Source organism: Flavobacterium sp. PL12 (genome assembly GCF_039123485.1).
GTDB lineage: Bacteria > Bacteroidota > Bacteroidia > Flavobacteriales > Flavobacteriaceae > Flavobacterium > Flavobacterium weaverense.
The window spans coordinates 1-110,213 of the sequence record NZ_JBANDI010000012.1 but is presented as its reverse complement, the minus strand read 5'-3'; the positions used below and the strand labels follow the sequence as shown (position 1 = coordinate 110,213).

At 32.6% G+C, this 110,213-nt stretch carries 97 protein-coding genes and 2 pseudogenes; 60 read left to right on the top strand and 39 right to left on the bottom strand.

Going from position 1 to position 110,213, the window contains the following annotated elements:
• From RCH19_RS07645 to RCH19_RS07615, 7 genes and pseudogenes are all read left to right on the top strand, one after another.
• A pseudogene (locus tag RCH19_RS07645) lies at positions 1-120 on the top strand (IS982 family transposase); the annotation flags it as partial.
• Between the two features lie 426 nt (positions 121-546).
• The gene (locus RCH19_RS07640) at positions 547-1,314 is read left to right on the top strand and encodes an AAA family ATPase (protein WP_343022723.1); all 768 of its coding nucleotides are present in this window, start codon (positions 547-549) and stop codon (positions 1,312-1,314) included.
• Positions 1,315-1,318: 4 nt separating this feature from the next.
• Entirely contained in the window at positions 1,319-2,218 is a 900-nt protein-coding gene (locus RCH19_RS07635) for a ParB/RepB/Spo0J family partition protein (RefSeq protein ID WP_343022722.1), read from the top strand.
• The gene (locus RCH19_RS07630) at positions 2,218-2,778 is read left to right on the top strand and encodes a DUF5683 domain-containing protein (protein WP_343022721.1); all 561 of its coding nucleotides are present in this window, start codon (positions 2,218-2,220) and stop codon (positions 2,776-2,778) included. Before RCH19_RS07635 ends, RCH19_RS07630 begins: the two co-directional genes overlap by 1 nt.
• A gap of 248 nt (positions 2,779-3,026) precedes the next feature.
• Positions 3,027-3,725, top strand: a complete 699-nt coding sequence (dapB, locus tag RCH19_RS07625; protein WP_343022720.1) for a 4-hydroxy-tetrahydrodipicolinate reductase — start codon at positions 3,027-3,029, stop codon at positions 3,723-3,725.
• Positions 3,726-3,833: 108 nt separating this feature from the next.
• On the top strand, positions 3,834-5,387 hold the full coding sequence (lepB, locus tag RCH19_RS07620; protein WP_343022719.1) for a signal peptidase I: 1,554 nt from the start codon (positions 3,834-3,836) through the stop codon (positions 5,385-5,387).
• Positions 5,388-5,462: 75 nt separating this feature from the next.
• Positions 5,463-6,089 carry a WbqC family protein gene (locus RCH19_RS07615; protein WP_343022718.1) on the top strand — a complete coding sequence of 209 codons (627 nt, stop codon included), beginning with the start codon at positions 5,463-5,465 and terminating at the stop codon, positions 6,087-6,089.
• A gap of 168 nt (positions 6,090-6,257) precedes the next feature.
• On the opposite strand, the gene RCH19_RS07610 is transcribed toward RCH19_RS07615, so the two are convergent.
• From RCH19_RS07610 to RCH19_RS07585, 6 genes are all read right to left on the bottom strand, one after another.
• Positions 6,258-7,304: an endonuclease/exonuclease/phosphatase family protein gene (locus RCH19_RS07610; RefSeq protein WP_121925944.1), complete on the bottom strand. Its 1,047-nt coding sequence runs from the start codon at positions 7,302-7,304 to the stop codon at positions 6,258-6,260.
• An 89-nt stretch (positions 7,305-7,393) separates the two neighbouring features.
• Positions 7,394-8,263 carry a rhomboid family intramembrane serine protease gene (locus RCH19_RS07605; RefSeq protein WP_343022717.1) on the bottom strand — a complete coding sequence of 290 codons (870 nt, stop codon included), beginning with the start codon at positions 8,261-8,263 and terminating at the stop codon, positions 7,394-7,396.
• Positions 8,264-8,283: 20 nt separating this feature from the next.
• Positions 8,284-9,030 (bottom strand): rhomboid family intramembrane serine protease, encoded by a 747-nt coding sequence (locus RCH19_RS07600; RefSeq protein WP_343022716.1) that lies wholly within the window; start codon positions 9,028-9,030, stop codon positions 8,284-8,286.
• Positions 9,027-10,868 (bottom strand): DNA mismatch repair endonuclease MutL, encoded by a 1,842-nt coding sequence (gene mutL, locus RCH19_RS07595; RefSeq protein ID WP_343022715.1) that lies wholly within the window; start codon positions 10,866-10,868, stop codon positions 9,027-9,029. The genes RCH19_RS07600 and mutL overlap by 4 nt, the downstream gene beginning before the upstream one ends.
• 165 nt (positions 10,869-11,033) lie before the next feature.
• The gene (gene ribH, locus RCH19_RS07590; RefSeq protein WP_343022714.1) at positions 11,034-11,609 is read right to left on the bottom strand and encodes a 6,7-dimethyl-8-ribityllumazine synthase; all 576 of its coding nucleotides are present in this window, start codon (positions 11,607-11,609) and stop codon (positions 11,034-11,036) included.
• 126 nt (positions 11,610-11,735) lie between these two features.
• A complete protein-coding gene (locus RCH19_RS07585) occupies positions 11,736-12,512 on the bottom strand; it encodes a tetratricopeptide repeat protein (RefSeq protein ID WP_343022713.1) in 777 nt (258 codons plus the stop codon).
• Positions 12,513-12,744: 232 nt separating this feature from the next.
• Here RCH19_RS07585 and RCH19_RS07580 point away from each other — a divergent pair, with 232 nt between their 5' ends.
• From RCH19_RS07580 to RCH19_RS07520, 13 genes are all read left to right on the top strand, one after another.
• A complete protein-coding gene (locus RCH19_RS07580; protein ID WP_343022712.1) occupies positions 12,745-13,824 on the top strand; it encodes a DNA replication/repair protein RecF in 1,080 nt (359 codons plus the stop codon).
• Positions 13,825-13,845: 21 nt separating this feature from the next.
• Positions 13,846-14,556: a thioredoxin domain-containing protein gene (locus tag RCH19_RS07575; protein WP_343022711.1), complete on the top strand. Its 711-nt coding sequence runs from the start codon at positions 13,846-13,848 to the stop codon at positions 14,554-14,556.
• Between the two features lie 170 nt (positions 14,557-14,726).
• Positions 14,727-15,425 carry a thioredoxin domain-containing protein gene (locus RCH19_RS07570; RefSeq protein ID WP_343022710.1) on the top strand — a complete coding sequence of 233 codons (699 nt, stop codon included), beginning with the start codon at positions 14,727-14,729 and terminating at the stop codon, positions 15,423-15,425.
• A gap of 6 nt (positions 15,426-15,431) precedes the next feature.
• Positions 15,432-16,103, top strand: a complete 672-nt coding sequence (locus tag RCH19_RS07565) for a DUF2461 domain-containing protein (RefSeq protein ID WP_343022709.1) — start codon at positions 15,432-15,434, stop codon at positions 16,101-16,103.
• Positions 16,104-16,105: 2 nt separating this feature from the next.
• Positions 16,106-17,167, top strand: a complete 1,062-nt coding sequence (locus RCH19_RS07560; RefSeq protein ID WP_343022726.1) for a glycosyltransferase — start codon at positions 16,106-16,108, stop codon at positions 17,165-17,167.
• 124 nt (positions 17,168-17,291) lie between these two features.
• Positions 17,292-18,305 (top strand): UDP-N-acetylmuramate dehydrogenase, encoded by a 1,014-nt coding sequence (gene murB / locus RCH19_RS07555; protein ID WP_343022708.1) that lies wholly within the window; start codon positions 17,292-17,294, stop codon positions 18,303-18,305.
• A 73-nt stretch (positions 18,306-18,378) separates the two neighbouring features.
• Positions 18,379-18,993, top strand: coding sequence for an FMN-binding negative transcriptional regulator (locus RCH19_RS07550; RefSeq protein ID WP_343022707.1), 615 nt, complete (start codon positions 18,379-18,381; stop codon positions 18,991-18,993).
• A gap of 99 nt (positions 18,994-19,092) precedes the next feature.
• Positions 19,093-20,199: a glycosyltransferase gene (locus tag RCH19_RS07545; RefSeq protein WP_343022706.1), complete on the top strand. Its 1,107-nt coding sequence runs from the start codon at positions 19,093-19,095 to the stop codon at positions 20,197-20,199.
• A complete protein-coding gene (locus RCH19_RS07540; RefSeq protein WP_343022705.1) occupies positions 20,190-20,741 on the top strand; it encodes a sigma-70 family RNA polymerase sigma factor in 552 nt (183 codons plus the stop codon). Before RCH19_RS07545 ends, RCH19_RS07540 begins: the two co-directional genes overlap by 10 nt.
• A gap of 423 nt (positions 20,742-21,164) precedes the next feature.
• A complete protein-coding gene (locus tag RCH19_RS07535) occupies positions 21,165-21,986 on the top strand; it encodes an energy transducer TonB (RefSeq protein ID WP_343022704.1) in 822 nt (273 codons plus the stop codon).
• Positions 21,987-22,261: 275 nt separating this feature from the next.
• Positions 22,262-23,131 carry a lipoyl synthase gene (gene lipA, locus RCH19_RS07530; RefSeq protein ID WP_343022703.1) on the top strand — a complete coding sequence of 290 codons (870 nt, stop codon included), beginning with the start codon at positions 22,262-22,264 and terminating at the stop codon, positions 23,129-23,131.
• 35 nt (positions 23,132-23,166) lie between these two features.
• Complete coding sequence (gene gap, locus RCH19_RS07525) at positions 23,167-24,180, top strand: type I glyceraldehyde-3-phosphate dehydrogenase (RefSeq protein WP_343022702.1); 1,014 nt, start codon at positions 23,167-23,169, stop codon at positions 24,178-24,180.
• Positions 24,181-24,198: 18 nt separating this feature from the next.
• Positions 24,199-26,364, top strand: a complete 2,166-nt coding sequence (locus tag RCH19_RS07520) for an ATP-binding protein (RefSeq protein WP_343022701.1) — start codon at positions 24,199-24,201, stop codon at positions 26,362-26,364.
• Between the two features lie 4 nt (positions 26,365-26,368).
• Here RCH19_RS07520 and RCH19_RS07515 read toward each other — a convergent pair whose 3' ends face one another.
• Positions 26,369-27,181 (bottom strand): purine-nucleoside phosphorylase, encoded by an 813-nt coding sequence (locus RCH19_RS07515; protein WP_343022700.1) that lies wholly within the window; start codon positions 27,179-27,181, stop codon positions 26,369-26,371.
• Positions 27,153-28,190 carry a tetraacyldisaccharide 4'-kinase gene (gene lpxK, locus RCH19_RS07510; RefSeq protein WP_343022699.1) on the bottom strand — a complete coding sequence of 346 codons (1,038 nt, stop codon included), beginning with the start codon at positions 28,188-28,190 and terminating at the stop codon, positions 27,153-27,155. The genes RCH19_RS07515 and lpxK overlap by 29 nt, the downstream gene beginning before the upstream one ends.
• A gap of 438 nt (positions 28,191-28,628) precedes the next feature.
• Here lpxK and RCH19_RS07505 point away from each other — a divergent pair, with 438 nt between their 5' ends.
• The 4 genes from RCH19_RS07505 (at position 28,629) to rluF (ending at position 32,362) form a co-directional block, all read left to right on the top strand.
• Complete coding sequence (locus RCH19_RS07505) at positions 28,629-29,723, top strand: Nif3-like dinuclear metal center hexameric protein (protein WP_343022698.1); 1,095 nt, start codon at positions 28,629-28,631, stop codon at positions 29,721-29,723.
• A 3-nt stretch (positions 29,724-29,726) separates the two neighbouring features.
• Positions 29,727-30,506 carry a C4-type zinc ribbon domain-containing protein gene (locus tag RCH19_RS07500; RefSeq protein ID WP_121925921.1) on the top strand — a complete coding sequence of 260 codons (780 nt, stop codon included), beginning with the start codon at positions 29,727-29,729 and terminating at the stop codon, positions 30,504-30,506.
• Between the two features lie 39 nt (positions 30,507-30,545).
• Positions 30,546-31,388 carry an alpha/beta hydrolase gene (locus tag RCH19_RS07495; protein ID WP_343022697.1) on the top strand — a complete coding sequence of 281 codons (843 nt, stop codon included), beginning with the start codon at positions 30,546-30,548 and terminating at the stop codon, positions 31,386-31,388.
• Between the two features lie 161 nt (positions 31,389-31,549).
• Complete coding sequence (gene rluF, locus RCH19_RS07490) at positions 31,550-32,362, top strand: 23S rRNA pseudouridine(2604) synthase RluF (protein ID WP_343022696.1); 813 nt, start codon at positions 31,550-31,552, stop codon at positions 32,360-32,362.
• A gap of 47 nt (positions 32,363-32,409) precedes the next feature.
• On the opposite strand, the gene RCH19_RS07485 is transcribed toward rluF, so the two are convergent.
• From RCH19_RS07485 to argS, 4 genes are all read right to left on the bottom strand, one after another.
• On the bottom strand, positions 32,410-33,336 hold the full coding sequence (locus tag RCH19_RS07485) for a magnesium transporter CorA family protein (RefSeq protein ID WP_343022695.1): 927 nt from the start codon (positions 33,334-33,336) through the stop codon (positions 32,410-32,412).
• A gap of 233 nt (positions 33,337-33,569) precedes the next feature.
• The gene (locus RCH19_RS07480) at positions 33,570-34,451 is read right to left on the bottom strand and encodes a tetrahydrofolate dehydrogenase/cyclohydrolase catalytic domain-containing protein (protein WP_121925917.1); all 882 of its coding nucleotides are present in this window, start codon (positions 34,449-34,451) and stop codon (positions 33,570-33,572) included.
• A gap of 153 nt (positions 34,452-34,604) precedes the next feature.
• Positions 34,605-35,954: a signal recognition particle protein gene (gene ffh, locus RCH19_RS07475; RefSeq protein WP_343022694.1), complete on the bottom strand. Its 1,350-nt coding sequence runs from the start codon at positions 35,952-35,954 to the stop codon at positions 34,605-34,607.
• 329 nt (positions 35,955-36,283) lie between these two features.
• Positions 36,284-38,062 (bottom strand): arginine--tRNA ligase, encoded by a 1,779-nt coding sequence (gene argS / locus RCH19_RS07470; RefSeq protein ID WP_343022693.1) that lies wholly within the window; start codon positions 38,060-38,062, stop codon positions 36,284-36,286.
• 203 nt (positions 38,063-38,265) lie between these two features.
• Here argS and RCH19_RS07465 point away from each other — a divergent pair, with 203 nt between their 5' ends.
• The gene (locus tag RCH19_RS07465; RefSeq protein ID WP_343022692.1) at positions 38,266-42,552 is read left to right on the top strand and encodes a choice-of-anchor L domain-containing protein; all 4,287 of its coding nucleotides are present in this window, start codon (positions 38,266-38,268) and stop codon (positions 42,550-42,552) included.
• A gap of 281 nt (positions 42,553-42,833) precedes the next feature.
• Positions 42,834-45,242: a TonB-dependent receptor gene (locus tag RCH19_RS07460; RefSeq protein WP_343022691.1), complete on the top strand. Its 2,409-nt coding sequence runs from the start codon at positions 42,834-42,836 to the stop codon at positions 45,240-45,242.
• A gap of 103 nt (positions 45,243-45,345) precedes the next feature.
• Here RCH19_RS07460 and RCH19_RS07455 read toward each other — a convergent pair whose 3' ends face one another.
• The gene (locus RCH19_RS07455; protein WP_343022690.1) at positions 45,346-46,353 is read right to left on the bottom strand and encodes a beta-ketoacyl-ACP synthase III; all 1,008 of its coding nucleotides are present in this window, start codon (positions 46,351-46,353) and stop codon (positions 45,346-45,348) included.
• Positions 46,354-46,677: 324 nt separating this feature from the next.
• On the opposite strand from RCH19_RS07455, the gene RCH19_RS07450 reads away from it, so the two are divergent.
• Positions 46,678-49,089 (top strand): prolyl oligopeptidase family serine peptidase, encoded by a 2,412-nt coding sequence (locus RCH19_RS07450; protein WP_343022689.1) that lies wholly within the window; start codon positions 46,678-46,680, stop codon positions 49,087-49,089.
• A 214-nt stretch (positions 49,090-49,303) separates the two neighbouring features.
• Here the strand turns inward: RCH19_RS07450 and RCH19_RS07445 are convergent, their stop codons facing one another.
• The 3 genes from RCH19_RS07445 to RCH19_RS07435 form a co-directional block, all read right to left on the bottom strand.
• Positions 49,304-50,251, bottom strand: coding sequence for an ABC transporter ATP-binding protein (locus RCH19_RS07445; protein ID WP_343022688.1), 948 nt, complete (start codon positions 50,249-50,251; stop codon positions 49,304-49,306).
• A gap of 264 nt (positions 50,252-50,515) precedes the next feature.
• The gene (locus tag RCH19_RS07440) at positions 50,516-51,208 is read right to left on the bottom strand and encodes an OmpA family protein (protein WP_121925910.1); all 693 of its coding nucleotides are present in this window, start codon (positions 51,206-51,208) and stop codon (positions 50,516-50,518) included.
• Between the two features lie 17 nt (positions 51,209-51,225).
• Positions 51,226-51,702, bottom strand: coding sequence for a lipocalin family protein (locus tag RCH19_RS07435; RefSeq protein ID WP_343022687.1), 477 nt, complete (start codon positions 51,700-51,702; stop codon positions 51,226-51,228).
• A 180-nt stretch (positions 51,703-51,882) separates the two neighbouring features.
• Between RCH19_RS07435 and htpG the strand changes: the two genes are divergently transcribed.
• The 12 genes and pseudogenes from htpG (at position 51,883) to RCH19_RS07375 (ending at position 65,675) form a co-directional block, all read left to right on the top strand.
• Positions 51,883-53,784 (top strand): molecular chaperone HtpG, encoded by a 1,902-nt coding sequence (gene htpG, locus RCH19_RS07430; protein WP_343022686.1) that lies wholly within the window; start codon positions 51,883-51,885, stop codon positions 53,782-53,784.
• 363 nt (positions 53,785-54,147) lie between these two features.
• Complete coding sequence (locus RCH19_RS07425) at positions 54,148-55,098, top strand: endonuclease/exonuclease/phosphatase family protein (RefSeq protein WP_343022685.1); 951 nt, start codon at positions 54,148-54,150, stop codon at positions 55,096-55,098.
• Positions 55,099-55,312: 214 nt separating this feature from the next.
• Positions 55,313-56,359, top strand: coding sequence for a hypothetical protein (locus RCH19_RS07420; RefSeq protein WP_343022684.1), 1,047 nt, complete (start codon positions 55,313-55,315; stop codon positions 56,357-56,359).
• 234 nt (positions 56,360-56,593) lie between these two features.
• Positions 56,594-56,725: pseudogene (locus RCH19_RS07415) on the top strand (transposase); the annotation flags it as partial.
• Positions 56,726-56,897: 172 nt separating this feature from the next.
• A complete protein-coding gene (locus RCH19_RS07410) occupies positions 56,898-57,452 on the top strand; it encodes a transposase (protein ID WP_343022683.1) in 555 nt (184 codons plus the stop codon).
• A 785-nt stretch (positions 57,453-58,237) separates the two neighbouring features.
• On the top strand, positions 58,238-58,759 hold the full coding sequence (locus tag RCH19_RS07405; RefSeq protein WP_343022682.1) for a ubiquitin-like protein: 522 nt from the start codon (positions 58,238-58,240) through the stop codon (positions 58,757-58,759).
• 267 nt (positions 58,760-59,026) lie between these two features.
• Positions 59,027-59,566, top strand: a complete 540-nt coding sequence (locus tag RCH19_RS07400; protein ID WP_343022681.1) for a lipocalin family protein — start codon at positions 59,027-59,029, stop codon at positions 59,564-59,566.
• A 419-nt stretch (positions 59,567-59,985) separates the two neighbouring features.
• Positions 59,986-61,242, top strand: coding sequence for a WG repeat-containing protein (locus RCH19_RS07395; protein ID WP_343022680.1), 1,257 nt, complete (start codon positions 59,986-59,988; stop codon positions 61,240-61,242).
• 324 nt (positions 61,243-61,566) lie between these two features.
• Entirely contained in the window at positions 61,567-62,160 is a 594-nt protein-coding gene (locus RCH19_RS07390) for a hypothetical protein (RefSeq protein WP_121925902.1), read from the top strand.
• A 103-nt stretch (positions 62,161-62,263) separates the two neighbouring features.
• Positions 62,264-62,875, top strand: a complete 612-nt coding sequence (locus tag RCH19_RS07385; protein WP_343022679.1) for a heme-binding protein — start codon at positions 62,264-62,266, stop codon at positions 62,873-62,875.
• Between the two features lie 233 nt (positions 62,876-63,108).
• Positions 63,109-64,497 (top strand): DUF1800 domain-containing protein, encoded by a 1,389-nt coding sequence (locus RCH19_RS07380; protein WP_343022678.1) that lies wholly within the window; start codon positions 63,109-63,111, stop codon positions 64,495-64,497.
• An 11-nt stretch (positions 64,498-64,508) separates the two neighbouring features.
• The gene (locus tag RCH19_RS07375; RefSeq protein WP_343022677.1) at positions 64,509-65,675 is read left to right on the top strand and encodes a DUF1501 domain-containing protein; all 1,167 of its coding nucleotides are present in this window, start codon (positions 64,509-64,511) and stop codon (positions 65,673-65,675) included.
• A gap of 116 nt (positions 65,676-65,791) precedes the next feature.
• On the opposite strand, the gene RCH19_RS07370 is transcribed toward RCH19_RS07375, so the two are convergent.
• Complete coding sequence (locus tag RCH19_RS07370) at positions 65,792-67,900, bottom strand: TonB-dependent receptor (protein WP_343022725.1); 2,109 nt, start codon at positions 67,898-67,900, stop codon at positions 65,792-65,794.
• Positions 67,901-68,139: 239 nt separating this feature from the next.
• Here RCH19_RS07370 and RCH19_RS07365 point away from each other — a divergent pair, with 239 nt between their 5' ends.
• The 5 genes from RCH19_RS07365 to RCH19_RS07345 all read left to right on the top strand — a co-directional run bounded on the left by RCH19_RS07365 (position 68,140) and on the right by RCH19_RS07345 (position 71,353).
• A complete protein-coding gene (locus tag RCH19_RS07365; RefSeq protein WP_343022676.1) occupies positions 68,140-69,051 on the top strand; it encodes a DMT family transporter in 912 nt (303 codons plus the stop codon).
• Between the two features lie 64 nt (positions 69,052-69,115).
• On the top strand, positions 69,116-69,469 hold the full coding sequence (locus RCH19_RS07360) for a DoxX family protein (protein ID WP_343022675.1): 354 nt from the start codon (positions 69,116-69,118) through the stop codon (positions 69,467-69,469).
• Positions 69,470-69,473: 4 nt separating this feature from the next.
• Positions 69,474-70,082 (top strand): alpha-ketoglutarate-dependent dioxygenase AlkB, encoded by a 609-nt coding sequence (locus tag RCH19_RS07355; protein ID WP_343022674.1) that lies wholly within the window; start codon positions 69,474-69,476, stop codon positions 70,080-70,082.
• A gap of 46 nt (positions 70,083-70,128) precedes the next feature.
• A complete protein-coding gene (locus tag RCH19_RS07350) occupies positions 70,129-70,947 on the top strand; it encodes a sterol desaturase family protein (protein ID WP_343022673.1) in 819 nt (272 codons plus the stop codon).
• A gap of 127 nt (positions 70,948-71,074) precedes the next feature.
• Positions 71,075-71,353: a DUF2805 domain-containing protein gene (locus tag RCH19_RS07345; RefSeq protein ID WP_121925894.1), complete on the top strand. Its 279-nt coding sequence runs from the start codon at positions 71,075-71,077 to the stop codon at positions 71,351-71,353.
• Positions 71,354-71,456: 103 nt separating this feature from the next.
• On the opposite strand, the gene RCH19_RS07340 is transcribed toward RCH19_RS07345, so the two are convergent.
• Positions 71,457-72,323 (bottom strand): L,D-transpeptidase, encoded by an 867-nt coding sequence (locus tag RCH19_RS07340; protein WP_343022672.1) that lies wholly within the window; start codon positions 72,321-72,323, stop codon positions 71,457-71,459.
• A gap of 235 nt (positions 72,324-72,558) precedes the next feature.
• Here RCH19_RS07340 and RCH19_RS07335 point away from each other — a divergent pair, with 235 nt between their 5' ends.
• A complete protein-coding gene (locus RCH19_RS07335) occupies positions 72,559-73,275 on the top strand; it encodes a 3-ketoacyl-ACP reductase (protein WP_121925892.1) in 717 nt (238 codons plus the stop codon).
• Between the two features lie 112 nt (positions 73,276-73,387).
• Here the strand turns inward: RCH19_RS07335 and mtaB are convergent, their stop codons facing one another.
• From mtaB to hisS, 10 genes are all read right to left on the bottom strand, one after another.
• Positions 73,388-74,716, bottom strand: coding sequence for a tRNA (N(6)-L-threonylcarbamoyladenosine(37)-C(2))-methylthiotransferase MtaB (gene mtaB / locus RCH19_RS07330; RefSeq protein ID WP_343022671.1), 1,329 nt, complete (start codon positions 74,714-74,716; stop codon positions 73,388-73,390).
• 166 nt (positions 74,717-74,882) lie between these two features.
• Positions 74,883-75,686, bottom strand: a complete 804-nt coding sequence (locus RCH19_RS07325) for a Cof-type HAD-IIB family hydrolase (RefSeq protein ID WP_343022670.1) — start codon at positions 75,684-75,686, stop codon at positions 74,883-74,885.
• Positions 75,687-75,715: 29 nt separating this feature from the next.
• Entirely contained in the window at positions 75,716-75,934 is a 219-nt protein-coding gene (locus RCH19_RS07320) for a DUF2007 domain-containing protein (RefSeq protein ID WP_121925889.1), read from the bottom strand.
• Positions 75,935-75,958: 24 nt separating this feature from the next.
• Complete coding sequence (locus tag RCH19_RS07315; RefSeq protein ID WP_343022669.1) at positions 75,959-76,678, bottom strand: DEAD/DEAH box helicase; 720 nt, start codon at positions 76,676-76,678, stop codon at positions 75,959-75,961.
• A gap of 223 nt (positions 76,679-76,901) precedes the next feature.
• Positions 76,902-78,065, bottom strand: a complete 1,164-nt coding sequence (locus tag RCH19_RS07310) for a sigma-54 dependent transcriptional regulator (protein WP_121925887.1) — start codon at positions 78,063-78,065, stop codon at positions 76,902-76,904.
• 221 nt (positions 78,066-78,286) lie between these two features.
• Positions 78,287-79,603: an ABC transporter permease gene (locus tag RCH19_RS07305; RefSeq protein WP_343022668.1), complete on the bottom strand. Its 1,317-nt coding sequence runs from the start codon at positions 79,601-79,603 to the stop codon at positions 78,287-78,289.
• 55 nt (positions 79,604-79,658) lie between these two features.
• Positions 79,659-80,582: an ATP-binding cassette domain-containing protein gene (locus tag RCH19_RS07300; RefSeq protein WP_343022667.1), complete on the bottom strand. Its 924-nt coding sequence runs from the start codon at positions 80,580-80,582 to the stop codon at positions 79,659-79,661.
• Positions 80,583-80,717: 135 nt separating this feature from the next.
• Positions 80,718-81,836: a molecular chaperone DnaJ gene (gene dnaJ / locus RCH19_RS07295; RefSeq protein ID WP_343022666.1), complete on the bottom strand. Its 1,119-nt coding sequence runs from the start codon at positions 81,834-81,836 to the stop codon at positions 80,718-80,720.
• A gap of 57 nt (positions 81,837-81,893) precedes the next feature.
• Entirely contained in the window at positions 81,894-82,475 is a 582-nt protein-coding gene (locus RCH19_RS07290) for a nucleotide exchange factor GrpE (RefSeq protein WP_121925883.1), read from the bottom strand.
• Between the two features lie 294 nt (positions 82,476-82,769).
• Positions 82,770-84,140, bottom strand: a complete 1,371-nt coding sequence (hisS, locus tag RCH19_RS07285) for a histidine--tRNA ligase (RefSeq protein ID WP_343022665.1) — start codon at positions 84,138-84,140, stop codon at positions 82,770-82,772.
• A 352-nt stretch (positions 84,141-84,492) separates the two neighbouring features.
• Here hisS and RCH19_RS07280 point away from each other — a divergent pair, with 352 nt between their 5' ends.
• On the top strand, positions 84,493-85,737 hold the full coding sequence (locus RCH19_RS07280) for an ABC transporter permease (protein ID WP_343022664.1): 1,245 nt from the start codon (positions 84,493-84,495) through the stop codon (positions 85,735-85,737).
• Positions 85,738-86,056: 319 nt separating this feature from the next.
• On the opposite strand, the gene prmC is transcribed toward RCH19_RS07280, so the two are convergent.
• Positions 86,057-86,911, bottom strand: coding sequence for a peptide chain release factor N(5)-glutamine methyltransferase (prmC, locus tag RCH19_RS07275; RefSeq protein WP_343022663.1), 855 nt, complete (start codon positions 86,909-86,911; stop codon positions 86,057-86,059).
• Positions 86,912-86,956: 45 nt separating this feature from the next.
• A complete protein-coding gene (locus RCH19_RS07270; protein ID WP_343022662.1) occupies positions 86,957-87,442 on the bottom strand; it encodes a GNAT family N-acetyltransferase in 486 nt (161 codons plus the stop codon).
• Positions 87,443-87,546: 104 nt separating this feature from the next.
• On the opposite strand from RCH19_RS07270, the gene ribD reads away from it, so the two are divergent.
• Genes ribD through RCH19_RS07255 form a run of 3 tightly spaced genes read left to right on the top strand, consistent with a single transcriptional unit; the run spans position 87,547 to position 89,829 of the window.
• Positions 87,547-88,590: a bifunctional diaminohydroxyphosphoribosylaminopyrimidine deaminase/5-amino-6-(5-phosphoribosylamino)uracil reductase RibD gene (gene ribD, locus RCH19_RS07265; protein WP_343022724.1), complete on the top strand. Its 1,044-nt coding sequence runs from the start codon at positions 87,547-87,549 to the stop codon at positions 88,588-88,590.
• A complete protein-coding gene (locus RCH19_RS07260) occupies positions 88,583-89,185 on the top strand; it encodes an HAD family phosphatase (RefSeq protein WP_343022661.1) in 603 nt (200 codons plus the stop codon). The genes ribD and RCH19_RS07260 overlap by 8 nt, the downstream gene beginning before the upstream one ends.
• Before the next feature lie 14 nt (positions 89,186-89,199).
• Entirely contained in the window at positions 89,200-89,829 is a 630-nt protein-coding gene (locus tag RCH19_RS07255) for a YigZ family protein (RefSeq protein WP_343022660.1), read from the top strand.
• Between the two features lie 30 nt (positions 89,830-89,859).
• Here the strand turns inward: RCH19_RS07255 and RCH19_RS07250 are convergent, their stop codons facing one another.
• On the bottom strand, positions 89,860-90,264 hold the full coding sequence (locus tag RCH19_RS07250) for a thioesterase family protein (RefSeq protein ID WP_343022659.1): 405 nt from the start codon (positions 90,262-90,264) through the stop codon (positions 89,860-89,862).
• A 185-nt stretch (positions 90,265-90,449) separates the two neighbouring features.
• On the opposite strand from RCH19_RS07250, the gene dnaA reads away from it, so the two are divergent.
• The 5 genes from dnaA to RCH19_RS07225 all read left to right on the top strand — a co-directional run bounded on the left by dnaA (position 90,450) and on the right by RCH19_RS07225 (position 95,421).
• Positions 90,450-91,877 carry a chromosomal replication initiator protein DnaA gene (dnaA, locus tag RCH19_RS07245; protein ID WP_121925876.1) on the top strand — a complete coding sequence of 476 codons (1,428 nt, stop codon included), beginning with the start codon at positions 90,450-90,452 and terminating at the stop codon, positions 91,875-91,877.
• 8 nt (positions 91,878-91,885) lie between these two features.
• Complete coding sequence (locus RCH19_RS07240; protein ID WP_343022658.1) at positions 91,886-92,353, top strand: low molecular weight protein-tyrosine-phosphatase; 468 nt, start codon at positions 91,886-91,888, stop codon at positions 92,351-92,353.
• Positions 92,354-92,461: 108 nt separating this feature from the next.
• Positions 92,462-93,184, top strand: coding sequence for an SAM-dependent methyltransferase (locus RCH19_RS07235; protein ID WP_343022657.1), 723 nt, complete (start codon positions 92,462-92,464; stop codon positions 93,182-93,184).
• Between the two features lie 149 nt (positions 93,185-93,333).
• Positions 93,334-94,461, top strand: coding sequence for a methionine aminotransferase (locus RCH19_RS07230; protein ID WP_343022656.1), 1,128 nt, complete (start codon positions 93,334-93,336; stop codon positions 94,459-94,461).
• A 78-nt stretch (positions 94,462-94,539) separates the two neighbouring features.
• Positions 94,540-95,421 (top strand): SDR family oxidoreductase, encoded by an 882-nt coding sequence (locus tag RCH19_RS07225; RefSeq protein WP_343022655.1) that lies wholly within the window; start codon positions 94,540-94,542, stop codon positions 95,419-95,421.
• A 154-nt stretch (positions 95,422-95,575) separates the two neighbouring features.
• Here RCH19_RS07225 and RCH19_RS07220 read toward each other — a convergent pair whose 3' ends face one another.
• Together RCH19_RS07220 and RCH19_RS07215 are read right to left on the bottom strand one after the other, a co-directional pair.
• Positions 95,576-96,328, bottom strand: a complete 753-nt coding sequence (locus tag RCH19_RS07220) for a pirin family protein (RefSeq protein WP_343022654.1) — start codon at positions 96,326-96,328, stop codon at positions 95,576-95,578.
• Positions 96,329-96,416: 88 nt separating this feature from the next.
• The gene (locus RCH19_RS07215) at positions 96,417-96,998 is read right to left on the bottom strand and encodes a Crp/Fnr family transcriptional regulator (protein WP_343022653.1); all 582 of its coding nucleotides are present in this window, start codon (positions 96,996-96,998) and stop codon (positions 96,417-96,419) included.
• Positions 96,999-97,144: 146 nt separating this feature from the next.
• Here RCH19_RS07215 and udk point away from each other — a divergent pair, with 146 nt between their 5' ends.
• The 4 genes from udk (at position 97,145) to scpA (ending at position 101,789) form a co-directional block, all read left to right on the top strand.
• The gene (gene udk, locus RCH19_RS07210) at positions 97,145-97,753 is read left to right on the top strand and encodes a uridine kinase (protein ID WP_121925870.1); all 609 of its coding nucleotides are present in this window, start codon (positions 97,145-97,147) and stop codon (positions 97,751-97,753) included.
• Between the two features lie 123 nt (positions 97,754-97,876).
• Entirely contained in the window at positions 97,877-98,200 is a 324-nt protein-coding gene (locus tag RCH19_RS07205; RefSeq protein WP_343022652.1) for a septum formation initiator family protein, read from the top strand.
• A 42-nt stretch (positions 98,201-98,242) separates the two neighbouring features.
• Positions 98,243-99,613 (top strand): methylmalonyl-CoA mutase subunit beta, encoded by a 1,371-nt coding sequence (locus RCH19_RS07200; RefSeq protein ID WP_343022651.1) that lies wholly within the window; start codon positions 98,243-98,245, stop codon positions 99,611-99,613.
• Positions 99,614-99,659: 46 nt separating this feature from the next.
• Positions 99,660-101,789: a methylmalonyl-CoA mutase gene (gene scpA / locus RCH19_RS07195; RefSeq protein WP_343022650.1), complete on the top strand. Its 2,130-nt coding sequence runs from the start codon at positions 99,660-99,662 to the stop codon at positions 101,787-101,789.
• A 101-nt stretch (positions 101,790-101,890) separates the two neighbouring features.
• Here the strand turns inward: scpA and RCH19_RS07190 are convergent, their stop codons facing one another.
• The 5 genes from RCH19_RS07190 to dapF all read right to left on the bottom strand — a co-directional run bounded on the left by RCH19_RS07190 (position 101,891) and on the right by dapF (position 106,016).
• Positions 101,891-102,532: a peptidoglycan-binding protein LysM gene (locus RCH19_RS07190; protein WP_343022649.1), complete on the bottom strand. Its 642-nt coding sequence runs from the start codon at positions 102,530-102,532 to the stop codon at positions 101,891-101,893.
• Positions 102,533-102,628: 96 nt separating this feature from the next.
• Entirely contained in the window at positions 102,629-103,549 is a 921-nt protein-coding gene (locus tag RCH19_RS07185) for a DUF2279 domain-containing protein (protein WP_343022648.1), read from the bottom strand.
• Between the two features lie 2 nt (positions 103,550-103,551).
• Entirely contained in the window at positions 103,552-104,592 is a 1,041-nt protein-coding gene (mltG, locus tag RCH19_RS07180; RefSeq protein WP_343022647.1) for an endolytic transglycosylase MltG, read from the bottom strand.
• 89 nt (positions 104,593-104,681) lie between these two features.
• Positions 104,682-105,215 (bottom strand): GNAT family protein, encoded by a 534-nt coding sequence (locus tag RCH19_RS07175; RefSeq protein ID WP_121925863.1) that lies wholly within the window; start codon positions 105,213-105,215, stop codon positions 104,682-104,684.
• Between the two features lie 18 nt (positions 105,216-105,233).
• Positions 105,234-106,016, bottom strand: coding sequence for a diaminopimelate epimerase (dapF, locus tag RCH19_RS07170; RefSeq protein ID WP_343022646.1), 783 nt, complete (start codon positions 106,014-106,016; stop codon positions 105,234-105,236).
• Positions 106,017-106,152: 136 nt separating this feature from the next.
• Here dapF and RCH19_RS07165 point away from each other — a divergent pair, with 136 nt between their 5' ends.
• Both RCH19_RS07165 and RCH19_RS07160 read left to right on the top strand, forming a co-directional pair.
• A complete protein-coding gene (locus tag RCH19_RS07165; RefSeq protein WP_343022645.1) occupies positions 106,153-107,553 on the top strand; it encodes a trypsin-like peptidase domain-containing protein in 1,401 nt (466 codons plus the stop codon).
• A gap of 440 nt (positions 107,554-107,993) precedes the next feature.
• Positions 107,994-109,442 carry a glyceraldehyde-3-phosphate dehydrogenase gene (locus tag RCH19_RS07160; RefSeq protein WP_343022644.1) on the top strand — a complete coding sequence of 483 codons (1,449 nt, stop codon included), beginning with the start codon at positions 107,994-107,996 and terminating at the stop codon, positions 109,440-109,442.
• Between the two features lie 205 nt (positions 109,443-109,647).
• Here the strand turns inward: RCH19_RS07160 and RCH19_RS07155 are convergent.
• A partial coding sequence (locus RCH19_RS07155) for an IS3 family transposase (protein WP_343022643.1) occupies positions 109,648-110,213 on the bottom strand: 566 nt, incomplete at its 5' end.

Below are 110,213 nucleotides of genomic sequence, written 5' to 3'. Positions count from 1 at the left end.
TCTTTTGATGGATTTAAAACCCGAATTTTAGCAAAAATAACGTCTCTAACTATGATTCAATATATTAATAAGTTCATATTTAACAGACCAATAAACAATATTAAAATACAAATCAATTAATTACACCCAACGGGTTATAGTATAAGTATTCTTATTGGCTAATTATAGTAGATTTTGAAAGATTCAGACAAATATGAATTTTGAAATTTATGTTCATAAGTCATAAAAACTCCAAAACAGTAAAATACTTAGAATTATCTCTCAACTCCTAGCCCAGATGGTAGCGAAAAGCTTCGAGAAGCGGATTCCAATTTTTCTTGCCAGAAAAGAGCGACCAAAGCGAGCTCCTTTTATGGGTTTAGAAAAAATAGGAATCCGCTCGAGAACTTGAAGTGTACAGCTGGAATAGCTCCTTTAAAAATTAATCGTAGATAGAATTAAAAATCATCAATCAGCAAGGAATCAGACATTAAGAAATGTTTACAAAATAGATTTTTAGAAACCATAAATAATTGTATTTTTACGGTTCAAAATTTACAAAAATAAATGGGCAAAATCATTGCGATTGCTAATCAAAAGGGAGGCGTTGGAAAGACTACAACATCAGTTAATCTTGCCGCTTCATTAGGCGTTTTAGAAAAAAAAGTACTTCTTATTGATGCTGATCCACAGGCAAATGCCAGTTCTGGTTTGGGAATTGACGTAGAGTCTGTTGCCATTGGTACGTATCAAATTCTGGAACATAGTAACACTCCTAAAGAAGCTATACTCAAATGTTCCGCTATAAACGTTGATGTCATTCCTTCACATATCGATCTTGTTGCCATTGAAATAGAATTAGTCGATAAAGAAAATCGTGAATATATGCTTAAACAAGCATTAGAAAGCGTGAAAGATGACTATGATTTTATAATTATTGATTGTGCACCATCATTAGGATTATTAACATTGAATGCTCTTACGGCAGCCGATTCCGTTATTATTCCAATTCAATGTGAATATTTTGCCTTGGAAGGTTTAGGAAAGTTATTAAATACGATAAAAAGTATCCAAAAAATACACAATCCGGACTTAGATATTGAAGGATTACTCTTAACCATGTTTGACTCTAGATTACGTTTATCGAATCAAGTGGTTGAAGAGGTTCAAAAGCATTTTAATGACATGGTTTTTGACACTATTATTCAAAGAAATGTGAAATTAAGCGAAGCACCAAGTTTTGGCGAAAGCATTATCAATTATGATGCAACTAGCAAAGGCGCAACTAATTACCTGCATTTAGCTCAGGAAGTTATCAAGAAAAACAGCAAATAGTTTTATGGCAAAAGCAATAAAAAAACAAGCCTTGGGAAGAGGTTTATCGGCATTACTAAAAGATCCTGAAAACGATATCAAATCTGTAGATGATAAAAATGCAGATAAAGTTGTAGGTAATATTATTGAGCTTGAAATTGAAGCTATTGAAATAAATCCTTTTCAACCTAGAAGTAATTTCAACGAGGAATCATTGAGAGAACTAGCTACTTCGATCAAGGAATTAGGTGTTATCCAACCTATTACAGTTAGAAAATTAGATTTTAATAAATATCAATTAATCTCTGGTGAAAGACGTCTTCGTGCTTCAACTTTAGTTGGATTAAAAACCGTTCCCGCATACATCAGAATTGCTAATGACAATGAGTCGCTCGTAATGGCACTTGTTGAAAACATTCAGCGTCATGATTTAGATCCTATCGAGATTGCACTTTCATACCAGCGATTGATTGACGAAATTCAATTGACACAGGAGCAAATGAGTGAGCGTGTTGGTAAAAAACGATCTACAATTGCAAATTATTTACGTCTTTTAAAATTAGATCCTATTATTCAGACAGGGATTCGTGATGGTTTTATAAGTATGGGTCACGGTCGTGCAATTATAAACATTGAAGACCAAGACATACAAACGGATATCTATCAAAAAATTGTTAGTCAAAATCTTTCGGTTCGCGACACAGAAGCACTTGTTAAAAATTACCAAGAAAGCTTAAAACCAAAGCCAGTAGGTAAAACAAAAGCTGCTTCGTTTGAAATAGGCGAATCTCAAAAAAGTAAGTTTACAAATTACTTTGGCACAAAAGTGGATGTAAAAGTCGCTGGAAATGGCAAAGGAAAAATTACAATTCCATTCCATTCTGAAGAAGACTTTAACAGAATCATTAAATTAATTAACGAGTAGTGAATAAGATTATATTTATAGTTCTATTCTATCTAACAACTGGAACCGCAAGCGTTTTTGCTCAAGTGAAGACCGAGGGAGTTCTAGTTGGTAAAGACGCGTTAAAGTCTAAAGATATTGATCCATTGACTCCTGCCAAAGCTGCGTTTTTTTCAGCGGTTTTACCTGGTCTTGGACAAGCATATAACAAGAAATATTGGAAAATACCTTTAGTTTACGGGGCTTTAGGAACAAGTATCTATTTTTATGTGGATAATAATAAAAAATACCATCAGTATAGAGATGCTTACAAGAGTAGACTTGAGGGTTATGTGACGGATGACTTGGCTTTTCTTGACAACAATAGATTAATCGCTGGGCAAAAGTTCTATCAAAGGAATCGTGATTTATCAGCCTTAGTTACAATTGCTTTTTATGCTCTGAACATTATTGACGCAAACGTAGACGCGGCTTTAATCCAATTTAATGTTGATGAGAATTTATCAGTAAGACCAGTACTTTATCCTAACGATGTAACATTCAAAACAAATGTGGGACTAACACTTAACTATAGCTTTTAGTTTAGTGCTTATAAAGATGGATTAGTAATAGAAATTATGTCCGTTATTACATTTCTGAATAAAATTAGAAAGTTATAATTTTTAATGAAAATTGTTTTAGTTTTAATTACAGCAGTAAATTATTCTGATTACTGAAGCTTGAAAAACTTTAGAATGAATAATTTTTGTTCGAATATTATACTGGAATCTTTAAAGCGTTTTTACTTTGAGTCATATCAAATTACACAAAAATTAAAAAAAATAAAAGAATGAAAATTGCGCTTTTAGGATACGGAAAAATGGGACAAGTGATTGAAAGAATTGCGATTGAAAGAGGTCATGAAATCGTTTTAAAAAAAGACGAAAACAATACGTTCGATGGCCTATCAAATGCTGACGTCGCTATCGATTTTAGTGTTCCATCTGCGGCAGTTTCAAACATTTCAAGCTGTTTTCATGCTAATGTGCCCGTAATTTCAGGTACAACAGGATGGTTAGAAAATTATGAAGAAATGGTTCAATTGTGTAGCGAAAAAAAAGGGGCATTTATTTCTAGTTCTAATTTTAGCTTAGGAGTAAATATATTTTTTGAAATCAACGAGTATTTAGCAAAAATCATGTCTAAATTTGATTCCTACTCCGTTGGAATGGAAGAAATTCATCACACTCAAAAACTCGACGCACCAAGCGGAACTGCGATTTCACTTGCAAAAGGTATTATTGAAAATAGCTTATACAACAAATGGACATTGGAAAACGCAACTGCAAATGAGATACATATCGAAACCAAAAGAATAGGTACTGTACCAGGTACGCACAGCGTAACTTACAATTCAGCTGTTGATGCAATAGAAATTAGGCATACCGCACACAATCGTGAGGGTTTTGCTCTTGGTGCTGTAATTGCTGCTGAATGGATTGTGGGGAAAGAAGGTGTTTTTACAATGAAAGACGTACTCGAACTTTAAAACGATTTAGAACAGAAATTAGAGTTTCTAAATCCAAGAATAAATTAATAAAAGAAAAGACTGCCAAAATAATAACATTGGCAAATATCAAAATCAAAATAGCATATTATGTCAGTATATCAGTGGTTTATATTTTTTCTACTTGTTCAAATCATACATTTTTTAGGAACATGGAAACTATATGAGAGTGCGGGAAGAAAACGTTGGGAAGCAGCTATACCTGTCTACAACGCAATTGTTTTAATGAAGATTATAAAACGACCTACTTGGTGGACTATTTTATTATTTCTTCCGATAATAAATTTAATTATTTTTCCAGTAGTTTGGGTTGAAACCTTACGCAGTTTTGGAAAAAGATCTGCGTTAGATACCTTCTTAGGAATCGCTACGCTAGGCTTTTACATTTATTATGTAAACTATACTCAAAAATTAGAATATGTAACTGATAGAAGTTTAACACCTCAAAGCAAAACAGCTGACACGATCAGTTCCCTATTGTTTGCAGTTATTGTTGCTACAATAGTACATACTTATTTAATTCAGCCGTACACTATACCAACCTCTTCACTTGAAAAATCATTACTTGTTGGTGACTTTTTATTTGTGAGTAAAATGAATTATGGCGCGCGTGTTCCTATGACAACTATTGCTTTGCCAATGGTCCACGACTCTATACCATTGACAAAATTAAAATCTTATTTGACCTATCCGCAACTTCCTTACATGAGATTGCCCGGAATTCAAAATATTGACCGCACTGATATTGTCGTTTTTAACTGGCCAGTTGACACCGTTTACAAATTTTTTGACACATCAAAAAGACGCGCTTACAAACCTGTAGATAAAAAGTCAAATTATGTTAAAAGATGTGTTGGAATCTCTGGTGACAGTCTATCAATCAAAGATGGAATTGTATATATAGATGGTAAAATATTGCAATTACCGGAGCGTGCAAAACCACAATTTTCATATAAAATTGCTTTTGACGGAAAAACTCCTGTGAATTTAGAATATTTGTTTAAAGATTTAGACATCACAGATCCGGCATTTTTTACTGATGACACTAAAAGAGACACGCTAATTTTAAGTGCGTTAACGGAAGCTGGAGCTTTAAAATTCCAAAACACACCTGGCATTACAGCCGTTGTAAGACAAATATCCAAAACTGCTGATAACGGCGTTTTTCCTCATATTAATAAGTGGAATAAAGATAATTATGGTCCAATATATGTCCCTGAGCAAGGAAAAACTGTAGCTTTAACAATGGAAACATTACCATTATACAAAGCGATAATAACTGATTACGAGAATAATGAATTGAAAGTAACTGGATCAGAAATTAGAATTAACGGTGAGGTAGTAAATAGTTATACTTTTGCTCAAAATTATTACTGGATGATGGGAGACAATCGTCACAACTCTGAGGACAGTCGTTATTGGGGATTCGTACCTGAAAATCATATTGTAGGTAAACCAGTTTTTATTTGGCTAAGTATTGATCCAAATGGTAAAGGAATAAATAAAATACGTTGGGACAGAGTGTTCACTACGGTGAGCGGCGAAGGTCAACCACAATCTTATTTTAAACTATTTCTTCTTGCATTAGTAGTTTTCTTCGTTGGAGAATACTTTTGGAAAAAACGAAAAGAGTCTAAAGTTTAATTACTAGAATTTAAAGTTTGAGGTTGTAACTCAAATTATGTCTTCGAACTTTAAAATTTAAAATTTAATAAAAAGATGAATACGCTATTACACCCTACCTATTTCCCATCAATAAGTCATTTTGTGGCTATAGCGCAATCTGAAAATGTAACTTTTGAAGTAGAGGATAATTTCCAAAAACAAACTAATCGCAACCGCACCTACATTTACAGTCCTAATGGAATTCAGCTATTAAATATTCCCATAAAACATTCGAAAGAAAACAGACAAAAAACTAAGGATATTAAAATTGAGCCGGAATTTGATTGGCAAAAACAGCATTTTAAATCTTTAGAAACCGCATATAGAAGTTCGCCGTTTTTCGAATTTTTTGAAGATGACCTTCGTCCCATTTTTGATCGAAAGTATATATTCCTACTTGACCTCAATTTTGAGGTACTTGAAATTGTGCTAAAATGCATGCGAATGAAAGTAGACTTTGACAAAACTCTCGAATACTTTCATGAAATCGGGGATAATTCTGTTATTGATTTACGACATTTAGTAGAAGGAAAAAAAGACAATTCCACATTTCAAAATTACACTCAAGTATTTGATGATAAATATGGTTTTATAAATAATCTGAGTGTTTTAGATTTGCTTTTTAATGAAGGTAAATACGCGATGGACTATTTAAAAGAGCAAACCTTAATTATAAAATAGGCAAATTTTATTTAGGCGTGACCCTAAATATTGCTTCGTCATTCCTCCTCACAAATTTGGGTCGGGCTTTTTGTTCCCGCTTTTTTATTAAAGTGATAAACATCACTCCAATAAAAAGAGCTTCACTTCAAACCCTCACGCAAAAACGTATTGAAATTAACAACATATTTATTCGTACGATAACCGAGTCATTATAGGAAAATGATCTGAATTGACAAAATCAGGAAAGCTTTCAAAACTTTTAACTGTCATTTTATCATCAGCAAATATGTAGTCAATTCTCGCCGGATAATATCTAAATTTATAAGTTGCACCAAAGCCCGTTCCTGCTTCTTCGAATGCATCTTTCATCTTCCCTTTAATACTTCTGTAAACGTACGAGAAAGCACTATTATTCATGTCTCCACAAATAATAATGGGATACTTGCATTCGTTTTTATGCTCTCTAAAGATTTCTGCTTGTTGCTGCTGTTGTTTAAAAGCTTTGCTAATCCGTCTAAAAAGTTTCTGTGATTTTTGCTGATTAATAACATCTATATTTTCATCAATTTCATTGACGTCAGGAGAGATTTTGATTGATTGCAAGTGCATATTATAAACACGGATAATATCCTTTCCTTTTTTGATATCTGCAAAAACGACATTATTATTAGAGTTTGGAAAAACAATATTTCCTTGATCAATTATAGGGAATTTGGAAAATATGGCTTGTCCCGTTTTTATCTGATTTCCGGTCGTAAAAATATAACGATGTGGATAAACTTTTAAATCAATCTTAGCGGAAGCAGCATATTCCTGAATGCACAAAATATCAGGGTTTTTATCATTTATAAAACCCAAAATATCAGCTGGGACGTCATCTCTATCTATCCATTTAAAAACATTCAACAAGCGAACGTTATAACTCATTACTGTAAAATCTTTCTCTTCGACAGAAAATGGAGGAGTAGAAAATTTATAAAACTTATTAATAAAAGTTATTCCAAGCAGTAAAACTAAGCCTGATACAATCAATTGTTTTTTAAATTGAAATGCCCAATAAATAAAAAACATAGCGTTTAAAACGAAAAATAGCGGCATAAACAATGTCAAAACTGATAACAGAGGAAAAGATTTTGGCGCTAAGAATGGTAGAACATAAGCAATGAAAGTCACAAGAGTAAGGACAATATTGAAAAAAAACATTCCTTTATTAAACCATGACAAATTTTTCATTTCTTATATTTTTTTAATTTTAAGAATACATAAAACTAGCTATAAAAGTTTACAAGCGCAATTTCCAACAATTGTTTGGACTAGACGAGCTATTTACCAACTTTAAACAAGAATTCTTTTTCATCCTTAGTAAGACTGTCGTAACCAGACTGACTAATTTTATCCAAAATTTCATCAATTTGTTGTTGTGACTTATCTTTGGTGATTATTTTAGAAGTGGGCTTTTCAATTGGTTTGCTATAATTCTTATGTACTTTCTTAAAAGGAGTTCCCTCCTTCTTTCGAAATATATTTACGAAAAAATCTAAGACTGCAGTTACGATTTTACTTAAATCGGTTCCATTTTGTAGCAATTTTATGAAGATAAATCCAAAAAAAGCGCCTGCAAGATGCGATATATGTCCTCCCATATTTTCAGATCGCAATTGCATTAAATCAACAATTATAATGAAAGCAGTAACATGCCATAACTTCACATTGCCTATAATAAATAAACGAAGTTCCATTAAAGGATGATACGTAGCTGTTGCTACTAAAATTGCCATAATAGCTGCTGAAGCACCTACGATAGGTGCGCTAATATTTAAAACATAAAAAACTAAAACATAAACAATCCCTGCAAAAATAGCACTTAACAAATACAAACCTAGTAATTGCTTGCCCGTGAAATAAGTCATAAACAACCGACCTGCAAAATTCAAAACAATCAAATTGAAAAGAATATGCATAATTCCAGCATGAAAAAAAGCATAGGTAAAAAGCGACCATGGCTTCCAAACTAGATTTTCGGGATTTGAAGACAAACTCACAAATTGCATATAATCAATTTTCAATCCTACAAATGACAAAAGCGTAAAAACAAGCCAAGGAATTATAAATAACCCAGCGTTCCAGAAAATTAGTTTGATAACTATTCCTCCCGCTTTATACTGCAATTTTAAGTCGTCAATTATATTCATTACCTAATTAAATTTTAGAATTAATTCCAGCGATTTTGGTTGAACTGATTTTTCTTCCAGCACCACATTATAATAAATCCAAACAAGGCACCACCAACGTGAGCAAAATGGGCAATTCCTCCACCGCCAAAAATAGATTGACCAGAGATTCCTAAATATAAATCAACTAGAACTATTCCGGGAACAAAATATTTAGCTTTAATTGGCACAGGAATAAACATTAAAGCAAGTTCTGCGTTAGGAAACATGAAGGCAAAAGCAACTATAGTTCCATAAATAGCACCTGATGCTCCTACCGCTGTTCCTAAGTAAGCACTAGTGAAATTTTTAAACTCAGAAGTCGTTAAAACTTCTTGCCAACCTGTATTAATTTTACCTTCATTTAGAAGCTGTAAAATATCTTGTTTTTGAAATCCATTCGCTAAGAGAGTACTTAAACCATCTTGGAAAAAATAGTAATTCACGCCAGTGTGCATTAAAGCCGCACCGAGTCCGCAAGAAATGTAGAAAAATAGAAACTTTTTGCTTCCCCAAATGCTTTCTAACGCTGAACCAAAAGAATACAAGGCAAACATATTAAAGAAAATATGCATGTAACCACCATGCATAAACATATGCGAGATTATTTGCCACAATTCAAAACTAGGATTTTCAGGAAAATATAAAGCCAAATATTTATAGGCTACATCGCCTAAAGCTAAAGTGCCCACAAAAAACAATACGTTAATAATAATTAATTGCTTAACGGTTTCAGTTACGTTTCTCATATTATAAATTTTTTATCTAAATCTTCCACACGCATTGTGATGAAAGTGGGTTTTTGAAATGGGGAAACATTTGGATCTTTACAAGCAAAGAGACCATTTACTAAATTTTCCTGTTCTTTTTCTGTTAAGTGCGTTCCAGTTTTTACAGCTAAACTTTTAGCCATTGACTTGGCAATCGTATCATTTTGACTAAAACTACTTTCGGGGATTCCATCTTGTAAATCACTTAATAATTGCTCAAAAATAATGGAAACTTCACTCTCAGTGACATTAACTGGAATACCTGAAATTACAATATGATCTTTATTGTTCTCTTCAAAAACAAATCCAGTATTCATCAACGAAAGTTGTAATCCAGCGATTAACTCCATTTCACTTGTGGAGTAAAATAAATTTAATGGAAAAAGCAACTGCTGACTAGACGCTTGATGAACAGTCATATTGATAAGAAATTGCTCGTATAAAACACGCTGATGTGCACGCTGCTGGTCTACAATCACCATCCCTGACTTTATCGAAGATATTATATACTTTTTATGAATTTGATAAGTTTTATGAACAGACTGCTCAATCTCTTCATCATGAAATAAAGAAGATGTCATTTCTTCATTTTCAAAAGTTAGATGATCAACTTCATGAGGTTCTTGCTTAAGTCCAACATATAAACTCTCCCAGTTTGCTGTGGATTCTTGCTTTTTGTACGTTGAAAATTGCTTGCTAGGTTTTTCTTCAGAAAATGGATTAAAACTACCGTCTACTTGAATAGTTGGAGTAGCACCATCTAAATCCTTATAATGGTAAGGCGTGTCTAAATTTGAATCACGATCGAAGTCTAAAACAGGCGCAACATTAAATTGACCTAAACCATGCTTAATCGACGCTCTCAAAATAGCATATAAAGCTTGCTCATCATCAAACTTAATTTCTGTTTTAGTTGGATGAATATTAATATCAATTGTATGTGGAGGCAACGTTAAATTCAAAAAATAACTAGGCTGCGTACCATCTTTCAAAATTCCATCATATGCGGCCATAACTGCATGATGCAAATAACCACTTTTTATAAAGCGATCATTAACAAAGAAAAACTGTTCGCCTCTACTTTTTTTAGCAAATTCCGGCTTACTAACAAATCCTTCAATTGTAATGATATCGGTTTCCTCTTGAACAGGTATTAGTTTTTCATTAGTTTTACCTGAAAACACATTGACAATTCTCTGACGTAAGGTCGCAGGAGGCAAATTAAACATTTCGCTACCGTTATGATAGAACGTAAAATGTATTTTTGGGTGTGCCAATGCTACACGTTGAAATTCATCAACTACATGGCGGTACTCAACCGTATCCGACTTTAGAAAATTGCGACGTGCAGGTATATTAAAAAATAGATTTTTTACGGCAAAAGAAGTTCCTTTTGGCAAAACTGCTACTTCTTGTGAAATAAATTTACTTCCCTCCACAACAAGGTGGGTTCCTAACTCTTCTTGATCTTGCTTAGTTTTCATTTCCACATGCGCAATCGCAGCAATAGAAGCTAAAGCCTCTCCACGAAAACCCTTGGTATGTAATGAAAATAGATCCTCAGCTTGACGAATTTTAGAGGTAGCATGACGCTCAAAACATAAACGAGCATCAGTCACACTCATTCCTAAACCATTGTCGATAACTTGCACCAACGCCTTTCCAGCGTCTTTTATAATTAACTTGATGTCTGTCGCCCTAGCATCAACTGCATTTTCAAGAAGTTCTTTAACTACCGAGGCAGGTCTTTGAACTACCTCTCCAGCAGCAATTTGATTCGCAACATGATCAGGAAGTAACTGAATAATACTTGACATTAAAGAATTTAGATTTAAAGTTTTTGATTTTATTTTTTGAAATCAAGGAATGCAAATTTAATGAATTTCCTGCCGGAATAGTAGCTTGTTTAGTCATAAATAAAACAAAAAACCTATACTATTTAAAACAGTATAGGTTGAATATTTAAATACCTTTTTTACGATTTATTCTTTTAATTCTAAGGGTGCTGCTTCCTCAATTTGTAAAGCACCAGACGACAATAGATGCTGATTATCTATTTGATGTGTTAATGAAGCTTGTTGACGGATAAAAGCCATTTTAATAGCAGCTATTGCTGCCTCGGTGCCTTTGTTACCATGTACTCCACCACTTCTATCAATCGATTGTTGCATCGTATTATCTGTTAGGACACAAAAAATAACGGGAATATCTGTTTGAACATTCAAATCTTTAATTCCTTGTGTTACTCCTTCGCAAACGAAATCAAAATGCTTTGTTTGACCCTGAATTACACATCCTATTGCAATCACGGCATCAACGTTCTGAGTTTGTAACATTTTCTTCGAACCATAAATTAATTCGAAACTACCAGGAACATTCCATCGAATAATTTGGTGTGCTGGAACTTGGTTTTCTAAAAGTGCTTCGATTGCACCTTTACAAAGTCCTCCGGTTATATTTTCATTCCACTCCGCTACTACAATTCCAAATCGGAAATCTTTTGCGTTTGGGAGTGAGCTTTTATCGTACTCTGATAAATTTTTATTTACAGTAGCCATCTTGAGATTAGATTTTAGAATTTAAAAGTTAAAGATACAAGAGAAGGTTAGAAATTACAAGTTATTTAGAAAAAATCCAACTAACTAGTAACCTCTAACCTTCAATTTTAAAATGCTAACTTATATTTACTGTGCTGACCCAATTAAAACGTCAATCGTAGCCGCTTCAGGAGAACCATCGTAATTATCTTTGATATCTTGAAAATATTTTAATGCATCAGCTTTATTTCCTAAACCTAAAGCTACCTTACCCGCTTTCAATAAGAAACGTGGAGAAGTAAAATCATTTTTATTCATATTAGCCGCTTTAACGTAATTATCTAAAGCTTCTTTTGGTTGATTTTTTTCAGAATAAGCATCTCCAATAGCTCCTTTTGCCAAAGCTCCTAAAACAATATCATCAGAATTAAATTTGTTCAAATAGTCAATAGCTTCTGTATATTTTCCAGTATTTAAGTAAGCAATACCCGCATAATAATTAGCTAAATTTCCCGCATCAGTTCCAGAATATTCATCTGCGATTTTCAAAAATCCAAATTTACCTTCTGATCCATTTAATGACAATTTGTATAATGAATCACTAGCTACACCATCAGTTGCTTTTTGAAAATTTTGCTGTGCTAAAAACATTTCATTAGCAGCTTCATCTTGTTTAGGTGAAGCAATAAAACGTTGATATGCCAAATATCCAATAGTGAATATAGCTGCAGCTGCAACTAATCCAATAATGATTTTTTGGTTTTTAGCTACCCAGTTTTCAGTCAATGAAGCAGTTTCGTCTAATTTTGAGAAAACTTCAGCAGTTGTGCTATCTTTTTCATCAATTACAGTTGCGTTAACTGCATCATCCTTTACTTCTTTTTCTTTTGGTGCTTTATATCCTCGTTTATTGTACGTTGCCATTTTTTATAATTTAGTGAAGCGCAAAAATAAAATTTTTATTCATACCCACACAAGAAAAATGCTTTAATATTAAAAAAAAACGCCTTATGTGATTCTTTACCGCCATAGGCAAAATAATTACCAATGAAACGGAGACAAATGGGCGTTTTATCGATAATTTTCAATAATTTGCACCCTCTTTGAAAAATTCATTTAAAAACAGCAAAGTTCTTAATACCAGTAAGCCTTACCCATGTATTTAAAAAATATTTCACTCTTCAATTATAAAAATTTTTCCGAAGCAAATTTTGATTTTGATGCCAAAATAAATTGTTTCGTTGGTAAAAACGGCATTGGAAAGACAAATGTCCTCGACGCAATTTATCATTTGTCGTACGGGAAAAGCTATTTTAACCCGCTTGCCGTTCAAAACATTAAGCATGGAGAGGAATTTTTTGTGATTGATGCTGAATTTGAGAAAAATGAACGCAGCGAACAAATTGTTTGCAGTTTGAAAAAAGGACAAAAAAAAATCCTAAAGCGAAATGGTAAATCGTATGAAAAATTTTCAGATCATATTGGATTTATACCTTTAGTTATTATATCTCCAGCCGACAGAGATTTAATTGTCGAAGGAAGCGAAACGCGGAGGAAATTCATGGACAGTGTTATTTCGCAATTAGATTCGCATTATTTGCAGCAACTCATTCAATACCAAAAAGTAATAAGCCAGCGAAATGCTTTACTTAAATATTTTGCTTTAAATCATGTTTTTGAGAATGACACGCTATCGATATACAACGAGCAACTAAATGGTTTTGGAAACTATATTTTCGAAAAAAGGAAAGAATTTATTGAACAGTTTATTCCCATTTTCAATAAGCATCATCAAGCTATAACAGGTTCGCAAGAAACAGTGCAATTGGTTTACGAAAGTCACTTATTCGAAAAAGATTTACTGGCTCTTTTGCAAGAAAATATCAATAAAGATCGTGCGTTGCAATATACAAGTATTGGAATTCATAAAGACGATTTAGCATTTGAAATCGATAATCATCCTATTAAGAAATTTGGATCCCAAGGACAGCAAAAGACCTATTTAATTGCTTTAAAACTAGCTCAATTTGAATTTTTAAAGAAACAAAGTGGTGTAAAACCTATTCTACTATTTGACGATATTTTTGATAAGCTTGATGAAAGCCGTGTTGCCAAAATAATAGAAATGGTAAACAGCGACACTTTTGGCCAACTATTTATTTCAGATACTCACCCAGAACGAACAGAGACAATTCTCAAATTAACACAGCAGACATATAAAATTTTTAATTTGTAAGTCAAAAAAAGTGAACATTCAATGAAACTAACTGTCTTTTATTTTTTAGTACTCATATCTATAACTTTCTCTTGTAAAGAAAAAGCGCAAAGCTCTATTATTACGCTTGAGGCGAAAGAATTTCATGATAAGACTACAGCGATATCACAGCCTCAGATTATAGACATTCGATCACCGAATGAGTTCGTTATCGAAAATGTTAGCAACGCAGTTTATGTGCAGTGGAACGGTAAAAAATTTGCTCACAAATTACAAGAATTTGACAAACTTAAATCATTATTCATTTATGATAATGACGGAATTACAATCGAAGACGCAGCAAAAAATGCACATTCATTAGGCTTCAAAAACATCTATTTACTTAAAGGTGGTTTTAATTCTTGGAAGTCTTCAATTTATAATAAAACTACAGATAAGCGAATCGGAATGTCAAAGCAACAATTCAATTCCTTATTAAATGGCGATAAAAATATACTAATTAACTTTTCAGAGAAATCATGTGATCCTTGTGAGAAGATGACGCCATATCTAACTGAATTGCAAAAAGAGTTCAGTAAAAATCTTATTATTATTAATATAGATACAGAAGAAAATAAAACTTTAATTCAAGAAATGAACATTGAAATAGTTCCTTACTTCATCTTATATAAAACTAAAAATATAGTGTGGCAGCATGGCGGTCTTGTCACTAAAGAAGAATTGAAAAAGCAATTTCACTCCTTAATACAGTAGTAAAAAATAAGAGTAGTTTAGTACTTTGCTTTAAACTGCTTCCACTTCAGGAAAATAAAGAAATCACCCTTTTACAGTTAGCAACTTATAACTTTAATTTAGTATTCTTTAAGATTTTTAAACTTAAAAAATTAACTAATTTAGCCTAAACAATTTTAAAATAAAATATCGTGAAATTTAATCCAAAAATACTCGTAATTATATCGTTTTTTATCTTGTCATGTAATGGACAAACAACAAAAGAAACTCAAACGATCGATGTAAAATCTTTTGCTGAAAAAATGGAAGCAACTCCAGATGCACAAATTTTAGATGTGCGAACTCCAGAAGAATTTTCGACAGCACATATTGACAACGCTGTAAATGTGAACTGGCTTGGAGATAGTTTTGTTGCAGGAGCAGAAAAATTAGACAAAACAAAACCTGTTTTTGTTTATTGTAAAAGTGGTGGCAGAAGTAAAAGCGCTGCAAGCAAACTTGAAGAGTTAGGATTCACAAAAATCTACGAATTACAAGGTGGAATTCTAAAATGGGACGCAGCAGGAATGTCAAAACCAACTGGAAGAACTATTGGCCTTACAGTTGACGGGTATAATAAGTTAATAAATTCAGACAAAAAAATTCTTGTGAATTTTTACGCTGAATGGTGTGCTCCTTGTAAAAAAATGGCACCTTATATTGCGAAAATGCAAAAAGAGAATAATGACGAATTTGAATTAATTAGATTAGATGCCGATAAAAATAAAACATTAATGGATGCGATGAAAATCAGCGAACTTCCTACAATGTTTTTATATAATAAAGGTGAAAAAAAATGGCAACATTCTGGATATATTAGTGAAGAAGACTTAAGAAAACAAATACAGTAGCGCACTATGCTTTCAAAAGAAACACTACAATTTCTAGATGATTTAAAAGCGAATAACAATCGAGATTGGTTTTTAGAAAATAAAAAGCGCTACGAAGCTTTTAAAAAAGATTACTATCAATTAGCATCTGATTTATTAGATGCTCTGAAACCGCTTGACGCATCACTTGAAATGCAAGAAGTTAAAAACTGCACTTTTAGAATAAACCGTGACATTCGGTTTTCAAAAGATAAAACACCTTACAAATCACATTTGGGTTTTTGGTTTTCATCTGGAGCAAAAGGCCAAAATAGATCTGGATATTATATTCATTTAGAGAAAGATGCAAGTTTTATCGCTGGCGGTCTCTACTGTCCAGAATCTGAGGACTTAAAGAAAATGAGAAAAGAGATTGCTTATTTTTATGAAGACTTAGAAGAAATTCTTGAAGAGAAAAGTTTCAAAAAAGAATTTAAGAATTTCGATCGCAATGAAAAAAACACCTTGAAAAATCCACCAAGAGGTTACGAAAAAGAGCATCCCGCAATTGAGCTACTTAAATTAAAAAGTTTTGAGTCCTCTCAGGCAATTGATCTTTCTGCAGTTGCTAAAAAGGACTTTGTGGAGGTAATGAGTAAGAAATTAATAGCCTTGAAACCGTTAAACGATTTTATAAATCGTGCTTTAACGTCTGAATAATTATAATGAAAAAGAAAATACTTTTTCTTGGAGAGTCCTACAGAGCAGATGCAATTACTTGGATGAATGGACTTGAGGAATTTGGTGATTTCGAAATCATTACGTGGGAATTAAAAACGCCCAGCGACAATAGCAAAAATAGAATCAAACGCGTTTGGGAATTTTTATTTGCGATATCTAAAATTAAATCTCTAATTAAACTCGAAAAACCAAACATGGTCATTGCGGAGCGAACTACTAGTTATGGTTTTCTCGCAGCAATGAGCGGCATAAAACCAATAGCAATTGCACAGCAAGGCAGAACAGACTTGTGGCCAGAAAAATCTATTAGTTTACCACTAAAGAAAATAATTCAAAATTATGCTTTTACTAAAGCAGATTTAATTCATGCATGGGGTCCAGTGATGACAGAATCAATGATTGAGAATAAGGTAGATATGAGTAAAGTTCTAGTTTTGCCAAAAGGTATTGATTTAAATAAATTTGAAAATAAAAATACTGCTACACCAGAAAAAATTCATGCAATCGTAACGCGGTCTTTATTACCAGAATACCGTCATGTAACTATCCTAAAATCATTTGCGGTTTTGAATGAAAAAGGAATAGATTTTTCATTGACAATTGTTGGAGACGGAAGTCAACTAAATGCATTGAAGGATTTAGCAAAAGAACTTCAAATCGCTAATAAAGTAAAATTCACGGGTCGAATTTCTAATACCGAATTACCAAAGTTATTACAAGAATCTAACTTTTACATCAGTATGCCAATAACTGAAGGAGTATCTGCCTCACTGTTTGAAGCAATGGCTTGTGGTTGTTATCCAATCGTTAGTGACATTCCAGGAAATAGGAGTTGGATAAATCATCGTCAAAATGGTCAACTAGTAACTATAGATAATGACGAACAATTAGCCGAGGAGCTAATATGGTCTTTTAATAACCCTGAACACAGACAGGAAGCCGTACGGAAAAATCGAATATTTATAGAAGAGCATGTAAATTATAACACAAATATGAAAATCATTTCTGATAAGTATCACCAATTAATTAATGCTATTGATTAAAGCTCTTTAATCTAAAATTTGAATAAATGTTTACAACAGTTAAACTGTAGTTTTACTAAAAACCTATTCCACTAAATTTTAATTATTACTTTTGAAATTAGAATTTAATAAATCCACTTATTTTATGGAAATACAAGATCAATATTCTTTAAAAAAACACAATACTTTTGGTATTGAAGCAAAAGCAAAAAAGTTTATCGCAGTGCATTCCATCGATGAATTAACACAAGTTTTACATCAAAATAAAGTAGAGAAAATATTCGTTTTAGGTGGTGGAAGTAATATGCTTTTAACCAAAGATATTGATGCTTTAGTCATTCATATCGATTTAAAAGGAAAGAAAATTATAGATGAAAATGACGATTTTGTTTGGGTTGAAAGTCAAGCTGGTGAAAATTGGCATGAATTCGTACTTTGGACAATTAGTCAAAATTTCGGTGGCTTAGAGAACATGTCACTTATTCCCGGAAATGTAGGAACCACTCCGGTACAAAATATTGGTGCTTATGGCACTGAAATAAAAGATACCTTTATTTCTTGCAAAGCAGTAGACATAGAAAACCAACAACTTAAAGAATTCAGTAAAGCAGAATGTCATTTTGGATATCGAGAAAGTGTTTTTAAAAATGAGGAAAAAGATAAATTTATAATTACTTCTGTTGTTTTCAAACTCACTAAGAAAAACCACAAAATCAATATTTCTTATGGAGATATTGCTGGAGAATTAAACAAAAATAATATCGTTGAACCAACGCTAGAGGAGATAAGTAATGCTGTTATTGCTATACGTCAAAGTAAATTACCAGATCCAAAAGAATTAGGGAACAGCGGAAGTTTTTTTAAAAATCCAATTGTATTAAAATCTGAGTTTAATGCTATTCATAAAAGGTTCCCTGAAATGAAATACTACGACATCTCTGAAACCGAAGTAAAAGTACCCGCAGGTTGGTTGATTGAACAAGCTGGTTTCAAAGGAAAGAGATTTGGAGATGCTGGAATTCATAAAAAACAAGCGCTAGTTTTAGTTAATTATGGAAATGCAACCGGACAAGAAATTCTAAATATTTCCAAAGATATTCAAAATACAATCTTTGAAAAATTTGGAATTCGAATTGAAGCGGAAGTTAATGTGATTTAATGCAGTATTTTTTTATTTAACATGAGATTCCAAATTGTAAATAGTAATCCTTCAAATTAATATAAAACTCAACATGTACACGCCTGATATTTATAAAAACGAAAATCAAGAAGAAATAAAAAAATTTCTAAACGATCATGGTTTTGGTATTTTGATAAACCAAACGAGTGGTAAATTATGGGCTACTCACATTCCTTTGTTGTTACAAACCAGACTTGATGGGAAAACAATTTTAGAAGGACATATTTCTAAAGAGAATTTACAATGGGAAGGATTTAAAGAAAGCGATCAAGTATTAGCTGTATTTGCAGGACCTCATTCCTATATTTCCTCTTCTTGGTACGATCACGAAAATGTACCGACTTGGAATTACATTGCAGTTCATGTTTATGGTAAAATTAAAATTATTGAAGGCGATGCCGTTATACAGTCATTGAAAAATTTAACGAATAAATACGAGATGAAATCTGAAAATCCCATTCGTATTGAAAATTTATCAGAGACAACGATGACGCAAAGTCGCGGCGTTGTTGCATTTGAAATAGAGATTACCGAAATACAAGCCACGCGCAAGATGTCACAAAATCGTGATGCGAAAAATTATAATACAATTATATCTGAATTAGAGAAAACTAAATTACCAGAAGCTATTGCAACCGCTGCTGAGATGAAAAAATGTCCGATGTAATTTATTCAATTTCTTAAATTTATAATTTACAATTTATGATTGTATTTCATACCTTTGCACTTTCTTAAAATTTAGTATTTAAAATTACACTAAACTCTGATGCTTATTATCATTCTTTACTTTTTTATATTTATTGTTGCGATTCAAATTTTGTACTATCTAGGTGTTTTTTCGAAATTTGCATTCGCTAAGACCCAAAAAATTACACCAAAAAGAATCTCGATTTCTGTTATTGTTTGTGCAAAAAATGAGGAAGAAAATGTTGCAAATTTCATCCCTTTATTAGCTGAGCAAAACTATCCCGATTTTGAAATTGTCTTGATTGACGATGCTTCAAGCGATAATACGTTGCACCTATTTGAAGGTTTTGAAAAACAATATCCTAATATTCGTTTAGTGCGAGTTGAGAATAATGAAGCATTTTGGGGAAATAAAAAATATGCTTTGACTTTAGGTATTAAAGCAGCCAAGAAAGAGTATTTATTATTCACAGATGCAGATTGCTACCCCACTTCCAAAGAATGGATTACAGCTATGAGCTCTCAATTTACAATGCAAAAAACGATTGTTTTGGGTTACGGTAAATATGAAAAAATAGTCAATTCATTTTTGAATAAAATTATTAGATTTGAAACATTACTAACGGCAATTCAATATTTTTCATGGGCTAAATCAGGACATCCCTATATGGGAGTGGGTAGAAACCTAGCTTACAAAAAAGAAGAATTTTTTAATGTAAACGGATTTATAGAACACATGCAAATTCGCTCTGGCGACGATGACCTTTTCGTAAACCAAGCAGCAAATGCTAAGAACACTACAATTGCTTATACACCAGAAAGTTTGACACTTTCAAAGCCAAAAACAAGTTACAAAGAATGGATAGTACAAAAAAGAAGGCATGTTGCTACTGCCAATTACTATAAATCATTTGATAAATTTCAATTAGGTCTTTTCTATTTTTCACAACTTCTGTTTTTAATATTGCCAATAATTTTACTTGCATTTCAATTTCAGTGGATTATAGTAGTAAGTTTAATAGCATTGCGTTATCTAATTACCTGGATTGTAATAGGATTTTCAGCTGGGAAATTAAAGGAAAAAGATGTTGTATATTGGTATCCAATAATCGAAATCGTATTGATATTTACCCAAATTAATATATTTATTACAAATATCTTCTCAAAACCAGTACATTGGAAATAAAAAAACAAATAGAAAAAGCAAAACAAGGTGACCAAATCGCTTTCACTTTTCTATTAAACCATTACTGGAACGAAGTTTACGGTTTTATGCTGAAACGTACTGAAAATGAAACTAACGCTGAAGATATTACAATCGAAACATTCTCAAAAGCTTTCGATAAAATAGCTTCTTACAATTCTGAATTCCAGTTTAACACTTGGCTTATCGCTATTGCGAAAAATGTACATATCGATTTATTACGAAAAAGAAAAGCTAGTCTCTTTGTCGAAATTACAGATGAAGATGATCATCAAGCATACAATATCGCAGACACTACTCCCTCTGCAGAGGATATGCTAATTACAGAACAAAATCTCTCGCGATTACTCCAATACATAAAAGAGTTAAAACCACATTATCAAGAAGTAATTCAACTCCGTTATTTTCAAGAAATGAGTTATCAAGAGATTGCTAGTAAAATTGACGAACCACTCAGCAACGTAAAAGTTAAGCTACTTCGTGCAAAAAAATTATTGGCAGAAATTATTCAGAAAAAGAAATAATTTCTTTTACACTTTTGCTAAAATCTAGATTCATACAAACTAAATTATTGTCTCCAACACTCCTTTGACTTCTGGATTTATTCAAATCACTTGTTTTAATTCACAATTATTTTAGCACGATTACAATCTAATATTTACAGAGATATTTAAATTTATCAAGATTTAGTTTTCCCAAAATAATATAAATCGAAATCATTGTAGGCTACAATAACTTCATCTCTTGCTCTACTAATGTGTTATTGTTCTAAAAACAACAAAATAGATAAAAATAAGTTAATTAAAAAGTTAATTATATAAATAAATTTTCAATAATTAAAAACTTTGTTGCTAAATTTACATAATTGATTACATTAGTAAATGTTTCTTTTTAATACTTTAACTGCTTATGATTTAAATGTTACTTAACCATTAAATCCATCAATTATGTCAAAATTAAGCATCTACGAAACTAGTTGGGCGAATCTTGTTTTTGAGAATAGAAACAAAGATTATGGAGCGTACAAACTCCGCCAAGAGAGTACAAAAACTTCTTTACGAGCATTATTTATAGGCGTGCTATTTCTAGCCGTAGCTGTAACTATTCCTAGAATTGTTAGCTACTATAATCCAAGCGTGGATGAAGAAGTGGTTGCAACTGATTTTTTAAATATAATAGTGCAAGTCTCCGCTATTACTCCTAATAAGTTAGAAATCAAAAAATCAGTACCAGCAGTAAAAACTAAAGTTGCAACAATTCAAACGAAAAGTGACCAACTTGTAAATCCCAAAATTGTAACAGCAGATCAAGCAGTACAAGATATTGCCAAAAATACTGACAACGTTAGTACGACAGAAACACTAAATTCTGGAAGTGGAATTGCAGGCATTAACGCTAAGCCAGGTTCAGAAAATGGTGCAGATACTTCGCCTACTATAGATTTAGGAAACAAGATCGTTTCAACTGCTGCATTAGACAAACTTCCTGAGTTTCCCGGAGGAATAAATAAATTCTATTCGTATGTTGGAGATAATTTTGAAAAACCTGAAATAGACAATAACAATACAATCCGAATTTACGTTTCTTTTGTAATCGAAAGAGATGGAAGTATGACTGACATTCAAGTGAAAAGAGATCCTGGATTTGGCTTAGGTAAAGAAGCAATCCGAGTATTAAAATCTTTGAGGACCAAATGGTCTCCAGGAATGATTGACGGTAAAGCAGTGCGCACTTCTTACAATCTTCCCATTACGATAAAAACAGAATAGTGAATAAGCAGAAAAGCAGTATCGAAAAGTGCTGCTTTTCTACTTATTAGTTTTTAACAAATAATCTTTAAGACTAAAAAAAGTTCTCTCATAGCCCTGACTGAGCCGATATCCTCGCAGCGCAGCGAAGAGATAAAGGTGAAAGCAGGACAGATATAATTTTAAAAACCAAGATTAGTGCTTCAAATATTTCACATCCTATTGCTTTAAATAAACAGTTAAAGAAATCTACAACTAAACTACAATCGTTATCTTTGCGTTTTGAAAATTGATATATGGAAACTGTTTTAGAAAATACTTTACCGGTTGGAAAACCGAAATGGTTGAAGGTGAAACTCCCTATTGGCCAAAAATACACGGAGCTTCGTGGCTTAGTTGATAAATATAGTCTTAATACAATATGTACTTCTGGAAGTTGCCCTAATATGGGTGAATGCTGGGGTGAAGGAACTGCAACTTTCATGATTTTAGGTAATGTTTGCACACGCTCTTGCGGTTTTTGTGGTGTAAAAACAGGAAGACCTGAAACGGTTGACTGGGATGAACCTGAAAAAGTGGCACGTTCTATTAAAATCATGAATATCAAACACGCAGTAATTACTAGTGTAGATAGAGATGATTTAAAGGACGGAGGTTCTATTATTTGGATTGAAACCGTAAAGGCAATTCGAAGAATGAATCCGAATACGACTTTAGAAACTTTGATTCCAGATTTTCAAGGAATGGAAAGAAACATCGATAGAATTGTAGAAGCTAATCCTGAAGTTGTCTCTCATAACGTAGAAACTGTCCGTAGATTAACTCGTGAAGTGCGTATACAAGCAAAGTACGATCGCAGTCTAGAAGTTTTGAGATACTTGAAAGAAAAAGGAATTAAAAGAACGAAATCTGGTATAATGTTAGGTCTAGGCGAGCAAGAAGATGAAGTGTATCAAACGATGCGTGATCTTCGCAATGCAAACGTAGATGTTGTTACTATAGGCCAGTACTTACAACCTAGTAAGAAACATTTACCAGTTAAGGAATTCATAACACCTGAACAATTTGCAAAATACGAAGCATTTGGATTAGAACTTGGTTTCCGTCACGTAGAAAGTGGACCATTGGTTCGTTCTTCTTACAAAGCACAAAAACATATTTTATAAGTGAATAATACCGCGTAGACGGCGAACTAAATACTGTGGAAAATTTAAAAACAAGAATCGCTATAAATGGTTTTGGACGAATTGGACGTAATTTATTTCGTCTTTTACTGAATCATGCAAATATTGAAGTAGTAGCCATAAATGACATTGCTGATACAAAAGCGATGGCTCATTTAGTTAAATACGACAGCATTCACGGCGTACTTCCATTTGACGTAACAAGTGATGAACAAGGGATTATCATTGATGGAAAACACTTTCTTTTTTTTCATGAAAAGAAAATTTCGAATTTAGACTGGAAAAGTTTAGCAATCGATTATGTTATTGAATCGACAGGCAAGTATAAAACTTTTGAAGATTTAAATTCTCATATTTTGGCTGGAGCCAAAAAAGTAATACTTTCTGCTCCATCAGAAGTAGAATCTATAAAAACAGTTGTTTTAGGTGTCAATGAAGATATTTTAGACGGTACTGAAACAATTATATCAAATGCTAGCTGCACTACCAATAACGCAGCACCAATGATAAAGGTCATTAACGAACTTTGTGGAATTGAGCAAGCTTACATTACCACTATTCACTCTTTTACAACAGATCAGAGCTTGCATGATCAACCTCATAAAGATCTACGCAGAGCTAGAGGTGCGAGTCAATCTATTGTGCCTACAACTACTGGAGCCGCAAAAGCTTTAACTAAAATTTTTCCAGATTTTGAAGGTAAAATTGGAGGTTGCGGAATTAGAGTTCCCGTTCCAGATGGTTCACTGACAGATATAACTTTCAACGTTAAAAGAGCTGTCACCATTGAAGAAATAAACGAAGCTTTTAAAATTGCTGCTAAAACCACATTAAAAGGAATTTTAGACTACACTGAGGACCCAATTGTTTCAGTAGATGTAATTGGCAATAGAAATTCGTGTATATTTGATGCACAGCTGACTTCAGTTATTGACAAAATGGTAAAAGTTGTTGGTTGGTATGACAATGAAATAGGATATTCTTCTAGAATAATTGATCTAATTCTTTTGACGAGCGTGAGAAACAGTTAATACTAAAATTAGTAACAAGTGAAGTGGCTATTAGTTTATTTGCTTTTTTTAAACACAGTCCTGTATTCTCAACACGTCGAGAAGACAGATACATTCGCTTTTTACACTAGCTCGTTATATCCCGAAGTTCACAACAACAATTACAAAGATGCTCTTCAAAAAGCCCAAAAAGCAATACTTGACGCAGAAGCTAAAGGAAATATTAAAGAGCAATCCACACAGCATTACAATTTAGGCAAACTTTACTATGATCTAAATAAGTATGACGATGCAATTGAATCTTTGTCAAAAAGTAGTGTTCTGCTCAAAGATTTAAAACCAGACGCAAAGCAAGTAGCTACTTACTACGTTTTAGGCTTGTGCTATATGGCAAAAGAAAATGAAGACCTGGCAGTATTACAATTCAATAAAGCAAAGTCAGTCCTAAATAAAATCAAAGGTAAAGATGAAGCAGATTTATTAAAACTTCAAAACGGACTCGTTTATAAAGCCAAAGACAATTTAGATTTAGCACAATCTGTGTTTGCGTCTATTATTGCAAAACCTGATAATCCTTTTTTAATAAATACCAAAGTAGAAGCACTCTTTCAAACGGGATGTATTGAAAATCAAAGAAATAAAAACAATTTAGCTCTAAATTACCTCAATAAAGCACTTGAACTTAATGAGACTATAGATAATCTGGATCAGCGATCTAATATTCTGTTCGCTTTAAGTACTGTGTATGACAAAACTTTAGATAAAAGCACTGCTTATTCCTATTTAAAGCAGCATCTAAATATAAAAGAGCGTATTTCAATTAGAAATAATAGAAGATTAGGAATTGATGATTACACTAAATTTAAAGAATCAGAGCGTTTAAAAGAAATTATTCAAGCGAATAATGAAATTAGAGAACAAGAAAAAACCAATAAATTTTCTAAACTGATCAGCATATTAGCGATAGCTCTAATTTCGATCCTCTCTTTGCTAAGCCTCTCTTTGTATAAGAATAATATCATTAGAAATCAGTCTAACTTATCATTATTGGAAAAAAATAATGAGCTAGAAATTGCTAAAGATAAAGCAGAGAAAGCGTCAAAGGCGCGCTCCGAGTTTCTTTCAACGGTGAGTCACGAACTCAGGACACCGTTAAATGCTATAAATGGTATCGCGCATTTGTTACTACAAGAAAATCCTAAAAAAAACCAATTAGATTATTTGTCATCTCTAAAATTTTCAGGGGATTACTTGACGAAATTTATCAACGAAATACTAGAAATTAATAAAATTGAGTCTCATCATGTAGAAGTGGAGCAAACGACTTTCAATTTAAAACAACTTTTATTAGGAATTAAAAATTCACTTAAAGAATTGGCTATTGCTAATAGCAACAACTTAATTCTTGACATCGACGAGGCTATTCCAGACTACCTCATTGGTGATCCCACAAAACTGTCACAGATTATTCTAAACTTAATTAACAATGCACTTAAGTTCACTAAAAATGGTGAAATTAAATTAACGGCTAATCTTGACACACTAGAAGATAAAAAAGCAAAACTTTACTTTGAAATTACTGATACAGGTATAGGAATTCCTGAGGACAAGTTAATCAGCGTTTTTGATAGTTTCTCTCAAGGATCGATAGAAGTTAATCGCAAATATGGTGGAACAGGCTTGGGCTTAACTATTGTAAAAAAATTAATTAAGATTCTTGGTGGAAAAATAAAACTGACTAGTATTGTTGGAGAAGGCTCGACTTTTTCCTTTAAGTTAGAATTTGAAATAAGCGAAAAGCCAATAGAACTTAAACCAATCAAAAAAATAAATTACGATTCAAAACTCGAAAACAAAAGAATTTTGGTGGTTGAGGATAATAAAATCAACCAGATGATAACGCGTAAAATGCTGCAGAATAAAAAAATAATATGTGAAATCATTGACAACGGTGAAGATGCAATTGAAACGGTGCGAACAACAAAATATGATTTAATTCTAATGGATGTTCACTTACCTGGAATAAATGGAACTGTAGCAACTGAAAATATCCGTGTATTTGATAAAACAACTCCAATTATTGCGCTCACTGCTATATCGCTTCATGAAAATCGCGAAATGCTTCTATCCTTTGGGATGAATGAAGTAATAACTAAACCATTTGTCCCAGAGGATTTCTACACTACAATTGCGCTACACATTTAATGCACTAATAATTCAATATTAATTCTCTTATTAAAGTTCGAACTTTTGGCTCTGCTCCTTTTGCAGCTTCTAATACTTCGTCATGAGAGATAGTTCCAATACTTTCCTCATCGCCCATATCAGTTATCACGGAAATTCCGAACGTTTCTAAATCCATGTGGCGGGCGACAATTACTTCAGGAACAGTTGACATGCCCACACAATCCGCACCAAGAATTTTTACCATTTTATATTCTGCCAAGGTTTCAAACGTAGGACCTTGCAACCCTAAATAAATTCCCTCGTGAACTTCTATGTTTTGATTTTGTGCAATTTCAGTCACTTTAGCAATCATTTTTCGAGAATAAGGCTCACTCATATTTACAAATCGAGGACCAAAACGCTCGTCATTTTTACCACGTAATGGATGCTCAGGCGTCATATTGATATGATCAGTAATCATAACAATTGATCCTACTTTGTAAGTAGGATTTACTCCACCAGAAGCATTTGAAACTACTAGTTTTTGAACTCCTAGAAATTTCATAACACGCACTGGAAAAGTAACTTCATTCATCGAATAGCCTTCATAGAAATGAAATCTACCTTGCATTGCAACTACGTTTTTAGAACCAATTTTTCCAAAAACTAAAGCTCCCTTATGCCCTTGTACGGTTGACACGGGGAAATTTGGAATTTCATTATAAGGCAAAGTAAATTCTACTTTCATTTCGTCAGTAAAACTGCCTAATCCTGAACCTAAAATTACACCATATTCTGGTGTGAAATTAATTTTATCTTTAATGTAACTAACGGTTTCTTGAACTTGTTCCCACATAATTTATAATTGTTTTATCAAAATTATTAATTGAATTTTCAGTGCTGAGTACGAATTTGCTTTGTATTGGTAAGTAAAAAAGCTGATTGTCAGGTAAACTTCCTTTCAATCTTACATAATCTTTCTCAGTGGTAATGATCTTATTATTCTTAGCTGCAATTTTAATTCCTTCCAAGTCTTTATCAGTAAAGTTATGATGATCAGGAAAAGACATACAAACATCACTACTCTCTTTCAAGTGCTCAAAAAATGGTTTAGGCTTTGCAATTCCTGCAATCAATAGCTTCGAAGATGATCGCAACTCACTAAGAGGAATCTTCTGGCCTTCACCATAAATAAAATCATCATAATCAATAAAAGTAAAGTATAATTCTTGCTCTGCCGAGAGTTTTAACTTCTTTCTAATAGCGTCCTGATTTTCAAGTGATAATGTAGAAGGACATTTTGTAACAATAATTACATTAGCTCTAGAAACTCCGCTTCTACTTTCACGAAGATTTCCAGTAGGTAATATAAAGTCATCTATATATAAATCACCATAAGTTGTAAGCAAAATATAAAAGCCGGCTTTTACTTTTCTATGTTGGTAAGCATCGTCTAACAAAATAACTTCTGGCTTACTATTTTGCGATAGCATTTGTTCAATACCGTTTTTCCTATCGGCATCAACTGCAACCTGAATATTTTTAAATTTTTCGAAAAATTGAAAAGGTTCATCTCCAAGAATCTTAGCATTTGAGCTTTCATCCGCTAAAATGAATCCTTTAGATTCTCTTTTGTAACCCCTACTTAAAGTGGCAACTTTATAATTTTTTGAAAGCAACCGAATTAAATACTCTATTTGAGGAGTTTTTCCTGTTCCACCAACGCTTAGGTTTCCAACAGCAATAATTGGCAAATCAAAAGAATATGATTTCATTATCCCTTTATCAAAAAGAAAATTACGAAAACTCGTTATCAGACCATATATTATGGCGAATGGAAAAAGTATTTTTCTAATCAAATTCATGTTACGAAAGTAACAATTTGCTATGAATTGGCGAATTTAAACCTCTTTATTTCATCAAATGATTTATATTTGGACTAATTGAATTTAAGGCTACGTTAGAAAAATATCAATTATCACAAGCTAAATCTATTTAAGCATTATAAAAAATTTAAACAAAAATAATTGAATCATAACGCATAGATGAAATACTAAATTTGGTTAACTTTTAAAATATCGAAGAAGTAAAAGGGTGCATTCTTAAAACAAAAAATATCGCATAATTTCCAAATTATAGAAAGTGAATCTAATCTTCTTTTTTAGAATATTTTCAATGCTAAAGTAAAGAATACAAATGGTGCCAAAAATTAAAAATAGCTTTTTTGATTTATTTTTTTCTCGAAAACTGTAACTTTAAAATTGAGAGTTAAAGAAGATACAACCGCATTGAATTAATATAAAATGAAAATAAAAGAAATTCTGTCTGTACTTGAAGAAATGGCTCCCCTTGCTTATGCTGAGGATTTTGACAATGTTGGATTACTAGTAGGTGATAAAAATGCCGACGCAACTGGAGTATTAGTCTGCCACGACGCATTAGAAAATGTAATTGACGAAGCAATAGCCAAAAAATGCAATCTAGTGGTTTGCTTCCACCCTATTTTATTTAGTGGACTAAAAAAAATAACTGGAAAGAATTATGTAGAGCGAGCAGTTGTCAAAGCCATTAAAAATGACATTGCAATTTATGCTGTGCATACTGCTTTAGACAATCATCAATACGGCGTCAATAAAATTTTCTGTGATGCCCTTGGACTAATTAATACTAAAGTTCTAATTCCTAAACAAAATTTCATCAGAAAGTTAGTCACTTTCACAATACCTGAAAATGCAGGAAAAGTTCGAAATGCACTTTTTAATGCAGGAGCAGGAAACATTGGTAATTACGAAGACTGCAGTTTCAATTCAAAAGGAATCGGAACTTTTATGGGCAATGAAAATAGCAATCCACAATTAGGCGAAAAATTTGAATCTGTTGAGGGTGAAGAAATAAAAATAGAAGTTACTTTCGAAAAACATTTAGAAAATAAAATTTTAAAAGCTCTTTTTGAAAACCATGTATATGAAGAAGTAGCTTATGAGATTTATGAGTTAAAAAATGAGCATCAAAATATTGGAATGGGAATGATAGGTGAACTACAAAACCCAATGAATGAGCGTGATTTTCTATTATTTGTAAAAGAAAAAATGATGGCAGATGGAATTCGGCATTCAAACTTTCTTGGAAAAGAAGTAAAAAAAATAGCAGTCCTTGGAGGAGCGGGAAGTTTTGCAATAAATAACGCAATACAAGCTGGAGCAGATGTCTATTTGACAGCTGATTTGAAGTATCATGAGTTCTATCAAGCCGAAAATCAACTTTTATTAGCAGATATTGGACATTTTGAAAGCGAACGCTATACAAAAAATTATATTGTAGAGTATCTTCGAAAAAAAATCCTTAATTTTGCCGTTATTTTATCAGAAGAAAATTCAAATCCAGTTAAGTACTTATAGAATATGACGAATACGAAAGAATTAAGTGTTGAGGACAAGTTAAGAGCGATTTACGATTTACAACTTATTGACTCCAGAATTGACGAAATCAGAAATGTAAGAGGAGAACTTCCTTTAGAAGTGGAAGATTTAGAAGATGAAGTGGCTGGTTTAAGTACGCGTTCTGAAAAATTGAAAGGAGAACTTGAAGTTGTCGAGGATCTTATTAAAGTTAAAAAGAATGCAATTGAGGATCACAAAGAATCTATCAAAAAATATACTAAGCAGCAAGAAACTGTTCGTAATAACAGAGAATTTAATTCGTTGACAAAAGAGATTGAATTTCAAGAATTAGAAATTCAATTGTCTGAGAAACAAATTAAAGAAATGAAGGCTTCAATGGAGCACAAGAAAGAAGTTATTGCCAGCTCAAAAGAAAGATTAGAAGCAAAATCAAATCACTTAAAGCATAAAAAATCAGAGTTAGACGCTATTATGGCTGAAACTGCGAAAGAAGAGGCTTTCTTGTCTGAGAAATCAGCAGAATACCAAGCTTTAATTGAAGAAAGATTGTTGAAAGCATACACTAGAATTAGAACAAGTGTTCGTAATGGTTTAGCTGTTGTATCTATCGAAAGAGGTGCTTCTGCAGGATCATTCTTCACTATTCCACCACAAACGCAAGTTGAAATTGCTTCTAGAAAGAAAATCATTACCGATGAGCACTCTGGAAGAATACTAGTAGACAGCGTTCTAGCTGAAGAAGAAAAAGAAAAAATGGATCAATTATTTGCTAAGTTTTAATTATATTTAAGTCCCGATTCACATCGGGACTTTTTTTTTATGAAAAAATTAATTTACTTTCTTTTCACTAAGTCTATTGGAGTTTACATTAACACTTTAAGTTTTGTATTTCCAAAGAAAGCATCGCGATTAGCTTACGCTCTTTTCAGTGAACCAAGAGACGGCAAACTTCATAAAGACAAACTACCAGAAATACTCTCAAAAGCCGAAGCTGAAACATTCCACCTCGATGGAGATTCGATCCAAACTTACACTTGGAAAGGAAATAAAAATACCATTCTTTTAGTACACGGATGGGAAAGTAACGCCTCACGCTGGGAAACAATGCTTCCTTATCTACAAAAATCAGGAAGTACAATAATTGCTATAGATGCGCCTGCTCACGGCTTATCAAGTGGAAAAGAATTTAATATTCCTCAGTATGCAGCTTTTATTGATATCGCTGTTACAAAATTTAAACCACAGTATTTAATAGGGCATTCTCTTGGAGGAAAAGCGTGTCTCTATTATCAATCCGTTTACCAAAACGACATCTTGGAAAAAATGGTTGTTTTGGGATCACCTAGCGACTTCAATATTATTCTTAATAATTACATCAACCTTCTAAGCTTAAACAAAAGAATTTTTAAATCTTTAGAAGCCTATTATTTAGATAATTTCAAACTTAGCTTAGACCAATTTTCAGGTAAAGTATTTGCCTCAAAACTAAATATTAAAGGACTAATTGCACACGACTTTGACGATGAAATAGTTCGATTTGAAGAGTCACAAAAAATTAAAAGTGCATGGAAAAATGCTGTTTTTATTGAAACTAAAGGATTAGGGCACAGCATGCATGATGACCAACTTTATAAAACAGTAAGTCAGTTTTTATTTGATTGATTTACCACAGATTATTGTATCCAATTTTCTACCAAACAATATTTCTCTATTGTGACATCAACTTCAAATTATAACTCGCTTTATTTTATATTCTAAAACTTAAGCACTTCTATTTTCTAAATTTCACAATATCTAATTATCAAATTGCTTACTTTTGCAATATGGAAGAAAATCTAAAACGCCTTAATAAATTCATAGGAGAAACTGGATATTGTTCTCGTCGTGAAGCCGATAAAATAATTGAAGAAGGTCGCGTAACCATTAATGGAATCGTACCAGAATTAGGAACTAAAGTTTCACCGAGTGACGAAGTGCGCATAGACGGCAAATTGATTAGAGAGAAAAACGAAAAACCGGTTTATCTCGCTTTTAATAAGCCAGTTGGTATTGAGTGCACCACAAATTTAGAGGTTCGCCATAACATTGTAGATTACATCAATTATCCAAAGCGTATATTTCCTATTGGAAGATTAGACAAAGCAAGTGAAGGATTAATTTTCATGACTAATGACGGTGATATTGTAAACAAGATATTGCGAGCAAGAAATAATCACGAAAAAGAATATACGGTAACCGTAAATAAACCTATCACTGATCGCTTTATAGAAAGAATGGGTAATGGAGTTCCAATATTAGATACTATTACTAAAAAATGCAAGGTTGAACAAATTAGTAAATTTATTTTTAAAATCATTTTGACACAAGGTTTAAATCGCCAAATTAGGAGAATGACCGAATATCTTGGATATGAAGTTACAGCTCTTAAACGTATTAGAATTATCAATATTTCACTTGATATTCCTGTAGGTCGTTATCGTGATCTTACCGATGCCGAAATCATAGAAATGAATCAACTAATTGAACCATCAATCAAAACTGAAGAAGGAAGTATACCAGAAGAGGAAAAGCCAAGAAGAAGAACAGAATTCATAAAAAGAGATGACCCTAGGTTTAAAAATAAAGGAGATTATTAAAAAATCAAAAAGCGTTTCAACAGTATTGAAACGCTTTTTTTATAGGCTTAAAACCATCTTTTTCTTTTAAATAAAAACACTCCAGAAGCTGAAAGCAAAATCGAAACTGCAATCAAAATCCACATGCCGTATTTATTATCCTCTAATGAATTAGGCACATTCATCCCATATAAACTGGCAATCAATGTTGGAATCATTAGTATGATCGATATTGAAGTCATTTGTTTCATTATTGTATTCATATTATTTGAAATCACAGAAGCGTATGCATCCATCGTTCCCGTTAAGATATCACTGTAAATATTTGTGGTTTCTTGAGCTTGGCGCAATTCAATTTCAACATCTTCCAGCAAATCAAAATCAAAAAATTCACGTTGAGATTTAATATTCTTGATTCGATGTAAAAGAATATCATTCCCTTTTAACGAAGTCATAAAAAAGACCAAACACTTTTCAATTTGGAGTAAAGCTTGTAGTTCTTCATTTTTTATGGATTTCTCCAAATTGTCTTCAGCTAATTTAATTTTTTGATTTACTTGTTTTAAGTATTTTAAAAACCAAACACTAGATGACAATAACAATTTCAAAACTAAGTCAAAATTATCCTTGATATCGATGTTCTTACGCTTAGTGTAGGTTACAAAATCTGATAACATTTCCGTTTTATGAAAACTAATCGTCAAGCAAATTGAGTCTTTAAAAATAATACCAACGGGAATGGTGTGAAAAGGCAATTTAACATCATTACTTTTAACTGGAATGCGCATGATAATTAAAGTCCAACCATTCTCGATTTCGATTCTTGGTCGTTCATCAATATCTTCAATATCATTATAAAAAGCTTCAGGAACTTCTAAATCTTCTAATATGTATTTTTTTTCTGCTTCAGTTGGACATTCAATATTTATCCAGCAGTTTGGAATCCATTCGTTAATGGACATTAATCCGTTATTGTTTTTGTAAAAAGCTCTCATATCAAAATTCTATAGGTTTATTTATAGCCTCTTGATATATTATCAAGTGCTACATTAGTTCAACATTTCCGAATAATAGTCGTCCATTTTAAAGGCTGTTTTTTTTAAGTGGTGCAAAAGTATTATTTAAATTTTATTTAAGCATCACCCTATTTATCTTTTTATTATTTTATTAAGACCAAAAAAGCCTTAAACTTTCATTTAAGGCTCTTCATAAAATTTAAAATATAATTTTATTTATTTCTCTTCATTTCTCTTGCTAAAAGTGTGTTTTTCAATAGCATTGCAATAGTCATAGGTCCTACTCCACCAGGAACTGGAGTGATAAATGAAGCTTTTTTACTTACCTCATCAAAATCAACGTCACCAGTAATTACGTATCCCTTAGCGTGAGTCTCATCAGGAACGCGCGTAATACCTACATCGATCACAACAACACCTTCTTTAACCATATTCGCTTTTAAGTAGTTAGGAACTCCTAAAGCCGTGATTATAATATCTGCTTGAATTGTAATTTCCTCAATGTTTTTAGTGTAACTGTGTGTCAAAGTTACCGTTGAATTTCCAGGAAAGCCTTTTCTTCCCATTAAAATACTCATTGGCCTTCCCACAATATGACTGCGACCTATAACAACAGTATGTTTACCTTTAGTTTCTACTTCGTATCTTTCTAATAACTCTAGAATTCCAAAAGGAGTTGCTGGAATAAAAGTCGTCATGTCTAATGCCATTTTTCCAAAATTCTCTGGATGAAATCCATCCACATCTTTACTTGGATCTACTGCCATCAACACTTTTTGCTCATCAATTTGTTCTGGTAAAGGCAATTGAACGATGAAACCATCAATGTTGTCGTTCTCGTTTAATTCTTTTATTTTTTTAAGCAATTCAATTTCCGTAGTCGTACTAGGCATTTTAACTAAAGTAGACTCAAATCCTACTCTTTCGCAAGCCTTTACTTTACTTCCCACATAAGTTAAACTCGCTCCATCATTTCCAACAATTAACGCTGCTAAATGCGGCACTTTCTCGCCTTTATCTTTCATTTTTTGTACTTCAACAGCAATTTCACTTTTAATATCTTCCGCTGTTTTTTTTCCGTCTAGTAGTTGCATTTTTATTTTAATTTAGAGCTTACTATTCTTAAGTTAAAATTTCATTTTGAAATTCGAAACAAAAAATAGTAACTGAGTAGTTGTTGTAATTGTTTTATTAAAAAATTAAGGTTTAAAGCTTCAAGTAGTTTGAATCTTTAAACCTCAAAAATATTATTTCATTCCTGGCATTCCACCTTTCATTCCGCCCATCATTTTCATCAGGTTCTTTCCTCCTGGACCTTGCATCATTTTCATCATCTTACTCATCTGCTCAAACTGCTTCATCAATTGATTAACCTGTTCGATTTTTGTTCCAGAACCTTTTGCAATTCTAGCTTTTCTTTTGACATCGATTAAAGCGGGTTTACTTCTTTCGATTGGAGTCATTGAATGAATAATTGCTTCAATATGTTTGAAAGCGTCATCTTCTATTTCTACATCTTTCATAGCTTTTGAAGCACCAGGTATCATTCCCACTAAGTCTTTCATGTTACCCATTTTCTTTACTTGCTGAATTTGAGAAAGGAAATCGTCAAAACCAAATTCATTTTTAGCAATTTTCTTTTGGATTTTTCTCGCTTCATCTTCGTCAAATTGCTCTTGAGCTCTTTCAACTAAGGACACAACATCACCCATCCCTAAAATTCTTTCGGCCATACGAATAGGATAGAATACATCAATAGCATCCATCTTTTCACCGGTACCGACAAATTTAATTGGTTTATTAACTACAGATTTAATTGAAATCGCAGCTCCACCACGAGTATCACCATCTAATTTAGTTAAAATTACACCGTCAAAATTTAATCTCTCGTTGAATGTTTTTGCGGTATTTACAGCATCTTGACCTGTCATTGCATCAACTACAAATAATGTCTCATGAGGTTGAATCGCTTTGTGTACGCGCTCAATTTCATTCATCATTTCCTCGTCAACCGCTAAACGACCTGCTGTATCTACAATTACAACATTAAAACCATTTGCCTTAGCATGCTTAATTGCGTTTTCAGCAATTTCAACAGGATTTTTATTTTCTGGTTCTGAGTAAACCTCAACCCCTATTGAATCTCCTACAACATATAATTGCTGGATTGCTGCTGGACGATAGATATCACAAGCAACTAATAATGGTTTTTTATTCTTTTTAGTAAGAAGATAATTAGCTAGTTTTCCAGAGAAAGTAGTTTTTCCTGATCCTTGTAGACCAGACATCAAGATAACCGTTGGATTTCCTGAAAGATTAATTCCAGCAACATCACCACCCATTAATTCGGTTAATTCATCTTTAACTAACTTTACTAATAATTGACCTGGCTGAAGTGTTGTTAATACATCTTGTCCTATTGCTTTTTCTTTTACTTTAGTAGTAAAATCTTTAGCAATTTTAAAGTTAACATCGGCGTCAAGCAAGGCTCTACGAACTTCTTTTAGCGTTTCGGCTACATTTACTTCGGTGATTTTTCCGTGACCTTTAAGTATATGAAAGGCTTTATCTAGTTTATCGCTTAAATTATCGAACATAGTATTGATTTATTTAGAAATGCAAAGATAAACTAATTAGATAATTAGGCAATTAGAATAGAACTTAATTGGATAGCATTTTTACCATAAATCGCAGAGTTTTTAGTAACAACGGTAATTCTTTAATAGCAATTTTAAGAATTTTTAACTAACCATTATTTTAGCAAAATTCTTAGGTACTCGAATTCGTGAATTTAGAAAGTTATTTTCTCAATTATTTCTAGGTCAATAGCTAGCAAGAAAGCAATATTAGCTATCATTAGTTACAATCATAAACAAAAAAAAACGACCTCATTACGAAATCGTTTTTTAAAAATCTATAGATTGTTTTACATTCTATCTGGAACATTTATTCCTAGTAATTTGAATGAAGATGCAATTACATCTGCTACTTTTTTAGAGAGTTGTACTCTGAATATTTTCTTCTCTAAATCTTCCTCGCCTAAAATAGGAACTGCTTGATAGAATGAGTTATATTCACGAACTAAATCATACGTATAATTAGCTAATAAAGCTGGACTATGGTGTTGTGCTGCATTTTGAATCACTTCAGGAAACAACTCTAATTGTTTCACTAATGCTTTTTCCTTTTCGTGAAGCGTTTCTATCTGAGATTTATTTGAAAAATCAAAATTAGCTTTACGAATGATCGATTGAACTCGAGCATATGTATATTGAATAAACGGACCCGTATTTCCTGCAAAATCAACAGATTCCTCAGGATTAAACAATATTCGTTTTTTAGGATCTACTTTTAAAATATAATATTTTAAAGCTCCCAGACCTATAGTATTGTATAATTTAGCTTTTTCTTCAACTGAATAGGTATCTAATTTACCTAAGTCTTCAGCAATTTTTTGAGCAGTATCGGTCATTTCTTGCATCAAATCATCAGCATCGACAACTGTCCCTTCACGACTTTTCATTTTCCCAGATGGTAAATCTACCATTCCGTAAGACAAATGGAATAAGTTCTTAGACCAATCAAAACCTAATTTTTTCAAGATTAAGAATAACACTTTAAAGTGGTAATCCTGCTCATTTCCTACAGTATAAACCATTCCTCCAACGTCTGGAAAATCTTTAACACGTTGAATTGCTGTTCCAATATCTTGAGTCATGTAAACAGCAGTTCCGTCAGAACGCAAAACAATTTTGCGATCAAGACCTTCTTCTGTTAAATCAATCCACACGGAACCGTCAGGATCTTTTTCGAAAACACCTTTATCTAAACCTATTTGAACAACATCTTTTCCTAATAAATAAGTGTTACTTTCATAATAATACGTGTCAAAATCTACACCTAGATTCTTGTAGCTAATAGCAAAACCATCATAAACCCATTGGTTCATCATTTTCCAAAGCTTGATCACTTCATCATCTCCCGCTTCCCATTTTAGTAACATCTCTTGTGCCTGTACAATGATTGGTGCTTGCTTTTTAGCTTCTTCTTCGGTTTTACCTGCGTCCATCAGTTGCGCTATTTCAACTTTGTATGCTTTATCGAAAGCAACATAGTAGTTACCTACTAATTTATCTCCTTTTAAACCTGTTGATTCTGGAGTTTGTCCGTTGCCGAATTTCTGCCAAGCCAACATTGATTTACAAATATGAATTCCTCTGTCATTGATGACTTGAGTTTTATATACTTTTTTACCAGATGCCTTTATAATTTCAGCAACTGAATATCCTAATAGATTATTTCTAACGTGACCTAAATGGAGTGGTTTATTTGTATTTGGCGAAGAATATTCCACCATTACCGCTTTTTCATTTGGATCAGGAGCTACGAAACCAAAAGACTCAACATCTTTAATTTTGCCGAAGAAATCCAAATAATATTGATCTGAAACAACAATATTTAAAAATCCAGAAACGACGTTGAAACGACTAACCTCAGCCAGATTTTCAACTAAATAGTTTCCAATTTTATTTCCTAACTCAACAGGATTGCTTTTCACTAATTTTAATAAGGGAAAAATAACCATTGTTATATCTCCTTCAAATTCTTTCCGCGTTGTTTGAAATTCGACTTTATCGATAGCAACATCAAATAAAGCATTTACAGCTTTTTGGATCGAGGGCGTAAGAATCTGTGGTAATGTCATGATATAATTTTAAGAGTGCAAATATAATTCTAATTCCTTATAATGACTATAAAAGTTAGTCAATTACCTTTTAAAAGCATTTCTAAATTAAAATATTGCAACTAGTTTAGTTCAATATATCGACTTAAGACAAAATTTCCGTATCTTTTACCTTCAATTTCAGTTTTCGCAATTTTGGTTCCACAAAACTAACAAAATGAGAGATGAAAAAAACAATTATTTCTTTATTGTTATTTGTTTTTTATAGCGGTTATTCCCAATCAATAACTGTCAACACAACAAATTATACTCCTGAACAATTAGTAAATAAAGTACTTATTAATTCCCCTTGTGTAGTGGGTACGAATGTCAAATCAAGGACAGGAACTAACTACAACTCTTCCAACGGTATAGGTTATTTCGAAAATACAAATCCTGCATTTCCTTTTTTAAATGGTGTTGTTTTAAGCACAGGAGACGTAAATAAAATTCCAGGTCCCAATACTTCTATTTTAAGTGATGGACTAGCAAGTTGGTTAGGTGATGCAGACTTAGAAGCTAATTTACTTTCGCAATCCGGTATAACGATCAATTCGATAAATGCGAGTTATATTGAGTTTGATTTCCAACCAAAAACTCCCGATTTTAATTTTTCATTTCTGTTTTCATCAGAAGAGTACGGCACATCACAATGTAATTTTTCTGACGCATTTGCATTTTTGTTGAAGGATGTCACTGCTGGAAATACTAATGTAAATCTGGCAGTAATCCCTAGCACAACTATTCCTATATCTGTCGAAACAATACGAGATTCTAAATATAACTCCAATTGTCCTTCTGCAAATCCTAGTTATTTTGGTAAATTCAACGGTACTGAATTTGGTACTGCAACAAATTTCAATGGACAAACCATTAAAATGCTCGCATCAGCAAATGGCTTGAATATAAATCATATTTACAGAATTAAGCTTGTTATTGCTGATGGTGGAAATAATACAGGTTACGATTCTGCTATATTTTTAGAAGGAAATACTTTTAACATTGGGCAAAATATATTGGGACTTGATTACACTTCCGCAAATGGTTCTGCAATTTGTCCAGGGAGTACTTTACCCATCTTAAGAGCAGACGGACTTAGTCCTGGAACAACTTTTATTTGGAAAAAAGATGGAGTAGCATTTTCGCCTCCACAAACAGCTCAAACATTAGATTTAAATAACATCACACCAATAGTAAGTTCTGGAATTCATATTTATAGTGTCGCCTACAAAGAACCGACTTGCATCGAAGTAACCGACGAAATTACAATTGAAATTTATCCTAAAATAGGAATTATCGCTACCGTTCCTAATATCTATCTATGCGATACTGGAACACCATTTTATAATTTTGATTTAAAAAAAAATTCGGAAATTATTATGGCAGGAATAAATCAGGCTCAAACTACTGCGGGAGCGTTAGATGATTTACCAGCTTCGACGCTTATTTCCTATCACAATAGTAACACGTTTGCGATGAGCAATACTGCTCCAATTCCATTGACACAAACTCTTACACTGTCACAAAGTGGAAAAGTAATTTACGCTAGAATACAAAACCCGATGACTTTATGTTTCGAAATTAGAGCATTTCAATTGTTAGTTACCCCTTCTCCTCAAATTCCAAATAATCTACCTGATTTAGAATTGTGTTCTCGAAATTTAACTGAAACTCCATTGAAAGCAAATTTTAATTTAACATCCCAAATTAATTTAATTTTAGGAACACAAAGTCCACTTTATAACATATTGACTCTCCACTCCTCTGCTGCTGGGGCAAACAATAATAATAAAATAGTAAAATTGAATGCTGGAAATCAATTACTTTCTGCTAATACAACTTTGTGGGTGCGTTTGCAAAATATTTCAGATGCTACTTGTTTTACAATCGGCAGTTTTAAATTAATCGTAAATCCTTTACCTGCAGTAGACATTTTTAGTGATGTATTTGTCTGTAATTCTTATAGACTTCCCGCTTTAACGACGTCAGGATCGCAATATTGGACAGGAAGTAATGGTACTGGAACGCAACTTTTTGCAGGAGATGTCATAACTGCAACCACGAATAGTTTATATGTTTTTAATCAGTCGGGAGTTTGTACTAACCAAGATTCTTTTAACGTAACTATTATCGATTTAGATGACATTACACCTGTTTCTAAAACTTTTTGTACACAATATATACTACCGGCTTTACCATACGGAAGATATTATAAACAAGCTGGCGGACCTTCAACTTCGGGCAATATCCCTATTAATTCAGGCACTGTAATTAACTCTGCTGGTATAAACAGGTTTTATGTCTGGTTTGAAGATACCACCGTTACTCCATCTTGTATAGAAGAAAGAGCTTTTGATATTGCTATAATTCCGTTTACTGGCTTACCATATTATGACAATCAGTTTGGATGTATTTCTTACACTTTACCTGTAGATAATAATGGAGGTATTTACTACAGCGGTCCAAATAAAACGGGTTCTATTTTAGCGGCAGGAACAGTAATAACTACAACAACTACAATGTATGTTTTTAAAGAAACTGCTACATCTCCAACCAATTGTTTCTCAGAAAAATCATTTAAAATTTTTATTAATTTATCAAGTATTTCACCTCCCACAGATGTGAATTCTTGCTCAGCATATATATTGCCTGCGTTGACAGTTGGTGAATATCGAACAGCAGCGGCAGGTGGAGGATCACAAGTTCCAGCTGGGACATCAATTAATGCAACAACAACACTTTGGTATTATATTTCGGAGCAAACTTGTACAGATTCATTAGACTTTACCGTTACAGTAAACATTCCTCCTTTACCAATAATACCAGATACGGGTCCGCAATGTGATGTGTACTATTTACCAGCAGTCGCGCACTCAGGAAATTACTTTACAGGATCGCTTGGAACTGGACGATTGCTTCCCGTGGGATCTGCAATAACTACTTCGCAAAAAATGTATTTTTATGACAAACTCGCTACAGGTCCTTGTTATGTTCAAGAAGAATTCCAAATAACTATCAATAATTCACCAGCTGTCGATGCTAAACCTGTTGAAGTAATACGTTGCGGCGTTAATTATATTTTAGATGATTTGACCAATGGAGAGTATTATGAATTTGCAGGTGGACCATCTGCCACAAATCCAATTTTATTACCCGGAACCGTAATCACCTCATCAAAAACAATTTACGTTTATGCTGCTGAAGCTGCACCAAATACTTGTGTTTCAGAATATAGTATTGATATTTTAGTCACTTTTGTAAATGACATCCCAGACCAGTCTTCTTGTGAAAGTTTTGATTTACCAGCAATAGTTGGAATGGGAGATTATTACACTGCAACTGGCGGTCCTTATGGATCTGGAACCAAACTAATACCACCTTATTCACCTATCATAACTACTACAACACTTTACGTTTACGTAGAAAATAATAACAGAGTAAATTGTACTGCCGAAGATTCATTTACAGTTACCATATATAATAGTCCTATACTTAATCCTATCGCTCCCGTAACAAGATGCGAATCGTATGAATTACCACCATATATTTTTCCAGTCACAAGGTACTTCACAAATTCAGGCGGAGCTATAAGCAGCAACACTGAAAAATTTCCTGGTGATGTAATTACAAGTTCCACCACTATTTATGCGTATGCTGAATCAGGCCTGAATTCAACCGTAACTTGTCCCTCAGAAACACCAATTAGTATTACAATCACAGATAAACCAAAACCAAATCTTACTATTCCAGCAATTTGTATTGATGTTGATACTGGAATTATCACTAACGCCAACATCAAAAGTGGTTTTACAGCACCACGATATTCATTTGAATGGAAAAGTGAAGACGGAAATATTGTAAGTACAGATGAAAACTTTTCAGCTGCGATTCCCGGAAATTATACGCTTGTTATTACTGACCTTTCTATTTTTGGTTGTACTTCTGAGATTTTTCCTTTTACAGTGATAGAATCTGCACGACCTATTGATGTGACGTTTACCACTAGCGGATGGTTTACAAATAGTCAGTCGATAACAATTATAGCTACTCCATTTATAGGCGACGGGAGTAACTTTCTCTATTCGTTAGATGGAGGCTCACCACAAACAAGCAATATATTTGACAATGTGAGTTCCGGAATACACGAAATAAGTGTTGGAGATGGAAATTGTGGAACGTTCACCATTCCTCTGGAAATTATACTTGTTAATAGTCCAAAATATTTTACTCCTAATGGAGATGGATTCAATGACACTTGGCAAATTAAAGGAATTCCTGAAGAAGAAAATTATAAATTGTTCATTTTTGATCGCTACGGAAAGTTGATAAAAGAACTTGTAAAAAATAGTCCTGGTTGGGATGGAACTTTAAATGGATATCCACTTCCTGCCGATGATTACTGGTTTTCTCTAAGCTACACTGAGAATAATATACGCAAAGAATACAAATCACATTTCTCGTTAAAACGGTAATTATCAAACAACTTAATTGAAGGACTTTCTTAATTGAAAGTCCTTTTTTTTGCATAAAAAATTAATTAATCAATAAATACTGTAACAAAACGCCACTAAAGTTGTCTATTAAACAAATCATAATATCGCCAAATGAGTTTTTTTTCTTACTGCAATCGAGTAAAATAAATACTTTAAAACAAAAATTACATTATTATGCATTAAATAGTACTTTGTTATACACAATATTAAAAATATTGTTTTATATTTGCATCATCAATCAAACTAAATAACAATCAATCATGAAAATCAAATTAACATTACTATGCTTTATTGCAACATTATTTTCGTTGCAAGCACAAACTTCAGTCAAGCCAACTCTTTCAGAAAACAGCGGAAGTATTTCCGGTAAAGTAATTGACAAGAAAACTAACGAACCTTTAACGTATGTAAATGTTGTTATCAAAGAAAATAACAAAGTCGTTACGGGCGGAATTACAGCAGACAACGGAACTTTCCAAATCAAAAATTTAGCCTTAAAAGAATACGTTGTCGAAATTCAATTCATTGGATACAAAACAATCCTAAAGTCGGTTAACTTATCTGAGAAAAACAACATCAACTTAAATACAATTGCGATTGAAGAAGATGCGATTGAATTAAAAGGTGTATCAATCATCAGTGAACGTTCGACAATCGAACAGAAAATTGATAGAAAAATTATTAACGTGGGTAAAGACCTTACCACTGCTGGAGCCACAGCTTCAGAGATAATGAGTAATATTCCATCAGTAAATGTTGATCAAGACGGAAAAATATCTTTGCGTGGTAATGAAAACGTTAGAATCCTAGTGGATGGACGTCCTAGCAATATTGAAGCTTCGCAGTTACTAAAGCAAATACCTTCGACCTCAATTAAAAAAATTGAGTTAATTACAAACCCAAGTGCTAAATACAATCCCGAAGGAATGTCTGGTATCATCAACATTGTGTTACATAAAAATGCAAATGATGGCTTTAATGCTAGTGTTAATACCGGTATCACTTTCGCTAAAAAACCAAAAATAAATAGTTCAACTAATATGAATTATAGAACTGGTAAAGTAAACTTCTTTGCAACGTACGGAAATAACTTTGGTGAAAAATTTAATGAAGGTAGTATTCTTCGATTAGATGACCTTTCTAATCAGTCACTTGACATTAAAAATAATGACAAATCACATTTATACAAAATTGGAATGGATTATTATATCAATGATAAAAACACATTATCGGTTTATACGAATCAAAATAAACTTATTGGAGATGGCCGAGTAGATGTTACCATTAGCAATCCTGACGCAATAAACAATCTGTTTCAAACTTCAAAATATAAAGGTACAAGCGCAGATGGAACTTACAATTTAGCATTCAAACATTTAACAAAAAAAGAAGGTGAAACGCTGGACCTAGAAATCAATCATAGTATATATTCAGGTACTCAAAATGCTAATTTTCTAACCACATTTAGCAACCCAGTATTCCCTACTAATACGTACAGAGACGATATTATCGATAGCAGAAAAAACTCTACTGTCAATTTAGACTATGTGAATCCTTTGAATGAAAAAAGCAAATTAGAAATAGGAGCAGAAACTAGAATTGTGCGAACTGCAAACAATTATCTTACAAGCAGCAGCGCGCTATCAAATTCTAACTACAACTATGATTTAGATATTCATTCTGCTTATGTAACTTTCGGACAAAAGTTTAGCAAAATTGGTTATCAATTAGGCGCACGTTTAGAAAGCTATAAAGTAGATGCAAAACTAAATAATGCTACTGCATTCAAAGACGACTATATTACGGTTTATCCATCGGCATCGATGACATATTCACCTAGTGAGAAAGACCAATTCCAAGTAAGTTTTAGCCGTCGCGTTGACAGACCTAGTTTAGAGCAAACTAAACCGATTAGAGAATTTAGTACGCCAAGAATTACCTCTATTGGAAATCCAGAATTAGAACCACAATTCACTAATTCGGTTGAATTAAATTATACTAAAACAATAACGAAAGGATCTATTACTACAGGTGTATTTGTTCGAAAAATCAACAACGAAATTAATAGAATTATCTATCCCGATCCTCAAAATTTAGACCAACAAATTTTAAGTTTCGATAACTTTGATAACAATCAATCTTACGGTTTTGAAGCATCGTTAAATTATAAAATTAATAGCTGGTGGGATATTCAGCCAGCAGTAGATTTTTCTAGTATCACTCAAAAAGGATTAATTTCTGTTTTTAACTCTGGCACTAATTCATTTGATCTTGTAAAAAAAGAAGTTGAATCATCAGCTTTCAATGCTCGTTTCAATAGCAATTTTAAAGCAACTAAAAATCTGCGTTTCTTATTATTTGGATTTTATAGATCAGGCGTTGACGGCGTGCAGATTAATGGAAAAGAAATGTATAAGATTGATGCGGGTGGTCGTTATTCTTTCCTAAAAGACAAAGCAACAGTAAGCATTCGCTTCAATGATATTTTTGACACCATGAAAGCAGGTTTCAGCGGCGACAATCCTTATCCTCAAGTAGGACAATTCAAATGGGAAAGTCAGTCTGTATATGTTGGTTTTAACTACATGTTTGGTGCAGGAAAAAATAAAAGTTTACAGCGTAAACAAAGAGACGACAACACTAAGCAAGGTGGTGGCGGATTGTTCTAAAAAATAATTTTGTAGAGTTAGTTTTAATATTTTGTTTCCAAAGAAAAACCCGGAGTATGCCAACTCCGGGTTTTTTGTATTATAACTATTTTAGTACTTTATTTTACCACTTAATAATTGCACTAGCCCAAGTAAATCCACTACCAAAAGCAGCTAAAACTACTGTATCTCCTGGTTTAATTTTACCTTGTTCCCATGCCTCAGTTAAAGCGATAGGAATAGATGCTGCGGTTGTGTTACCATATTTTTGAATGTTATTAAATACTTGGTCGTCTCTCAATTTAAATTTATTTTGGATAAACTGAGAAATCCTCAAATTAGCTTGATGCGGAATCAACATATCGATATCTGATACTTCAAGATTATTTGCTTTTAAACCTTCATTGATTACTTCACTGAAACGAATTACAGCGTTCTTAAACACAAACTGTCCATTCATGTGCGGATAGTAACTTTCATCATCTGGATCATTATCTGCTAAAATATCTGAAACCCAACGACCACCCATTCCTGGAGCTTTAAGAATCAATTCTTCTGCATGCTGTCCTTCAGAATGTAAATGTGTAGATAGAATTCCTTTCGTTAAATCTTCCTCGCGACTTAACAAGGCTGCTCCAGCTCCATCACCAAAAATTACCGAAACCCCTCTACCGCGAGATGTCATATCCAATCCAGATGAATGCACTTCTGAACCGATAACCAAGATGTTTTTATACATCCCTGTTTTTATATACTGATCTGCAACAGACAATGCATAAACAAAACCAGAACATTGATTTCTAACATCTAATGCACCAATGGTTTTTAAACCTAAATCTCTTTGCACTAAAACTCCAGGTCCTGGAAAATAGTAATCCGGACTTAAAGTCGCAAATACAATAAAGTCAATATCCTCTTTAGCAACCCCAGAGCGTTTAATCGCAATTTCAGCTGCCTTAACTCCCATCGAAGTCGTTGTATCTTCACCAGGTATGATATGTCTTCGCTCCTGAATACCCGTTCTCTCCTGAATCCATTCGTCATTAGTGTCAATGACTTTCGATAAATCGTCATTTGTAACTACGTTATCGGGAACATAAAATCCTAATCCTGTTATTTTTGAATGATACATATTATACGGTTTTATTAAAATAAGATTGCAAATTTAAAACATACTTTAAAATTTAAGCTAAAAAATAGGCACTATTTATTGATTACATAGTAAAACACTTTTGCCGCAAACTTAAAATAGTATTATTATACAAGTTTATGATTTTTTCAGTGATTTTCAGCGACTTGGTTCAAATAAAAATCGAAATAAAAGCGACTAATGCATCGAATAATCTAAATCTATAGGTTGTTCAAAAGTTAAATAGCTATATTTATTTCGAAATCTAATTACATTCAATTATTTTCGAACAAATATTGCAACCATTAATTTAAAATTACTCAAATTATGAAGTTAAAAATTCCTTTCTTCCTTATTCTTGGACTGAGTTTAACAACCTTTGCACAAGAAAATCTAAATTACCAAAAACCATCTAAATCAATACTAGAGCTTGCTGATTACGAGAGAGCTCCTTCGGTTTCTATGGATACCAAAAAAGAGTATTTACTATTATCTTACAGAAATACTTACAAGTCGCTAGATGATTTAAATCAAGATGAATTACGTTTAGGGGGATTGCGAATTAATCCTACTACAAATATTTCAAGTACAGTCACTTACATTAATAATTTAAAGTTACGTAAAGTAAGCGACAAAAAAGAAGTTCAAGTTTCGGGATTGCCTGAAAATGCTAAAATCAGTAATTTGTCTTGGTCTCCAAATGACAAAAAAATTAGTTTTTCTAATACTGCAGCAAAAGGAGTTGAACTTTGGGTTATAGATGTTGTTTCGGCGAAAGCCATGAAATTAACAGAAGCGAATGTAAATGCAAATATTGGAAGTCCATTTAGCTGGCTGAACGATAACGAAACTATTTTGGTTAAAATGTTACCAAAGAATAGAGCAGCACTTTTAGATTCGAAAAATGATTTACCAACAGGTCCGATAATTTCGAACGCAGATGGAGAAAAATCTCAAAATAGAACTTATCCAGATATGTTGAAAAACAAAAATGATGAGGCTAATTTTGAAAACATCATGACATCTGAATTGTACAAAGTTAATTTGAACGGAACAGCAACCTTGTTCATGAAGGCTGATATGTATGCAGGAGAGAGTTTTTCGCCTGACGGAAAATACTTGATGGTAAACACTATTCAAAAACCATTTTCATACATTGTTCCTTTAAGCCGTTTTCCAATAAAATCTACTGTTTATGATAACAATGGAACAGAAGTAAAAGTAGTTAATGAAGTTCCGCTTACAGAGATTATTCCTAAAGGCTTTATGGCGGTTCGAAAAGGAAAAAGAAACATGAGCTGGAGAGCTGACAAACCAGCGACATTAGTTTACGCAGAAGCTTTAGATGGTGGAGATCCAGCAAATAAAGTAGAATTTAGAGACGAAGTTTTTCTTTGGAACGCACCTTTTAATATGGCTGCTACTTCAATGTTAAAAACGCCACAGCGTTACAGCAGAATGATTTGGGGTAATGATAATATTGCTATTGCAACTGATGAATGGTACGACACTCGTAACACAAAAACGTATTTAATCAATCCATCTGATGCGAGTCAAGCTCCAAAAATACTTTTTGATAGAAATTCTCAAGATGCTTATTCCAATCCTGGAAATTTCGAAACAAGAAAAAACGAATACAACAGATACGTTTTAGCGATTGAAAATGACAACGCTTTTTTAGTAGGTGATGGATTTACTAAAAACGGACAATTTCCTTTTATTTCGGAGTATAATTTGAGAACATTAAAAACAAAACGTCTTTATACATCAACGTACACAGATAAAAAAGAAGATATAATTGAGATTGAAGATTTTAAGAAAGGAACTGTATTAGTACAAATCCAATCTAAAAATGAATATCCTAATTACTACATTAGAAATATCAAACAAAAAAACAAATTAACGCCAATCACAAGCTTCAAAAATCCTTTCGAAAGCATTAAAAATGTTAGTAAAGAAGTAATTAAATACAAGCGTAAAGATGGTGTTGAATTATCTGGAACTTTATATTTACCGGTAGGATATGATAAAGCTAAGAAAGAGAAAATGCCACTATTGATTTGGGCTTATCCAGCAGAATACAAAGACAAAAATTCAGCAGGTCAAGTAACTCAGAATCCAAATGAGTTTACATTCCCAAGTTACGGTTCATTCATTTTCTGGGTAACTAAAGGTTATGTAGTTCTTGATGATGCAGCTTTCCCTATTATTGGTGAAGGAACGACTGAACCAAATGATAATTTCATCACACAGTTAGTTGATAATGCAGAGGCAGCTATTAATGCAGTTGACGCATTAGGATATATCAATAGAAAAAAAGTAGCTATAGGTGGTCACTCTTATGGTGCGTTTATGACTGCTAACTTGTTAACACATTCTAACTTATTCACTTGCGGAATTGCTAGAAGTGGTGCTTATAATAGAACATTAACACCTTTTGGATTCCAAAGTGAGCAACGTAACTACTGGGAAACTCCATTAGTGTACAACACGATGTCACCGTTTATGAATGCAGACAAAATGAAAACACCAATGCTTTTAGTTCACGGTGAAGCAGACAACAATCCTGGAACATTTACTTTACAAACAGAACGTTATTTCCAAGCATTGAAAGGTCTTGGCGCTCCTGCGAGAATGGTAATTTTACCAAAAGAGTCGCATGGTTATGCAGCTAAAGAGAATATCCTTCACTTACTATGGGAACAAGATCAGTTCTTAGAAAAGTACTTGAAGAATTAATTTAATTACTGCTAAGAAAGTAAAACAAGTTATTGCCGCAAAGTCACGAAGTCACAAAGTTTTTAAAGGCGATTAGTAACCCATTAAATTCAAGTCTTTCTGCATTAGCTGCAAATGATTGGTAAAATTAAAATCTGCGAATCTGCGGTAAAAAAAGTTTACCAACAATAAATAGAAAACCCCGAAAGTCTAATGATTTTCGGGGTTTGTTTTTTTAAGCTAGCATCAAGAATACTTCCTGATTTAATTCTAGTTCAGAATCGTGTTCAAAGAATATAGCTCTTCGTTCGAATGCAGCTTTTACTAAGTAATGACTGCCTTTAAAATAACACTGTTTCACCACCACTTGCATCATTCCATTTTCAACTACTTTCAGTTGATGTGGATATAATAAAAGCAGTTGGTCCTCTTCTGGTTCTACGTCAATTAATTGCGTTAATCGCAACTCGTTAACTTCGCCAAAAAGAGAGGCGATATATTTTGTAGTTGGATTTTCGTATAAAGTTTTTGAAGGCCCTTTAGCGACTACTCTTCCATTTTGTACTACGATTGTTTCGTCAGAGAAAGATAAAGCATCTGTGCTATCGTGAGTTGCTATAATACAAGTAACTCCTTTATCTTTTAAGTATTTAAATAAATTTCTACGCAATGAGTTTTTTCGAAAAGAATCAATTTGGCTAAACGGTTCATCTAATAGTAGAATTTCTGGTTCTAATGCTAAAACTCTCGCCAGTGCTACTCTTTGTTGTTGTCCACCACTTAAAAACTTAGCTTTTACTTTTGCAAAAGCGGTCATTTCAACCATATCTAATAATTCTTGAACGCGCGCTTTCTTATCTTCAGGATACATATTCGACAAGAACTTACCCACATTTTCCTCAACGGTTATGTATGGCATTAGATCAAAATCTTGTGCTAAGTATTTTATGTAATCTTCTCCTGGAACAAGATTGTGTTTTGGTCCTAAAATAGGTTTATCGTTATAAGTGATCGCTCCACTATTTAGATCGTAAAGTCCGTAGATTAATTTTAGCAAAGTACTTTTACCACAACCGCTTTCGCCAATAATTGCTGTGTTTTTACCTTTATCAATAGTAAAACTAACTTCTTCAAGAACGGGCCTTTCGGTATAAGCGAAGGATATATTTTTTATCTCGAGCATCATCATTATTTAAAGGTGCAAATTTACAATGTTTAATTTGTTTACACCACGATTTGTTTGGGTTTATGATTCATTTAATAGCTAGAAAAAAGAGTATCTAAATCATCATAAAAAATATTGAACCATTAAGAAATTTAAGTTAGTTAAGTCTTAATGAAGCTTAATGTTCTAAATGGTTTATAATGTAAAGCGCTTACTGTAAATCATAAAAAAAGGCCGTTTCACAAAGAAACAGCCCTAATTTATGTAGTAATTACTGGATTACTATTTCCCTTCAGCTTCCGCGTCTTTAATCATTTTTTCGTTTGCTGTAATAGCAAATTCAACACGACGGTTTTGGCTTCTGCCTTCTAATGTTTCATTTGAAGCAATTGGGTCGGCAATTCCTAAACCAGTAACTTGAAATCTACTAGAAGAAACTCCTTTACTGTTTAAATAATTTTTAACTGCAGCAGCTCTTTCTCCTGAAAGTTTCAAATTGTATTCTGCTCTACCAGTATTGTCAGTATATCCGTAGATAGTAATATTAGTATCTGGATATTCAGCAAAAACAGGAACTAATTTATCTAAGTTCGCTTTCGCAGCAGCAGTCAATGAAGATTTGTTTGTATCAAAACGAACAGCATTTTCATTCAAAACTAATTTAATTCCTTCTCCTACACGCACTACTTCAGCACCAGGAAGAACTTCATCAATTTGTCTCGCTTGTTTATCCATTTTGTTACCAATAACTCCACCGGCAACTCCTCCAATAACTCCTCCTAAAACAGCACCCATTGCACCTTTACCACCTTTACCTACGTTGTTTCCTAAAACACCACCTAGAACGGCACCTGCAACAGCTCCTATTCCTGCTCCTCTTTGTGTTTGGTTAGTATTTTTAACCGCTTCACAACTAGTAAACATTGAACCTATAACCATTATCGTTGCAATTGCAACTACTGAAATCTTTTTCATATCTCTATCTTTTTAAATTAATTAACTTTTTGAAACTGATACACTACGTCAGTCATTTTTCCTCCAACGTCGATTTTGTCAACCAATTGGAAAGAAGTTTGTGTTTGATTTGCTAAAGTTAAAATGTAACCATCTTTTACTTTTCTAGCTTTCTCTCCTGCATCTAAAACTTTAAGAACGAATTGTCCGTTTTTGTTAACGAACCAAGTAATTGGTGAACTGAAAGCAACACAATTAGCTTTTGTCAAAGCCATATTTCCTTTGTTATTATTGGAAATAAATTTCCACTTACTTCCTACGAAACAATCTGAATCCGCTAGTTGGAAAGTTTCTACCTTAATATATTGTGATCCTGGATATGTTACCGAAGTAATTTCCCAGTTTCCTTTCATTGCAACCTGCGCCTTAGTATCTGTATTTGTACTCGTAGCTGAAGTTGACTTACATGCAAACATCAAAACTGCTAATGTGCATAATAAAATTACTTTTTTCATTTCTCTAAATTTTAATGAATTAATACTTACACAAAGATACATCTGATTGCGATTAATATGTTTCACAATTATATTATTTTTTATCAAAATTAACGCCTACGACAATTTGTCACTTCCTTTATATTTGGTACTCTATTTGAAAGAATAGTAGGCTATAAAACAAACTTAAAAACTCATAATATGACAACAGGTAAAATTAATGTTTCAGTTGAAAACATCTTTCCCTTAATCAAGAAATTCTTATACAGTGATCATGAAATTTTCTTGCGAGAATTAATTTCGAATGGTACTGATGCAACTTTAAAACTAAAACACTTGACAAGCATTGGCGAAGCTAAAGTGGAATATGGTAATCCTATTATCGAAGTAAAAATCGACAAAGAAGGAAAGAAATTACACATCATCGATCAAGGTTTAGGAATGACCGCTGACGAAGTTGAAAAATACATCAACCAAGTTGCTTTTTCTGGAGCTGAAGAGTTTCTAGATAAATACAAAGATTCTGCTAAAGATTCTGGAATTATCGGTCACTTTGGTCTTGGATTCTATTCGGCTTTTATGGTTGCTGAAAAAGTTGAAATTATCACTAAATCTTTCAAAGATGAACCAGCTGCGCACTGGACATGTGATGGTAGCCCAGAATTCACATTAGAACCAGCTGACAAAACTACTCGCGGAACGGAGATCATTTTGCATATCGCTGAAGATTCGCTAGAATTTCTGGAAGAATCTAAAATTAGCGGTTTACTAAATAAGTACAATAAGTTCATGCCTATTCCAATTAAATTTGGAACAAAGACGGAAAAAATTGAGCAAAAAAAGGGTGAAGAAGTTGCTGAAGAAGATAAAGACAAAACTTTTACTGAAGTAGAAGTTGACAATATCATCAACAACCCAAATCCAGCTTGGACAAAACAACCAAGTGAATTAACTCCTGAGGATTACAAAACTTTCTATCATGAGTTGTATCCAATGCAGTTTGAAGAGCCATTATTCCACATTCACTTGAATGTTGATTATCCGTTTAATTTAACTGGTATTTTATATTTCCCAAAATTAGGTTCTGATTTACAAATTCAGAAAGACAAAATCCAATTGTACCAAAATCAGGTATATGTAACGGATAACGTAGAAGGAATTGTTCCTGAATTTTTAATGATGCTTAAAGGTGTTGTTGATTCGCCAGATATTCCATTGAACGTATCTCGTTCTGGATTGCAAGCAGATGCTGCGGTTAAGAAAATTTCAAATTACATTACTCGTAAAGTAGCAGATAAATTGAAATCGTTGTTTACGGAAAACCGTGCTGATTTCGAACAAAAATGGAATGACATTAAAATCGTTCTAGAATACGGAATGCTTTCTGAAGATAAATTTTATGAAAAAGCAGGTGCTTTTGTTTTATACCCAACAGTAGATGATAAATTTTACACGCTGGAAGAAATAAAAACAAATCTTGCCGCTAATCAAACAGATAAAGACGGTAAACTAGTAGTGTTATACGCTGGAAATAAGGAAGCGCAACACTCTTATATCGAAACAGCAAAAGAAAAAGGTTACGAAGTTTTATTACTGGACTCTCCTATTATCTCTCACTTGATTCAAAAAATTGAAGGTGATAACAGCAATATGACTTTTATCCGTGTCGATTCAGATCATATTGATAACTTAATCAAAAAAGAGGAAACTGCTATTTCTAAATTATCTGAAGAAGAGCAGACAAACTTGAAAACCGTTTTAGAAGCTATCGTTCCTAAACAAACGTACTCAGTTCAACTAGAAGCTTTAGACAGCAACGCATCACCATTTATCATCACGCAACCAGAATTCATGCGTAGAATGAAAGAAATGAGTCAATCCGGTGGTGGCGGAATGTTTGGAATGGGTAATATGCCAGAAATGTACAATTTAGTGGTAAATACTAACTCTGAGTTGGCGACTAACATTTTAAACAATAAGGACGCAGCAGCTCAAGAAAGCTTAATCAAACAAGCCCTTGACTTAGCTAAATTATCACAGAACCTTCTAAAAGGAGAAGCGCTTACCGCTTTTGTAAAAAGAAGTTTTGAGATGATTAAATAAATCCTCCCCTAACCCCTCGAAAGAGGGGAACTAAGACCTGCGAGTGCAAACTTGTGGGTCTTTTTTTTTGGAGCAGAGCGAATGATTTACATAAGAAGTTTTGTCCCGCTATTTACTGCAATCTTTGCTTTTGGCTATCGCCAAAGCAAAGGATTTTCGCTGCTATCGGGGCTAACTTAGAACGTCTTTTTTTATAATTTCTCATGAAAGAAATAAATATTTGTAAGAAAATTTTAATATATTTGGAATTATATAAATTAATCAAAGATATTCCGATTAACCCTAATTACGTTTGAGAAACAAAAATTTAGTGCATATAGTACTATTTAACTGCCGTTTAACTAAACCCATCTGCTAATTGAAATGAGAATTATAGAATGGAATTGCCAAGGGGCATTTAGACTAAAGAATAAAGAGATTTTAGATCTAAGACCGGACATTTTAATTGTCCCAGAGTGTGAACAAGAAGAAAAACTACAATTTGGACGCTTAACACCACAACCAAACGACTTTCTTTGGTATGGTGACACTGGAAAAAAAGGAATTGCAATTTTCTCGTACTCGAATTATAAATTTCGACTTTTAAAAGAATTCAATTCAAATTTTAGATACATAGTTCCACTGGAAGTTACAGATGGAACAAATTCGTTTTTATTATTTGCAATTTGGGCAATGGACAACAAACAAAATCCATTATCAAGATATATTGGACAAGTTTGGAACGCTATCAATTATTATCAAAAGAGCTTACAAGAGAATTCTATATTAATTGGTGATTTTAATAGCAATCAAATTTGGGATGAAAAAGAAAGAGTTGGCAACCACACAGATGTTGTGAATTTTTTAAAGTTACATAATATCGAAAGTCTATATCATAAGCAGTATAAAGAAGAACATGGAAAAGAAAGTAGAAAAACTTTTTTTATGTACCGAAAAATAGAAAGACCTTATCATATCGACTATGTATTTGCATCAAAAGAAATTATAAAAAATGGCTTCAATTTAAAACTTGAATCTTCTGAAAAATGGATAGATAAAAGCGACCATGTTCCAATTGTTTTAGATATTCAACCGTTTAAAAGCAAAATAATATCAAAAAACACTTATGAAGGCATTGCGTCCAAACATTTAAATAATCTGACAGATTTCACGAAGTCAAAATTTGAACAAAAAATTTATGAAAGTGTAATTTTAGCTAAAATTCTAGACGAAGAACCCGAGGACAAGATCAAAATTACTAAGCTTATCAATGATATTGAAATTTTAAAACAAATAGATAAATTAATAATACAATTACACAAAAATGAAACTTAACAGCTAGAGCAAAAAACAAATAAAGCCAGCAGTTAACAGCGATTTTGAAAGATTGCTAAATATTTGATAAATTCACGTTTATCTTTTTTTAGAAATTTCATCTTATCCGAAAACTCTCAGCTCGCTTACATCAGCAACTGTTGTTTAACGCGGGAACGTTAGCTTATATTTGACATAAAAACGAGAAAACTAATATATCAATAAAAACTAAATTATGGAAAAGTGGAATGAATTATGCTATATGCTCTCGGAAAACATTCCTTCTAATATGAGTGAACAATTATTTGAATTAAAGGTAATTCAAGCATTTGAAAAATTAGGATGGAGTGAATATAATAACGAAATAATAGTACGTGAAAGTATTCAAGTAGGAGCATCTAATAGAATCAGTCCAGATTTAGTATTGAAATCAAAAGAGTTGGGAAATCTTTTCGTAGTGGAAGTCAAAAAACCTTCTTTTGAAATTGATAATTTAACTTTTAAAGGACAATTATCATCTTATATGGGAATTATGAGAGTAGATGTAGGAATTCTTATTGGTAATAAAATACAGCTATTTTTAGATGGTAGATTTTTCAAAGAAAATGGAATCATCTTAATTGATGAAATCGATTTTGAAAGAGATAATAACAAAGGACTCAACTTTGTGAAATTATTTAGCAAAGAGAATTATAATAGAGAAAAAATTGAAAATTATGCTAAAGAAAAGACTCTAGAATCAAAAGAAATTGAAGGCTTTAAAAAATTAAAAAATCAATTACTTTCAGGTAATTACAATGAAAAAATAGTCACCTATTTGAAAACTGAACTCCTAAAAGAATATAACGAAAATATCATTGATAAAGTCTTTCAAATATTAGAAGTTAAAATTGCGAATAATAGTAATATATTCCCATTAATAAATCACGAAAGAAAAAGAATCAAAAAATATAACACATTTGAAAATGTCGATATTTCCACTAAAAAACTTCCAATAGGACAATATGTTCGAAAAACATTCAATGATTTGGTAAGTACCAATTCGATTGACAAAAGCGAAATTGAAAGATTGCAACAAGGGAGCTATTCAAAATTAACATTTGACATACAATTCCCTTTTTTAGCTAAAGAAAATTCAAAATATTATGAAAAAATAAGATATTGGAAAAACCCATATCACATAGACGGAGAATTTTATTTCGTTACTTCACAATGGTATGAAGTTCCTGCAAATAATGATAGACCGTACTATGAAGAGTGGCTAAATAAAATGAAACGATAAATGGCAGAAATTTAAAAAAAAGCTTGAAAAACTTGTGATTGAAAATCATACTTTCGAAAAAAACTACCATTATCTAATAGCCTTTTACCAAGATTGAATATCTAGTGGAATAAGCGTCATTTATATTATGATTATTGCGGCAGAAAATGACCCGACCGCGCGGATATATCAACACACTGATAGCGCGGATTTGCAATCCGTGCCCACAAACAAAGGCGAAGCAAAGAAATAAAAATGTCAACAAAATATAAAGCAACAACAACAGAGGAAACTTTTTTTATAACCATAACAACTGTAGGTTGGGTTGATGTATTTACTAGACTAAATCAAAAATATGTCATTATAAATGCTTTGCAACATTGTCAAACCCGACCGCGCGGATATATCAACTCACTGATAGCGCGGATTTGCAATCCGTGCCCACAAATTAAGGCAAAGTGAAGAAATAAAAATAGGCGACCACGCCGATATATCAACTCACTGCTAGCGCGGATTTGCAATCCGTGCCCACAAACTAAGGCAAACTAAAGAAATAAAAATGTCAACGAAATACAAAGCAACAACAACAGAGGAAGCTTTTTTTATAACCATAACAACTGTAGGTTGGGTTGATGTATTTACCAGACTAAATCAAAAATATGTCATTATAAATGCTTTGCAACATTGCCAAACAAATAAAGGATTAGAAATTTATGCATATTGCATTATGAGTAGTCACATTCATTTGCTTTGTAAGGCAACAAATGCTTTTATATTATCGGATGTTATACGTGATTTTAAAAAATTTACGTCAAAAAAGATTATTCAGACAATTATCGATGAGCCCGAGAGTAGAAGAGAATGGATGCTAGATTATTTTGAAAAAGCATGTGCACATCTCAAAAGGGAACAGCATTATAAGATTTGGCAAGATGGATATCATGCAGAAATAGTCGAATCGAATTGGTTTATAAAACAAAAATTAAATTACATACATAATAATCCTGTAAAGGATAAGATTGTTTTGTTAGCTGAAGATTATTTTTTCAGTTCAGCGAGAAATTACGCCAGATTAGACAATGATTTAGAAGTTGTTTTATTAGATATATTTTAGTTTAAAGTAAGAGTTTTATTATTGATAAAGGCATATTAGAAAATCGCTGTGGGCACGGATTGCAAATCCGCGCTATCGTTGTGAGTAGATCTGCGCCGACGAGTTATTAATAAACTTATAGTAGAAAATAGCTGTAGGCACGGATTACAAATCCGCACAATCGTTGTGACTAGATAGATCTGAACGATCAAGCGTATTTATTAGCCAACGTTCTATAGCCAAGTAACTTTATGAAAATATTAATATGAGTATAAAAATAATAATTGTTATTACTCCAGGAACGTAATCTATTTTTGGCTTTTCAGATTCCATTATATATTATTTTTTAATTATGTATTGCACTTTCATGATTGCTTTCCACTTAGTAAATTTAACAATATAATTTTAAATACGCTACTTATAGGATTATGATTAATAAACAATGATAATAAGATCGCACTTCGAGTAGCAAACATCTTCATTAACGATAGCAAGTAAATTATTCTTAAAAAGAATAGCTCTTTCAATAGAAATAAAAGTTGTATAACTATTTTGGGCACGAGCGTGGCTGTAGCGCTAAGGGTGGAAACAAAAGCAGTTACAATTCCAATTAAAATATTTAATGAAAGATAATCTTTTAGACTTTAAAAAAAAATTAGTTATTTAGTTTTTGTGACATCTATTGCGCTATTATATATGCAACTAACCTTTTCATAAATTATGTGTTATATTTGAAACAATAGTCAAACTATTTTCAATAAACTTCTACCATCAAAAAAAATACTAACAATTAAATCCAGTATCAAATGAAACAAATTTACTTTTTAATTTTATTTACTTTTTTATCTTTCAATGTATCAGCAATGCAAATATTTGCAAAAACTTTAACTGGAAAAACTATTGCACTTGAAGTAGAACCCAGTGATTCAATTGAAATTATAAAAGCTAAGATTTATGATAAAGAAGGCATTCCTATAGAAGATCAAATATTAAAATTTGGTGGAGCAACCCTAGAAGACGATAAGACTTTAGCAGATTACAATATACAAAAAGAGAGTACAATTCACATATTTCAAGCTTCGCTCGGGATTTCGAACAACAATGAAATAAATACTGGACTAAAAGTATTTCCTAATCCTTCTGCTGTATATCTGACTGTTTCAGGATTAACGGAAGATAAAAATTATACTATTTTTAACCTTACAGGAAATATAGCAAAAAGAGGAATCACAGGCGATCAAGAGAAAATAAATATTCAAAGTTTACCTACAGGAGTTTACTTCTTGAAATTTGAAAATGGAAGTGTAGCGAAATTCATAAAAGAATAAAGCAAAGTCTGATCTGTTTTGCTTAAAGAAATAATTACCTATTAGGCATTTATGGAACAAGCTCAATCAATATCTTGTGCAAGTGTAAACGTCCAGCTTATTCTAATCAACATGGGCAAACAGATTTAGTTAATTTTTTCGATTAAAGAATAATAGCTTATTTTAATTTAAATAAGAGTGCTATTTAATCTACTATTCGCCAACCTTGAAAATTAAATTTAATTAAATTCCTCCCTGACTTTACTATAAAAACATATCACTACAGACATGAAAACAAAGAAAATAATTTATTTAGGAACACTTTTTTTATTCGTTGCAACAATTTATTCTTGCAAAACAATTCCTGAAAATGCAACAGCAGTGAAGCCATTTAATAAAGAGAAATATCTCGGAAAATGGTATGAAATCGCTAGATTAGATTTTATGTTTGAGAAGAATCTAAATAATACTACCGCAGAATATTCTATAAGGGAAGACGGTAAAATTAAAGTCGATAACAAAGGATACAATATAAAAAAAGGCAAGTGGACGCAAGCAATTGGAAAGGCTAAATTTGTTGGTGATGAAGATATTGCAATGCTGAAAGTGTCTTTCTTTGGACCTTTTTACGCTGGTTATAATGTAATTGCAATTGATAAGGAGTATAAGTATGCTTTAGTCGCAGGAAAGAGTACAAAGTATCTCTGGATTTTATCTCGACAAAATACTATTCCGGAGAATACTAAAAATGATTACTTAAAAATTGCTGAGCGTATAGGCTATAATGTCAAAGATCTTATTTGGGTAAAACATGATAAAAAAAAGTAAGATTAGCATACCATAAACTTACTCAATTATTGAATTTGGCTAACTCTGCTGTTGATTTTTTTGGATATTCTGTAAGACAATTTTAAGCAAATTTAAATACGATTAACCAACAAACTATAGAAATAAATGAACGATAATAGGCTGTCAAAAAACAATAACGAAGATCTAATAAATGAGAAAAAAAATGTAAATTCAACTACTATTCTTAACGCAGTCTTGATTGGACTTCTTGTTGGGATTTCAATTTACAGCACCGCAAAAAATGGACTTGGATTTTTTACCTTTTTTCCACTATTCTTTGTTTATCTTTTGATTAGAAGAAGAAAAATAGTTAAAAAATAATATATTTTCCCTGCTTTTTATAGGTATAATTCTAGCGTATAAGTAATTTTAGCCAGCAAATAAAATAAATCATAAACATGAATAAAATTCTTAAAGTTGCTTTGTTATTTACACTGTTCATTTCAGCGCACATAGTTTTTGCTCAAAAAAGTGACTTCGAATATTATATTGCTGGTACGGACCAAAAACTCTACATTTTAAACCAAGATGGTAAACCGATTAGTAACGAAACCTATTCTTATATTGGAGAGTTTTCTGAAGGGTTATTTTTAATTGAAAAAAGCGGGAAATTTGGATATATTGATAAGAAGGGTGCAATCGTCCTACCTTTTATATACGATCAGGCATCTAAAGTAATGAACGGAGTTGCAGCAGTCCAAATTAATGGGAAATATGGCCTGATAGATCGAAAGGGAAAGTATAAAATTATACCACAATATGAAGAACTTTATTTTGAAAATAATGATTCCGGTTTATTGAAGTTTAAAAACAACGGATTATACGGTCTAATTAATAAAAGTGGCAAAGTAATCATTCCTAATAAATATGAAAATCTTGGCGATATTGAAAATGGTTTTGTTGCAGCAAAAAGTAATGGTAATTATGGCTTGATAGACCTTAAGGATAATGTTATTGCACCATTTAATTATACTTATTTAGGCAGTGTAAAAAACGGATATTCATTTTCATTTAGTGAAAAAGGTAATCCTAAAATGGGTCTGATGAATTTAAGCGGGAAAGTGCTTTTAAATCCAGTTTACGATCATATTTATACGTCACGTGATGAAGTTAGATTAATCGAAAACAGAAAAAAAGGCATCGCTAATAAATACGGAACTGTACTGCTAATACCGGAATACAGAAGTGATTTTGAAGGTTTCAACGACGGATTAATGCTTTTAGAGAAAGATGGAAAATTTGGTTTTACGAACATAAATGGCCAAATTGTAATTGATTTAATTTACGACGCAGCTAGACCTTTCAGCGAAGGTTTAGCGCCAGTTTTAAAAGATGGCAAATGGGGATTTATAAATAAAAAAGGTGAAACCAGTATTGATTTTAAATTCGTTGGCGTGATGGTGTCTTTCCACGATGGTTTTGCAGCTTATGGAAAGAGAAAAGTTTCATCAGGCGGACATTATACTACTGATAAGTGGGGATTGATTGATAAAAAGGGAAACATAGTAATTCAAAACAAATATGACAATGTAATGGTTGCTTATAACAATAATTTTATAGTTGAACTAAACGGTAAGAAATTACTAATTAATGATAAGGAGGAAGTTATAGCACTGTTAAAATACGAGGAAAGTCCAGTGACAATTAGCAATTAAAATTAGTTCAATTTTAATTTTATTAAAATTTCATATTTTCTAATCGTAATACCAAATGGTATTCTTTTACATAACGTACAATCAAATATTTCTAATTCCAGATTTTGACAACTCATAAACATTGTTTTTATTACTACTTTAAACAAATTATTGATGCTGTTTTCAGTATGTAATTCTTTTAAAAAAGACTTTATCAATAGGCAAAATTATACAAGAAAAGTATTTCAGCATTACACGTATTTATATTGTAGTTTTGACCCTCATCCCCAAAAACGCAAAAATTAGCAGTATTGTTAACCAAGCGTGGCAAAAAATCTCAAATCTATGTGGTGGCATTATCTTTTAGTTTTCCTAGGCGCTTTATTATTTGACATAGTACCTTTTCCGTTTGCACCAGCGTTTACGATAATGGTCTTTTTCCAAATCCTATTTAGTTTAAATGTTTGGGCTGTTATTGTTATTGGAGTATTAGGTTCCGTTATTGGTCGCTATATTCTGCTTCTCTACGCTCCGTTAATGGCAAATAAGCTTTTAAAAGCTTCTAAAAATGAAGACATTAAATTTCTTGGTGATAAAATGAATGAGAACAAATGGAAAGGCGCTTTAGTTGTACTCGCGTATTCATTGTTACCTCTTCCTACCACACCTCTTTTTTTAGGGGCTGGAATTTCAAAAATTAAACCCATTTATATTATTATTCCTTTTTTAATTGGGAAATTCACTAGTGATACCATCGCTTTACACTTAGGTAAATTTGCTGCTGAAAATCAACAAGACATTATTGACAATATCTTTTCGTGGCAGTCTATCGCTAGCTTTATGCTTGGATTCTTTATGTTATTTTGCTTGTTTTTTATCGATTGGCGTACCTTGATCCAAAATAAAAAATTAGCTTTTGATTTCAAAATCCTAAATTAATTTTTTCATCCACTATTTTACTAATCCAATTTTGGATTAACGGTCGAATATCTTCATCAAAACATTTATTTTTTTATCGTAACTTAGGATTAAAATTAAGACGATGAAAGTACTTTATATAATTTTGGGAATTTCTGCCGTTGTGTTTGCAGCAGTTCAACTATTCGCCATTAACGGCCAACAAAGCATTGAAACTTATCCTTATAAAGTTGTGAAAAAATACAGTAGTTTTGAAGTGCGCAGTTACGAAGCAACATTGTTTACGGCTGTTAAAATGTCTGGGAATAAATATAAAGAATCCTCTAGTAAAGGATTTTCAGTACTAGCGGGATATATTTTTGGTGGGAACAAAGATAATGAAAAAATCGCAATGACTTCACCTGTAGCAATGTCATTAGGAGATTCAACCACCATGATGTTTATGGTTCCTAAAAAATTTAAGAGAGAAACGCTTCCACAACCTAATGAATCCCAAATCGAATTCCGCGAAGAACCTGCTAAAACTGTTGCTGCAATAACCTTTGGAGGTTGGGCTGATGATCAAAAAATAGCAACTAATAAGCAAAAGTTAATCGCAGCTCTTGAAGTTGAAGGAATTAAATATACCGATAGATTTTACTTTTTAGGCTACAATCCACCTTTTGAAGTCTTCGATCGAAAAAATGAAATTATTGTAGAGCTAGAGAAAAGCACTGCAGACAGTTTCAAGTTATAAAAAATTCGTATGCACAAAAAGTTGTTGTTCTTTGATCTAACCAATTCAGACGCTAAACAAATTGCAGTGAAACAACAATTACTAGAATTACATCAGTTTTAAATCATTTTTTCAATAGTAACCTATCGTCCTGTAGATTCTCTTTTACAGGATTTTTTATTTTTAAAAACTACCGTTAAACCTTTTAATCCTATTATAGTCTTATCAATAGTTTTAACCCAACTCGCAACATTATGGACAATAACATACTTTGGTCATTACGCCTTGGTTTTTCTAGTAAAGAAGCAAAAGCCATTTTAGATTTGGGTTTGACAAAATTCCTTGAAAAGTCTTTTTCTTCGAAAGTAAAAAATGAAATTCCTAATTTCCTTGAAAATAGCCCAAAGACTTTTGACGATTTTAAACAACTCCGAATGCAATATAAAACTGACGGAATTGAAGCGCGAAAGCAACTTCGAATTGCAGAAGCAAAGGTTTCATTGGATATGAAAACATCTTGGATTGAAAAAATGAGAACGGAAGAATTTCCGCTTCGAGAGAAAATGACTTGTTTTTGGCATAACCATTATGTGGCCACATTTCAAAAAGTAAAAGTCAATTATTACATTTATCAACACCAACAAATACTTGAAGAAAATGCATTTGGTAATTTTAGAGAGTTGACTAAAAAAATCTTAAAGAGCAATGCCATGGTTCGCTATTTGGATAACACCGATAACAAAAAAGGCAAAAACAATGAGAATTTGAGCCGGGAGTTATTAGAATTATTTACTCTTGGAATTGGAAATTATACCGAATCTGATATAAAAAATGGCGCTAAAGCTCTTGCTGGTTTAGGAATTGCTGAAGACGGAGCTAAATACCGTCGCGCATTAGAAGATAATGATTCGAAAACTTACTTCGGAAAAACTGGAAACTTTAAATCAGATGATCTGGTTGATATTATTTTCGAACAAAAAGAAATTCCTTACTTGATCACTCGAAAAATCTTGGCTTGGTTTATTTACGACACGCCACAAGATGTCTTAGTTAAATATTACGGTGACTATTTCAGAGAAATGGATTTTGAAATCAAACCTTTACTGACCAAAATTTTTACTGAAGAATTCACAAAAAATAATGCAGGTTCAAAAATTAAAAATCCTCTCGAATATACTTTACAATTAATCTCAGAATTAAATATTGAAAATGTTAATCCTAAAACGATTGTATCTTTTATAAAAGAACAAGGAATGGATTTATACAATCAACCAAATGTAAAAGGTTGGATAGGTGGTAATTCTTGGTTGACCTCACAAGTTTATTTACAACGAAATACTGTTGCGGACTTGCTTTGCAGTGGACGTGGCTTGAATAGAAAAGCGATTAAATCGAAAGAGGAGATGAATGACAAGAATCGCAAAATAAATGGTGCTAAAATTGAGTGGAACAACAGCGGAAATAATAAACAAATTATTGCTGAATTAAAGGAACGCCTACTTTATAATGTTGATGAAGCCACTCAAAAAGACTTTGAAACGATTATAAAATATGATTTCAATTCAAAAGCCGTAAATGCAGACCAAGTTGTTATGCGATTAGTAAACGCAATGGTAAAATTGCCAGAGTATCAATTAATTTAAAATTCTTGAAAATGAACAGAAGAAACTTTTTGACACTTACAGGTACATTTACTGGTGGAGCGCTACTATTACCTGATTTTCTACATGCATTTGGTTCACAAAAAAGCACAATTATTGGCGATCAATGTGTTGTTTTTGTACAACTCAGTGGAGGAAACGATGGATTAAACACGTTTGTTCCTTTTGATAATCCGCTATATTATGACTTGCGTCCAAAAATAGCTTTGTCTAAAAATGATGTGGTAGGGAAAAATCAAGGCATGGCTTTTCATCCTGCTTTAAAAGGTTTTGCAGAGATGCAGCAAAATGGAGATTTATCGGTGATTCAAAATGTAGGATATCCAGAGCCAAATCGCTCTCATTTTAGAAGTCAAGAAATTTGGCAAACCGCATCAGCTTCTAATCAATATATCAATGAAGGTTGGCTGGGTCGCTATCTCGATTTACAATGTAAAGAGCATCAACCTACCGCTGGAATCAACTTAGATAACATTGACAATCTAGCTTTAAAAGGTCTAGAACCTAATTCTATTACTGTTAAGAATCCAAATATTTTTAAAACTAAAAATCAAAAAGAGGAAGCTGGCACTTTATCTTCAAATCCCCACTTAGATTTTGTTCGAAAAATCGCCAATTCAGTAACAGAAGGTTCTGATGAAATTCAGAAGGCATTGACAAAGTCGACAGCAGAAATTAGTTACCCAAAAACAGGTTTGTCTACAAATTTAGCTTGGATTGCCCGATTAATAAAAGGAAATCTAAATTCAAAAGTCTATTATACATCGCTAAATGGTTTTGACACACATGATAATCAACTAGGCATCCAGAATAATAAATTAACCGAATTAAATGATGCGCTTTTCAGTTTTTACACTGATTTAAAAAAGGCTTCTTTGATGCAAAATGTCACGGTTGTGGTGTTTTCAGAATTTGGACGACGAGTAAAAGACAATGGAAACGGAACCGATCACGGAACTGCCGCACCTATGTTCGTCATTGGCGGTAATAACAAAGGAAAAATTATTGGAAACAATCCTAATCTTTCTGATTTAGATCAAGGAGATTTAAAGTACGAAACAGATTTTAGAAGTGTTTACGCTAGTTTACTGAAAGACAAACTAGACTTTGATTACACTACAATAGGAATTCAAAACAAAGCTTTAAAAGGACTATTTTAGAAATTTGTGATTACAGATTAACGATTTTTGATTGAAGATTTTGTGGTTGAAAATAAATTATTTACTTACCGAGATTCTCACATCAAAAATCGTTAATCACAGATCTTAAATAAAAATTATTGATTCAATGTTCCTTCGCTCTCTTCTTTCTTTTCTTTATTTAGTAAACTTGGATCTTCTTTAGCTAACTTATTTTTAGTTGGAATTTTATAATTTACACTAAATCCAAAACGACGCGAATCACTTTTATTAGATAATAGCAACGGCGTGTTGTATGAACTAACAACGGTGCGATTAGAATTGAAAATATCATCAGCACTAACAGATAGCGAAACTTGTCCTTTGAAAAACTTTTTCGAAAAGGTTAAGTCAACTGTATTTCTCATTGGTTTTTCTACAATAAAATAGACATAATTCCCTTTTGGAAACATATAATTGAAGTTGGCAATAAACTTAATCTCTTTTGGTAATACAATTTGTGACATCAAATTAAACATCCAAAAACCATTGGTTTTTATATCTGGAATTTGGTGATATTGATATGCTGTATAAACATATAGAAAGTTCATCGTATCAGGATTAACATTCATTTTCATAGTTTCTTTCAGTCCTTCAGTAAATAACATATAAGGAATAGGCATTCCAATATTAAAGTTATGAACCTTGATTTCTGGTACGTTCACACTAGTATTAACAACAACGTCGTTTGTTAATAAAACTCTATTTACCACCTGGTTTTTAGCAGAACTCACATTATATCCAATAAATGCGTAATCGAAAGCACTTAATTTAACTTCGTAGTTATCGAAAATAGTAGGCTGTAAATTCGGGTTTCCAGTGTAATCTACATTTGGATTTTGATAGTTCGTATTATTTGGATTTAAAGAAGAAGTGCTAGGTAAACTGATTTTCTTATTGTAGTTAACATTAAAATAAATAGCATCGTCAAAGTTATATTGCGCGCTTGCATTTGGAAAAAAACGAAACTGTTTAAAAGGAATTAATGCAGCGGTATTTGTTTTTCCACTGATGTTATAATCTTCTGCTCGACCACCAACAATAAAATTAAATTTATCAAATTTAGTTTGTAATTCACCATAAGCGGCGATAGTTTGTCGTTGATAATCCAGATTAACAACATTCATATTTTGAGCTTCAAAAAGTAGCGATTCGTACAGAGCGCCGAAACTTAATTTCCCTTCGTCAGAAAATGCGATTGGTTGTGAATAATCAACCTTAGCATTGTATAATTTCTGATCAGATGCGTTGTCTAGTATGGAAGTATTGTTAATTCTTGAGTTTAGTATAAAGTCATTTTGACTGTCTTTAAAATTGAACTTAAATTCTAATTTCTTTGCTTTATCATCAAACTTTTTTTGGTACGTAACAACAAAATCTTGGCGTAAACCGTCTGTAAATGAATCGTCATTTGTAGTAAAACCAACTCCATTTCCTATTGTATTACTGCTGTTATTACTATAGTTCAAATCATAGTTAAGCAACAAGCGATCTTTGTCTAAGTCAAAAGTCAAAGCTGACTTTACAAAATTAGTTCTTCCTATTCGATCAGCATTTGTAGCAGAAAGTATTGAGCTTGCATTATTCTCATTTTTGGTCAATGAAGTAAATAAAGTGCTCTCATAATAACTTTGACCTAGATTTAGCTGCCAACCAAAATATTTATTTTTAGCACTCAACAGTAAACTATTATTTACGCGCCATCTTAAGCGATCGTAACTCGTTACATTAGTGCTATTAGTATAAGTAGCACTCAAATATTTTTTAGCGTTTGCATTCGTAATAATATTCATAATCGCGCCACCTGAAGTTGCTGGAAATTCAGCACCTGGTTGCGTTATAATTTCGATTTTTTCAATCGCATTTGCTGGCATTCCTTCTAGAAATGAATTTAGTTCATTTGTAGTAATGTTCAATGGTCTTCCATCTAAATAAACATCTAGTTGCTTGCCTTGATACATCATTCCTGCAATATCAGAAGCGATAAGACCGGGTAACTTTTTAATTCCTTCTAACACAGAACCGGAGTTCAAACTAGGTTGATTTGCAAAATCAAATATGGTACGGTCTGCTTTTTGTTCTACAGCTTTTTTGACTTTTACGATAGACACTTCGTTTAACTCTACCGCTTTTGCAGGCGTTTCTTGAGCCGTTATTGTAAAAAGACCTCCTAAAAGAAATAGGACTAAAAAGAAATTATTTTTCATCATTTAAGTTTTACTATCTATATAGACTCTTGTTAGGACTAATTGTTACATTTAAAACAGCTTATTATTAATGAAATACAACTTTGCTAAAAATTGCTTCAGTTGTATTAGTGTAATTGGCGCGCTATTTTTAGTAAGAATTTAAAATAGATTTGTAGTTGCAGGATATAAACTAAGGATTAATCACGCTTACCTTGTAACTAAAGCCTATCTTTGCCAGCTTTTTAAAATTTAAAAAAATGACAAAGAACAGCGTATTAAAAGGAGTTTTCTTAGTGGCTATAGGCGCAACGAGCTACGGAATGCTAGCGACTTTTGTAAAAATAGCTTATGGCGAAGGGTTTACAACTGCCGAAGTAACTACTTCGCAATTTATATATGGGATTATTGGGATATTTATTTTGAATCTATTTCAAAAGGTAAAAAATAAAAACACAGCAATAAAAGCTACAAAAAAGAATATTGTTCATTTAATGTTGGCAGGAACTTCATTAGGAACGACCAGTCTTTTTTATTATTTGGCTGTTAAATACATTCCCGTATCAATTGGTATTGTCTTACTGATGCAAACGGTTTGGATGGGAGTTTTGTTAGAAATGATTTTAGAGAAAAAAATCCCTTCGACACAAAAAATAGTTTCAGTTGTTATTGTTTTAATTGGAACGGCACTTGCAACTAATTTGATCAATAACGAAGTACAATTAGATTGGCGCGGAATTATGTGGGGCTTTTTGGCGGCAGCCTCATTCACTACTACTATGTTTACAGCAAATCGTGTCGCAGTTAATATTTCGTCTGCACAGCGCAGTCTCTATATGATTTTAGGAGGTGCAGTAATTGTTTTTACTTTTGCTTTGTTTACACAAGTTACTCCGTTCAACTACGACATTTTTATAAAATGGGGAATTATTATGGCTCTTTTTGGAACTATTATTCCACCTATGCTTTTGAATGCAGGCTTTCCACTGACTGGTATTGGACTGGGAAGTATTGTATCAGCATTAGAGCTACCAGTTTCAGTAACGATGGCGTATACTCTACTAAATGAAAATGTAGAACCACTACAATGGTTTGGAATTCTTTTAATTATAGTTGCTATCGTAATCATGAATGTGAATTTCAAAAAAGGAGTTTCAGCAAATACCCATTAAAACTTTAAAAAAACACAATTGAAGTCATTGATTTTTTCATAAATTCGTAAGAAACAAATTTAGTATGGAATTACATTGGCATATATATGTGATGGCGTTTATCTATGTAATCGCAGGAATCAATCATTTTAGAAATCCTCGTCTTTATATCAAAATTATTCCGCCCTATTTCCCAAATCCAAAAGCCTTAAATGCGATAAGTGGAATTGCCGAGATACTATTAGGCATTGGATTATGCATTCCTGTCGTATCTAATTATGCTGCATGGGGCGTAATCGCTTTGTTGATTGCAATTTTTCCAACACACATTTATATGTATTTTGACGAAAAAGCACGAATGGGATTACCTAAATGGGTTTTGCTTTTACGAATGCCTTTACAGCTAGCGTTAATCTACTGGGCTTATCAATATACGTAGACCAATGAATTCATTATTCGACTCCTCGCGAGAACCTTTATTTTTAGGATTAGCTGATGCTGACATTATTTACTATCCTGAATTTTTCGATAAAACATCTGCCGACTTAATGTTTGCTGAATTACAAAAAGATGTTTTGTGGCAGCAGGATCAAATTAGAGTTTATGGCAAGGTTCACCCACAACCGCGACTAACCGCTTTGTATGGAAATGAAGGTCTGAACTATTCCTATTCCAATATTAAAATGCAACCTCATCCATGGAATTTGCTTTTGCAAAAGATAAAAACAGCAGTTGAAAATGTTTCCAAAAATGAATTTAGCACTGTTTTACTTAATTATTATCGCAATGGCAAAGACAGTAATGGCTGGCATGCTGACAACGAAAAAGAATTAGGTACAAATCCAATAATTGCATCGGTAAGTTTTGGTGCTGAACGTGTTTTCCAGTTAAAACACAATACTGACAAAGAGCAAAAAAGAAGTATTATTTTGCAACATGGTAGTTTACTGCTGATGAAAGGAACAACTCAGCATTTCTGGAAACATCAAATCCCCAAAACTGCAAAGCATATTGGATCCCGAATAAACCTCACGTTCAGACTTATAAAGTAATATTTGTATTCAAAATTTATTATATTTGATACTAGTATTTTTATTTATGAATGATCTCATTTCATATTTTTCTACAATATCTTCCTCTCATAGAAGTCTAATCTTAGTGAGCGGAATTACCATATTTTGGCTAATCGAAAATGCCTTTCCACTCTTTAAATTTAATTATAAGAAATGGCATCACGCAGGAATAAATATTTTCTTGACGGGAACTACTATCATAGTTAATTTTTTCTTGGCTTTTATTTTATTAAAAACAGCAGATTGGACTATTTCCAATAATTTTGGCATCTTGCAGTGGCTTCCTGAAATGTCGATTTGGCTTTATGCGCTTGTGGGACTACTTTTACTCGATTTAATTGGAGCTTACTTGGTTCATTTAGTGGAGCACAAAGTGAAGGTTTTATGGCGCTTCCACCTTATTCATCATACTGATACTTGGATTGACACTACAACGGCCAATAGACACCATCCTGGGGAAAGTATTATTCGATTTACATTTACAGCATTAGGAGTTTTAATTATTGGAACACCGATGTGGATGGTGTTTCTTTACCAAACTTTATCTGTAATTGCGACACAATTTAACCACGCTAATATCTCACTACCAAAAAAATTAGACACGCTTTTAAGTTATATTATCGTTTCACCAGACATGCATAAAGTACATCACCATCACGTTTTGCCCTACACTGATAGTAATTATGGAAATATATTTTCTGTTTGGGATCGGTTGTTTGGCACTTTTATGAAATTACCAAACGAGGAAATCGTGTATGGAATAGACACGCATCCCAACGCAAAGCAGCACAATGACTTAAAAAATTTATTGAAAATACCTTTTCAAAAACAGCCAATTAAATAAATAAACAAAATTGTATAAAAAAACAGATCTTTTGATAATATCTAAGTAAATTTTTCTTAATATTGGTACCAAATTAAAAATGTAATTTATTAATCATTAACAACTTATTTGAATTAATTTTCACGTGATGAAAAAGAGTAACCGAAAAGAATTGAACTGGGAGCAAACAGAAAAACTTGTTACAATGGCTTTAGAAGAAAAGAATCCTTTTGAAACTATAAAAAAAGAATTTGGTCTGGCCGAAAAAGAAATTCTGGAAATCATGAAAAAGAAGATGCCAGCAGAAAAATTCGAAATGTGGAGAAAAAAAGCAGTGGCAAATAAACCAAAACCAAAACCAGTTAAAATTGATGATTTTGACGAAGATTTGGACGGTAAATATTATATAAAAAATAAACTAGACTAGTTTTATAACTCCCGTACTACAGGAGTTTTTTTATTTAAATAAAAAAATCCAATCTTTGAATTTTACTTCAGAGATTGGATTTTTTAATAAACCAATTTAAATATTATTTTTCGACTTTTTGAAAATCTTGTCTTACTTTCTGTTCTTTTAAAATACTTTGCATAAAAGGAGCGGTTGCACTTTCAATTTCACTTTCAGTAATCACTAATGCATTAGCATCCTTTACTAATTTTAACCAAGGTTTGGGCGCTTTAAAATCATAAGCACCAAAAACTATAACGGGTGTACCTTTTACTTTCACAGTTTCGGGATTTGCTAATTCCCATTGATCAGCCCAATCATATAATTTACGTGCATCTTTTTCTTGCAATCTCAAACAAGAGTGAGAAGCTGGATAACCAGGTAATGTATATTGATGCCATCCTACACCCAATTTGTTTTCAATATTAAAGTTCCAACGAAGTTCCCACTCATCGTCAAAAGTACTTGTTGTTTCCTCCGCTTTCCAGTTTGTAAAAAACAGTCCCGTTGGAGTTTTATCTTTTTCTCTCCCCATATTAGTAGGACCAGTATAAATCAATTCCCCTTTTTCATAAGCCGCAAATGTTTGCGTAGGATACGAGAAGAAAACAATTTTATTGATTTCTTTTAATGCTGGAACAGATACTGGAAATGGTAAATAAAACTCGATGTCTCCAGTCATATCATCTGGAATAACAACTGAATCCATTTTTCTAAAATTGGCAGCATCAGTTCTATTGACAGCATAAGCAATATTAAAATTAGTGCTGTCACTGCTGTTTTTTGCTAACCACTCTTTAGCACTTTCTAAATGGAATGATCTATTTTTAGGTTCGTTTCTTTCTTTAACAGGAACAGTTTCTACTGTAGAGTCCGTTTTTTCTTGTTGTTTACAAGAAAATATTAAAAGCGCCGTGCTAAATGTTAGAAGAAGGGCTATTTTTTTCATAATCGATATTCTTTTTGTTACTATAAAATTAAAACTTTGATTTTACAAAAATGAGCTATTTACACAGATAAAACATTACACAATTAATACCTTTTCTTGTCTAATTCATACCTAACAAAATCACTAGCTTCGGTCACTTTATACAAATGTTAATAGTATGCCATTTTACTTTTTTAAAGTCAATTAAAAAATCTAATGTTTTAACTTTGCTAATCACAGTACAAAAACTATCAAAATGAACGATTTAAAAAATAAAAATGCCCTTATAACAGGCGCTGGAAAAGGAATTGGTAAAGCAGTAGCGCTTGCATTAGCGAAAGAAGGCGTTAATGTAATTTTAATGTCGAGAACACAATCTGATTTAGATGAAGTAGCAAAAGAAGTGAATGCATTAGGTGTAAAGTCTCTTACTGTAATAGCTGATGTTGCTGATATAGATTCAGTGAATTCGGCTGTGGAGCAAGCTTTAACTGAGTTTAAAACAATTGATATTCTAATTAATAATGCAGGAATTGCTGCCTTTGGCAAATTCTTAGAATTAGAACCAGCAGCTTGGGAAAATATTATCAAGATAAATTTAATGGGAACTTATTATGTAACGCGTGCAGTATTACCTAATATGATTGAAAGACAAGTGGGTGATATCATTAATATTTCGTCAACTGCAGGACTTAATGGAAACGCAATGACTAGTGCGTATAGCGCATCTAAATTTGCAGTTTTAGGATTGACTGACTCGTTGATGCAAGAAGTGCGCAAATACAACATACGTGTTACCGCATTGACGCCAAGTACAGTTGCTACAAACATGGCTAAGGAATTAAATCTTACTGATGGTAATCCAGATAAAGTAATGCAAGCTGAAGATATGGCGGAGTTAATTATCGCGCAGTTGAAATTAAACAGAAGAGTATTTATTAAAAATAGCAGTATTTGGTCTACTAATCCATAATTGCAGTACCTACTAAATTACAAAACCCCTCATAATAAAGGGGTTTTGTTTTTTTTATCTTTAAATTATTGAAAATAACCAAACTTCTTTTAACGATCACCAAGAATAGGATTTAAACTAAGGCTGAAATAAATTCCATCCTAACACTTCCATCTTCATCAATTTTAGTCAGATTGATTTCATGTAATGTATTCACTAATTCTGGGTTCCATGGTGTTTTTACTTTTACGTAATTTTCGGTAAACCCGTGAATATATCCTTCTTTATTTTCGCTTTCAAAAAGTACTGTTCTATTACTTCCTAATTGGCTTTCATAAAACGCACGGCGTTTTTTAACTGACAATCCTCGCATCATTTTACTTCTTTTTGCACGAACATTAGCGGGAACAACTCCTTCCATAGTAGCAGCTTCTGTATTGTCTCTCTCTGAATATGTAAAAACATGTAAATAGGAAATATCCATTTCGTTCAAGAAATTATACGTCTCTAAAAAGTGTTCATCAGTCTCGCCAGGAAAACCAACAATTACATCCACTCCAATGCAGGCATGTGGCATAACTTCACGAATCTTATTTACTCGCTCCGTATAAATTTCGCGCAGGTAACGACGCTTCATCAACTTTAAAATAGCATTGCTACCTGATTGTAAAGGAATATGAAAATGAGGCACAAAAGTTCTACTTTTTGATACAAATTCAATGGTTTCATTTTTTAATAAGTTCGGTTCTATAGACGAAATTCGCAAGCGTTCAATTCCTTCTACTTTGTCTAATTCCTGCACTAACTCTAGAAAAGTATGCTCGTGTTTTTTATTACCAAACTCTCCTTTTCCGTAATCTCCAATATTTACTCCTGTAAGAACAATTTCCTTTATATTTTGATCAGAAATGTCTTTAGCGTTTTTCAACACATTTTGTAATTCATCACTTCTAGAAATTCCTCTTGCTAAGGGAATGGTACAATAGGTGCACTTATAATCACATCCATCTTGCACTTTTAAAAATGCACGAGTTCTATCACCAATAGAATAACTTCCTACATAAAAGTCAGCTTCTGAAATTTCGCAAGAATGTACTTCGCCCATATCATTCTTGGACAAATCATTAATGTAATCAGTAATTTTAAATTTTTCAGTAGCACCTAGAACTAAATCCACACCATCAACCGCAGCTAATTCCTCGGGTTTTAGTTGGGCATAACAACCTACTGCAGCAACAAAAGCTTTGTTATTTAACTTCATTGCTTTCTTTACGATCTGCTTGAATTGCTTATCTGCGTTTTCAGTAACTGAACATGTGTTTATCACATACATATCAGCAACTTCTTCAAAATCTACACGGTCAAATCCTTCATCCTCAATAGAGCGCGCAATAGTTGATGTTTCTGAAAAATTTAATTTACAACCCAGCGTATAAAAAGCAACTTTTTTTCTATTTTCCATAATAACTCTTAAACTAATGAAATCGTTGTCAAAAAATTTAAGTGTGCAAATTTACAAACTATAATCCACTAAATCGAAGCAGTGCAATATTTATTAATAAGGAAATCCGATACTTAAACTACTTTATAGAATAAATATCGGATTATAAGTTATTTTGAATGCATTATCAATTCAATATAAATCTTCTCACCACTTCAGCAACTCCGTGGTTATTATTTGAAGCAACAATAACATCAGCAATATGTCTTAAATCTGGATCAACATTATCAACCCAAACTCCTAGTCCTGCATATTCAATCATCGATAAATCGTTACCAGCATTGCCAACAGCGATAATTTCACATTGTAGAATATTTAATCTGTTTGCTAGAAATTTTACACTCGCTGCTTTGTCAATTCCGTTTGGTGCCACTTCTAAGAAAAATGGCTTTGACATAGAAACACTTAAATGAGGCATCGCTAATTTTAGGTCGGTTTCAATCTTTTTCAGATAACTCGGCTCCTCTAATAATATGCATTTAACTGCCGATGAAGTAACGGCTTCCTTAAAATTAGGAACTTTATTATGTTGAAGTCCTGTTATATTTTTTTCAATTGCTATATATTCTGAATCCGTTTCGCTGACAATTTTACCATCAATATAAGTAATGATATGTGTTTTGCTTGCTACACTGTAATCATACAATTCATGAATTTGTTGTTGCGTCAGAGTTTGTTCAAACAGCACTTTATCTTCCTTCAAGTCAGTAACGACTGCACCGTTAAAAGACAGCATATAAGAATTATTTTGGTCTAATTTTAATTCCTTAGCGAAATTTATCATTGCTAAAGTAGGTCTGCCAGAAGCCAAAACTACGTAAACACCTAACTCTTGAGCTTTAAAAAGCATCTCTTTATTCTCATCTGAAATTTTATGGTCATCTGTCAGCAAGGTGTCATCCATGTCCAGTACCAGCATTTTATATTTCATTTAATTCTTTTAGCAATTAAAATTTGAATTTAGATACTCATTCTAAACTCTTCAATAACTGGATTTACTTTTGCAAATTCTGTTTCTTGAACAAATAATTCTACTGCTAAATCTGAATTTCCAAAACCACCCAATCGAGCAGATTGTATATTATTTTTAGCTACAACATCTACACCTATTGCTTCAATTTTTTCTTGTAGAGCCATAGCAAGAATTTCGCTTCCTGAAAATACTTTCATTAATCCCATGATATTGTTTTTTATTTATTAGTATTAATTCTTTTCTTCTAAATCGTCTTCTTCTAAATCAGATTCATCAACGATGTCATCTTCGTCTTCATCGCCTTCATCCTCTTCCTCTTCATCTTCATCTTCATCCTCTTCATCCATTTCAAAAATGAAAGGTTCAACCAACATTTTTTCAATTAAAATCTCTATTCTTTCTGTGATCTGATTAGCAAAAACAATTCTTTGCGTTTTACTAATACTATTTGAAAGACGCATAATTTTAGTTTCATGGCGTAATTTCAACATAGGATCTGGATCATCTACAATAAACATTTTTAAACGGTTCACATTAAAACCTGCAGTAGTGAACATATCGTTTAATTTATTTGGTGTACCAATCAATACGTCTACTCCTGTAGAAATATAATTTTTGTCGTACTCCATATCTCCTTTGTCGTGCACTCCATAAACCTGCAGTTCAGTATGCTTACCGTATTTTTCAAAAAGCGCTTCCATTTCTAAAACCTTTGCTTTATCTTCTACGATGATTAAAGCACGTGGTGACTCTTCCGTCTCTTTAGCTAATTGCTGAATAACATTCAGTACAATTGTAGTAGTTTTTCCACTTCCTGCTTCAGATATAATTAGACAGTCAGCACCACTTTTTATCGTCGAGAACGTTTCCTGCTGCAGCTCATTAGCTTCAGTTAAACCATTCTCAATTAAAGCTTCTTGTAGCTTTTCGTTTATTTTTTTTAATTTCATTTTTCTATAGCTTAAAGCTTATTCAATATTTATTCGAATGGAACTCTTTAAATTAAGTAACACACTCGTTTTTTTCATAATCCCATTTTCCTCCGGCATCTAAACAACTATCGATTTGAAAAAATCTAAAAAGTTTAAATCCTAAAAATAATACAAGAAGCATTATTACTACAGTGGCAACGTTTTTAAATTTTATCATAACTGTTACCGCTGAAAAGAAAATCTATTTACTAGCAAACAACTTTACATCATTCTCTGAGATTTCTGTTCCTCCAAGAATAATTAATCGTTCGACTACATTCCGCAGTTCCCGAATGTTTCCTGTCCAGTCATATGCTTGCAATAGGTTTATAGCTGCCGCTGAAAACTTCTTCACTGCATTTCCTTGTTCAGTAGCGATTTTATTTGCAAAGTGACTAATCAACATTGGAATATCATCGCGTCTTTCATTTAAAGCAGGAACTTTTATTAGTATTACTGCTAATCGATGGTACAAATCCTCACGGAAACGACCTTCAGCAATTTCCACTTTTAAATCTTTATTAGTAGCCGCAACTACTCGTACATCGACTTTTATATCTTTATCTGCTCCTACTCTAGTAATCATGCTTTCTTGTAAAGCACGTAACACTTTAGCTTGAGCTGAAAGGCTCATATCACCAATTTCATCTAAGAAAATAGTTCCTTTATCTGCTGCTTCAAATTTCCCAGCACGATCTTTCACCGCTGATGTAAAAGCTCCTTTTACATGACCAAACAATTCACTTTCTATCAATTCTGACGGAATAGCAGCACAGTTTACTTCGATTAAAGGAAAATTAGCACGCACACTTTTTTCGTGTAACTGATGCGCTACTAATTCTTTTCCAGTTCCATTTGGACCCGTTATAAGAACTCTGGCTTCCGTTTCTGCTACTTTATCAATCATTACTTTAATGTGATTAATAGCTTCGCTTTCGCCAATCATTTCGTAGTTTTTACTAACCTTTTTCTTTAAGATTTTGTTCTCTACTACGAGTTGTTTTTTGTCTAAAGCATTTCGAACAGTATTCAATAAACGGTTTAAATCTGGTGGTTTTGATATATAATCAAAAGCACCTAAACGCATTGTATTTATTGCAGTTTCCATATCACCGTGACCAGAAATCATTACCATCGGTATTTCAGGTTTGATTTTCTTTACTGCTTCTAGAACCTCAACACCGTCCATTTTAGGCATTTTGATATCACATAAAACAAGATCATAATCGTTATTTTTTATTTTCTCAAATCCTATTAAACCATCTTCTGCTTCTTCTACCTGATAGGTATCATTTTCTTCAGAAAGAATTTTATTTAAAACTCTTCGTATTGCAGCTTCGTCTTCTATTATTAATATTTTCGGCATGTTTTTACTTTTTTTTAATGGCTTAAAATTTACTTTGGCTTATAATTTCGATTTTGTCTTAAAAACTTATATCAACTTGCAAATAATATGCCCTAGCCCCGATTGAAATGAAAATCCTTTTATAATTCGCCCTCGCGAGGAATAAAAGATTGTAATATAAAGCGGGAAATAGCTCCTTAAAATTAATTATTTTTTTTATGGAAACTCAAATAATTGGAATCTTAATATTTCAACCATTTATATAATTCCATCCAACTTGGTTTTTTACCATACATCAAGATTCCTATTCTGTATATTTTTGCTGCAAACCAAACAACAGCAAAAAAGCTAGCAAATAGTAACGTTACTGATATCGCGATTTGCCACAAAGGTACGCCAAACGGAATTCGCATTAGCATTACAATAGGTGAAGTCAGCGGAATCATTGAAAAAATCACTGCAACTGTGCCGTGAGGATCATTAATAACGGTGAAAAAACCGATATAAACGGCTAATATAAGCGGCATCATAATAGGTAATAAAAACTGCTGAGAATCGGTTTGATTGTCAACCGCAGCACCAATGGCAGCATAAAATGAACTGTAAAGAAAGTAACCACCTATGAAATAAATTACAAAACCAATCAAAATACTAGCAATAGGTAAATTCCACAATTCCTTAATATACATTTGAACTGTACCAGCCATTTCCTGTTGAGCTGCATCCATTAATTCAGGTGATATTCGGGCTGTTGGACCAACATTTACACCAAAAAATGCAGAAGCCGCAAACATTAATGACAATCCAATTGCTGCCCAAATAAAGAATTGTAGCAAACCTGCTAACGATGTTCCGATAATTTTCCCAATCATTAACTGAAATGGTTTCACTGAAGAAATAATAATCTCTACAATTCTACTTGTTTTTTCCTCGATTACACTTCGCATTACCATATTACCGTAAATGATGATAAACATCATAATCAAATAACCAAATGCGCCACCAATTCCAATTTTGATCTCATTAAGTCCTTTAACACTTTCTTCTCCAGAAGCTTTAGTCAAGTTAATATTGACATTTGCTTGCGCTTTATTTATGGCTATAGTATCTAAATTAGCATTAACAAGATTAGTCTTTGTCAATTTAGCTTCGATGATATTTTGAATTTTCTGCGTAAACGAAATACTTGGACTATCGTTTGAAATGAACTGAATACTATTTTCTAATTCTTTTGAGTTAGTTGATTTTGGAATATATAAAAGTCCTTCGTAACTTTCATTAGTAATACTATCCTTCAAATACTGCAAATCGATCAGCGATAAATCTAGGTATTTATAATCGCCATCTTTCTTGTTCTTAGACGTAAACTCCTTTACAAATAATCCCGATTCATCATGAATGGCAATTTGTTTTGTATCTGCTTTCATCGAACTCAAATAGCCCACAAAACCTGCTAATGCAACAAACAGTAACGGACTTAGGAAAGTCATAACTATAAAAGATTTATTGCGAACTTTCGAAATAAATTCTCTTTTTATGATTAATGAAATTATGCTCATTTATATGTATAATTTTAGATTAATGATTTTAGATTTAAAATCATAATAGTACGGTTTATTTTTCACTAACGGTTTGAATGAAAATGTCATTAACTGTTGGTATTTTTTCTACAAAGTGATTTACCTGCCCTCTTTTAGTTAACAAACTCAGCAAATCGTTAGGAGTTGCATTTCCTAATTGGATTTCCAACTTTAAAGAATCATTTAAAGATTTAAAGTTAGCTGGTTTAACTGTGAAGTTTTGCGTAATGTCAAACATTAATCCTTCCACATTATCTGATAAAATTCCAACTTCATAACTATTGGTTTTGAATTTCCTTTTTACGTCATTTAGCTTTCCTTCAATCAACTTATTTGACTTATGAATTAATGCGATATGATCGCAAAGTTCCTCGACGCTTTCCATACGATGCGTAGAAAAAATAATAGTAGCTCCATCTTCACGAAGTTTTAATATTTCATCTTTTATAATATTTGCATTCACTGGATCAAAACCAGAAAAAGGCTCGTCAAAAATTAACAATTTTGGCTTGTGCAGAACACAAACGACAAATTGAATTTTTTGCGCCATTCCTTTAGATAATTCTTGAATTTTTTTATTCCACCAACCTTGAATTTCTAATCTATCAAACCAATACTCGAGTTGTTTTTTAGCTTCTGCTTTTGAAAGACCTTTCATTTGCGCTAAATACAAGCATTGCTCTCCTACTTTCATAGTGTTATACAATCCTCTTTCTTCTGGAAGATATCCTATATATTGTACATGCTTGGGTTGTAACTTTTCACCATCTAATAAAATTTGGCCACTATCTGGTAAGGTAATTTGGTTTATAATTCGGATAAGGGAAGTTTTTCCTGCACCGTTTGGACCTAAAAGTCCGTAGATACTTCCTTTTGGGACAGCTAATGTAACTTCATTAAGTGCTACATAATCGCCATAGCGCTTTACTACTTTATTAACCTCAAGTATATTACTCATGCTTTATTTTTAATTGCTGTAAAAGTAAATAATTACTGCCGAAATACTTATGATTATGACACAAAAAACCCATCCTTATTTAATTAAGGATGGGTTTTAGTGTAATAACAGCAATGCAATAATTTGCAAAGCTATCTATGAAAACATATCTTTTACTTTCTCAAAAAATGATTTGTCTGTTTTCTCTGGATTTGGAATAAAATTATCATCTGTTAAAGCATTTTCAAAAAATTGTTTTTGCTCTTTATTTAATGTCTTAGGCGTCCAAACATTTACATGAACTAGTAAATCTCCATTGCCGTAGCCATTAATACTAGGAATTCCTTTTCCTTTTAATCTAAGAATTTTACCAGACTGAATTCCTTCTTCTAACTTAATTCGAACTTTACCATTGATAGCTTCGATATCCTTAGAAATACCAAGAACAGCTTCAGCAAAACTGATGTATAAATCATAGTGTAAATTCTCTCCTTCGCGTTTCAAGAATTCATGTTCTAATTCTTCTATAGCAACGATTAAATCACCTGGAATACTGTTTCCTGGTGCATCATTTCCTTTGCTTGAAACTTTCAATTGCATTCCATCAACAACTCCAGCAGGTATTTTAATAGAAACCGTTTCATCTTCAAGAATCATTCCTTGAGAATCTGCGTTTGCAGGTTTTTTATCTAATATTTGACCTGAACCACTACAAGTAGGACATGTACTAGCTGATTGCATTCGACCTAAAATAGTATTAGTTACACGCATCACTTGCCCTTGACCATTACAAGTAGAGCACGTTTTATAACTCACACCAGATGCTTGTACTTTACGTTTTACTTTAACTTTTTTCTCAACACCGTTAGCAATTTCTTCAAGTGTCAATTTTACTTTTATACGAAGATTACTTCCTTTAGCACGACGAACACCGCCTCCGCCGCCACCTCCGAAGCCGCCAAAACCGCCTCCGAAAATATCACCGAACTGACTAAAGATATCGTCCATGTTCATGCCTCCATGACCACCGCCGCCACCAAAACCACCAGAACCATCAAAAGCTTGATGACCATATTGATCATATTTCGCTTTTTTCTGAGGATCGCTTAAAACTTCATAAGCTTCAGCAGCTAATTTAAATTTTTCCTCTGCCGATTTGTCTCCAGGATTTTTGTCAGGGTGATGCGCTATAGCTTGTTTTCTATATGCTTTTTTAATTTCGCCAGCATCAGCACTTTTTGTAATGCCTAAAATTTCGTAAAAATCTTTTTTCATTTTTATATTTTCTTGCAAACGTAAAGACGTACCTATCTACGACTCTAAATTGACGAATTACTGACCTATAACAACTTTTGGGAAACGAATAATTTTGTCTCCTAACTTATATCCTTTTTCAAGAACATCAACAATTTTACCTTTCATCTTTTCAGATGGAGCAGGAATTTGAGTAATTGCTTCAGCAAAGTCAGCATCAAATGCATCTCCAGCTTTCACATCAACTTGCTCTAAACCTTTAGATACTAAAGTCGTTTTTAATTTCTCATTAATAAGCGCTACACCTTCTAATAAAGGTCCGTCATCAGTTTTGCTGATTTCAGTAATGGCTCTGTCAAAATCGTCTAAGATTGGTAACAATGCTAATAGCACTTCTTGATTAGCCGTTTTGAATAACTCAATACGTTCTTTAGTAGTTCTTCGTTTGTAATTTTCAAATTCAGCAAATAATCGTAAATATTTATCTTTCTCTTTCGCTAAGTCTTGTGTTAATTGCTCTTCTAAGCTTAATTCCTCAACAACAACTTGCTCCTCACCAGCATTAGTATTATCTAATGTTGTCTCCTCTAATTCTTGATCGATTTCTGTATTTTCAGTAGTCATATTACTTGTATTTTTAAAAAAATTCTTAAACTTCATGGTTAATCTTTTCCATGGATTGCAAAAGTACTGCCAATTGTTTTAAAATGTCAAATTGTCATCTTTTTAGAATTTTGACTTTTTAGAAAGTAAAACGGTTAATTAAATTAAATTTTAAGATTATTTTAAGACTATCTATACCTTGTTTTTATATTTTTGTAAAAGTTAGTTTTTGACCAATTTATTTGGTCAAAATTCCAGTGTTTATTCTACACAATTATTAATTCACCATTATATTTAAAAAAAAGCTTCGTTTATTAAAACGAAGCTTTTTTTATACTCTTTAGTCAGATATTAAAGCAAGGCATCTTTTAATTTTTCGAAATCTACTAAAATCTGCTCACCAGTTACTAAATTTTTAAGTGAGTAGGATTTAGAATCTATTTCTTGATCTCCTATTATAACTGCAAATGGAATTGCTCTTTTATCAGCATGCTGAAATTGCTTAGCTACCTTAGCATTATCAGGATATAATTCTACTTTTATTCCTGAAGCTCGTAACTTTTGTATCGCTTGCATCGCATAAAAAGCTTTTGCATCCCCATAATTTATAAACAAAGCTTTTGAAGTTGCAGTAACTGTTTCCGGAAATAAATTTAACTCTTCAATAACCAAATAAATACGATCTAGTCCAAAAGAAATTCCGACTCCACTCATATTTTTCAGTCCAAAAATACCAGTTAAATCGTCGTATCGTCCACCGCCGCCTATAGATCCCATTGCAACTGATTTAGGTGGAGCAACTTCAAAAATAGCACCCGTATAATAATTTAACCCTCTAGCTAAAGTTACATCTAAGTCTAAAATAGCGCTAGCTAAGCCGAGTTTTGCAACATTATCGCATATAAAACGAAGTTCCTCTACTCCTTTCATCCCTTCATCAGAAGCGGAAAGTAAGGAAGATAGTTTTTCTATTTTTTCTGAAATACTTCCTGTAAAGTTGAATAAAGGCTGTACTTTCAAAATTGCATTTTCATCAATTCCTTTCTCGATCATTTCCTTTTTCACACCATCTTCGCCTATTTTATCCAACTTGTCAAGGGCAACAGTGAAATCAATTAATTTATCTGAAGCGCCAATAACCTCAGCAATTCCAGACAAGATCTTTCTATTGTTGATTTTGATTGTTACGCCCTCTAATCCTAAAGTTGTAAAAACAGTATCATATAGTTGCACTAATTCCACTTCCTGCCATAACGATTTAGAGCCAACTACATCAGCGTCACACTGAAAAAACTCTCTGAAACGTCCTTTTTGTGGACGATCCGCACGCCAAACCGGTTGGATTTGGTACCTTTTAAAAGGAAATTCGATTTCGTTTTGATGCTGCACCACATAACGTGCAAACGGAACAGTTAAGTCATAACGCAAGGCTTTTTCAGAAATGCTTGACGTTAGCTTTGTACTGTCTTTATTTTCCAAATGTGCTGAATTGGCTTTCCCCAAATAATCGCCTGAATTTAAAATTTTAAAAATCAATCGATCTCCTTCTTCTCCATACTTTCCCATTAAGGTATCGGAATTTTCGAATGATGGTGTTTCTATAGGTTGGAATCCGAATTTCTCGAAATTACTTTTTATGATTTGAATGATATACTGACGTTTTGCCACCTCAGTTGGTGAAAAATCTCTAGTTCCCTTTGGGATGCTCGGTTTTGATGCCATTTTATGAGTATTGAATTTTATATTTTCAAAAAGTGAAGCTTACAAATACTTCAAAATATGATTTGGTGCAAATATCCTATTTTTTAAATTATTCCAATTACTTAATTCATCATTTTATCTACCAGCTCATAGCCCCGATTGAAGTAAAAATACAGCTGAAGAAAATAATATTGTTTTCTTGCGTAAAAGAGCGACCAGCGGAAGCTCCTTTTAGTCAATTGAAAACAAATTATTTTTGCTGCTGGATTGTAATGTAAAGCGGGAAACAGCTCCCAGTTATAACGATTATAATAAATTACATTTTAGCTGAAGAAAAATTGTAACAAAAATTGTATTTTCGTGTCAAACTTGTATGATGTTAAAATTATTTAAAGAAAATATGCGAATTGCTCTGGGTTCTATAAGAACGCAGTTGCTGCGAACCGTACTTACTGTGATGATTATTGCGATAGGAATTACGGCTTTAGTAAGTATTTTGACCGTTGTTTCGGCTCTTGAGAATACTATTTCTACTGATTTTGCATCAATGGGAGCGAATACTTTTAATATTAAACAATACGAAAATACGACACGAAATCGTGGCGGAAACGAGCGTGAAATCATCAATCCAATTATATCGTATCCTGAAGCAGTTACTTTCAAGAATAAATTCCAATATCCATTTACAGAGACTTCTCTTTCTTTTACAGCTACCTCAGCGGCAGAAGTAAAATTTGAATCCATAAAAACAGATCCTGAAAACTCTATTCTAGGAGTTGATGAATATTTCATGTCAAATTCTGGTTTAGAGACAAGTTTAGGTAGAAATTTTACTGGATTTGATATTGACAACAATGCTTATGTATGTGTTGTAGGTTCTGATTTTGAGAAAGGATTATTAAAGGATGTAAATCCAATAGATAAGGTAATTTCCATAAGAGGTGCTAAATTTAAAGTTATTGGTGTTTTAAAAGAAAAGGGATCCACTTTCGGTAATAATCAAGATTTGAGAGTTTTAATTCCCATACAAGTTGCACGATCATTATTTACAGCGCCCAACATTAATTATACGGTGAGTGTAATGGTTGATAAAAAGGAACTTCTTGAGCAGGCGTTAGATAACGCAACGAGCACAATGCGAAGAGTTAGAAAATTAAGTCCGATTAAAGAGAATAATTTTGGGGTGGTTCGTAGTGATGATTTGATTAATAGAATTCTAGGAATTACACAATATCTTGGACTTGCATCTTGGCTTATTGGGATTATAACCGTTTTAGGATCTTCAATTGCTTTGATGAATATTATGATTGTGTCTGTGACAGAACGTACTCGAGAAATTGGGGTTCGAAAAGCATTAGGCGCTAAGAAAACAACCATTGCTATTCAGTTTTTTATTGAAACCTTGCTTATCGGTCAATTAGGTGGATTAGTTGGAATCATTTTCGGAATTCTAATTGGTTTCGGAATTGCGACTGCAATGGATTTTGCATTTGTCATTCCTTGGGGAGCAATTATGGCTGCTTTTATAACTAGCTTCATTGTTGCTATTGCTTCTGGATTATACCCTGCAATTAAAGCAGCAGTATTAGATCCTATCGAGGCGTTACGTTATGAATAAAGGGGACGAAGTTGAAAGAATAAAGAGCAAAGAATAAAGAGCAAAGAATAAAGAGCAAAGAATAAAAAGGAAAGAATAATGAGAAAAGAATAAAGAGGAAATGACTTTATATTTTGTTGCTTGTATCTAGTGATTTTTATCTCTTATTTTATGTATTTATTTTAATTACAACAAGAAGTATTTTTATTTTTAAGAAATTTATTTTTTTCATTCCAAAAGAGGAGTACTCTCATCAAAGGAGAGCAATAAACAGAAATTCTTCCTTCGTCAGAATGACAAATTTGGAGAGCTAAAACATTAAATAGATAACACTTACCTATCACTTCGTGCCTTTTATCATTCTATCATTACCGTAAATATCTTTTCGTAATTCTACATTTTTGAAATTCATCTCTTCAAGAAGTTCAATCATTTCTTTACCTAAATATTGATTAATTTCAAAATAGAGCGCTCCATTTTCAGACAAGTTTAATAGCGCTAATTGAGCTATTTTTTTATAAAAGATTAAGGCATCATTATCATCAACAAAAAGTGCTAAATGCGGCTCATTGTCTAAAACATTTTTCTTTATTTCTTGCTTTTCAAGATTTCGAACGTACGGAGGATTTGAAACTATGATATCAAACTGTTGTTCTAAATCAGTTGTTTCTAGAATATTTTTATTTAAAAAAGTAACTACTACATTATTTATTTCTGCATTTTTTTGGGCTGTGGCCAAAGCATTTTCAGAAACATCAATGGCAAAAACTTTAGAATGAGCAATATTTTTCGCAATAGAAATTGCAATGCAACCACTGCCAGTACCAATGTCTACGATTTTTAATTCTTGACTTTTAGCTTTTACATTAGAGCTTTCAATTATCCACTGCACTAATTCTTCCGTTTCTTGTCTCGGAATTAACACATTAGCATTAACTTCGAAATCCAGTCCGTAAAAGCTAGTTTTCCCTAACAAATATTGCACTGGAATTTCTTTTTTCAATTGCTCTAGAATTATATTCCAATTATTTATTTCATTCTCAGATAAAACTAAATCAGGTTGTAAAGCAAGATCTATTCTTTTAAGTTGGTGCTTCTCTTCTAAGATTAAATAGAAAAAACTTTCCGCTTCTTCTTCGTCAAAAATGGGTGTTAGTTGTTGGATAAAAGAAGACCTGTATTCTTTAATTTTCATATTTATTTTTTAGAAAGAAAACGATAATAAGAGTGAAGAGTTAGTCTATAATTTTTTCAGCATCCAAACGGGACAACTTACATGACCTGTACTTCCCATGGGAGCATCTATATTTTCGAAGCCTGATTTTTTATATAGCTTTTGTGCATCAAGCATAAATGGCATCGTTTCTAAATAGCAACTTTCAAAACCAAAAGCGATTGCGCTTTGCATGCAAACTGACATCATTTCACTTCCAATTCCTAAACCGCGAATTTCTGGAAGAAAATACATTTTTTGTAATTCACAAACTGTATCACCTTCGTTTTTTAATTGCGCAATCCCTGCACAACCCACTACTCTATCATTATGTTCCACCACGTAATAAGCAGCTTTGGGCTTATTGTACTCTTCAAACATAAGATCCAAGCAAGGATCAGCATAAGCTGTTCCTACTTTAGGAATATCCATTTCATCAAAAACGGAACGTATCAACTCAGCAACTTGCTGATTGTCTTCCTTATTTATTTTTCTAATACTGTAATTTTCCATTTTCTAAAAAATCTAATTATAATCGCAAAAATAGAAATAGTTTGTGTTAAATCTCAAAAGTTTTGAAACAAAATCATCAACTCAAAAATTACTACTTTTACATTGTGAAAATACATGAAAAATACATAAGAAGGTGCATCAAATTAGCTAAAAATGGACTTGGCACAACCTATCCAAACCCCATGGTAGGCAGCGTTATAGTTTATGATGGTAAAATAATTGGCGAGGGTTGGCACAAAATAGCAGGAGAACCGCATGCAGAAGTTAATGCCATACACTCCGTTATAGATAAATCCTTACTTAAAAAATCCACTATTTACGTTAGTTTGGAGCCTTGTAGCCATTTTGGTAAAACACCTCCGTGCTGCAATTTGATTATTGAAAATGAGATTCCAAATGTGGTTATCGGCACCGTAGATCCTAATATAAAAGTAGCAGGAAACGGAATTAAAAAGTTAATCGCGGCGGGAATTAATGTTATTACTGCTGTCTTAGAAAACGAATGTAATGAATTGAATAAACGTTTTTTTACTTTCCACCAGAAAAAGCGACCTCATGTAATTTTAAAATGGGCAGAGAGCGCGGATGGCTTTATTGCTCCTTCGCAAAAAACGGAGCAAAAACCTGTTTGGATTACCACTACTTACTCGAGGCAATTAGTACATAAATGGCGTAGCGAGGAACAAGCAATTCTTGTGGGAACACAAACAGTTATTGATGATAATCCAAAATTAGACGTTAGAGATTGGTATGGTACAAATCCTATTCGTGTCGTTTTAGACCAAAAGAGTAGAGTTTCTAAAAATAGTCATGTTCTTGATAATCAAGTCAAAACTATTTTATTCTCTAGTATCGAAAGCACGAATGCAGAAGAAAACACTATCTTTGAAAGTATCAATTTCGAAAAAGACCTCGCTGATCAGATCTTGAATTCGCTTTATAAGCATAACATTCAATCGGTGATAATTGAAGGCGGAACACAAACACTACAGAATTTTATTGATGCTAATTTATGGGATGAAGCAAGAGTTTTTATTAGTGAAAATAAATTTATTTCAGGAACTAAAGCACCACTTTTTCAGCACAAACCAGTAAAAAAACTATTCATAGGTACTAACCAACTTATAATTTCAAGAAATCATGATTAATACAATAATATTTGATTTTGGCGATATATTTATCAATTTAGATAAACAAGCAACTGTATCAGAATTTAAAAAATTAGGGATTACGGAATGGAGTACTGAAATGCATGATTTAAATATGCAATTTGAGACAGGAAAAATTTCACGTGACAATTTTATTAAAGGATTACAAAAAAATATTCCTAATGCTACCGCAGATGAAATAACAAAGGCATGGAATGCTATTTTACTTGATTTCCCTTTATATCGACTGGAGTTTTTACAATTGCTTTCTAATAACTACCGATTATTTTTACTTTCAAATACTGATGCTATTCACATTGACACTTTCGAACAAAGAAATGGCATTTCATTTTACAGCGATTTTTACCAATGCTTTGAAAAAGTTTATTTCTCGTTCGAAATTGGTTTAAGAAAACCAGATTTAGAAATTTACAAACATTTGATTAACAATCATGAATTAGATCCCAAACGAACACTTTTTGTGGATGACAAAAAAGAAAATACTGATGCAGCTCTTTCATTAGGATTTCAAGTTTGGAATTTACAAGTTGGACAAGAGGATGTTGTTGAGCTACTTGAAAAAAATATAATTTAGAAAATACACTTTTTTTGGAAATTAAAGACACCTACAATACAATTGAATATTCCTCAGAAGAATTATTATTCAAAGAAAAAAACAGCAAATTTTTCGGATATGCTTTCCCAATATCAACCGAAGATGAAGTCAAACCACTAATTGAAACTTTACGTAAACAGCATCCTAATGCTGGACATTTTTGCTACGCTTATCAAATAGGCACTGATGCTTTTATCTACCGTGCAAATGATGACGGCGAACCTAGTAACACTGCTGGAATGCCCATTTATGGTCAAATCCAGTCTTTTTCACTGACAAATGTGCTTATCGTAGTAGTACGAATTTTTGGTGGTGTAAAACTGGGTGTAGGAGGTTTAATTTCTGCTTATAAAACTACTGCCCAGTTAGTTCTAGAAAGTTGCGAAATTGTAGAGAAAACAATCGATATTCACTTTGCCATTTCATTTGATTATAAAAACATGAATAAAGTGATGCGAGTAATCAAAGAGAAAAAGCTTGATATTGAAAATCAAGAAATGGAACTAAATGAAATTTCAGGATTGCCAATGGGAAAAATTAAAATTAAAACGCGAAAAAAAAATGCCGAAATGATATTCGACATTTTTAATTTTATGTTTGAAATTGAAATAAATCGCATTTAATTTCTAATTAAAAAGCTTTTATTTTACTCTTTAATCAAGTGTCTTAAACAATTCTAAAATATTATCTGGTGGAGCTGTTGGTCGTCCTGTTTTTAAGGACACAAAAACCAAAATAAAATGGGCAGTTGTTAATAACTCATCAGATTCATTATAAATAGCACAATCAAATTCTATCTTTACGGACGACCGACTTTTAAAAACGGTATGAACCGTCAACAACTCATCATAACGCGCTGACTTTTTATAATTTATATTCATTGAAACAATTGGAAGCGCAATACCATTTTCTTCCATAGCTTTATACGAAATCCCTTTATCTCTAAGCCATTCCACGCGTCCTATCTCAAAATAAGGAATGTAATTTCCGTGATAAACGACTCCCATTTGGTCTGTTTCTGAGTATCGAACCCTTACTTCTGTTTTATGATCTTTCATTAGTTTTTTGTTAAAAATTTTGATTCTAAAGAACCCCTTACGACAATTATTCGGGAAATTATAACCCCATAAATTTTTTTTTATAGAAATTTGTTCACATATTTGTTACCCCGATAATAGATAACAAAACATCTTTTTTTTAGTAAGATAAAAATTACCAATTAAAAAACAACTTAATAGAATATATGAACAAAACTGCTCAATCAGTATGGGAAAACTGTTTGTCTTTTATCAAAGACAACATCCAAGATCAAGCTTACAAAACTTGGTTTGAACCAATCAAGTCAGTTGAACTTACCGATAACGCTTTGTATATTCAAGTTCCAAGTAAATTCTTTTATGAATGGTTGGAAGAGCACTATGTAAAATTACTAAAAGTGGCATTAACTAAAGAACTTGGAAAAAACGCTAAGTTACTTTATAAAATTAGAATGGAAAACACTTATGGCAATAAACAACCGTTCACAGAACAGTTACCAAGCGCCAATAGAGTTCCTATGAAACCACAAGAAGTTGATGCTCCATTTAAAAACTTAAACCCTGAATTAAAAAATCCTTTTGTAATTCCTGGAATTCGCAATTTAAAAATCGAATCTCAATTAAATGCAAATTATAGTTTTGACAATTTCTTAGAAGGTGATTCAAATAGATTAGCGCGTTCTGCAGGAATGGCTGTTGCCAATAAGCCTGGTGGAACATCGTTTAATCCATTGTTAATCTTTGGTGGAGTTGGTCTTGGAAAAACACACCTAGCGCATGCTATTGGTGTAGAAATAAAAGATAAATATCCAGAGAAAACAGTTTTGTATATCTCTGCTGAAATTTTCACACAACAATACATCGATTCGGTAAAGAAAAATAACCGAAATGACTTTATCCATTTTTATCAATTAATTGATGTTTTAATCATTGATGACGTTCAATTCCTTTCTGGTAAAACTGGAACTCAAGATGTGTTTTTTCATATATTCAATTACTTACACCAAAATGGTAAGCAAGTGATTTTGACTTCGGACAAAGCGCCTGTTGATATGCAGGATATCGAACAACGTTTGTTATCTCGTTTCAAATGGGGATTGTCTGCTGAGATTCACCAACCAGATTACGAAACACGTATTTCTATCTTGAAGAATATACTTTACAGAGATGGTGTAGAGATTCCTGAAGAAATTGTAGAATATGTTGCCCGTAATATCAAATCAAACGTAAGAGAGCTTGAAGGAGCAATCATTTCATTGATAGCACAATCTTCTTTTAATAAAAAAGAAGTAACGCTTGAACTTGCAAAAAGCGTTGTTGAAAAATTCGTTAAAAATGTAAAAAGAGAAATCTCTATTGATTACATTCAAAAGATTGTTTCGGATTATTTCCAATTAGATTTAGAAACATTACAATCAAAAACGAGAAAAAGACACGTTGTACAAGCAAGGCAATTAGCTATGTTTTTTGCAAAGAAATTCACTAAAGCTTCATTAGCTAATATTGGTTCTCAAATTGGAGATCGCGATCATGCTACCGTTTTACATGCTTGTAAAACCGTTGATAACTTAGTTGCAACTGATAAGCAATTCAAGAAGTTTGTTGAAGATATCCATAAAAAACTAACGCTATAAACGCTTTTATGTCTGTTAAAATTTTAATGGTTTGTTTAGGAAATATCTGTAGATCACCTTTAGCCGAAGGAATTCTAGCTTCTAAACTTCCAAAAGATAAATTCAAAGTTGATTCAGCTGGAACAGGAAATTGGCATGTTGGCCATTCGCCTGACGAACGCTCTATTGCTGTTGCAAAAAAAAATAAAATAAGCATCTCCTATCAAAAAGGACGTCAATTCACCGAATCTGACTTCGACAATTTTGATTATATCTATGTTATGGATAGCTCTAATTACAGCAATGTAATAGCATTAGCTAAAACGCAAGATCATAAAGATAAAGTTCAAATGATTTTGAATGATTTATTTCCAAATGAAAATGTAGACGTACCAGATCCTTATTTTGGTTTACCAAATGGTTTTGAAATTGTTTACAATATGCTCGATGAAGTCTGTGATGTAATCTCGCAAAGATTAATAGAAAAACACCAATAATTTTATAAAAATTGTTGGTGTTTTTTTTCTACAGTCTTCTTATCTATTTTTCCAAATTATAACTAATTATCAAAGTAACTAATTAACGTTAGGAATATACAAACACTTATGAAAGCAAGCACTAACTTAGGAAAACTTTATCTGATCCCAACTACAATGGGTGATTGCGATCCTATGGATGTTTTACCACAAACCATAAAAAGAAGTATTGATCTAATTGATTATTACATTGTTGAAAATGACAAAACTGCCCGTAAATCTATAAAAGAAGTTAGCGCAGAGAAAAAGCAATCAGAGTTAAAACTATTTGTTTTAAACAAGCATACGGAGACTAAAGAACATTTAGACTTTATAAAACCTTTATTAGAAGGAATTAATATGGGTTTAATGAGCGAAGCAGGTTGTCCTGGCGTTGCTGATCCTGGCGCTGTAATTGTAAAATTAGCCCACGAACGAGGAATACAAGTTGTGCCATTAGTTGGACCTTCATCAATTTTACTTGCTATGATGGCCTCAGGAATGAATGGGCAAAGTTTTACCTTTCATGGTTATTTACCCATAGAAAAAAACGACAAGAAAGCGAGTTTCAAAACTTTAGAACGCGTATCATTCGAAAAAAATCAATCTCAAATTTTTATTGAAACTCCATACAGAAATAATAAATTATTAGAAGATTTGCTGCAAACGCTGCATCCTGAAACGCACTTATGTATCGCAACTGATATTACGTTGCCTACAGAGTACATCAAAACTAAAAAAATAGCGGCTTGGAAAAAAGAAACAGTCGATTTACATAAACGACCTACAATTTTTATCATCCATAAGATGTAGATCTAGAATAAATAGCTCTATTTGAAATACTTTTAAAATTCTAAAAATTCTTTTTAAAGCTATTTAGTCGAAAGTAAAAAGCAAAACAGTAATCATTAATTCTAATTATAAAATGTCTATTTTTATAGTTAGAATTAATGATTTTTTTTATGAGCAAACTCCCCAATATTGGTACAAGTATATTTACTATAATGTCAAAAATGGCCGCTGAACACAATGCCATCAATTTATCACAAGGTTTTCCAAACTTTCCGGTTGATAAAAGATTAACAGATATTATTGCAAAACTCGCCAGCGAAAATGTGCACCAATACACTCCAATGTCTGGTTACCCGCCTTTACTTTTAAAAATAGCTAAACTCACAAATCAATCCTACTCGAGAGTTATCGATCCTGAAAAGGAAATTTTAGTAACTGCAGGAGCGACGCAAGGAATATTCACAGCTATAACTGCTCTAATAAAAGCAGATGACGAAGTGATCATTTTAGACCCGAGTTATGATTGTTATGAAGCACCAGTTTTACTTTGTAATGCCAAGCCAATTAGAGTTGCACTAAACGATGATTATACTCCAAACTGGGAAAATATTGAAAATGCTTGCTCTTCTAAAACTAAGATGATCATCATAAACAATCCGCACAACCCTACTGGAAAAATTTTGAAGCAAGCGGATTTTGAAGCATTGGAAAAAATTTTAGACAAATATCCCAACATGCTCCTTTTATCTGATGAAGTGTATGAATACATCACTTTTGAAGAGAAACATATCTCAACAAATAATAGAGAAAAACTGATCAATCGTTCTATCATTATATCTTCTTTTGGAAAATCATTTCATATTACTGGATGGAAAATAGGCTATTTGATTGCTCCAGAAAATTTAATGATCGAAATTAAAAAAGTACATCAATTTTTAGTTTTTAGCGTTAACAGCATTTGCCAAGTGGCTATCAGTGAATATTTAGAAGTGGTCTCTACTGATGACATCAAGAAAATGTATCAAGAGAAACGAGATTATTTTAGAGGCTTATTACATGGAAGTCGTTTTAAATTGATGCCTTGCGAGGGAACTTATTTTCAAGTTGCTTCATTCGCTGAAATATCAAATGAAAGTGACATAAATTTTTGTAAAAGATTAATCACAGAACATGGCGTTGCTGCAATTCCAATCTCCACTTTTTATGGGGACGGAAAAGATCTAAGTCTAATTCGCTTTTGTTTTGCAAAAGACAATGCGACATTAGAAGCAGCTGCTAAAAGATTGTGTAGCATATAAAGATACTGATTTATTTATTTTTATTATGCACGCATACTATTTGATTTCGTTATATTTACAATTGAAAAATTATATATTATGAGTTATACAGATAAAATGTTACGTGATGATGCTTTAAAAGGTAAAGTTATAGTCGTAACAGGAGGCGGAAGTGGATTAGGAAAAGCTATGACTAAATATTTCCTAGAACTAGGAGCTAAAGTTGTCATTACCTCAAGAGACTTAGAGAAACTAAAAAACACTGCAAAAGAATTAGAATCAGAAACTGGAGGGTCTTGTCTTCCTATACAATGTGACGTGCGTCACTACGAAGAGGTTGAGAACATGTTACAAGAAGTACTAAAAGCTTTTGGTAAAGTAGATGTTTTACTTAATAATGCAGCGGGAAACTTCATCTCACCTACTGAGCGTTTGTCAGCTAACGCATTTGATACTGTAATTGATATTGTACTAAAAGGAACTAAAAATTGTACGCTTGCTTTCGGAAAACATTGGATTGACACTAAACAAAAAACTTCAACAGTTTTAAATATTGTTACAACTTATGCCTGGACAGGTTCTGCTTATGTCGTTCCCAGCGCTACTGCAAAAGCTGGAGTTTTAGCCATGACTAGAAGTCTTGCTGTAGAATGGGCAAAATACGGCATTCGTACTAATGCGATTGCCCCCGGTCCATTTCCAACAAAAGGTGCTTGGGACCGATTGTTGCCTGGAGATTTAGCAGAGAAATTTGATATGGCAAAGAAAGTTCCTGTGCAACGTGTAGGCGATCATCAAGAATTAGCCAATTTAGCAGCGTATCTCGTTTCTGACTTTTCAGCTTATGTAAATGGTGAAGTAGTGGTAATTGATGGCGGTGAGTGGTTAAAAGGTGCTGGCCAATTTAATTTATTAGAAGCAATTCCAGAAGAGCTGTGGGATCAACTTGAAATGATGATCAAAGCAAAAAAGAACAAATAAGATTAATTGAACAACGTAATATATAAAGATGCCCCAAATAGTGTCTAACTTTTTAGGGCATTTATATTTTAAAATTAATGCTGATAGTTACTATGGAGTAAGCACTATAGTTTTCATTTATAGATGAACTAATGCACGACTAATATTCTCCAAACTATAATTCCATAGGTACTTCCATCAATAAAATTTCTGCTCCTTCGGAATCAGCAGTTATTTCGATAGATTGTTTATCCCAAATTCCTAAACCATCACGTTCGTTAAGATGAATGTCCCCTATTGTAAAATCACCTTTTAATACAAAGGCATAAATTCCGTTTCCTGATTTTTTTAATTGATAAGAACTTGAGAATTCTTTATCAAATTTCCCTATGTGGAACCAAGCATCTTGATGGATCCAGACACCTTCATCATCTGGATTAGGAGATAAAATTTGTTGTAATTTATTGTGTCGATCTTTAAGATCAAGAGAGATCTGGTCGTAACGAGGACTTACATTTTTTTTGTTTGGATAAATCCAAATCTGTAAGAACTTCACAAATTGATTATTGTTCTTATTTTTCTCACTATGGAAAATACCTGTTCCGGCGCTCATAACTTGGATATCACCTTCTTTGATGACCGTAGTATTTCCCATGCTGTCTTGATGCTCTAAATCACCTTCAAGAGGAATAGAAATAATCTCCATATTATCATGTGGATGTTTCCCAAAACCCATTCCCTGATTTACTTTGTCGTCATTTAGTACTTGCAATACCCCAAAATTCATACGATCCTGATTTTGGTAATTTGCAAAACTGAAAGTATGATAGGATTCTAACCATCCATGATCGCCATGACCGCGAGTATTCGCTTTGTGTAAGATGAAATGATTTAATTTCTGATCCTCTAAACTACTGTTACTTTCCATTTTCTTTTACTTTAATTCTACGGTACAAAGTTGCGCTAAAAGAAAAGCAATTGCATTGAACTAGGACAAGAAATGAAATAAGTAAAATTTAATGTTTTATCATTTTTTTTCTAATCTTACTAAGAAATTCAGCAGAAATACCTAAATAGGAGGCTATGTAACGCTGTGCAACACGTTGAGGAAGTGCCGGATATTGTTCTAGAAACTCAGCATATTTTTCTGTTGCTGTTTTAGAAATAGTATTGAATAAGCGGTCTTGAGTAACGGCTAAGCTGCGTTGCATTAAAATTCTAAAAGCACGTTCAAATTTTGGTGCTCTACTAAACAATTCTTCTTTAGTTGTAGGGTTGAATAGGAAGAATTCACAATCTTCTAAAGTTTCAATATAAACTCTACTTGGATTTTTCTCGTAAATACTAAACGAAATGTCACTTATCCACGAATTTTCTATGGCAAACTGCAGAATTACTTCAAAACCGTTTGCATCAATATAATATTTACGCACACATCCTTTAATTACAAAAGCTTCAAAGTTGCACATTTCACCTTCGTGAAGAAGAATAGTTTTCTTTGGAATAGCTTTATATTCTAAAAGAGAATTAAAAATCTTTAATTCATCTACATTGAAAGACACATACCGCTCTATGTTCTTGTTGATTTGGGAATACACTTTTCTGATTTTTAGAAACTAAAGGTAAAAAATGTATATCAATACCACTCAATACATATATTAAATTAGCAAATATTCTACTAAAACAAAATTCACTCCCGATTAAATTCCTATTTTTGTGCTACTATAAATATAACAAAAAATTTATGCTGATTATTGGAATTGCAGGTGGTACGGGAAGCGGGAAAACAACCGTTGTACATCAGATTATGAATGAGTTACCAGAAACAGAAGTCGGTATCATTTCTCAGGACTCATATTACAAAGAAAATCACGGACTTTCATTCGATGAAAGAGCGTTAATTAATTTTGATCATCCTCGCGCAATAGATTTTGATTTGTTAGTGGCTCATTTAAAGGAATTAAAAGAAGGGAATAACATTAATCAGCCTGTTTATTCCTTTGTAACTCATAATAGAACTGACGACACCGTATTTACACATCCTAGAAAAGTAATGATCGTGGAAGGTATTTTGATACTAGCAAATCCAGAATTAAGAGAGTTATTTGATGTTAAAATTTTCGTTCACGCTGACTCTGATGAACGATTAATTCGTCGTATGAAACGCGATATTGCAGAACGTGGTCGAGACATGACCGAAGTAATCAATAGATATCAAACGACTTTAAAGCCCATGCATGAACAGTTTATAGAACCTACAAAAGCATTTGCAGATATTATTATTCCAAATGACAAATATAATACCGTGGCTATAGACGTAGTACGGGCGGTTATCAATCAAAAAATACTGTAACTTAGTTGTTACTTACTTTTGTTAATGATTAGGAGCTAATCCCGCTTTACATTGCAATCTTTTTCCCTCTTAAGAAAGAGAAAAAAAGGATTTCCATTGCAATCGGGGCTAAAAGTAAAAAAAATGAAAAATCCACATAAAGACAAATCCTGGTTTAAATTTTTAAGTAACAAATACGTTTGGGTTTTGTTATTCTTTTTTACGTGGATGATTTTTTTAGATAACTACTCTTATTTTGACCACCGAATTTTAGATCAACAAATAGAAGATCTTGAAGATAACGCTGCTTATTATAAGGAAGAAATAAAAAAAGATCAACAAAATATTAAGCAGTTGAAAAACCCTGAACAAACAGAAAAATATGCTCGCGAAAAATATTACATGAAAAAAGAGAACGAAGATATTTACCTTATAGAATTTGAAGGCGACACAATTGAAAAAAAATAATTACGCACATAATTATTAAAAAATCATATAATAATACACAAAATGGCTGCTACACTTTTTGACGATTTCAATACTATTTCTTCTAAACAATGGAAACAAAAAATCCAGTTTGAACTAAAGGGAGCAGATTATAATGAAACTTTAGTTTGGAATTCTCCCGAGGACATACAAGTAAAACCATTTTATCATAAGGATGAGCTGACTAAAACATACTCAGTGGCCACTAAAGCGACTGAGTTTAAAATATGCCAAAACATATTTGTTTATGATGTTGAAAAGTCAATAGAAAGAGCCATCGACACCTTGAATCGCGGCGCAAATAGTTTAAGATTTTCAATCGAAAATGAATCCATTGATGTTACAAAATTATTAGAAAACATACCATTAAACGACGTTACAGTTTATTTTAATCTTAGCTTTATTTCAATCGATTTCGTAACAAAGATTGATGCTTTTGCAAGTAAAAATAACATCACTATATTTTGTAGCCTCGATCCCATAGGACAATTAGCAAAAGATGGGAATTGGTTTTCAACCAAAGAAAAAAATAATTTTGAAACGCTAAATTTACTTTCAAAACAAACAAAATCAATTTCTTTAGTAAGCATTAATGCTGCTTTGTATCAAAATGCAGGTGCGACTATTGTTCAGCAAATAGCGTATAGTTTAGGTCAGGCAAATGAATATTTCAATAGAATTGATACTATCAATCAACCCATAGTTTTTGAGGTAGCAGTTGGTACAAATTACTTTTTTGAGATCGCAAAACTGCGTGCGTTACGATTATTATTTAAACTGATAGCAAAGGAATACAATCATAATTTAGATTGTAATATTATTGTTTCTCCTACTAAACGAAACAAAACATTGTACGACTACAATGTGAATATGTTGCGAACTACAACAGAATGTATGAGTGCGATTATTGGTGGAGCAGATGCTATATCAAATCTACCTTACGATGCTTTATATCATAAAGACAACGAATTTGGTGATCGTATTGCTAGAAACCAATTGTTAATTTTAAAAAATGAAAGCTATTTTGATAAAGTGAATAATCCAGCGGATGGAAGTTATTACATAGAAACGTTAACAAATCAATTAGCTGAAAAAGCACTCGCTTTATTTAAAGACATCGAAGCAAGTGGAGGTTTTCTGAAGCAGCTAAATGATGGAATCATAAAAAGAAAAATTCAAGAAAGCGCGGACGTCGAGCAAAATTTATTCGATACTGGTAAAGAAATTTTATTGGGCACAAATAAGCATCCTAATAAACAAGATAGAATGAAAGGTGATTTAGAATTATTCCCTTTTGTAAAACAAAACCCAAGAAAAACGCTTATAAAGCCAATTATTGAGAAACGTTTGGCTGAAAAAATTGAGCAAGAACGATTGAAATTAGAAGATAATTAAACGTTTTAAATAATTGATTGGCAAGTTTTAATTTGGTAAAATAGAAATGAGAAAAGACATACAACATATAAAACTAGAGAAACCAGAAAGTAAATCAGTGGTTTTACAAGAAAAAAGCTTTCTAACTGCTGAGAATATCGAACTGAAAGCAACTTATTCTGAAAAAGATATTGAGAACCTTAATCATCTTGACTTTGGAGCTGGTTTTGCACCAAATTTAAGAGGACCTTACGCTACCATGTACGTCCGTAGACCTTGGACTGTACGTCAATATGCTGGATTTTCAACAGCGGAAGAAAGTAATGCTTTTTACAGAAGAAACTTAGCTGCGGGTCAAAAAGGACTTTCTATAGCTTTTGATTTACCTACGCATCGCGGTTATGATTCTGATCACGAGCGTGTTGTAGGTGACGTTGGAAAAGCGGGGGTTGCAATCGACTCTGTAGAAGATATGAAAGTATTATTCGACCAAATTCCATTAGACGAAATGTCGGTTTCAATGACAATGAATGGAGCGGTTTTACCCATAATGGCTTTTTACATAGTTGCTGCTGAGGAACAAGGCGTTAAACCTGAGTTATTATCGGGAACAATTCAAAATGACATTTTGAAAGAGTTTATGGTGCGTAACACGTATATCTATCCGCCTACTCCTTCTATGAAAATAATTGCTGATATATTTGAATATACTAGCAAGAATATGCCGAAATTTAACTCAATTTCCATCTCTGGATATCACATGCAAGAGGCGGGAGCGACTGCTGATATTGAGTTGGCTTACACTCTAGCTGACGGTCTAGAGTATATAAGAACTGGATTAGCTACTGGGATGAAAATTGACGAGTTTGCACCACGACTATCTTTTTTCTGGGCCATTGGGATGAACCATTTTATGGAAATTGCTAAAATGCGAGCAGGAAGAATGATTTGGGCAAAATTAGTAAAACAATTTGAACCAAAAGATGACAAATCATTAGCTTTAAGAACGCATTGCCAAACATCTGGTTGGAGTTTAACAGAACAAGACCCTTTTAATAATGTGGCGCGTACGTGCATAGAGGCAGCGGCGGCGGCTTTTGGAGGAACGCAATCACTCCACACAAATGCTCTGGATGAAGCCATAGCGCTACCAACAGACTTTTCAGCGAGAATTGCTAGAAATACGCAACTTTATTTACAAGAAGAAACAAAAATAACGAAGACAGTCGATCCGTGGGCTGGAAGTTTTTACGTAGAAAGTTTAACCAATGAGATTGCAGAAAATGCTTGGAAACTTATTGAAGAAGTTGAAGAACTAGGTGGAATGACAAAAGCTATTGAATCTGGTATACCTAAACTTAGAATTGAAGAAGCAGCAGCTAGAAAACAAGCAAGAATCGATAGCGGACAAGATATTATTGTAGGAGTAAACAAGTTCCGGTTAGAAAAAGAAGATCCATTACAAATATTAGACGTGGATAATCAAATGGTTCGAAAGCAACAACTGGAACAACTAGACCAAATAAAAGCAAGCAGAGATTCTGAAAAAGTACAGAATTCCCTAAATAAATTAATTCTTTGTGCTAAAACCGGAGAAGGTAATTTATTAGAAATTGCTGTTGAAGCCGCTAGAGAAAGAACGACATTAGGAGAAATTAGTGATGCCTTAGAAACGGTTTTTGGCAGATATAAAGCACAAATTAAATCTTTTAGCGGAGTGTATAGTAAAGAAATAAAAGACGATAAAAGCTTTGAAAAAGCAAAGCAAATGGCAGATGAATTTGCCAAACAAGAAGGACGCAGACCGCGTATCATGATTGCCAAAATGGGACAAGACGGGCACGACCGCGGAGCAAAAGTAGTTGCTACTGGATATGCCGATGTAGGTTTTGACGTTGATATAGGTCCACTTTTTCAAACGCCGGAGGAAGCTGCTAAACAAGCTATTGAGAATGATGTTCACATTCTAGGCGTTTCCTCATTAGCTGCTGGTCATAAGACTTTAGTTCCGCAAGTGATTGCCGAGCTTAAAAAATATGGAAGAGAAGATATTATGGTTGTTGTAGGAGGCGTTATCCCTGCACAAGATTATCAATTCTTATTTGACGCTGGCGCTGTAGCAGTTTTTGGTCCTGGAACTAAAATTAGTGAAGCTGCTATTAAAATATTAGAAATATTAATGGGCAGTTTTGAGTAAAAAACAAATGAATTAAAAAAATAATTTTACTCTATCAAATTGTAAAAAAAAGAGGCTGTCAAAATTATTGACAGCCTCTTTTTTTTAACTAGCTAGATTTTTTAAATATTCTTTGCTTTTGCATTTATGTCTGCTACTATAAACGAAGTATCGTATCCTCCAAACATTTTCATATAGCTTCTAATTGATGTTCCATAAGCATCAGTAAAGTTGCGTTTTCCCTTGTATCTAAAAAATTTCTTCACTGATCCCGCGCCTCCAAGATGTGCAGCCGCCAGAATACCTGATTCTGTAATTCGAAGGCCATTAATAACTGTACCTTCATATTTTTCAATTTCTTTCTTTAATTCCCATTTGTTCTTTGCTAGAAGCGCTAAAAAAGCATTTTCTTGCAATTCAGGACTATTCAGAAAAGCATTTCGATCATAAATACCAACAGACTTCAAGGTTTCAATACCAAACTGATATTTACCAATATAACCTAAGGAATTAATTTTTTTGTATTTGCTTTCTGATTCTCTGAAGCCAACAGCTTCTCTGAAACCAACGAAGAAATTTCCTGTAAATGGAATACTTAAGTTTGTGTATTCCTCTACTTCTTGAGATGGATATAAGTAGTGTGTACCATCTTCTTCATTGATAAGAAACCAAGGGTTGGTTTCTAAATTAGCAGGTCTAAAACCTGAGCTTAAAAAAACTGTTATTACAGTTAGACTTGAATAAAAATACCATTTCTTTATCATAAATTGTTTTTCTTCAAACGCTGTCCCGTTATGAAATTTCTGCCCGCAAAGATACAACAAAATTATTTATACTGAAAATCAAGTAGTTAAAGTTTTCTAAAAATAGATTAGGTGGTATTTAGCGTATTTTAAGCGCGAGAATTCGACTGTTGGTGCCGGAATTTTTATAGTATTTACAACTGAAAAAACGGTACTTAGAAAAGAAGATTTAGTCTTTATTTTCGATAAATCTACATCAAAACTTAGATAAAACTGTCTGAATCTTTGCTGTTCTGCAGGTGTAGATGAATCTTTGTTTTGAGCGGTTCCGCTGATCATTCCTTCAGCTCCATAACCCACCGCGACGTTGAGCCATTTTGGTATATCCGAACCTTTAAAAAATGAATATAAATTAACTGATAGCCAATATGTTTGTCCGTTGTAATCTTTTAAAATTTGTTCAGCAGTTGAACTTCCTAAGATATTTGGACGATAGTTGGCAAATTTGGTAGTATGAAATGAAAATTTTGGCGTAATACGCTGTTCTTTCCATAGTAATTCTTGAGATATGTATAAAGCTGTTCCTGTTGCATTTGCTATAATATCGCCTGAAGATGCTCCCCATTCAGCAGAGTATCCATCAAAAACCTCAACGGCTGTCAGAAACGCAAAGCCTAAACCTGCACCATATAATAATTGCTTATTTTTGTCAGTACCACTCCAATTTAACATTTCAGCACCAAAACGACCTAAATGGTAGGATGAAAAAACGTGTCCCGCCTTATCCATCTGCAACCAATCAGAATTGTCGTTTATAAAATGAAATTGAGAACGAGGGTAATCAGCGTACCACAGTTGGTTTAAACCAACCAATGTTGCAGTACCTAACGCCGCTTCAGAAATTAAAACTGCATTTTGGCGTCTTAAATTTAAGGAATCAGAAGGAGTAAAGAAGTTTTCAAAATCGCTATTTTGGGAATAACAGATTTGGCACGTGAGACTATAGAAAAATAGAAGAAGAAGAAGTTTAATATTCAAAACTATCTTTTAACTCCTTGACTATTAATCCACTCTGAATATTTTTTAGCATTTTTATTGTGCTCCTCTAAAGTTACAGCAAATTCATGGTAACCAAAACGCTCTACGCTTGCACAAAAATAAATATAGTCGTTTTTTTCAGGATTTAAAACAGCTTCCAGCGCTGTAATATCGGGCATAGCAATAGGTCCTGGTGGCAATCCAGTATTCATGTAAGTATTATAAGGATGACTCGTCGTTAAATCATTGTAAAAAACTCTTTTAATAACTTGTTCGAAATCATTTGACTTCTTTTTCATTGCAAAAATTACTGTTGGATCAGCTTGAAGTGGCATTCCTGCTCGCAAACGATTCAAGTATACGCCAGCAATTCTAGGCCTTTCATCTTTCTTAACTGATTCTTTATGAACAATAGAAGCTAATGTAGTGGCCTCTACTGGAGTTAAACCTTGCTTCTCTGCCTTAGCGATTCTTTCTTTAGTCCAGAAATTGCGATATTCCTTAATCATTTTATCTCGGAATTTAACAGCTGTGGTGTTCCAATAAATTTCATAGGTATTAGGAATAAACATAGCAATTACATTGTCTTCATTAAACCCGTTTTCCTTTAAAAAAATAGAATCTTTGAATGATTTGAGCAATGAAACACTATCTGCCTCTATTTGCGATCCTACTCGTCCTGCTAAATCCTCAACACGTTCTTGATTATTAAAGGCTAATTTCACCGCAGAATTTAATCGCATTGTTTTAACTAAAGCATAACTGTTCATTCCTTTAGTCAATAAAAAACGACCTGGAATAACATTATCGTCATAACCTCTTTTATTTGCAACAAGATCAAAGCGATCCATTTTCTCTACATAAGGAGCAAGAATTTTTTGCACATCTTCATATTTTGAATCTGTTGGCACATAAACGTAAACTTCTTTATCTTCAAATTTAGTGTTAGCAGAAAAAATTTGATTTAAAAGGACGAATCCATAAATCATTAATAACGTTATCAATACAACAGCCGCTATTGTTATAATTTTTTTTAAGCTCATAAGTGATTTATTTTTTTAGTGGAATCAACTACTTGATTCGCTACATTTTCTTTTTTAATAATAAAGTGATGATAAAGAAACTGCAAAATTTAGAAATTAGTATTTATTAATTGAAAAATAGCTTCGTCTTTATATTTACCCTTCACTAAAGTCCAATCTTTTTTAACTCCAATCTTTTCGAAACCAAATTTAGTAAAAAGCGCTATACTTGCTACATTGTCAGTGCCAATATTTGCATATAATTGATGTAAATTTAAATTATCAAAAGCATACTCAATTAATAACTCTATAGCTTCTGATCCAATATTTTGATTTCTATTTTCATTCCCTTGAATCACGATCCCGACTCCTGCTCTATTGTTCTTTGGGTCAAAATCAAATAAATCAACTAAACCTAATGCTGGAAAGTCTTCATCTTGACAAATTGCTAATCGAAGTTGCTTAGCTTCATAAATGTCTTGATGTGCATTTTCTAAATATTGCTTAACTAAAAAACGACTATATGGAGTATTCGTATTGCTAACTTCCCAAATAGTTTGGTCATTTTCTATCGCGTAAATAAACTCAAGATCATTAGGCTCTAGCGCTCGAATGTATATGGTACTACCTTTAATTGTCTTCATTTACAACAAACATTTTAATTAAATCTCAATAGTTCCTTGATACACAAATTCAGCTGGACCTTTTAAAGTGACTGCAGTGAATAAAGAATTATCTTTATTAAAAGAAACTTCTAATTTTCCACCTTCAACGTTCAAGTGAACAACTGACTCGTTTGTTTTTCCTAAAAAATTCATAGCGATTGCAACTGCCGTCGCTCCCGTTCCGCAAGAAAGTGTTTCGTCCTCCACTCCTCTTTCATACGTACGTAACGAAAAAGTCCTATGATCTATTTGTTTTACAAAATTTACATTAGAACCTTCTTTTCCATACAAATCGCTGTATCTTATTTGGGCTCCGCTACTTTTAACATCGTACTTGTCTAAATCATCAACTAGTTTGACGTGATGTGGAGATCCTGTATTCATGTAAACATAATCTGAATTGACTTTTACTTCATCAACATCAATCATTTGCAGCGCCACTAAACCTTCAGAATCAATACTTGCATGATGTAAACCATCTGTTGCTATGAAAGTAGTTTTGTTATCTATTACCTTTAATTTTTTGGCGAAAGCCACTAAACACCTTCCACCGTTTCCACACATCGAACTTTGATTACCATCAGAATTATAGTAAACCATTTTGAAATCAGTTTCCGCATCGTTTTCCAATAAAATTAGACCGTCACCACCAATGCCAAAACGTCTATCGCATAATTTTTCAATTAGTTTGATGTTGCTTTTTGGAAAAAACTCTCCGCGATTATCAACCATTACAAAATCGTTGCCCGTTCCTTGGTATTTAAAAAATTCTAATTGCATTATAAGATATTTTAAGATTAACAAAAGTACGAACTATTAATGAAATGTTAATCATTGTTAAAGAGCGTTAAACAGTATTTTATGGAATGATTTTAGCTTTAAATTTGTATATAAAATATTTTAAAACGAATTTAATATGAAAAAAATTTCTACACTTTTATTGGTTTCGTTGCTAAGTGGAGTTGTCACACTAGGCGCATACAAAGTATTATTTGACACAAATGGCTATTTCTCAAATGAGAGAAATTCAGGAATAACTGTAGCATCAAATTCCTATGGTAAAAGAGTAGGATTGTCATCAGAAGTTCTAGACTTTACAGATGCTGCCGAAAAAACAATTCATAATGTAGTTCACGTAAAAAATGTTTCGAGAAGGACAGTTAGCAATCCTATTCTTGAATATTTTTATGGTTATAAAGGAGGACAAACACAAGAGCAAGTTGGAACCGGATCTGGTGTGATTATATCAGAAGATGGTTATATTGTAACGAATAATCACGTTGTAAAAGGAGCATCTGAAATTGAAATTACCTTGAATAATAAAAAGACATACACTGCAAAACTTATAGGAACCGACTCAAAGATGGATATTGCATTACTTAAAATTGATGCAAAAGAAAAATTGTCTTATACTGTTTTTGCTAACTCTGACTCAGTGAAAGTGGGCGAATGGGTTTTAGCTGTTGGAAATCCTTATAATTTAACCTCAACAGTGACCGCTGGGATTGTTTCGGCAAAAGCTAGAGATCTAGATACTAGTGGAATTCAATCTTTTATACAAACGGATGCGGCAGTAAATCCAGGTAACAGCGGTGGTGCATTAGTAAACACGCGAGGGGAATTGATAGGAATTAATACTATGATTTCTTCTATGACTGGTTCGTATGTAGGGTACTCCTTTGCTGTACCTTCTAATATAGCAAGAAAGATAATTGAAGATTTAATGGAATTTGGTAACGTACAAAGAGGAATTTTAGGAGTAGAAGGTGGTGAACTTAATGGAATCGCCTCCAAGGAATTAGGAATTGCGCAAACTGAAGGATTTTACATCAATAAGGTTACTCAAAATTCTGGTGCAGAAAAGTCAGGATTATCTAAAGGAGATATTATTATAAAATTAGATGAACAAAAAATTGCAACTTTTGCCGATCTGTCTGGTTATATCAATACTAAGCGACCAAATGACAAAATACAAGTTACTTATATCAGAGACGGAAATACTAAAATTGTTCCTGTAACACTCAGTAAGAACGAGTTTTTTAGTACCGAATTTAAAGGGATAGAATTAGAAAACATCGATGCTGCTGACAAGAAGAAATTTAAAATTGATTACGGTGTGAAGATTAAATCAATCACAAGTGAAAATTTAAAACAGTATGATTCTGAACTAAGAGGCAATATCATTCTAAGTATAGATAATGTTAAAGCAACCAATATTGAAATGGTATCTAAACTTTTAAACAAAAAAGGAGAGAATCAAACAGTACGTATTGAAATGATTAATAAAAACGGTGAAATAATTAGGGTAATACTCTAATCAAAAATATTAGAAAATATAAAGTGATATCAACAAAGCCATCTTGTGACAAGGGTGGCTTTGTTTGTTTTACAAGTTTGATAAAAAATAAAATTTTTCAATAGATGAACTTAAAAAATTTATGATAAAAAAATTTTTACAATTAATTGTAGTGAAAAATTTTAAATATTAAATAGACTATTTAAATTAATTAAAGTGTTTTATGTCCAGTAAAGATTATTTCATAAAATTTTCCGCCTGTAATTCACGTAAAAAGCTTTCAATTCAATACCAGTATTAGGATTCACTGATAATTTGCAAAAACTAAAATCAAATCAAAAAAACACTACTGTTATTTTTTTAGAAATAATTTAGAAAATAGCTTACGAAATCGATTGAAATAGGTACTTTTGCACCAAATTTTAAAAAATACACTAACTTATTTTCATTAAATTTTCAACATGGCAACTACAACTTTATACGAAAAAGAAGTATCTTTTCAAGCCGACAGGCGACGTGCAGGAGTAAAACTGATTAAAATTATCAGTGATTTATGGTATGATAAATCCATCGAAATGGTTTTATTCCGCAATCAATTAATAGATCGTAATGTTAGCGATATTATCAATTTGCATTGTTACGCTGCTGAATTTGTAGGTAAACCTATTTCTATTTTTGATTCTGTTAAAATTGCAAAAGCGATATTAGAATTAGACCTTCCGCCAGCAAAATTAGATATTGGAAAATTAGCTTATGAATTCGCTTTAGAAGAAGATAAATATCCAGATGCTAAATACTTTGTTATTGATAAATTAAAAAACGCAAAGAATTCAGAGGAAATTCGTCCTAAAGATGTTGTGTTATATGGTTTCGGTAGAATTGGTCGTTTACTTGCTAGAGAATTAATGTCTAAAACCGGTAAAGGAAGTCAATTGCGTTTAAGAGCGATTGTTACTCGCGATAAAAACGATGCTACTACTCTTGAAAAAAGAGCTTCTTTATTAAGATATGATTCTATTCATGGTGATTTTGAAGGATCAGTGACTGCTGATACTGTTAATAACGCTTTAATTATCAACGGAACAACTGTGCATATCATTACAGCAAATTCTCCAGAAGAAATTGACTATACTTTATACGGTATAGACAATGCTTTAGTCATTGATAATACAGGTGCATTCACTACTCATGAAGCTTTAAGCAGACATCTAGTTTCAAAAGGAGCTGATAAAGTTTTACTAACTGCGCCAGGAAAAGGAGTTCCAAATATTGTTCACGGTGTAAACCAAAACGAATACAATCCAGATGAGATTGATATTTTCTCGGCTGCATCTTGTACTACGAATGCAATTACGCCTATTTTAAAAGCTGTTGAAGACACTTTAGGTGTTGTTAAAGGACATTTAGAAACGATTCATGCTTATACAAATGATCAGAATCTAGTTGATAACATGCACAAAAAGTACCGTCGCGGAAGAGCAGCGGCTTTAAACATGGTAATTACTGAAACAGGTGCTGGTAGCGCTGTCGCTAAAGCATTGCCTTCACTAGAAGGAAAGTTGACTTCGAATGCAATTCGCGTGCCGGTTCCAAATGGTTCACTAGTAGTTTTGAATCTTGAAGTTTCGAAAACTACTTCAGTTGAAGAAATAAACACAATTATGAAAAAGTACGCCTTAGAAGGTGAACTTGTAGAGCAAATAAAATACTCTATGAATAATGAGTTAGTATCTTCAGATATTGTAGGTACTCCTCAACCAGCTATTTACGATAGCAACGCAACTATTGTATCAAAAGATGGTAAAAACATAGTTCTTTATATCTGGTATGACAACGAATATGGCTACAGTCATCAAGTAATTAGATTAGCAAAATATATTGCTAAAGTAAGACGTTTTACGTACTACTAGTCTATAACTTACAGGTTGTTAATTGCTTGTTATCTTTTTTTAGTAATTAGTTTTTAGTCGGTAATTTTTAAAACTTAATAACTGCAGTCCAACCTGAATTTAAATATAAAATCCGTCTCGTTTAATAACGGGACGGATTTTTTAGTTAATTTATGTCTAGTCCTAAAAAAACGATACAGGATTAATAAAATAAATATACAAATTATTAAACAGTAGTGAGCAAAAGTTTACTACTGTTTTTTGTTTTATACGTTCTCATTTTAATTTGATTTTGCACATGCATTTGATTAGGCGTAAGCATAAAATTAGAATAATGGGGTCTTTTATTGTTGTAAATTTCAACAACTTCTTTTATTATTTGTTTCATTATAGGCAAGCTTTGGTTGTGTTTATCAATATTAAATTCTTCCTTTAAAATTCCATTTATTCTTTCTGCCACAGCATTTTCGTAAGGATCTGAATTTTGTGTCATACTACATTTTATTTTACTTTTGTTGAGTAATTTTTGATATTCAATAGCGCAATATTGTAAACCTCTATCTGAATGATGTATTAATGATAAATCCTTGTCTTTTCTGTGCTTTACTGCATTTTCTAAAGCAATCAAAGTGCTTTTTGTGTTCATATTATCAGCCACATTAAAGCCCATTATTTTTTTTGAATACGCATCAGTTACTAGGCTTAAATAATATGGATTGTCTCTTTTTCCAATATATGTGATGTCCGATACCCAGACTTGTTCTGGCCGCTGTATTTGTAAATCTAGAATTT

Excerpts from the sequence above, each read along its gene's own strand:
- RCH19_RS07640 (WP_343022723.1), top strand. The coding sequence starts at position 547 with ATGGGCAAAATCATTGCGATTGCTAATCAAAAGGGAGGCGTTGGAAAG.
- RCH19_RS07635 (WP_343022722.1), top strand. The coding sequence starts at position 1,319 with ATGGCAAAAGCAATAAAAAAACAAGCCTTGGGAAGAGGTTTATCGGCA.
- dapB (WP_343022720.1), top strand. The coding sequence starts at position 3,027 with ATGAAAATTGCGCTTTTAGGATACGGAAAAATGGGACAAGTGATTGAA.
- lepB (WP_343022719.1), top strand. The coding sequence starts at position 3,834 with ATGTCAGTATATCAGTGGTTTATATTTTTTCTACTTGTTCAAATCATA.
- RCH19_RS07615 (WP_343022718.1), top strand. The coding sequence starts at position 5,463 with ATGAATACGCTATTACACCCTACCTATTTCCCATCAATAAGTCATTTT.
- RCH19_RS07610 (WP_121925944.1), bottom strand. The coding sequence starts at position 7,304 with ATGAAAAATTTGTCATGGTTTAATAAAGGAATGTTTTTTTTCAATATT.
- RCH19_RS07605 (WP_343022717.1), bottom strand. The coding sequence starts at position 8,263 with ATGAATATAATTGACGACTTAAAATTGCAGTATAAAGCGGGAGGAATA.
- RCH19_RS07600 (WP_343022716.1), bottom strand. The coding sequence starts at position 9,030 with ATGAGAAACGTAACTGAAACCGTTAAGCAATTAATTATTATTAACGTA.
- mutL (WP_343022715.1), bottom strand. The coding sequence starts at position 10,868 with ATGTCAAGTATTATTCAGTTACTTCCTGATCATGTTGCGAATCAAATT.
- ribH (WP_343022714.1), bottom strand. The coding sequence starts at position 11,609 with ATGGCTACTGTAAATAAAAATTTATCAGAGTACGATAAAAGCTCACTC.
- RCH19_RS07585 (WP_343022713.1), bottom strand. The coding sequence starts at position 12,512 with ATGGCAACGTACAATAAACGAGGATATAAAGCACCAAAAGAAAAAGAA.
- RCH19_RS07580 (WP_343022712.1), top strand. The coding sequence starts at position 12,745 with ATGTATTTAAAAAATATTTCACTCTTCAATTATAAAAATTTTTCCGAA.
- RCH19_RS07575 (WP_343022711.1), top strand. The coding sequence starts at position 13,846 with ATGAAACTAACTGTCTTTTATTTTTTAGTACTCATATCTATAACTTTC.
- RCH19_RS07565 (WP_343022709.1), top strand. The coding sequence starts at position 15,432 with ATGCTTTCAAAAGAAACACTACAATTTCTAGATGATTTAAAAGCGAAT.
- murB (WP_343022708.1), top strand. The coding sequence starts at position 17,292 with ATGGAAATACAAGATCAATATTCTTTAAAAAAACACAATACTTTTGGT.
- RCH19_RS07550 (WP_343022707.1), top strand. The coding sequence starts at position 18,379 with ATGTACACGCCTGATATTTATAAAAACGAAAATCAAGAAGAAATAAAA.
- RCH19_RS07545 (WP_343022706.1), top strand. The coding sequence starts at position 19,093 with ATGCTTATTATCATTCTTTACTTTTTTATATTTATTGTTGCGATTCAA.
- RCH19_RS07535 (WP_343022704.1), top strand. The coding sequence starts at position 21,165 with ATGTCAAAATTAAGCATCTACGAAACTAGTTGGGCGAATCTTGTTTTT.
- lipA (WP_343022703.1), top strand. The coding sequence starts at position 22,262 with ATGGAAACTGTTTTAGAAAATACTTTACCGGTTGGAAAACCGAAATGG.
- RCH19_RS07515 (WP_343022700.1), bottom strand. The coding sequence starts at position 27,181 with ATGTGGGAACAAGTTCAAGAAACCGTTAGTTACATTAAAGATAAAATT.
- lpxK (WP_343022699.1), bottom strand. The coding sequence starts at position 28,190 with ATGAATTTGATTAGAAAAATACTTTTTCCATTCGCCATAATATATGGT.
- RCH19_RS07505 (WP_343022698.1), top strand. The coding sequence starts at position 28,629 with ATGAAAATAAAAGAAATTCTGTCTGTACTTGAAGAAATGGCTCCCCTT.
- RCH19_RS07500 (WP_121925921.1), top strand. The coding sequence starts at position 29,727 with ATGACGAATACGAAAGAATTAAGTGTTGAGGACAAGTTAAGAGCGATT.
- RCH19_RS07495 (WP_343022697.1), top strand. The coding sequence starts at position 30,546 with ATGAAAAAATTAATTTACTTTCTTTTCACTAAGTCTATTGGAGTTTAC.
- rluF (WP_343022696.1), top strand. The coding sequence starts at position 31,550 with ATGGAAGAAAATCTAAAACGCCTTAATAAATTCATAGGAGAAACTGGA.
- RCH19_RS07485 (WP_343022695.1), bottom strand. The coding sequence starts at position 33,336 with ATGAGAGCTTTTTACAAAAACAATAACGGATTAATGTCCATTAACGAA.
- RCH19_RS07480 (WP_121925917.1), bottom strand. The coding sequence starts at position 34,451 with ATGCAACTACTAGACGGAAAAAAAACAGCGGAAGATATTAAAAGTGAA.
- ffh (WP_343022694.1), bottom strand. The coding sequence starts at position 35,954 with ATGTTCGATAATTTAAGCGATAAACTAGATAAAGCCTTTCATATACTT.
- argS (WP_343022693.1), bottom strand. The coding sequence starts at position 38,062 with ATGACATTACCACAGATTCTTACGCCCTCGATCCAAAAAGCTGTAAAT.
- RCH19_RS07465 (WP_343022692.1), top strand. The coding sequence starts at position 38,266 with ATGAAAAAAACAATTATTTCTTTATTGTTATTTGTTTTTTATAGCGGT.
- RCH19_RS07460 (WP_343022691.1), top strand. The coding sequence starts at position 42,834 with ATGAAAATCAAATTAACATTACTATGCTTTATTGCAACATTATTTTCG.
- RCH19_RS07455 (WP_343022690.1), bottom strand. The coding sequence starts at position 46,353 with ATGTATCATTCAAAAATAACAGGATTAGGATTTTATGTTCCCGATAAC.
- RCH19_RS07450 (WP_343022689.1), top strand. The coding sequence starts at position 46,678 with ATGAAGTTAAAAATTCCTTTCTTCCTTATTCTTGGACTGAGTTTAACA.
- RCH19_RS07445 (WP_343022688.1), bottom strand. The coding sequence starts at position 50,251 with ATGCTCGAGATAAAAAATATATCCTTCGCTTATACCGAAAGGCCCGTT.
- RCH19_RS07440 (WP_121925910.1), bottom strand. The coding sequence starts at position 51,208 with ATGAAAAAGATTTCAGTAGTTGCAATTGCAACGATAATGGTTATAGGT.
- RCH19_RS07435 (WP_343022687.1), bottom strand. The coding sequence starts at position 51,702 with ATGAAAAAAGTAATTTTATTATGCACATTAGCAGTTTTGATGTTTGCA.
- htpG (WP_343022686.1), top strand. The coding sequence starts at position 51,883 with ATGACAACAGGTAAAATTAATGTTTCAGTTGAAAACATCTTTCCCTTA.
- RCH19_RS07425 (WP_343022685.1), top strand. The coding sequence starts at position 54,148 with ATGAGAATTATAGAATGGAATTGCCAAGGGGCATTTAGACTAAAGAAT.
- RCH19_RS07420 (WP_343022684.1), top strand. The coding sequence starts at position 55,313 with ATGGAAAAGTGGAATGAATTATGCTATATGCTCTCGGAAAACATTCCT.
- RCH19_RS07410 (WP_343022683.1), top strand. The coding sequence starts at position 56,898 with ATGTCAACGAAATACAAAGCAACAACAACAGAGGAAGCTTTTTTTATA.
- RCH19_RS07405 (WP_343022682.1), top strand. The coding sequence starts at position 58,238 with ATGAAACAAATTTACTTTTTAATTTTATTTACTTTTTTATCTTTCAAT.
- RCH19_RS07400 (WP_343022681.1), top strand. The coding sequence starts at position 59,027 with ATGAAAACAAAGAAAATAATTTATTTAGGAACACTTTTTTTATTCGTT.
- RCH19_RS07395 (WP_343022680.1), top strand. The coding sequence starts at position 59,986 with ATGAATAAAATTCTTAAAGTTGCTTTGTTATTTACACTGTTCATTTCA.
- RCH19_RS07390 (WP_121925902.1), top strand. The coding sequence starts at position 61,567 with ATGTGGTGGCATTATCTTTTAGTTTTCCTAGGCGCTTTATTATTTGAC.
- RCH19_RS07385 (WP_343022679.1), top strand. The coding sequence starts at position 62,264 with ATGAAAGTACTTTATATAATTTTGGGAATTTCTGCCGTTGTGTTTGCA.
- RCH19_RS07380 (WP_343022678.1), top strand. The coding sequence starts at position 63,109 with ATGGACAATAACATACTTTGGTCATTACGCCTTGGTTTTTCTAGTAAA.
- RCH19_RS07375 (WP_343022677.1), top strand. The coding sequence starts at position 64,509 with ATGAACAGAAGAAACTTTTTGACACTTACAGGTACATTTACTGGTGGA.
- RCH19_RS07370 (WP_343022725.1), bottom strand. The coding sequence starts at position 67,900 with ATGAAAAATAATTTCTTTTTAGTCCTATTTCTTTTAGGAGGTCTTTTT.
- RCH19_RS07365 (WP_343022676.1), top strand. The coding sequence starts at position 68,140 with ATGACAAAGAACAGCGTATTAAAAGGAGTTTTCTTAGTGGCTATAGGC.
- RCH19_RS07360 (WP_343022675.1), top strand. The coding sequence starts at position 69,116 with ATGGAATTACATTGGCATATATATGTGATGGCGTTTATCTATGTAATC.
- RCH19_RS07355 (WP_343022674.1), top strand. The coding sequence starts at position 69,474 with ATGAATTCATTATTCGACTCCTCGCGAGAACCTTTATTTTTAGGATTA.
- RCH19_RS07350 (WP_343022673.1), top strand. The coding sequence starts at position 70,129 with ATGAATGATCTCATTTCATATTTTTCTACAATATCTTCCTCTCATAGA.
- RCH19_RS07345 (WP_121925894.1), top strand. The coding sequence starts at position 71,075 with ATGAAAAAGAGTAACCGAAAAGAATTGAACTGGGAGCAAACAGAAAAA.
- RCH19_RS07340 (WP_343022672.1), bottom strand. The coding sequence starts at position 72,323 with ATGAAAAAAATAGCCCTTCTTCTAACATTTAGCACGGCGCTTTTAATA.
- RCH19_RS07335 (WP_121925892.1), top strand. The coding sequence starts at position 72,559 with ATGAACGATTTAAAAAATAAAAATGCCCTTATAACAGGCGCTGGAAAA.
- mtaB (WP_343022671.1), bottom strand. The coding sequence starts at position 74,716 with ATGGAAAATAGAAAAAAAGTTGCTTTTTATACGCTGGGTTGTAAATTA.
- RCH19_RS07325 (WP_343022670.1), bottom strand. The coding sequence starts at position 75,686 with ATGAAATATAAAATGCTGGTACTGGACATGGATGACACCTTGCTGACA.
- RCH19_RS07320 (WP_121925889.1), bottom strand. The coding sequence starts at position 75,934 with ATGGGATTAATGAAAGTATTTTCAGGAAGCGAAATTCTTGCTATGGCT.
- RCH19_RS07315 (WP_343022669.1), bottom strand. The coding sequence starts at position 76,678 with ATGAAATTAAAAAAAATAAACGAAAAGCTACAAGAAGCTTTAATTGAG.
- RCH19_RS07310 (WP_121925887.1), bottom strand. The coding sequence starts at position 78,065 with ATGCCGAAAATATTAATAATAGAAGACGAAGCTGCAATACGAAGAGTT.
- RCH19_RS07305 (WP_343022668.1), bottom strand. The coding sequence starts at position 79,603 with ATGAGCATAATTTCATTAATCATAAAAAGAGAATTTATTTCGAAAGTT.
- RCH19_RS07300 (WP_343022667.1), bottom strand. The coding sequence starts at position 80,582 with ATGAGTAATATACTTGAGGTTAATAAAGTAGTAAAGCGCTATGGCGAT.
- dnaJ (WP_343022666.1), bottom strand. The coding sequence starts at position 81,836 with ATGAAAAAAGATTTTTACGAAATTTTAGGCATTACAAAAAGTGCTGAT.
- RCH19_RS07290 (WP_121925883.1), bottom strand. The coding sequence starts at position 82,475 with ATGAAGTTTAAGAATTTTTTTAAAAATACAAGTAATATGACTACTGAA.
- hisS (WP_343022665.1), bottom strand. The coding sequence starts at position 84,140 with ATGGCATCAAAACCGAGCATCCCAAAGGGAACTAGAGATTTTTCACCA.
- RCH19_RS07280 (WP_343022664.1), top strand. The coding sequence starts at position 84,493 with ATGATGTTAAAATTATTTAAAGAAAATATGCGAATTGCTCTGGGTTCT.
- prmC (WP_343022663.1), bottom strand. The coding sequence starts at position 86,911 with ATGAAAATTAAAGAATACAGGTCTTCTTTTATCCAACAACTAACACCC.
- RCH19_RS07270 (WP_343022662.1), bottom strand. The coding sequence starts at position 87,442 with ATGGAAAATTACAGTATTAGAAAAATAAATAAGGAAGACAATCAGCAA.
- RCH19_RS07260 (WP_343022661.1), top strand. The coding sequence starts at position 88,583 with ATGATTAATACAATAATATTTGATTTTGGCGATATATTTATCAATTTA.
- RCH19_RS07250 (WP_343022659.1), bottom strand. The coding sequence starts at position 90,264 with ATGAAAGATCATAAAACAGAAGTAAGGGTTCGATACTCAGAAACAGAC.
- dnaA (WP_121925876.1), top strand. The coding sequence starts at position 90,450 with ATGAACAAAACTGCTCAATCAGTATGGGAAAACTGTTTGTCTTTTATC.
- RCH19_RS07240 (WP_343022658.1), top strand. The coding sequence starts at position 91,886 with ATGTCTGTTAAAATTTTAATGGTTTGTTTAGGAAATATCTGTAGATCA.
- RCH19_RS07235 (WP_343022657.1), top strand. The coding sequence starts at position 92,462 with ATGAAAGCAAGCACTAACTTAGGAAAACTTTATCTGATCCCAACTACA.
- RCH19_RS07230 (WP_343022656.1), top strand. The coding sequence starts at position 93,334 with ATGAGCAAACTCCCCAATATTGGTACAAGTATATTTACTATAATGTCA.
- RCH19_RS07225 (WP_343022655.1), top strand. The coding sequence starts at position 94,540 with ATGAGTTATACAGATAAAATGTTACGTGATGATGCTTTAAAAGGTAAA.
- RCH19_RS07220 (WP_343022654.1), bottom strand. The coding sequence starts at position 96,328 with ATGGAAAGTAACAGTAGTTTAGAGGATCAGAAATTAAATCATTTCATC.
- udk (WP_121925870.1), top strand. The coding sequence starts at position 97,145 with ATGCTGATTATTGGAATTGCAGGTGGTACGGGAAGCGGGAAAACAACC.
- RCH19_RS07205 (WP_343022652.1), top strand. The coding sequence starts at position 97,877 with ATGAAAAATCCACATAAAGACAAATCCTGGTTTAAATTTTTAAGTAAC.
- RCH19_RS07200 (WP_343022651.1), top strand. The coding sequence starts at position 98,243 with ATGGCTGCTACACTTTTTGACGATTTCAATACTATTTCTTCTAAACAA.
- scpA (WP_343022650.1), top strand. The coding sequence starts at position 99,660 with ATGAGAAAAGACATACAACATATAAAACTAGAGAAACCAGAAAGTAAA.
- RCH19_RS07190 (WP_343022649.1), bottom strand. The coding sequence starts at position 102,532 with ATGATAAAGAAATGGTATTTTTATTCAAGTCTAACTGTAATAACAGTT.
- mltG (WP_343022647.1), bottom strand. The coding sequence starts at position 104,592 with ATGAGCTTAAAAAAAATTATAACAATAGCGGCTGTTGTATTGATAACG.
- RCH19_RS07175 (WP_121925863.1), bottom strand. The coding sequence starts at position 105,215 with ATGAAGACAATTAAAGGTAGTACCATATACATTCGAGCGCTAGAGCCT.
- dapF (WP_343022646.1), bottom strand. The coding sequence starts at position 106,016 with ATGCAATTAGAATTTTTTAAATACCAAGGAACGGGCAACGATTTTGTA.
- RCH19_RS07165 (WP_343022645.1), top strand. The coding sequence starts at position 106,153 with ATGAAAAAAATTTCTACACTTTTATTGGTTTCGTTGCTAAGTGGAGTT.
- RCH19_RS07160 (WP_343022644.1), top strand. The coding sequence starts at position 107,994 with ATGGCAACTACAACTTTATACGAAAAAGAAGTATCTTTTCAAGCCGAC.